90 protein-coding genes, 2 tRNA genes, 2 pseudogenes and 1 riboswitch (2 of these 95 cut by a window edge) are annotated in these 115,343 nt (G+C 70.8%); of the genes and pseudogenes, 54 read left to right on the forward strand and 40 right to left on the reverse strand.

Annotation, left to right across the window (positions count from 1 at the left end; all coding sequences use genetic code 11):
• The 5 genes from ACIOEW_RS08985 to ACIOEW_RS09005 all read right to left on the reverse strand — a co-directional run.
• Positions 1 to 1,833, reverse strand: partial view of a DUF2264 domain-containing protein gene (locus tag ACIOEW_RS08985; RefSeq protein ID WP_401962724.1) — the 5' portion only. The gene continues 105 nt to the left of window position 1, outside the view; only the first 1,833 of its 1,938 coding nucleotides appear in the window; it begins with the start codon at positions 1,831 to 1,833; its stop codon lies off the left edge, out of view.
• 33 nt (positions 1,834 to 1,866) lie between these two features.
• Positions 1,867 to 4,278: a polysaccharide lyase 8 family protein gene (locus ACIOEW_RS08990; protein WP_401962727.1), complete on the reverse strand. Its 2,412-nt coding sequence runs from the start codon at positions 4,276 to 4,278 to the stop codon at positions 1,867 to 1,869.
• A 23-nt stretch (positions 4,279 to 4,301) separates the two neighbouring features.
• Positions 4,302 to 5,666: a M60 family metallopeptidase gene (locus tag ACIOEW_RS08995; RefSeq protein WP_401962730.1), complete on the reverse strand. Its 1,365-nt coding sequence runs from the start codon at positions 5,664 to 5,666 to the stop codon at positions 4,302 to 4,304.
• A gap of 158 nt (positions 5,667 to 5,824) precedes the next feature.
• Positions 5,825 to 6,919: a LacI family DNA-binding transcriptional regulator gene (locus tag ACIOEW_RS09000; protein WP_362542180.1), complete on the reverse strand. Its 1,095-nt coding sequence runs from the start codon at positions 6,917 to 6,919 to the stop codon at positions 5,825 to 5,827.
• Between the two features lie 62 nt (positions 6,920 to 6,981).
• A complete protein-coding gene (locus ACIOEW_RS09005; RefSeq protein WP_401962733.1) occupies positions 6,982 to 7,968 on the reverse strand; it encodes a hydroxyacid dehydrogenase in 987 nt (328 codons plus the stop codon).
• 339 nt (positions 7,969 to 8,307) lie between these two features.
• Here ACIOEW_RS09005 and ACIOEW_RS09010 point away from each other — a divergent pair, with 339 nt between their 5' ends.
• The 5 genes from ACIOEW_RS09010 (at position 8,308) to ACIOEW_RS09030 (ending at position 15,665) form a co-directional block, all read left to right on the forward strand.
• The gene (locus ACIOEW_RS09010; RefSeq protein WP_362541607.1) at positions 8,308 to 9,321 is read left to right on the forward strand and encodes an ABC transporter permease subunit; all 1,014 of its coding nucleotides are present in this window, start codon (positions 8,308 to 8,310) and stop codon (positions 9,319 to 9,321) included.
• An 82-nt stretch (positions 9,322 to 9,403) separates the two neighbouring features.
• Entirely contained in the window at positions 9,404 to 10,264 is an 861-nt protein-coding gene (locus ACIOEW_RS09015) for a carbohydrate ABC transporter permease (protein ID WP_362542177.1), read from the forward strand.
• A gap of 57 nt (positions 10,265 to 10,321) precedes the next feature.
• Positions 10,322 to 11,995 carry an extracellular solute-binding protein gene (locus ACIOEW_RS09020; RefSeq protein ID WP_362541605.1) on the forward strand — a complete coding sequence of 558 codons (1,674 nt, stop codon included), beginning with the start codon at positions 10,322 to 10,324 and terminating at the stop codon, positions 11,993 to 11,995.
• Positions 11,995 to 13,470, forward strand: a complete 1,476-nt coding sequence (locus ACIOEW_RS09025) for a M1 family metallopeptidase (RefSeq protein WP_401962737.1) — start codon at positions 11,995 to 11,997, stop codon at positions 13,468 to 13,470. Before ACIOEW_RS09020 ends, ACIOEW_RS09025 begins: the two co-directional genes overlap by 1 nt.
• Positions 13,467 to 15,665: a right-handed parallel beta-helix repeat-containing protein gene (locus ACIOEW_RS09030; protein ID WP_401962740.1), complete on the forward strand. Its 2,199-nt coding sequence runs from the start codon at positions 13,467 to 13,469 to the stop codon at positions 15,663 to 15,665. Before ACIOEW_RS09025 ends, ACIOEW_RS09030 begins: the two co-directional genes overlap by 4 nt.
• A gap of 34 nt (positions 15,666 to 15,699) precedes the next feature.
• Here the strand turns inward: ACIOEW_RS09030 and ACIOEW_RS09035 are convergent, their stop codons facing one another.
• The 3 genes from ACIOEW_RS09035 to ACIOEW_RS09045 all read right to left on the reverse strand — a co-directional run bounded on the left by ACIOEW_RS09035 (position 15,700) and on the right by ACIOEW_RS09045 (position 18,168).
• A complete protein-coding gene (locus tag ACIOEW_RS09035; protein ID WP_401962743.1) occupies positions 15,700 to 16,356 on the reverse strand; it encodes a carbohydrate-binding protein in 657 nt (218 codons plus the stop codon).
• Between the two features lie 154 nt (positions 16,357 to 16,510).
• The gene (locus tag ACIOEW_RS09040; RefSeq protein ID WP_401962746.1) at positions 16,511 to 17,413 is read right to left on the reverse strand and encodes a transketolase family protein; all 903 of its coding nucleotides are present in this window, start codon (positions 17,411 to 17,413) and stop codon (positions 16,511 to 16,513) included.
• Positions 17,414 to 17,466: 53 nt separating this feature from the next.
• The gene (locus ACIOEW_RS09045) at positions 17,467 to 18,168 is read right to left on the reverse strand and encodes a transketolase (protein ID WP_362541590.1); all 702 of its coding nucleotides are present in this window, start codon (positions 18,166 to 18,168) and stop codon (positions 17,467 to 17,469) included.
• A 128-nt stretch (positions 18,169 to 18,296) separates the two neighbouring features.
• Between ACIOEW_RS09045 and ACIOEW_RS09050 the strand changes: the two genes are divergently transcribed.
• Positions 18,297 to 18,370, forward strand: a tRNA-Pro gene (locus tag ACIOEW_RS09050).
• A 102-nt stretch (positions 18,371 to 18,472) separates the two neighbouring features.
• Here ACIOEW_RS09050 and ACIOEW_RS09055 read toward each other — a convergent pair.
• A pseudogene (locus tag ACIOEW_RS09055) lies at positions 18,473 to 18,683 on the reverse strand (site-specific integrase); the annotation flags it as partial.
• Positions 18,684 to 18,960: 277 nt separating this feature from the next.
• On the opposite strand from ACIOEW_RS09055, the gene ACIOEW_RS09060 reads away from it, so the two are divergent.
• Complete coding sequence (locus ACIOEW_RS09060; protein WP_401962749.1) at positions 18,961 to 21,867, forward strand: BTAD domain-containing putative transcriptional regulator; 2,907 nt, start codon at positions 18,961 to 18,963, stop codon at positions 21,865 to 21,867.
• Between the two features lie 255 nt (positions 21,868 to 22,122).
• Here the strand turns inward: ACIOEW_RS09060 and ACIOEW_RS09065 are convergent, their stop codons facing one another.
• Positions 22,123 to 22,698, reverse strand: coding sequence for a M23 family metallopeptidase (locus ACIOEW_RS09065; RefSeq protein ID WP_362541585.1), 576 nt, complete (start codon positions 22,696 to 22,698; stop codon positions 22,123 to 22,125).
• 180 nt (positions 22,699 to 22,878) lie between these two features.
• Between ACIOEW_RS09065 and ACIOEW_RS09070 the strand changes: the two genes are divergently transcribed.
• On the forward strand, positions 22,879 to 23,154 hold the full coding sequence (locus ACIOEW_RS09070) for a hypothetical protein (protein WP_401962753.1): 276 nt from the start codon (positions 22,879 to 22,881) through the stop codon (positions 23,152 to 23,154).
• A 257-nt stretch (positions 23,155 to 23,411) separates the two neighbouring features.
• Here ACIOEW_RS09070 and ACIOEW_RS09075 read toward each other — a convergent pair whose 3' ends face one another.
• The 3 genes from ACIOEW_RS09075 to ACIOEW_RS09085 all read right to left on the reverse strand — a co-directional run bounded on the left by ACIOEW_RS09075 (position 23,412) and on the right by ACIOEW_RS09085 (position 25,426).
• Positions 23,412 to 24,230: an SAM-dependent methyltransferase gene (locus tag ACIOEW_RS09075; protein ID WP_401962756.1), complete on the reverse strand. Its 819-nt coding sequence runs from the start codon at positions 24,228 to 24,230 to the stop codon at positions 23,412 to 23,414.
• An 81-nt stretch (positions 24,231 to 24,311) separates the two neighbouring features.
• Positions 24,312 to 24,563, reverse strand: coding sequence for a DUF397 domain-containing protein (locus ACIOEW_RS09080; RefSeq protein WP_362541576.1), 252 nt, complete (start codon positions 24,561 to 24,563; stop codon positions 24,312 to 24,314).
• Positions 24,560 to 25,426, reverse strand: coding sequence for a helix-turn-helix transcriptional regulator (locus ACIOEW_RS09085; RefSeq protein WP_362541573.1), 867 nt, complete (start codon positions 25,424 to 25,426; stop codon positions 24,560 to 24,562). Before ACIOEW_RS09085 ends, ACIOEW_RS09080 begins: the two co-directional genes overlap by 4 nt.
• Before the next feature lie 317 nt (positions 25,427 to 25,743).
• Between ACIOEW_RS09085 and ACIOEW_RS09090 the strand changes: the two genes are divergently transcribed.
• Both ACIOEW_RS09090 and ACIOEW_RS09095 read left to right on the forward strand, forming a co-directional pair.
• Positions 25,744 to 26,202: an ATP-binding protein gene (locus ACIOEW_RS09090; RefSeq protein ID WP_401962760.1), complete on the forward strand. Its 459-nt coding sequence runs from the start codon at positions 25,744 to 25,746 to the stop codon at positions 26,200 to 26,202.
• A gap of 191 nt (positions 26,203 to 26,393) precedes the next feature.
• Positions 26,394 to 26,774 carry a hypothetical protein gene (locus ACIOEW_RS09095; RefSeq protein ID WP_362541567.1) on the forward strand — a complete coding sequence of 127 codons (381 nt, stop codon included), beginning with the start codon at positions 26,394 to 26,396 and terminating at the stop codon, positions 26,772 to 26,774.
• A gap of 100 nt (positions 26,775 to 26,874) precedes the next feature.
• Here ACIOEW_RS09095 and ACIOEW_RS09100 read toward each other — a convergent pair whose 3' ends face one another.
• Positions 26,875 to 27,798, reverse strand: a complete 924-nt coding sequence (locus tag ACIOEW_RS09100; protein WP_401962763.1) for an LLM class F420-dependent oxidoreductase — start codon at positions 27,796 to 27,798, stop codon at positions 26,875 to 26,877.
• Positions 27,799 to 28,005: 207 nt separating this feature from the next.
• Here ACIOEW_RS09100 and ACIOEW_RS09105 point away from each other — a divergent pair, with 207 nt between their 5' ends.
• The gene (locus ACIOEW_RS09105) at positions 28,006 to 29,451 is read left to right on the forward strand and encodes a glyceraldehyde-3-phosphate dehydrogenase (protein WP_362541562.1); all 1,446 of its coding nucleotides are present in this window, start codon (positions 28,006 to 28,008) and stop codon (positions 29,449 to 29,451) included.
• 66 nt (positions 29,452 to 29,517) lie between these two features.
• On the opposite strand, the gene fusA is transcribed toward ACIOEW_RS09105, so the two are convergent.
• On the reverse strand, positions 29,518 to 31,617 hold the full coding sequence (gene fusA / locus ACIOEW_RS09110; RefSeq protein ID WP_401962767.1) for an elongation factor G: 2,100 nt from the start codon (positions 31,615 to 31,617) through the stop codon (positions 29,518 to 29,520).
• Between the two features lie 510 nt (positions 31,618 to 32,127).
• Here fusA and ACIOEW_RS09115 point away from each other — a divergent pair.
• Entirely contained in the window at positions 32,128 to 33,840 is a 1,713-nt protein-coding gene (locus ACIOEW_RS09115) for a hypothetical protein (protein WP_401962770.1), read from the forward strand.
• On the opposite strand, the gene ACIOEW_RS09120 is transcribed toward ACIOEW_RS09115, so the two are convergent.
• Both ACIOEW_RS09120 and ACIOEW_RS09125 read right to left on the reverse strand, forming a co-directional pair.
• A complete protein-coding gene (locus ACIOEW_RS09120; protein WP_401962773.1) occupies positions 33,825 to 34,130 on the reverse strand; it encodes a hypothetical protein in 306 nt (101 codons plus the stop codon). The two genes, ACIOEW_RS09115 and ACIOEW_RS09120, sit on opposite strands and share 16 nt — an antisense overlap.
• A 104-nt stretch (positions 34,131 to 34,234) precedes the next feature.
• Entirely contained in the window at positions 34,235 to 35,128 is an 894-nt protein-coding gene (locus ACIOEW_RS09125) for a DUF2510 domain-containing protein (RefSeq protein WP_401962776.1), read from the reverse strand.
• Positions 35,129 to 35,430: 302 nt separating this feature from the next.
• Here ACIOEW_RS09125 and ACIOEW_RS09130 point away from each other — a divergent pair, with 302 nt between their 5' ends.
• The 7 genes and pseudogenes from ACIOEW_RS09130 (at position 35,431) to ACIOEW_RS09160 (ending at position 40,933) form a co-directional block, all read left to right on the forward strand.
• Complete coding sequence (locus ACIOEW_RS09130; RefSeq protein ID WP_401962778.1) at positions 35,431 to 36,210, forward strand: crotonase/enoyl-CoA hydratase family protein; 780 nt, start codon at positions 35,431 to 35,433, stop codon at positions 36,208 to 36,210.
• A gap of 89 nt (positions 36,211 to 36,299) precedes the next feature.
• A complete protein-coding gene (locus ACIOEW_RS09135) occupies positions 36,300 to 36,677 on the forward strand; it encodes a DUF4440 domain-containing protein (RefSeq protein WP_401962781.1) in 378 nt (125 codons plus the stop codon).
• A 94-nt stretch (positions 36,678 to 36,771) separates the two neighbouring features.
• Positions 36,772 to 36,966, forward strand: a pseudogene (locus tag ACIOEW_RS09140) (LD-carboxypeptidase); the annotation flags it as partial.
• Positions 36,967 to 37,083: 117 nt separating this feature from the next.
• A complete protein-coding gene (locus ACIOEW_RS09145) occupies positions 37,084 to 37,815 on the forward strand; it encodes a FadR/GntR family transcriptional regulator (RefSeq protein WP_401962784.1) in 732 nt (243 codons plus the stop codon).
• A 183-nt stretch (positions 37,816 to 37,998) separates the two neighbouring features.
• Positions 37,999 to 38,766 (forward strand): (Fe-S)-binding protein, encoded by a 768-nt coding sequence (locus ACIOEW_RS09150; protein WP_401962787.1) that lies wholly within the window; start codon positions 37,999 to 38,001, stop codon positions 38,764 to 38,766.
• On the forward strand, positions 38,763 to 40,304 hold the full coding sequence (locus ACIOEW_RS09155; protein ID WP_401962790.1) for a LutB/LldF family L-lactate oxidation iron-sulfur protein: 1,542 nt from the start codon (positions 38,763 to 38,765) through the stop codon (positions 40,302 to 40,304). Before ACIOEW_RS09150 ends, ACIOEW_RS09155 begins: the two co-directional genes overlap by 4 nt.
• Positions 40,301 to 40,933 (forward strand): lactate utilization protein C, encoded by a 633-nt coding sequence (locus ACIOEW_RS09160; protein WP_401962793.1) that lies wholly within the window; start codon positions 40,301 to 40,303, stop codon positions 40,931 to 40,933. The genes ACIOEW_RS09155 and ACIOEW_RS09160 overlap by 4 nt, the downstream gene beginning before the upstream one ends.
• A 44-nt stretch (positions 40,934 to 40,977) precedes the next feature.
• Here the strand turns inward: ACIOEW_RS09160 and ACIOEW_RS09165 are convergent, their stop codons facing one another.
• The 6 genes from ACIOEW_RS09165 to ACIOEW_RS09190 form a co-directional block, all read right to left on the reverse strand.
• A complete protein-coding gene (locus ACIOEW_RS09165; RefSeq protein WP_401962794.1) occupies positions 40,978 to 42,879 on the reverse strand; it encodes a DUF2264 domain-containing protein in 1,902 nt (633 codons plus the stop codon).
• On the reverse strand, positions 42,876 to 43,913 hold the full coding sequence (locus tag ACIOEW_RS09170) for a hydroxyacid dehydrogenase (RefSeq protein ID WP_401962796.1): 1,038 nt from the start codon (positions 43,911 to 43,913) through the stop codon (positions 42,876 to 42,878). The genes ACIOEW_RS09165 and ACIOEW_RS09170 overlap by 4 nt, the downstream gene beginning before the upstream one ends.
• A gap of 35 nt (positions 43,914 to 43,948) precedes the next feature.
• Entirely contained in the window at positions 43,949 to 44,824 is an 876-nt protein-coding gene (locus ACIOEW_RS09175) for a carbohydrate ABC transporter permease (protein WP_362541524.1), read from the reverse strand.
• A complete protein-coding gene (locus ACIOEW_RS09180; protein ID WP_401962800.1) occupies positions 44,821 to 45,816 on the reverse strand; it encodes a carbohydrate ABC transporter permease in 996 nt (331 codons plus the stop codon). The genes ACIOEW_RS09175 and ACIOEW_RS09180 overlap by 4 nt, the downstream gene beginning before the upstream one ends.
• A 47-nt stretch (positions 45,817 to 45,863) precedes the next feature.
• Positions 45,864 to 47,222, reverse strand: a complete 1,359-nt coding sequence (locus ACIOEW_RS09185) for an ABC transporter substrate-binding protein (RefSeq protein WP_401962803.1) — start codon at positions 47,220 to 47,222, stop codon at positions 45,864 to 45,866.
• Positions 47,223 to 47,324: 102 nt separating this feature from the next.
• Positions 47,325 to 48,458: a substrate-binding domain-containing protein gene (locus ACIOEW_RS09190; protein ID WP_401962806.1), complete on the reverse strand. Its 1,134-nt coding sequence runs from the start codon at positions 48,456 to 48,458 to the stop codon at positions 47,325 to 47,327.
• A gap of 173 nt (positions 48,459 to 48,631) precedes the next feature.
• Here ACIOEW_RS09190 and ACIOEW_RS09195 point away from each other — a divergent pair, with 173 nt between their 5' ends.
• Positions 48,632 to 49,402 (forward strand): sulfite exporter TauE/SafE family protein, encoded by a 771-nt coding sequence (locus tag ACIOEW_RS09195; RefSeq protein WP_401962808.1) that lies wholly within the window; start codon positions 48,632 to 48,634, stop codon positions 49,400 to 49,402.
• Between the two features lie 65 nt (positions 49,403 to 49,467).
• Here ACIOEW_RS09195 and ACIOEW_RS09200 read toward each other — a convergent pair whose 3' ends face one another.
• Together ACIOEW_RS09200 and ACIOEW_RS09205 are read right to left on the reverse strand one after the other, a co-directional pair.
• Positions 49,468 to 50,997 (reverse strand): amino acid permease, encoded by a 1,530-nt coding sequence (locus ACIOEW_RS09200; RefSeq protein WP_362541509.1) that lies wholly within the window; start codon positions 50,995 to 50,997, stop codon positions 49,468 to 49,470.
• Between the two features lie 95 nt (positions 50,998 to 51,092).
• Positions 51,093 to 52,100 carry a hypothetical protein gene (locus ACIOEW_RS09205; RefSeq protein ID WP_401962811.1) on the reverse strand — a complete coding sequence of 336 codons (1,008 nt, stop codon included), beginning with the start codon at positions 52,098 to 52,100 and terminating at the stop codon, positions 51,093 to 51,095.
• A gap of 320 nt (positions 52,101 to 52,420) precedes the next feature.
• On the opposite strand from ACIOEW_RS09205, the gene ACIOEW_RS09210 reads away from it, so the two are divergent.
• From ACIOEW_RS09210 to ACIOEW_RS09220, 3 genes are read left to right on the forward strand one after another with little or no spacing between them, the layout of a single operon-like run.
• On the forward strand, positions 52,421 to 53,854 hold the full coding sequence (locus tag ACIOEW_RS09210) for an FGGY family carbohydrate kinase (protein ID WP_401962814.1): 1,434 nt from the start codon (positions 52,421 to 52,423) through the stop codon (positions 53,852 to 53,854).
• A gap of 19 nt (positions 53,855 to 53,873) precedes the next feature.
• Positions 53,874 to 55,295: an NAD(P)/FAD-dependent oxidoreductase gene (locus ACIOEW_RS09215; RefSeq protein WP_401962816.1), complete on the forward strand. Its 1,422-nt coding sequence runs from the start codon at positions 53,874 to 53,876 to the stop codon at positions 55,293 to 55,295.
• Entirely contained in the window at positions 55,292 to 56,521 is a 1,230-nt protein-coding gene (locus tag ACIOEW_RS09220; protein WP_362541497.1) for an FAD-dependent oxidoreductase, read from the forward strand. Before ACIOEW_RS09215 ends, ACIOEW_RS09220 begins: the two co-directional genes overlap by 4 nt.
• Before the next feature lie 27 nt (positions 56,522 to 56,548).
• On the opposite strand, the gene ACIOEW_RS09225 is transcribed toward ACIOEW_RS09220, so the two are convergent.
• Both ACIOEW_RS09225 and ACIOEW_RS09230 read right to left on the reverse strand, forming a co-directional pair.
• Positions 56,549 to 56,881 (reverse strand): hypothetical protein, encoded by a 333-nt coding sequence (locus ACIOEW_RS09225; protein WP_401962819.1) that lies wholly within the window; start codon positions 56,879 to 56,881, stop codon positions 56,549 to 56,551.
• A 170-nt stretch (positions 56,882 to 57,051) separates the two neighbouring features.
• Positions 57,052 to 57,612: a DUF309 domain-containing protein gene (locus tag ACIOEW_RS09230; protein WP_401962821.1), complete on the reverse strand. Its 561-nt coding sequence runs from the start codon at positions 57,610 to 57,612 to the stop codon at positions 57,052 to 57,054.
• A gap of 109 nt (positions 57,613 to 57,721) precedes the next feature.
• On the opposite strand from ACIOEW_RS09230, the gene ACIOEW_RS09235 reads away from it, so the two are divergent.
• From ACIOEW_RS09235 to ACIOEW_RS09245, 3 genes are all read left to right on the forward strand, one after another.
• Positions 57,722 to 60,355, forward strand: coding sequence for an ATP-binding protein (locus ACIOEW_RS09235; RefSeq protein WP_401962823.1), 2,634 nt, complete (start codon positions 57,722 to 57,724; stop codon positions 60,353 to 60,355).
• 49 nt (positions 60,356 to 60,404) lie between these two features.
• Positions 60,405 to 60,478, forward strand: a tRNA-Pro gene (locus tag ACIOEW_RS09240).
• Positions 60,479 to 60,648: 170 nt separating this feature from the next.
• Complete coding sequence (locus ACIOEW_RS09245) at positions 60,649 to 61,383, forward strand: dienelactone hydrolase family protein (protein WP_401962825.1); 735 nt, start codon at positions 60,649 to 60,651, stop codon at positions 61,381 to 61,383.
• Between the two features lie 84 nt (positions 61,384 to 61,467).
• On the opposite strand, the gene ACIOEW_RS09250 is transcribed toward ACIOEW_RS09245, so the two are convergent.
• From ACIOEW_RS09250 to ACIOEW_RS09260, 3 genes are all read right to left on the reverse strand, one after another.
• A complete protein-coding gene (locus ACIOEW_RS09250) occupies positions 61,468 to 62,868 on the reverse strand; it encodes a purine-cytosine permease family protein (protein ID WP_401962827.1) in 1,401 nt (466 codons plus the stop codon).
• A riboswitch (TPP riboswitch) is annotated at positions 62,858 to 62,951 on the reverse strand. It overlaps the preceding gene by 11 nt.
• Positions 62,952 to 62,995: 44 nt before the next feature.
• Positions 62,996 to 63,958, reverse strand: coding sequence for a formylglycine-generating enzyme family protein (locus ACIOEW_RS09255; RefSeq protein ID WP_401962829.1), 963 nt, complete (start codon positions 63,956 to 63,958; stop codon positions 62,996 to 62,998).
• Positions 63,955 to 65,199, reverse strand: coding sequence for an ROK family transcriptional regulator (locus ACIOEW_RS09260; protein WP_401962832.1), 1,245 nt, complete (start codon positions 65,197 to 65,199; stop codon positions 63,955 to 63,957). The genes ACIOEW_RS09255 and ACIOEW_RS09260 overlap by 4 nt, the downstream gene beginning before the upstream one ends.
• Before the next feature lie 216 nt (positions 65,200 to 65,415).
• Here ACIOEW_RS09260 and ACIOEW_RS09265 point away from each other — a divergent pair, with 216 nt between their 5' ends.
• The 7 genes from ACIOEW_RS09265 to ACIOEW_RS09295 all read left to right on the forward strand — a co-directional run bounded on the left by ACIOEW_RS09265 (position 65,416) and on the right by ACIOEW_RS09295 (position 77,624).
• Positions 65,416 to 66,903 (forward strand): sulfatase-like hydrolase/transferase, encoded by a 1,488-nt coding sequence (locus ACIOEW_RS09265; protein WP_401962835.1) that lies wholly within the window; start codon positions 65,416 to 65,418, stop codon positions 66,901 to 66,903.
• The gene (locus ACIOEW_RS09270) at positions 66,900 to 67,760 is read left to right on the forward strand and encodes an ABC transporter permease (protein ID WP_401962837.1); all 861 of its coding nucleotides are present in this window, start codon (positions 66,900 to 66,902) and stop codon (positions 67,758 to 67,760) included. Before ACIOEW_RS09265 ends, ACIOEW_RS09270 begins: the two co-directional genes overlap by 4 nt.
• A gap of 2 nt (positions 67,761 to 67,762) precedes the next feature.
• Complete coding sequence (locus ACIOEW_RS09275; RefSeq protein WP_401962840.1) at positions 67,763 to 68,545, forward strand: ABC transporter ATP-binding protein; 783 nt, start codon at positions 67,763 to 67,765, stop codon at positions 68,543 to 68,545.
• Positions 68,542 to 69,570, forward strand: a complete 1,029-nt coding sequence (locus ACIOEW_RS09280) for an aliphatic sulfonate ABC transporter substrate-binding protein (protein ID WP_401962842.1) — start codon at positions 68,542 to 68,544, stop codon at positions 69,568 to 69,570. Before ACIOEW_RS09275 ends, ACIOEW_RS09280 begins: the two co-directional genes overlap by 4 nt.
• Complete coding sequence (locus ACIOEW_RS09285) at positions 69,567 to 71,843, forward strand: DUF4838 domain-containing protein (RefSeq protein ID WP_401962845.1); 2,277 nt, start codon at positions 69,567 to 69,569, stop codon at positions 71,841 to 71,843. Before ACIOEW_RS09280 ends, ACIOEW_RS09285 begins: the two co-directional genes overlap by 4 nt.
• Before the next feature lie 250 nt (positions 71,844 to 72,093).
• Positions 72,094 to 74,013, forward strand: a complete 1,920-nt coding sequence (locus ACIOEW_RS09290; protein ID WP_401962983.1) for a beta-N-acetylglucosaminidase domain-containing protein — start codon at positions 72,094 to 72,096, stop codon at positions 74,011 to 74,013.
• 107 nt (positions 74,014 to 74,120) lie between these two features.
• A complete protein-coding gene (locus ACIOEW_RS09295; RefSeq protein WP_401962848.1) occupies positions 74,121 to 77,624 on the forward strand; it encodes a beta-galactosidase in 3,504 nt (1,167 codons plus the stop codon).
• A 62-nt stretch (positions 77,625 to 77,686) separates the two neighbouring features.
• On the opposite strand, the gene ACIOEW_RS09300 is transcribed toward ACIOEW_RS09295, so the two are convergent.
• Together ACIOEW_RS09300 and ACIOEW_RS09305 are read right to left on the reverse strand one after the other, a co-directional pair.
• Positions 77,687 to 78,178 carry an FBP domain-containing protein gene (locus tag ACIOEW_RS09300; protein WP_362541455.1) on the reverse strand — a complete coding sequence of 164 codons (492 nt, stop codon included), beginning with the start codon at positions 78,176 to 78,178 and terminating at the stop codon, positions 77,687 to 77,689.
• A 56-nt stretch (positions 78,179 to 78,234) separates the two neighbouring features.
• Complete coding sequence (locus ACIOEW_RS09305) at positions 78,235 to 78,738, reverse strand: NUDIX domain-containing protein (RefSeq protein ID WP_362541453.1); 504 nt, start codon at positions 78,736 to 78,738, stop codon at positions 78,235 to 78,237.
• 117 nt (positions 78,739 to 78,855) lie between these two features.
• Between ACIOEW_RS09305 and ACIOEW_RS09310 the strand changes: the two genes are divergently transcribed.
• Positions 78,856 to 79,191, forward strand: coding sequence for a hypothetical protein (locus ACIOEW_RS09310; RefSeq protein WP_401962852.1), 336 nt, complete (start codon positions 78,856 to 78,858; stop codon positions 79,189 to 79,191).
• A gap of 37 nt (positions 79,192 to 79,228) precedes the next feature.
• Here the strand turns inward: ACIOEW_RS09310 and ACIOEW_RS09315 are convergent, their stop codons facing one another.
• From ACIOEW_RS09315 to ACIOEW_RS09325, 3 genes are all read right to left on the reverse strand, one after another.
• Positions 79,229 to 80,128, reverse strand: coding sequence for a hypothetical protein (locus ACIOEW_RS09315; RefSeq protein ID WP_401962855.1), 900 nt, complete (start codon positions 80,126 to 80,128; stop codon positions 79,229 to 79,231).
• Positions 80,125 to 81,138 (reverse strand): SPFH domain-containing protein, encoded by a 1,014-nt coding sequence (locus ACIOEW_RS09320; RefSeq protein ID WP_362542171.1) that lies wholly within the window; start codon positions 81,136 to 81,138, stop codon positions 80,125 to 80,127. The genes ACIOEW_RS09315 and ACIOEW_RS09320 overlap by 4 nt, the downstream gene beginning before the upstream one ends.
• 228 nt (positions 81,139 to 81,366) lie before the next feature.
• Positions 81,367 to 81,996 (reverse strand): TetR/AcrR family transcriptional regulator, encoded by a 630-nt coding sequence (locus ACIOEW_RS09325; protein WP_401962857.1) that lies wholly within the window; start codon positions 81,994 to 81,996, stop codon positions 81,367 to 81,369.
• 166 nt (positions 81,997 to 82,162) lie between these two features.
• Between ACIOEW_RS09325 and ACIOEW_RS09330 the strand changes: the two genes are divergently transcribed.
• Together ACIOEW_RS09330 and ACIOEW_RS09335 are read left to right on the forward strand one after the other, a co-directional pair.
• Positions 82,163 to 82,999: a phosphatase PAP2 family protein gene (locus ACIOEW_RS09330; RefSeq protein WP_401962986.1), complete on the forward strand. Its 837-nt coding sequence runs from the start codon at positions 82,163 to 82,165 to the stop codon at positions 82,997 to 82,999.
• Positions 82,996 to 83,955, forward strand: a complete 960-nt coding sequence (locus tag ACIOEW_RS09335) for a hypothetical protein (protein ID WP_401962860.1) — start codon at positions 82,996 to 82,998, stop codon at positions 83,953 to 83,955. Before ACIOEW_RS09330 ends, ACIOEW_RS09335 begins: the two co-directional genes overlap by 4 nt.
• Before the next feature lie 95 nt (positions 83,956 to 84,050).
• Here the strand turns inward: ACIOEW_RS09335 and ACIOEW_RS09340 are convergent, their stop codons facing one another.
• The gene (locus ACIOEW_RS09340) at positions 84,051 to 84,602 is read right to left on the reverse strand and encodes a PadR family transcriptional regulator (protein ID WP_401962863.1); all 552 of its coding nucleotides are present in this window, start codon (positions 84,600 to 84,602) and stop codon (positions 84,051 to 84,053) included.
• A 60-nt stretch (positions 84,603 to 84,662) separates the two neighbouring features.
• The gene (locus ACIOEW_RS09345) at positions 84,663 to 86,678 is read right to left on the reverse strand and encodes an FAD-dependent oxidoreductase (protein ID WP_401962866.1); all 2,016 of its coding nucleotides are present in this window, start codon (positions 86,676 to 86,678) and stop codon (positions 84,663 to 84,665) included.
• A 234-nt stretch (positions 86,679 to 86,912) separates the two neighbouring features.
• On the opposite strand from ACIOEW_RS09345, the gene ACIOEW_RS09350 reads away from it, so the two are divergent.
• The gene (locus ACIOEW_RS09350) at positions 86,913 to 87,437 is read left to right on the forward strand and encodes a DoxX family protein (RefSeq protein WP_401962868.1); all 525 of its coding nucleotides are present in this window, start codon (positions 86,913 to 86,915) and stop codon (positions 87,435 to 87,437) included.
• A 239-nt stretch (positions 87,438 to 87,676) separates the two neighbouring features.
• Here the strand turns inward: ACIOEW_RS09350 and ACIOEW_RS09355 are convergent, their stop codons facing one another.
• Positions 87,677 to 89,323, reverse strand: coding sequence for an FAD-dependent oxidoreductase (locus tag ACIOEW_RS09355; RefSeq protein WP_401962871.1), 1,647 nt, complete (start codon positions 89,321 to 89,323; stop codon positions 87,677 to 87,679).
• A gap of 27 nt (positions 89,324 to 89,350) precedes the next feature.
• The gene (locus ACIOEW_RS09360) at positions 89,351 to 90,265 is read right to left on the reverse strand and encodes a diiron oxygenase (RefSeq protein ID WP_401962874.1); all 915 of its coding nucleotides are present in this window, start codon (positions 90,263 to 90,265) and stop codon (positions 89,351 to 89,353) included.
• Between the two features lie 343 nt (positions 90,266 to 90,608).
• On the opposite strand from ACIOEW_RS09360, the gene ACIOEW_RS09365 reads away from it, so the two are divergent.
• The 17 genes from ACIOEW_RS09365 to ACIOEW_RS09445 all read left to right on the forward strand — a co-directional run bounded on the left by ACIOEW_RS09365 (position 90,609) and on the right by ACIOEW_RS09445 (position 114,543).
• Positions 90,609 to 91,034, forward strand: coding sequence for a DUF3592 domain-containing protein (locus ACIOEW_RS09365; RefSeq protein ID WP_401962877.1), 426 nt, complete (start codon positions 90,609 to 90,611; stop codon positions 91,032 to 91,034).
• 1,025 nt (positions 91,035 to 92,059) lie between these two features.
• Entirely contained in the window at positions 92,060 to 95,023 is a 2,964-nt protein-coding gene (locus ACIOEW_RS09370; RefSeq protein WP_401962880.1) for a hypothetical protein, read from the forward strand.
• Between the two features lie 80 nt (positions 95,024 to 95,103).
• Complete coding sequence (locus ACIOEW_RS09375; RefSeq protein WP_401962883.1) at positions 95,104 to 95,862, forward strand: hypothetical protein; 759 nt, start codon at positions 95,104 to 95,106, stop codon at positions 95,860 to 95,862.
• A gap of 66 nt (positions 95,863 to 95,928) precedes the next feature.
• On the forward strand, positions 95,929 to 97,251 hold the full coding sequence (locus ACIOEW_RS09380) for a hypothetical protein (RefSeq protein WP_401962886.1): 1,323 nt from the start codon (positions 95,929 to 95,931) through the stop codon (positions 97,249 to 97,251).
• Between the two features lie 11 nt (positions 97,252 to 97,262).
• Positions 97,263 to 97,661 (forward strand): hypothetical protein, encoded by a 399-nt coding sequence (locus ACIOEW_RS09385; RefSeq protein WP_362554877.1) that lies wholly within the window; start codon positions 97,263 to 97,265, stop codon positions 97,659 to 97,661.
• A gap of 19 nt (positions 97,662 to 97,680) precedes the next feature.
• Positions 97,681 to 97,887: a hypothetical protein gene (locus tag ACIOEW_RS09390; protein WP_362554879.1), complete on the forward strand. Its 207-nt coding sequence runs from the start codon at positions 97,681 to 97,683 to the stop codon at positions 97,885 to 97,887.
• A gap of 59 nt (positions 97,888 to 97,946) precedes the next feature.
• Positions 97,947 to 98,147, forward strand: a complete 201-nt coding sequence (locus ACIOEW_RS09395; RefSeq protein WP_362554881.1) for a hypothetical protein — start codon at positions 97,947 to 97,949, stop codon at positions 98,145 to 98,147.
• Positions 98,132 to 102,541 carry an AHH domain-containing protein gene (locus tag ACIOEW_RS09400; RefSeq protein ID WP_401962889.1) on the forward strand — a complete coding sequence of 1,470 codons (4,410 nt, stop codon included), beginning with the start codon at positions 98,132 to 98,134 and terminating at the stop codon, positions 102,539 to 102,541. Before ACIOEW_RS09395 ends, ACIOEW_RS09400 begins: the two co-directional genes overlap by 16 nt.
• A gap of 9 nt (positions 102,542 to 102,550) precedes the next feature.
• A complete protein-coding gene (locus ACIOEW_RS09405; RefSeq protein ID WP_401962892.1) occupies positions 102,551 to 103,060 on the forward strand; it encodes a hypothetical protein in 510 nt (169 codons plus the stop codon).
• A complete protein-coding gene (locus ACIOEW_RS09410) occupies positions 103,057 to 103,482 on the forward strand; it encodes a hypothetical protein (RefSeq protein WP_401962894.1) in 426 nt (141 codons plus the stop codon). Before ACIOEW_RS09405 ends, ACIOEW_RS09410 begins: the two co-directional genes overlap by 4 nt.
• Positions 103,473 to 105,218 (forward strand): hypothetical protein, encoded by a 1,746-nt coding sequence (locus tag ACIOEW_RS09415; RefSeq protein WP_401962897.1) that lies wholly within the window; start codon positions 103,473 to 103,475, stop codon positions 105,216 to 105,218. Before ACIOEW_RS09410 ends, ACIOEW_RS09415 begins: the two co-directional genes overlap by 10 nt.
• The gene (locus tag ACIOEW_RS09420; protein ID WP_401962900.1) at positions 105,218 to 105,592 is read left to right on the forward strand and encodes a hypothetical protein; all 375 of its coding nucleotides are present in this window, start codon (positions 105,218 to 105,220) and stop codon (positions 105,590 to 105,592) included. Before ACIOEW_RS09415 ends, ACIOEW_RS09420 begins: the two co-directional genes overlap by 1 nt.
• Complete coding sequence (locus ACIOEW_RS09425) at positions 105,589 to 106,257, forward strand: hypothetical protein (protein WP_401962902.1); 669 nt, start codon at positions 105,589 to 105,591, stop codon at positions 106,255 to 106,257. The genes ACIOEW_RS09420 and ACIOEW_RS09425 overlap by 4 nt, the downstream gene beginning before the upstream one ends.
• Positions 106,254 to 107,579: a baseplate J/gp47 family protein gene (locus ACIOEW_RS09430; RefSeq protein ID WP_401962905.1), complete on the forward strand. Its 1,326-nt coding sequence runs from the start codon at positions 106,254 to 106,256 to the stop codon at positions 107,577 to 107,579. Before ACIOEW_RS09425 ends, ACIOEW_RS09430 begins: the two co-directional genes overlap by 4 nt.
• The gene (locus ACIOEW_RS09435) at positions 107,576 to 111,829 is read left to right on the forward strand and encodes a LamG-like jellyroll fold domain-containing protein (RefSeq protein WP_401962908.1); all 4,254 of its coding nucleotides are present in this window, start codon (positions 107,576 to 107,578) and stop codon (positions 111,827 to 111,829) included. The genes ACIOEW_RS09430 and ACIOEW_RS09435 overlap by 4 nt, the downstream gene beginning before the upstream one ends.
• On the forward strand, positions 111,822 to 112,412 hold the full coding sequence (locus tag ACIOEW_RS09440; protein WP_401962910.1) for a hypothetical protein: 591 nt from the start codon (positions 111,822 to 111,824) through the stop codon (positions 112,410 to 112,412). The genes ACIOEW_RS09435 and ACIOEW_RS09440 overlap by 8 nt, the downstream gene beginning before the upstream one ends.
• A 40-nt stretch (positions 112,413 to 112,452) precedes the next feature.
• Positions 112,453 to 114,543 carry a beta strand repeat-containing protein gene (locus ACIOEW_RS09445; protein WP_401962913.1) on the forward strand — a complete coding sequence of 697 codons (2,091 nt, stop codon included), beginning with the start codon at positions 112,453 to 112,455 and terminating at the stop codon, positions 114,541 to 114,543.
• Between the two features lie 385 nt (positions 114,544 to 114,928).
• Here the strand turns inward: ACIOEW_RS09445 and ACIOEW_RS09450 are convergent, their stop codons facing one another.
• Positions 114,929 to 115,343, reverse strand: partial view of a beta-glucosidase H gene (locus tag ACIOEW_RS09450; RefSeq protein WP_401962916.1) — the end only. It continues 2,054 nt past the right edge of the window; the window shows 415 of its 2,469 coding nt (coding positions 2,055-2,469); its start codon lies off the right edge, out of view; the stop codon is at positions 114,929 to 114,931.

Consider the following 115,343-nt stretch of genomic DNA (forward strand, 5'->3'; position numbering starts at 1 on the left):
GGACAGCACGACGAGCGAGACATGGACGCTGCGGCCGCCCGTATGCGGTGCGCTGCGCAGATACGGGACCGCCGAGTGCGGGCCGTATGCATTGGACTCGACGTCGCGCGCCACGGCGGCGCCGTCCACACCCCCGTCCCAGCCGTGCAGCGCGACCAGCGCACTGCTCAGCCCCTCGGCCGTGCGCGCGAGGGCCCAGTCGGGCCCCGACGAGGCGAACGGGCTCTGTGTGTCCGCGACCGCGTAACCGCCCTCCCGGACCACCGCTCCCTCGGGCGCCTCGACCCGGTGCACCCTGATCTCCCACGGGCCGTGCAGCACACTCGTCGTCTCGATGCGGTAGGCGTGCTCGTCACCTGGCAGCCGTGCCGCCGACCACGAGGCCGCGACGCGGTCCTCGCAGCGCAGCGGATGGATCCGGCGGCGCCGGGACGGAGTGCCGTCCGGGGCGATCAGTGCGAGATGGCCGTCGATGGTGCGGGCCAGGGCGTGCGGGGCGGACTCGGGTGCCGTCGCCGTCGAGTAGGCGAACTTCGCATAGTGCGGATCGTCCTCGCCCGTGTCCTTGTCCGGATCGGCGCCCGCCTCGATGTCCGCGGGGCCGGGTGCGGGCGGATTGTGGTCACTGCCGTGGTTGACGAGTCGGACGATGCCGTCGTGCCGGGTGCCGTGCAGCAGCCAGCCGGGCGCGGGCAGCGCGGTGTAGGTGTCGGACTCCTCGACGGGCAGCGGGAGTTCGCGCGCGGTCCACACCTCGTGGTCCGGGGGAAGCAGCAGGCCGAGAAATCCCTTGCTCGCCCAGTACGGGGACGCGGGACCGGAGTACGGCTGGGTGGACGGCAGGAAGGTGTCGTACCAGCCGAGTGTCAGCAGTCCACGTTCGTCCGGCACCCCGCGCTCCGCGAAGTGCCGCAGCGTGCCGGAGGCGAGCCGGCGGGTCAGACCGGGCGCCAGCGGGGTGCAGTCGGACAGTGCCCCCATCCACACCGGGCCGAGCGCGGCGAACCGGTAGGCGAGGGAACGGCCCTGGTGGACGGGGGCGCCGTCGGCGCCGAAGAAGTGCTGGTAGTCCTCCAGATAGCGGCCGAGCCGCTGCCGGTAGACAGCGGACCGGCCGCCGTCGCCGTCCGGGCCTGCGATCCGGGCCCACAGCAGCGGGTACAGATGCATGGCCCAGCCGATGTAGTAGTCGAAGTTACTGCCGTCCCCGTCGGTGTACCAGCCGTCACCGACGTACCAGTCCTCGATCCTGTCCAGCCCCTCGTCGATGTCCGAGGCGCTGTACGGGGCTCCCACCGAGGCGAGGAACTGCTCGGACACCACCTGGAAGAGCCGCCAGTTGTTGTCCCAGGTGCGGCCGCCGACGAAACCGGAGAACCAGTCGACGACCCGCTCCTGAACCTTCGCGTCCAGCCGGTCCCAGATCCACGGCCGGGTCTCGTGGAGTGCGACGGCGACCGATGCCGCCTCCACCATCTGCTGCGAACAGTCCGTCAGACGCGGCCAGGCCTCACCGCTCGCGGGGTTCGTACCGGCCGCGAGACCGGCCGCGTACCGCTCGGTCAGCGCGGGGTCGACCGCCCCGCCCGCGCCCGCGATCCGGCAGGCGGCGAGCAGGAACGACCGGGCGAACCCCTCCAGACCGTCGGACACGACCCCGGACCAGCTGCCGCGGCCCGGCAGCCGGTACTGCGCGAATCCGGGGGTCGCGTACGGCGTCAGCGCGTCCAGCATCCGGTCGGCGGTCGCCTCCCAGTGGGCCCGGGTCCAGCCGGTTCGTGACGACAGGATCCGGTCGGTCGGCGGCAGATGCAGATGCGGGGCGACGGACATGGTGGTGCTGCTCCAAGGAATCGGTGTGCGTGGTTACCGGACGAGTTCGGCGCGGTGCGTATGGCCCCGGGACCCGCCGACGGCGACGGTGAGGACGGGCCGGGGTCCGGGAGCGAGGATCACGGTGTCGTCGGATGACGCCACGGACCGGACACGGAAGGGAAGTCCGACCGAGACCACGGTCTGGGTCCGGCCAGGGTCGGCGACCGCGACGGAGACATGCGCGCCCCGCCGCCGTACGAGGACCGTCGCCGGACCGGAGGAGGTGATCCCGGCCGCCGAACCGGCGCCCCAGAAGTGCACCGCGGTCAGTCCGGTCCTGCGGTCCTCCACAGCCTGCGCGGTGGCGTCGTTCGCGACGATCCGCACCGGCTGGGAGTGTGCCCACACCGCGGTGGCCGCCGCCGACGCGCCGGGCAGCAGCACATAGGCGTAACCCGCGTCGGTGGGAGAGATCCCGTGGTCCACCCAGAGCGTGACGTAGCGCCGGGTGACCGGGTCGGTGCTGCCCCCGGTGTCCGCTCCGGTGTTGACCGACCGCCAGGTGCCGGTGCGCTGCTCGCGCAGGGTGCGCAGGGCGGCCGTGCCGGGGAATACGTAGCCGCCGGTGCCGTCGAGATGCGCCCATCGGGCCCGGTCGAATGCGGCCGCCCGGCCCTGCTCAACGGGCTGCGGCACACCGTCGACCAGCAGACGGTGGCGACCGTTCGCGCCGAGGCTGCGGTTCTCGACGACCGTCTCGACCGTCCGGCCGTCGCTCGCGGTGATGCCCGATCCGAGGGCGACCACCGCGTTGTCGAGGAGGAACCACGCCTTCCTGGTCCGCAGGGTGCTGCCCTCGGCGCCGGCCACCTCCATCGCGGCGGCCGTGTGCCGGCCGTCCAGCACGGCTCCGCCCGCGACGGCGTTGGCCGGCCGGTAGGTGGAGGTCCCGCCGCCCGTGCCGAGATCGGCGCGCTCACGCGTGTCGACCGTGGTGCCGGGGAGCCGGTACGGATCGACGGTCGGCCAGAAGCCGTCGTTGAACTGCCCCAGGCTGTCGCCGTCGTACAGGTACGTCATGCCGTCGCCGGTGTACCAGCCGTGCAGATTCTCGCCGTTGCCCGCCTCGTACGCGGAGATGCGCTTGGACGAGAGCGACAGTGTGAACGCCCAGCCGGGCCGGCGGTGCACCACGCGGTCCATGTCGGCGAAGACGAAGCTGCCTGTGGTGCGGGCCTCGGCAGGGGTGTCCGGGTCGTTCAGTACGGCCTTGGCCAGGGCGAGTTGGGGGAGAGTGACCAGGGTGGCGAACGGGGTGGTGCGGTTGCGCGTCAGCCAGCCCTTGGCCAGGGCGCGCCAACGGTCCGCCCGGTCCGCCGGTGCACCCGAGGCCAGGAGCAGGATCGCCGCGACGGCTGCCGCGCCGTCCCGGTGGTCGCCCGCGCGCTCCCGGGACACGGCGCGGCCGCGCACCGCGTCCATCATCAGCCCGTCGAAGATCACCGGGGCGAAGCTTCGCTCCACGGCGTCGTACATCACCGAGACCTTCGGGTCGGCGACCGCCCACGGAGAGCCGGCGAGGAGGGACAGCAGGTAGGCGGCCCCGCCGAGCAGCACGGTGCCGTACGAGCCGGTGTACGCGACCACGTCGTGCTGGACGAACGAGCCGTCCTCGTAGAACCCGTCACCCGAACTCGTCAGACGGAAAAGGCTGTTGCGTCCGGCGTCGCGTACGTCGGACAGTGCGTCGCGGGCGGATGCCACCTTGGTGGCGTCCTTGCCCAGCAGCCCGCGCAGCGCGACGATCACGGCCTTGTCGGTGCGGTTGGCGCCGGTCTCGGACAGGGTGGGGGAGTTGGTGCGACGGTCGGCGTCCGGGCAGAAGCGGTCGACGACCGCCAGGTGGTCCGCGAGGTCGCCGGCCGTCAGCCGCCCGCGCAGCAGGACGCAGGTGTCCATCAGCGCACGCGGCGCACCGATCTCCCAGAACCACCAGTTGCCGCTCTCCCGGGCGGCCGGATGGTAGGCGGTGTCGTAGGTGAACCGCAGTGCGGAGACGACGGCGTCCGCCGCCTCCGCACTGCCCGACAGTGAGGTGCCGGGCGTGGCCCATGCGGTCGCGAGCGTCCGGAGCCGCGTATAGCTCTGCCCGAAGTTCCCCGGAGCGGTGAGGGGGGCGAGATCGGTCCACAGCGCGGTGCGGCCCGCACTGCGGTCCAGGGTGTCCCAGAGCCCCTTCGCCGTGCCGTCCAGTGCGGCCACCCCGGCGGCGAAGTCGGGGTCCGACGGGTCGAACGCACCTCCGGTCAGCAGGGCTTCGGCACGGGCCAGCAAACCGTCGAAATCCATCTCGGCGTCCTGCGCCGCGTTTTCCGCCTCCGCGGCCCGCGCCGCGCCCGCCGTCAGGACTCCGGACACGGTGGCGCCGCCCGCGGCCAGGAGGGTCCTTCTGCTCAGCTGCATGGTGACTCCTTCTTCGTGCTCGGTCAGTCGCTGAGGGTGCTCGGGTCGACGGGCGGCTGCGGCAGGTTGAGGGCCGCAAGTTCGGCCTTGCCGACGGCGTCGATCGGGAACGCCCAGGTGTTCACGAAGAAGTCGGTCAGGTCGTAGCCCGCGATCCGGCTGGAGTAGGTGGCCAGCGCCCGGTACCGCTTGGCGTTCTCCGTGTAGTCCGACTGCGGGTTCTCCTCGCGCACCAGCTTGTGCAGCCGGGGCCAGAAGTCGTCCCCGAAGGCGAGCTCCAGCTGACGCAGCGGCACCAGCTTCTCGTACGCGCCGAAGGACTTCTCGTACGTCAGCCCGGCCGTGCCGAACTTCGCCCGGGAGGTCTGGAAGGCGGTGAGCCCGGTCACCGGGTCGACGGTGAGCAGATTGGACGGCTGATTGAGCGTGCGCTGGGCGGCCAGCGAGTAGATGTTGACCGTGACCTCGGTCATGCCACCCGCCTTGTACGCCATCTGCTGGTGCAGGTGGCCGAGTTCGTGGTAGAGCCCCCAGCCGCGCGTGCGCAGTCCCTCCACGGTGGTGGCCCGGTCGAGATAGGCCCTCGGGAATCCGTTGTAGCCGTGTGTGGCGTAGGCCCCGACGCCCGTGGGCACCTTGCTGACCTCGGTGAAGTGGTACGGCCCCGCCTTGCGACGGTGCACCGGCTTCGAGCCGTCCAGCCCGCTGATCCGGGCGTGCGAGTCGATGATCGTCTCGACCAGCCGGAGCAGCGCGGCATGGTCCTCGCCGCGGTACAGCAGCGCGCCCTCGCGGGTCAGCGTCATGATGGTGTTCGGGCCGTGGAGCTCCACCCAGGGCGAGGTGGTCAGGGTGTCGAGCTGGTCCTGGTACCCGGCCTCCGTGGTGCTGCCCAGAGTGAAGACCGGCATGGGGACGGTGCCGGAACGGAACAGCACGCCCGCACGCTCGCCCTGCCCGGTGAGCGTCAGATAGACCGGGCCGCCGTGCGGGTCGGTCACGGTGTTGGCGCCCGCGGTGAGCGGGTAGCTGCGCGGTTCGGTGATCTCGCCGTAGTAGTCCCACGCGCCGATCCAGAGGGTGGGCACCAGGCCGTCGTACGGCTGGACGGTGAGCGAGAGCGGGGTGCCGGCGGGGGCGTACAGGCCGGTCGGCCGGAACTCCGAGCCGCGCAGGGCCTGCGCCAGCCTCAGCCGTTCGGCTTCGGCGGCGGGGCGGGCGGTGACGGTCAGCGAGACCGGGCGGATGCCGGGGCGGCGGGCTGCGGCCTGTGCGGTGGTGGCGGTGGCGCCGAGTGCGGCCACCGCTCCGGCACCCGCGCCTGCGGCGAGGACGGCGCGGCGGCCGACCGAGGGGGAAACCGGGCTGGAGGAGGTGAACTTACGCATGCGGAACTCTCCCTGCAGAAACGAATGAGGGGCGGAAGCGTGCGGAGCGGGGTGGGGCGTTCCATCAGCATGTAAGCGGTTGCTGTCGAGCCGCAAGAGGAGTCGGGAAGTTACTGTCATTTACTATGGCCAACTGCGGACAGGCAGGAAGTAACCGGTCACATACGGCTGGACCTGCCGGCCCGAGGCGCCACGGAATCGCGTACCACGATGTGGGTGCCGAGCCGCAGCGCGCCCGTCGTCGGCTCGCGCCAGTCGTCCTCGTCCCCGCCCGAGACGGCGAGCCGTACGGCCTGGCGGCCCATCTCCTCCAGCGGCACGTGGACGGTGGTCAGCCGGGGTCGCAGCTCCTGGGCGACGGGGATGTCGTCGTATCCCACCAGCGAGATGTCCTTGGGTACCCGCACACCGGCCTCCTCCAGGGCCTGGGCGGCACCGGCGGCGACCACGTCGTTGGCAGCGAAGACGGCGGTGAACTCCGGTCCGTCCCGCAGTAGTTCGGCCATCCGTCGATAGCCGAAGTTACGGCTGAAGGCGCCCGGCTGGACCAGATCGGGATCGACGGCGATGCCCCTCAGCTCCAGGGCGCGCCGGTGGCCGGCCAGCCGGTCACGGGTGGTGGAGAGCTTGGGCGGGCCGCCGAGGTAGAGGATTCGCTCGTGGCCCTGCATCAGCAGGTGGTCGGTGATGGCGAAGGCGCCGCCCTCGTTGTCGTACTCGACCGCCGCGGTGGGTGCGGCCTCGCCCAGGGGTGGCCGTCCGCACAGCACCAGCTTGGAGCCGCCCGCGTCCAGTTCGCGGGCCCGGCGGGCCAGCTCGGAGGTGTAGCCGCGGTCGGCGATCGATCCGCCGACCACCACCACCGCGTCCGCCCTGCGTTCGTGCATGAGGTCGATGAAGGCCAGCTCGCGCTGGGGGTCGCCCTGGGTGCAGCAGACCAGGCAGAGCCGTCCGCCGAGCGCCGCCTCCCGTTCCACCCCCCGTGCGATGTAGGCGTAGAAGGGGTCGATGACCTCGTTGACGATGATGCCGACGGTGCGGTTGGAGACACCGGCCAGTGCGCGGGCGTGCGCGTTGACCACGTAGCCGAGCTCGCGCATGGCCGACTCGACCCGTTCCCGGGTCGCCTCCGCGACGGGGTAGTTGCGGTTCAGGACGCGGGAGACGGTGGCCGTCGAGACGCCTGCGCGCCGTGCGACGTCGGTGACCGTCGCTCGCCGCGGTCCGTCCGCGGCCGTGCTCTGCCGGCGCATCCGGCTCACCCCCTGGTGGCTGTTGTGTGACGCCGAGCCTAGAGCCTGCCGCGGGTCGGTGTTCATGCGATCCGCCCCAGGTCGGCCCGGTGCACCGGATGGCCGAAGGGCTCACCCCGTGCGTACCGCGCCAGCTCGTCGACGGCGAGCGCTCCGAGCCGGCCCACCTCGTTGCCCTGGGCGCCCGCGAGATGCGGAGTGAGGAAGACGTTGGGCAGGTCCCACAACGGGTGACCGGCGGGCAGGGGTTCGGGCGACGTGACGTCCAGGACCGCGTCGAGCCGCCCACTGACCAGGTGGCCGGTCAGCGCCTCGGTGTCCACCAGGGTGCCCCGTGCCGTGTTGACGAGCAGGGTGCCGGGGCGCATCAGGCCGATCCGGCGCGCGTCGATGATGCCCCGCGTCTCCGGGGTGTCCGGGGCGTGGACGGTCACCACGTCGCTGGTCGCCACAAGGGTGTCCAGGTCCGCGCGGGTCACCCCGAGGAGCTCGGCCTCGGCGTCGCTCACATAGGGGTCGTACAGCAACACCTGGGCGTCCAGGACCCGCAGCAGCTCGATCACCCGGCGGCCGATCCGGGACGCGCCCACGACTCCGACGGTCAGCCCGTGCGTACCGAGCCAGTGCTGCCGGTCGAGGTCGGCCCCGGTGCGGTGGGTGCGGCGGGCGCGGTAGAGCCCCGCCAGCGGGAACACCCGCTTCGCACCCATGATGATCGCGGCCAGGGTGAACTCCGCCACCGGCACGGCGTTGGCCGCGGCGGCCGAGGAAACCACGATCCCGCGGTCGAACGCTGCCGGTGACAGAAACGTTTTCACCGTGCCGGCCGCGTGGATCACGGCCCGCAGCCGCGGTGTCCGGTCCAGCAGACCGGCGTCCACCGGCGGGCACCCCCAGCCGGTCAGCAGTACCTCCGCTTCGGCCAGCGCCCGCGCGGCGCCGGGGGAGTCGAACTCGCTGATCAGGGACGGCTCGAGGAGCTCTGCGGTCTCCTCGAGACGTGCCCGGACAGAGGGCGGGAAGACGTCGTCCAGCAGCCCGTGGCTCATGACCAGGACCGTGCGCGGGCGCCTTTCGGGCGGGGCCGCAGCATCGGTACCGGAACGAGCCGGCGCCTCTTCGGTGGTTCGCACCCTGCCTCCGGACAGTAATCGCGTTCTATGGAATGACCGGCACGCTAAGGAGCCTGGAGGGCGACCGTCAAGCTCTCCTTCCGGAGAACCGTCGCATTTGTACCGGTATGAAGGCTATCGAGGGCTCGGATTTCCTCTCTGAGGCATCGCGCAACAAAGACGTTCGCCCGGATCTCTTGACGCTGGGGTTAACCGCTTACTAACTTGCGGCCGCAGAAGGCTCACCACGCGCCACCCAGCCGAACAGGACGCACCATGGCTGACACAGCACCCCCGCTGCCGCGGGAAAAGCGGCGAAAGCGGGTCGAAGAACCCACCCCGCCGCCCGGCCCGGCCGTCGTCGCCGCACGCCGGCTGACGCTCGGGCAGCGGATCAAGCGCGACCGGGTGATGCTGCTGCTCACCCTGCCCGGCCTGCTCTACTTCGTCGTCTTCCACTACGTCCCGCTGCTCGGGTACGTGGTGGCGTTCCAGGACTACCAGCCGTACCTCGGCTATATGCACAGCGTCTGGGTGGGCTTCGCCAACTTCTCCGCGGCGTTCACCGAACCGGCCTTCTGGAGCGCGACGTTCAACACGCTGGAGATCGCACTCGTCCAGCTGGTCTTCTTCTTCCCGGTGCCGATCGCCCTGGCCCTGCTGCTCAACAGCATCGCCAGTGACCGCATCAGGCGCTTCGTGCAGAGCGTCGTCTATCTGCCGCACTTCATCGGCTGGGTCATCATCGTCTCGATCTTCCAGCAGATCCTGGGCGGCGCCGGGGTGCTGCCCGACCTCCTCGGCAGCATGGGCCTGCCGCGCTACGACATGATGAGCGACCCCGACGCCTTCCCCTGGCTACTGACCCTCCAAGTGGCCTGGAAGGACGCCGGCTGGGGCACGATCATCATCCTTGCCGCGCTGCTCAACATCGACCGGCAGCAGTACGAGGCCGCCGCGATCGACGGCGCCGGCCCCCGGCGCCGCCTGTGGCACGTGACGCTGCCGGGCATCGCCCCCGTTCTCATCCTTCTGCTGATCCTCAACCTCGGGCAGATCCTCTCCGTCGGCTTCGAGCAGGTCCTGCTCCAGCGCGACGCGGTCGGCCCGGACGCCGGTGAAGTCCTCGACACCTACGTCTACTACCACGGCATCAAGGACAACGACTGGGGCGTCGCCGCCGCCGTCGGACTCGTCAAGGCGGTCATCGGCACCGCACTCGTGCTGGGCGCGAACAAGTTCGCCCACCGGCTCGGCCACGAAGGGGTGTACCGCGGTGCTGACCGCTGAGAAGACGCGCGCCAAGACCCGGAGTACCGCACCGGCGCCCCGCCCCGCTCCCGTACGCAAGTCCGACGGCCGGCCCCCGTGGATGGAGCGGCCGACCCGCATCGGCCAGACCGCCAAGGCGGTAGCCGTCGTGGTGGTCGTACTCGCGGTCGCCTACCCGCTCGTGGGCGTCATCGGCACGAGCTTCGCCTCGCAGACCGACATCATCAAGAGTTCCGGTCTCGTCCTGTGGCCGGACCACCCCACCCTGGACGCCTACCGCACGATCTTCACCGGCGGCGTCGTCACCCGGGCGCTGCTGGTCTCCGTGGGCATCACCGTGTTCGGCACCCTCGCCAGCCTGCTCGTCACCGTCGGCATGGCGTACGGTCTCTCCCGCCGTGACGTCACCGGGTCCCGCTTCATCCTGATGACCGCCCTGTTCACGATGCTGTTCAACGCCGGCATCATCCCGAACTTCCTGCTGGTCAAGGGACTCGGCCTGTACGACACGTACGCGGCGCTCGTCATGCCCACCCTGGTCAGCGCCTTCAACCTGGTCGTCCTGCGGTCCTTCTTCATGAACCTGCCGGAGGAGCTGTACGACGCGGCGAAGGTCGACGGTGCCGGCGATTTCCGCATCCTGGTGCGGATCGTCCTGCCACTGTCCAAGGCCGTCCTCGCCGTGATCAGCCTCTTCTACGCGGTGACGTACTGGAACGCCTTCTTCAACTCGCTCCTGTACCTCAACGACTCCGACAAATGGCCGCTGCCCATGGTGCTGCGCACCTACGTCCTCCAGGGACAGAGCCTGAACGCCGCATCCGCCGGCGAGGTGCTCGCTCCGCAGCAGGCCGTCCAGATGGCGGTTCTCGTGATCGCCGTCGTCCCGATCCTCTGCGTCTACCCGTTCCTCCAGCGCTACTTCACCAAGGGCGTGCTCACGGGCGCCGTCAAGGGCTGAGCACAGCCACCGCCCCCCACTCCTTCCTCCCCCTCTCCCACTTCCAAGGAGATTCAGGTGTCGAGCTCCACCCCCATCAATCGCAGAGCACTGTTCCGCATGGGTGCGGGCGTCGGTCTGGGACTGGCCGCCGCTCCGCTGCTCGCCGCCTGCGGCGACGGCGGTACGACGGCCAAGGCGGAGGCCAAGAGCGCCTCGCTGCTCCCGGACTCCGCGGTCCGCAACATCGGCCTCAAGCCCGATCTGGCCGGGACGGCCACCGGCGTCCCACAGGGATTCTTCAGCTACCCGGCCAAGCCGCTGCGCGCCACCGGCGACACCCCGCTCAAGGGGGCGAAGCCGATCAGCGCGACGATGGAGACCTTTTCCCCGCCGCCGCCCTCGCGGGGCAAGAACGCCGCCTGGCAGGAGATCGAGAAGCTCCTGGGCGGACAGGTGAACATCACCGCCGTGCCCGCCGACGACTACGGAACCAAGTTCTCCACCATGGTCGCCAGCGACAGCCTTCCCGACCTCTTCATGTACCCCGAGGTCGGCGGCGTCGACAACAAGTCCGGGTTCCTCCAGGCCACGTGCGCCGACCTGACCCCGTACCTCGCCGGCGACAAGGTCAAGGACTACCCGAACCTGGCCGCGATCCCGAAGGGTGCCTGGCAGGCCGCGATCTTCGGCGGAAAGCTCTTCGGCATCCCGATCGCGCGCACGGGCACCGGCGGTGCCGGCTTCTACCGGCACGATCTGTTCGAGGAGATCGGCATCACGAGCCTCGACCAGATCACCGGCCTCGACCGGTTCGTCGAGGCGTGCAAGGAGCTGACCCGGCCCAAGAAGGACCAGTACGCGATCATCGCGGGCGTCACCAACGTCCTCGCCATGTCGGCCGGCGCGCCGTACTCCTGGCGGATGGACGCCAAGACCGGGAAGTTCACCACCGACCTGGAGACCCCGGAGTTCCGCAAGGCGGTCGAGACGGCGCGGTCGCTCTACGAGGCGGGCTGCTTCTACCCGGGCACCCTCCAGATGTCCGGGGCACAGAAGGCCCAGTACACGGACATGTTCAAGAACGGCAAGGGCGCCTACGTCTACGACGGCATGCCCACCTATCTGGCACCCGGCGTCGGCTACATCGCCGCCATGAAGGCGATCGACGAGAAGTACGACCCGAGGCCCTTCGTGCCGTTCGGCTCCGCGCCCGTCGCCTGGATGGACAACGTCAAGCTGGAGAACACCCACGTCAAGAAGGCGTCCGAGGAGCGGGTGCGGCAGGTACTCGCGCTGGCCGACTTCGCCGCCTCGCCGTTCGGGAGCGAGGAGTACACCCTCATCAACTACGGGGTCGAGGGCAAGGACTTCACCCGCGACGCCAAGGGCAACCCCGCGCTCACCAAGCAGGGCACCCAGGACGTCACCGTGCCCTGGAAGTTCATGGCCTCCGCCGTGCCCGCGATCTTCAGCGCCGATTCGGAGCAGGGCGTCCGCCATGTGCACGACGCCTTCACCAAGATGATCCCGCTCATGGAGCCGGACCCCACGCTCCAGTACTCCTCGCCCACCTGGGACTCCAAGGGCTACGGCAGCCTCTACACGCTCAAGCAGGACGCGCTGAAGGACATCATCGCCGGCCGCAAGCCCATGTCCGCCTACGACCGGTTGGTCAAGGACTACCTGGCCAAGGGCGGCGAGCAGGCCCGCGGCGAGTTCGAGGAAGCCTTCCAGAAGGGCAAGAAGTGATGACCGCTCCCACCAGCAGACGCACGGCCCTCCGACTCGGCGGGGCGGCGGTCGCCGCGGCCGTCGCCGTACCCGTGCTCGGCTCGCCCGCCTCCGCCCGGCCGCACGGCTTCGACCCGAGGCCCGGCTCCGACGGAGTCGGCGACCCGCTCTTCCCGACCCTGGGCAACGGCGGCTACCAGGTCGTCCACTACGACCTGACCTTCGACTTCACCCCGGTGACGTACGACTTCACCGCGACCGTGAGGATCAGTGCCAAGGCCACCCAGGACCTCTCCGCCTTCAACCTGGACACCGACGGCCACACGATCGACTCCGTCACCGTCGCCGGCCGCGCCGCCACCTGGGCGCTCACGCCCGGCAAGAGCGGCCAGGAGCTGACCGTCACACCCGCCCGCCCGCTTCACGACGGTCAGGCGTTCACCACCGAGATCCACTACCGGGGTAACGGCAAGGCGCCCCGACTCGGCCTCACCGGCTGGAAGTTCGGCACCGACGGCGGCTTCGCCTCGGCCGCCCAGTCCTCGCGCGCCGACACCTTCCTGCCCTGCAACGACACCCCGTCCGACAAGGCGACGTGGACCTTCCACATCAGCGCCCCCGAGGGCTTCGTCGCCACCGCCAACGGCGAGCTGACCCACCGGACCCCGCGCGCCGACGGCTCCACCGTCTGGCACTTCGCCCTCCGCGAGCGCATGGCGACCGAACTCATCGGCATCGCCGTCGTCAAGGGCACCTACCTGTACGGCAGCAGCCACCGCGGCCTGGCACTGCGGCACATCGTCCCGCAGGGCCAGGAGGACAAGTACGGCCCGATCGTGGCCCGTACCCCCGACCATCTCGCCTGGCTGGAGGCGAAGTTCGGCCGCTATCCGTTCTCCGTCTACGGCGTCCACATCTACGACGGCTACACCGACGCCCTGGAGAACCAGACCCTCTCCCTGTTCTCCACCAACTGGTTCAAACTCAACGCCAACGGGCAGCCCGGCTACGAGACCACCATGGTCCACGAGCTCGTCCACCAGTGGTTCGGCGACTCCGTCACCCCGAACGACTGGCAGCAGGCCTGGCTCAACGAGGGCCCCGCGGTGTACTACGCCGGTCTGTACGGCGAGGAGCGCGGCTGGTCCGTCTTCGCCGACAAGATGAAGTCGACGTACGAGAAGCTCGACGCGGTCCGCGCCGCCGACGGCCCGCCCGGACTGCCCAAGGCGCTCGGCGGCACGAACATCTACGACGGCGGCGCACTCGTCCTGTACGCCCTGAGCCTGCAGATCGGCCTGCCGTCGTTCGACAGGGTCATGCGCGCGTGGGTGAAGCGTTTCAAGGACTCCACGTACACCAGTGAGGCCTTCATCCGGCACGCCGTCGACGTCACCGGCGACCGGTCCGTCGACCCGTTCCTGCGCGACTGGCTCTTCGGAGCCGTCAACCCTCCCATGCCCGGCCACCCCGACTGGAAGGCCACCGCGTGAACCGCACCGTGAACGTCGTACGAGGAACCGCCGCTGCCGCCACCGCCGCCGTCCTGACCGCCCTCCTCGCGGTCCCGGCCGCCCAGGCCGCACCCGGCACCCGCACGCTGTACGCGGCCCCGGACGGCCGCGGCACCTCCTGCACCGTCGTCCGCCCCTGCGCCCCGGAAGCGGCCCGCGACCTGGCCCGCACGGTGACGGGACGCGAGGTCCGCGTACTCCTCATGGACGGTACGTACCGGCTCGGCGAACCCCTGAAGCTCGGCGCCGCCGATTCAGGAGTCACCTGGACCGCGGCCCCCGGCGCCCGCCCCGTCCTCTCCGGCGGGCAGGACATCACGGGCTGGCGGCAGAACACCGACGGCACCTGGAGCGCCGGCGTCCCCGCCGGCGTCACCCCGCGTCAGCTCTTCGTCGACGGCAAGCGCGCGACCCCTGCCCGCGGTGAGGCCTGCGCGGCCGCCACGTGCGACGCGACCAGGACCGGTATGACGGGCGCCACCGCCACCGGAATCGACCGGTGGCAGCGCCCCACCGACGCCGAGGCCGTCATCCGCGTCCGCTGGCGCAACTACCACTGCCGCATCGCGGGCGTCAGCGGCGACACCATGACCTTCGCCCAGCCCTGCTGGACCAACTCGGCGAGCGGCACCGGGCGCACCGGACCCGCCTGGGACTCCACCACCGTCGACTCCAGCCGCTACAGCGGCGTCGCCTTCTTCGAGAACGCCCCCGAACTGCTTGACCAGCCGGGCGAATTCGTCTGGAACTCGACGGACCGCACGGTCACCTACCTGCCGCGCAAGGGCCAGAACATGCGCCACGCGCAGGCTGTCACTCCGCACACCGAACAGCTGCTCGTCGTCGACGGCGCCCACGACGTCACCGTCAGCGGGATCGGCTTCGCGTATGCGGCGTACCGCCAGCCCGGCACCGACGAGGGCTATGCGGGCATGCAGGCCGGTCTCACCCTGACCGGAGCCACCGGCCCCGTCGACCACGCGGGCCGCTTCTACACCAAGCCGGCCGCCGCGGTCACCGTCCGCGGCGGCCGGGGGGTGAGCATCGACAACACCCGCTTCACCCATCTCGGCGGGACCGGTGCGGTCCTGGAAGCCGGCACCAAGGACAGCTCCGTGACCCGCTCGTCCTTCACCGACCTGTCCTCGGGCGCGGTGTACGTCGGCGACACCGAGCCGATGCCCGGCGCCGAACTCACCGGGGAGCGCAACACCGTCGCGTACAACACCATCAGCCGCACCGGTGTCGAGTACACCGACGCGGTGGGCATCTGGGCGGGTTACGAGGCAGAGCTGACCGTCGACCACAACAGCCTGGACCACCTCCCGTACTCCGGGATCTCCGTCGGCTGGGGCTGGAACCAGACCGAGGCGCAGACGTCCGTGCTGCGCGACAACAAGGTGACCGACAACCGCATCACCGACGTCATGGAGGTGGCGCAGCAGCAGCACGACGGCGGCGCCATCTACACCCAGGGCGCCCAGCCCGGCACCGTCCTGAGCGGCAACTACATCAACCGCTCCGCGTACGGCAACACCGAGCGCGACGGCAACGGAATCTACCTCGACGAACAGTCCTCGCACATCACTGTCGAGAAGAACGTCATCACCCGCATCGGCTACAAGTGGGTCTCCAACTGGGCGGATTACGGAATCGAGAACACCGCGCGCGACAACTGGACCGACACCGCCGCACCCGCACTCGCAGGCCGCGGCTCCGTCATGACGGACAACCTCACCGGGCTGGACCGGCTGCCCGCCGAAGCGCTCGCCGTAGCCGCCGGGGCGGGTGCCCGCAGCGGTCCGGTCGAGCAACTGCGCACCGACCTCGCGCGCACCGGTACGGCCACCCAGTCCTCCACCGAGGGCACGGCGACGGCGGCACTCGCCCTGGACGCCGACACCAACACGGACACCCGCACGCTCTCCGAGGCGGGTGCCTGGTGGCAGGTGGACCTCGGCAGCGTCCGGCACATCCGCCAGGTCGAGGTCTGGAACAACTCCTCCTCCACCACGGCCGACTTCGACATCGTGACGGACGAAGGGACGGTGCACGTCAGCGGGAAGGCGCTGCGTCCCACGCTGGTGAACCTGGACAGCCGGACCCGCACGGTGAGGATCGTGACCTCCGGCACCGGCCGGGTGGCTCTCGCGCAGGTGCTCATCCACTCCTGACACCCGCACAGCACACGGAAGCCGGACCGGCCTCTCAGGCCGGTCCGGCTTCCGGCGGTGCCGGCGCGCGCGACGCGGTCTGTGCGTCGCCGTCCGCCGGGCCGTCGAAGCGGAACCAGTCGATGGCGAACAGGTCTGCCGCCCCCGCCCGCCACGCGGGATTGGTGAACACGGCGAACAGCCGTACCCCGCCCCTGGCCCCCGTCAGCCGGGCCGTCGGCGACGCGGGGCGGTCCCATCCGCCGGTGAACGGGACGGCGAGGCTGCCCAGGAGCGGCCCGGCCGGCGACCCGGCCCGGAATTCGACCGCGCCGCCGATGCCGCCGGAGGCGGCGCGGACCGTCACCGAGTCGGCGTTACCGGGTGACAGCGCGCCGAGATCGATCCAGTCGCCGTCCTCGATCTCCGTGATCCGCCGCCCGCCGGAGTCGTCGGCCCGGTTCTCCGTCACCGCTCCGCCGTGTGCCCCGCCGGTCGTCGTGAACCACTCCGCTTCGCGGAAGGCGGGCTGCGGCCAGGTGACGGGGACCAGGGCGGGGGCCCGCGCGGGGGTGGCGTGCGCCGGGGGAGACGAGCTCGCCGAAAGGCAGAGGGTGAGTGCCGGGCAGAGGGCGAGGGCCGCCGCCGGAAGCAGGTCGCGCGGGGGAAACAGGCTCCGCAGGACGCCACGGATCGAGGGGCGACAGTTCATTGGGCGCTCCCTGTGCGGTAGGTTCCGAGGAGGGTAGAAAGCGCTTTCCGAGTGCGCTGCCCAGCGTAGGTTCACGCCTTCGGCGGGGTCAATGGGCCGGTACGGCCCACGTCCGCGGCCTCACCCGCCTCCTCCGTCGCCCTCACCCGCCGCTTCACTCGCCCAGGAAGCCGCCGATCCGCTCCCGCAGGCCGCGCGGGTCCAGACCGTGCGCCGCGAGGTGCTCGTCCATCTGCCCGTACCGCCGCAGCTCCTCGCGGGCCACGCCGAGTCCCAGGATCCGGTGGGGGACGGCGGCGAGCGCGTCGTTGGCGGCGCCCGTCGAGGTGCCGGCCAGATACGGCTCGACGATCACGACGTCGGCGGTGGTCCGGTCACCGACCGCCCGGCGCAGTCCCTCGCCGTCGAACGGCCGCACGGTGGTCGCGTACAGCACGGTCACGTCGAGGCCCTCCGTCGCGGTGAGCACGTTGTCGAGCATCGGTCCGACCGCGATCACCACGCCGCCCGTTCCCTCGCGCACGCTGGTGAACCCGCCCGTCCCGCCGGCCGGGCGCGCCCGGTCGTTGGACTGCAACGACAGGCGTACGTAGACCCTGCCGTCCCCGGCGGCCGCCTCCCGCAGCAGCGTCTCGGCTTCGTCGGGATGGCCCGGAACGTGCACGGTCCAGCCGTCCAGGGTGTCCATGAGCGCCACGTCCCCGGGTGCCATATGTGTGAACCCGCCGGCCGGCCAGTCGTACGAGGCCCCGGCACTCACCAGCACTCCGCCGACCCCCTGGTGGCCGAAGTCCAGCTTCACCTGCTCGAACGGCCGCTCCACCAGGAAGCTCGCGAAGGTGTGGACGATCGGTCGCATCCCCGTGAGCGCCATCCCGGCCCCGGCCCCGATGAGCAGCTGTTCCCGGATGCCGACGTTCACGACCCGGTCGGGATGGTCCTGCTCGGCCCGGCCGAATCCGTCGCGGCTGATCTCCGCCAGTACGAGCGCCAGGCGGGGGTCCTCGTCGAGCAGCCGTGTGGTGGTGGCGATGAAGCGGTCACGCATCGTGTCCATGGGGGTGTTCCTCTTCTTCGGCTCGGGGTCTCGTCGGTTCTTCGTGCTACGGCTCAGCGCTTGGGGGCGACCCGGGCGACCACGGCCCTCGGCTGCCCGGGGTGCGGTGCGGTGAAGGCCGCGTACAGCGCCTCGTGGTCCCGCCCGTCCACCGACGCGACCGACCAGCCCGCTGTCGCGAACCGGTCGGCGATCCCGCCGGGGCGGCCGTACGTCGCCGAGGCGTTGTCGATGACCACGGTGTGCAGCTGCTCCAGGCCGGCCGGGCCCGCGTAGGCGATCGCCTCGTGATTGCTGCCCTCGTCCAGTTCGGCGTCACCGGTCAGTACCCACACCCGCGGTCCGGTCAGCCCCTGGGCCCGCAGCCCCAGCACGCTCCCCACGGCGAGCGGCAGCCCGTGCCCCAGCGACCCGCTTCCGATCTCGGCGCCGGGTACCAGCAGCCGGTCGGGATGGTGTCCGAGCGGCGATCCGTACGAGCCGAAGCCCGCCAGCAGCTCCTCGTCGAAGAATCCGTGCGCGGCGAGGACTGCGTAGTACGCCATCGGCCCGTGCCCCTTCGACAGCAGGAAACGGTCCCGGTCCGGTGCGTCGGCGGTCTCCGGGGTCACCCGCAGAACCCGGTCGTACAGCACCCACAGGGCGTCCAGGGTCGAGGTGGCGGCTGGGCCGTGCTTCTCGTCGCCGGTCATCAGGCTCATCAGCCGGGGCAGGTCGCGGTATGCGGGCGCCGTTGCGGCGGTCGTGTTCGTCATGCCGCTCAGCGTTCAACATCAAGCGTGGTTGAGGTCAAGCGGCCAAAGGGGTTCGTGACCACCGGTTGAAGTGCGGTATTGTTCTCATGCGCGTTCAGCCAGGGGGAAACCCCAGGTCAGGCGGGCAACGGGACGTGGCGCAGCTTGGTAGCGCACTTGACTGGGGGTCAAGGGGTCGCAGGTTCAAATCCTGTCGTCCCGACTGGAGACAGTCGTAGATCAGGGCCGGTTTCGGAGCAATCCGAAACCGGCCTTTGATCATTTTTGGGGACCGGTTGGGGACCGGCGTCCTTGACCGCGGTCGGCGGGTCATGACGATCGGGCTCGGCAGTGAGCGCGGTGCGCGCAGCACACTGAAGTGGGCCGAGAATGCCGCCCCGGCGGCCGTGTTTCTGTGTACGTCCGGGTGCAGGTAGCGCCCGGTGGTGGTCAGCGATCCTGCGGAGGACGTGTACTTGGGCTCCGGCGTCGGCGAACCAGGTCAATCCGGTGTGCCGGAGGTCATGGCGGCGTAGTGAGCCGCGCGCCCGGCCGCCCGTGTCGGCCCCACGGAGCAGCATCCACGGTGGTCCAGCCATGGACCATCGGGCCTGAACGAACGTCCTCAGGAGCGTTCCGCCAGGGGGCCGTACCCCTGGCGGGCGCGGTGCCGGGTGGGCAGTCTGACCCACGCGTCGAGATCGGCGGCGAGCGCTGAACGGATCGAGTGGGAGTCGTCACCCGGATTTCGTCAGGAGGGGCTTCGAACATCGTTACGCTGCACCGAAGTTACCGAAACCACGGAGGACTGCGGTGAGGGAGCCGACATTCGGAGTCCTGGGGCCGCTCCAGGTGAGGGCGCACGGTGTCCCGGTACGGATCGGCGGGGCCAAGCCCCGGGCCGTACTGGCGACCCTGCTGCTCCAGCCGAACGGCTTCGTCTCGCTGGACCTGCTGACGGAGGTCCTGTGGCCCGGTGGCGCACCTCGGTCCGCGGTCGCCAACGTGCGCACGTACGTACGGACGCTGCGGCTGCGGCTGCCCCCCACGGCGGTCGGCGGACTGCGTACCGAGCCCTCCGGCTACTCGCTGGGCATTGAGCCGGGGGAGGTGGACATGCTGCTCTTCGAGCAGCAGCTCGCCGCGGCCCGCGCCGCCCGCGACCGCGGCGAGGACGCCGCGGCACTGCGTGCCTACGAAATGGCCTTGGGGCTGTGGCGCGGCGGGGTGCTCCAGGACGTGCCCTCCAGCGTGGTGTGGGACCCGGCCATCACGCGCATGGAGGGTTTGCGGTCCATCGCTGTCGACGAATGCCTCGAGTTACGGCTCCGGCTCGGGGACTACGCCCACCTGGTCTCCGCCCTGCGGTCCCGGCTGACCGAGAGCCCTCTGCGGGAGGACCTGTGGCGGATGCTCGTGCACGCGCTGAACGACGCGGGCCGCAGTGCCGAGGCGCGGTCCGCGTACGCCGAGGCCGAGCAGGTGATCGCCGCCGAGCTGGGGATAGAGCCGAGCGAACCGCTGCGGGCCATCGGCGCCGAGGTCAACGGCTACCCGGGCCGCCATCGCGCGGCAACGCCCGTGTCCGTCTGTCAACTCCCGATGGACATACCCGACTTCACCGGACGCGCCGTCGAGGTCGCCGACCTGGAGGAATTACTGTCCACCGCTGGCCGGCAGCCCGTGGTCGCGGCGGTGTCGGGGCCGCCGGGTGTCGGGAAGTCCACGCTGGCCGTGCATGTCGCCCACCGCGTGCGTGACGTGTTCCCAGACGGGCAGCTCTTCGTCGACCTGGCCGGAACGAGCGAATGCCCCCGTGAGCCGGCGGACGTCCTGGCCGAGATGCTGCGCGGCCTGGGCGTCATCGACAGTGCGATACCCGGTGAACCGGGCGAACGCGCCGCGATGTTCCGTTCCCGCCTGGCCCAGCGGCGATTCCTCATCGTGCTCGACGACGCCCTGGGCAGCGCACAGGTGAGCCCACTGCTCCCGGGCTCCGGCGGTTCGGCGGTGCTGGTCAGCTCGCGGCGCCGGATGCCCGGCCTGCCGGCGCGCGCCTGCCCGCTCGGGCTGATGCGGCACGATGACGCCCGCGCCCTGTTCGGGGCCATAGTCGGCGCGGACCGGCTGCGCCGGGAGGGGGCCGACGCCGACCGTGTCCTCGCCGAGTGCGGATCACTGCCGCTGGCGGTGCGGATGGCGGCCGCCCGGCTCGTGAACCGGCCCGGCTGGAGCGTCGGCACGCTGGCCGACTCGCTGCGCGACGAGCGCGGTCGCCTCGGGGCGGTCCGCTTCGGCGAGCTGGAGGTGCGGGCCGGCGCCGAACTCAGCTACCGCCATCTGCCCGAGCCCGCCGCCACCGCCTTCCGCACGTTCGGAGACCTGCCCGGCGACGCCGTCCCGGGCTGGCTCGTCGCCGCTGCGACGGGGTGCGACAGTGAGACGGCGGGGGGTCTGGACACCCTGCTCGACGAACACCTCGTCGAAGTCGTCGGCAGAGACCGTCTCGGCCTGAACCGTTACCGCATGCACGACCTACTGCGGTGCTACGCCCGGGAACTGGTCCTGACGGACAATCAGGAGATGCGGCTGCGGCGGCGCCTGCGGGTCATAGACGCGCTCACCGCCCTCGCCCGCTCCGCCAACGCTGCCATGCCCACCCGCTTCCTCGGTGTGCTGGGGGAGCCCGACGAGCGGGGCTTGCCGGACGGACCGGCGCACGATCTCGTCCCCATGGTGCGCGCCCGGCCCGTGGACTGGTTCGAGAGCGAGCACCGCAACCTCGTCGCCGTCGTCGACGCCGCCGTCCGGCTCGGGCGGACCGACAGGGCCGCTGACCTGGCGATCGAACTGGCGGGCTTCTTCGACATGCGCGGCTACTACGGGGACTGGCTGCGGACCCACCGGCTCGTGCTCGACGCCATGCCGCACCACGACGATGTCAGGGCTGCGGCCCTGCTGCGCAACCTCGGCCAGCTTCATCTCTACCAGGACAGGTACCCGGACGCGCTCGCCTCCTTCGATCGGGCCAGGGCGCTCTTCGCTGAGCTCGGACACCCCACGGGGGAGGCGATCGCCGCGGTGGGGTCCGGCTCGGTCCACCGGATCATGGGTGATCTCGGCGCCGCGCTCGGGACGTTCACCACCGCGCTCCAGGACTTCGCCGCGCACGGCGACCGGCACGGCGAGGCGGTGGCACGCAACGCGATCGCCTCCGTCTGGCTGGAGCGCAAGGACCCGGAGGCCGCGGCCGGCTGGCTGCGAGGGGCCCTGGAGCTGTCCTGTGCCGATGGGGACCGGCACCGCGAGGCACAGGTGCGCCGCAGGGTCGCAGTGCTGCACGAACTGCGTGGCGAACCGCAGGCGGCGCGTGGCGAGCTGGAGCGAGCCCTCGGCATCTTCGACGAGTTGGCGGACCTGCACTGCGCCGCGTACGTGCAGCAGAGCATCGCGGAACTGTGCTTGCGGCAGGGCGACGCCGGTGAGGCGTCGGCACTGTTGATCGGTGCACTCGCTGTGCAGCAGCAGCTCGGGGACCGCCGCGCCGAGGCCCGGGTGGCGGGCCTGCTGGGCGAGTTGCACGACGCGACCGGCCGCAAGCAGACTGCGCGGCACTACTTCCATCGATCCCTCGCGATCTGGCGCCGCCTGGGCCTGCCCGACGAGGCCGGGCCGGTGGACGCCAAACTCCGCTCTATGCGCAGAGAGGCTGTCGGGTGACCTCCGACCGGGCGGTCACGCCCTGGCACGCACGCTTTCCGCTCTGTCGCCGGTCGGCGCCGCGCCGCGTCGCCTTCCTCCTCCGCCTTGGAACCGCACGCACCGGACCGCGTCCCCATTCGGATCCCGGGCCACCCGATAGCCTCTGAGCGGCGCCGATGGAAACAGGTGCGGGTGCGACCGCCGTCGCACCCGCACCTGGCACAGGGGGTCATCGGGTGCCGGTCGGTCCTCCCGCCGACACCCGGCGGTGTGTCAGCATCTGTTGTTGCTGACCTGGTTGCGCCTGAGGTAGTCGCTCCACGTGACACCCTGGACGACCGCGACGACGACCGCTCCGTTGAGCTTCTGCTCGTAGTGGAGGTGCGGGGAGATGTCGTAGAGGGCCGAGGTGTTGCCGACCTCGCCGATCAGCTGGCCCACGTTCACAGTGGCGCCCGCGGCCACCGAACGAGTTCTCAGATGGGCGTACCGTGTCTGCCAGCCGCCCCCGTGACCGATGACTATCGTGTTCCCGTATCCGGCGCCCGTCGAGTAGTACGACTCGAGGACCGTGCCACCGGCACTGGCGAACACCCGGCGTCCCAGGTCGTCCGGGGTGCCGTTCGCGTCGTAGTGGTTCCAGTCGATCGAGTGCGCGGGACTGTGCCCCGACCAGTTGTTGCCGAGCCATGTCTGGTTGCACTCGAAGGGCATCTTGAAGGCGGGCCGTGCGGCAATGGCGGCTTCCGACGAGTTCACGACCGGCGCCGCGACAGCGGTTGGAACGGTGAACACGGTGGCCGCGACCGCGCTCATGGTGATCAGCGACCGGCGGAAATTCCTGTGCATGGTTCTCCCCTTGTCGTCCTGCGTCGGGTGACACGGCGATTCAAGGAGGCGGGCATACAAAGCGGATACATTCCGCCCGTCGACGAAGTCGCGGCATGTCTTACGTCGTGGCCGTGCCGAAGTCCCGGCAGGTCCACGGCCCCCGCATCGAGCACCTCATTGGCCGGGCCCCAACGAGGCATGGCAGCGACTCTCCTGCGGCGACGGTGCCAAGGACCGCGGCTCTACGACTGGGCTGCGGCCCGACTGCCGGCGGTCTGGGAGTTCGACGGCGACGAGCCCACCCGGCAACGCTGGCTGCTCGCACGCCGCAGCATCACCAAGCCCGACGAACTCGCCTGCTTCCTCGCATCCGCCCCTCGGACGCCACCGTCGCCGATCTCGTGCGGATCGCCGGATGCCCTGGAAGATCGAGGAATGTTCCAGAGCGCGAAGAACGAATGCGGCCTGGAATGACCGGGCGACTCCGGCGTCGGCCGATCCGCCCGCGGCTGATCCACATCAGCACCGCGCACCTGCAGGTAATGCGGGTGGACCTCACTCCTGGGGGTCACGACGATCGGGCCCGGCAGGAAGCGCGGTCCGTCGGCCGTGCCGAGGCGGGCGGGGAGCGCCGCCCCGGCGGCCGTGATCTTGTGTACGCCCGAGGGCCCAGGACCTCTCCTTCGGACCATGCCGGGCTCACGGGGTCAGGCATGATCCGAAGGAGAGCCCTAGCGCTTGATGCCCACGCCCGCCAGCAGGCTGATCTGTGCGTCAGCGATCTCCGGCTCTTGCGTGGCGGACTCGGCGGGCCGCCAGCGGTGGCAGCAGCAGATGCCGGGGTCGACCAGGTCGAGTCCGTCGAAGAAGCGACGGACGTCGCTGTGCGAACGGAACTGCACCGGAGACCCGGACTTGGTGTAGACCTCCGCGACCTTGTTCCAGGTGACGGGGTCGAAATCGGGCGTGCAGTGATTCATGGCAAGGGCGCTGCCCGCCGGGAGCGGGTCGAGCAGCCGGCGGACTATGGCGTACGGGTCGTGCGGGTCGGTGATGAAGTGCATGAGCGCGTTGAGGGAGAGGGCGATGGGCTGGTCGAAGTCCAGGACCCCCGAGTCCTCCACCGAGCGCATCAGCGCATCGGGGTCGGTGATGTCGGCCTCGACGTACGCCGTGCGTCCCTGTGCCGTGCTGCGCATGAGGCGTTCGGCGTACTTGAGGACGAGCGGGTCGTTGTCCGCGTACACGACGCGGGCGTCGCCCGCGACGGACTGGGCGACCTGGTGCAGGTTGGGCTCGGTCGGGATGCCGGTGCCGATGTCGAGCCACTGGCGGATGCCGTGCTCCTGCGCCAGGACCCGGGTGGCCCGGTGCATGAACGCCCGGTTCTCTCGCGCGGTCACGTAGATGCCGGGGTGCGCCTGGGCGGCGACCAGGGCCGCCTCCTTGTCGATCTCGAAGTGGTCCTTGCCGCCGAGGAAGTAGTCGTACATCCGGGCCGAGTGCGCCTTGCTCGTGTCGAGATCGCGGCCGGCCTGCCTGGTGGTCATGTGCTCCCCTTCATGCGTTGTCTGCGGGCCCGCAGGCCAGGGACGGGACCGGTGTCGTCGTCCCTTCTGCTCACCGCCGGGTCACCCGGCGGCCAAGTGATCGGCGAGGCCCTCTTTGACCCCGCGGACGAACGCGGCGATCTCCTCCGGCGTGTAGATCAGCGCCGGCCCGGCCGGGTCGGTGGACTGGCGTACGGCAACGCGGCCGTCGGCCAGTTGCTTCGCCTCGACGCACTGACCGCCGTTCGGACCGCTCCAGGGACGCTCCCAGCCGTGTTCCCCGAGATGGTGGGCCGGCATGCCGTTGTAGATGCCCTCGTCGGTGACCGTCATGAGTACTCCTTGCGCATGCGGTTCAAGAGCGCCGTGCTGGCCGCGGACGACGTCAGCAGCGCCATGCGGGTGTGTGCCTCGAGATGGGAGACGACGTCCGCGCGCTGGTCCAGGTAGACCGAGGCGGACAGGAGTTCGCTGTAGACGATGTCGGGAAGTTCGGGTTCCTCGAACCGGAAGTATGTGAACGGGGCACACGCTCCGACATGCGCGCCCGCGGTGAACGGCACGATGTCGAGGCTGACGTGCGCGAGCTCGGAGACGTCCAGGAGTCGCTCGACCTGCTCCCGCATCACGTCGGGGCCGCCCACCACCCGGTGCAGTACGGCTTCCTCCATGACCACCCACAATGTGGGGGCGTCGTCCCCCTCCAGCAGGCTCTGGCGGCGCAGCCGCAGCTCCACGCGGCGTGCGAGCTCCTCGTCGCTGCCGTTCGGCAACCCGCCCCGCAGCACGGCGTGCGCGTAGTCGGGGGTCTGCAGAAGCCCGGTGACGTACTGGGGCTCGTACGTGCGGAGGGTCTTGGCGCCGGACTCCAGGCTGACGTAGGCCGTGAACCAGCTGGGGACGGCATCGCGATAGGAGTGCCACCAGCCGGGCTTGTTGGCCTGTTCGGCCAGCTCGACGAACTCGTCGATCTCCTGGCGGTCCGCGCCGAAGGTCTCCAGGAGCTTCTCCGCGTAGAGAGGCTTCAGCGCGACCTCGGCCTTTTCCAGCCGGCGGATCGTCAGGGTCGTCATGCGCAGAGCCTTTGCCGCGTCCTCCAGCGAGGCACCCGCGGCGAGCCGCATTTCCTGCAGCCGACGGCCGAGGATCATGCGCAGGACTGTCGGCGCGCTCGCGCTGGAACGGGCTTCGCTCACGCCCAACCTCCTGGTGAACCGTCAACAGCGGCATTCTTGCAGCGATTTGATGTTGACGCCAGGGTGATACCCCGGTTGCTGAAATTATCAGGGAGTCGGTTGCAGCATGAGGTCTGTCACGCGCATAGTGGACGTGTGAGCGGCCAAGTCACAGGAATGACGCAGGATCCGGTCCGGAGAGGGCGCGTGATATCGATGCCGTCGTCGGCACCCCACTGCCGGGCGCTCGCCTCGGCGTGCGCCTCTCACCGTTCGATCCGCAGTTCCGCATCCCCCCACCGCGCCCCGCCTCCGGAAGGCGCTGGAAGGCGACATCCGTGACACTGTCCACGCCCTCGGTCCCGGCTTCGACCCCTGCCTTAAGGCAGGCCGCGCCGCGCCGGGAGTACTGGTTCGGCCTGCCCGCTCTGCGTACCAGCGCGAAATCCGCCCGCGACACCGTGCGCGACCGGCTCCGTGCTTGGCAGTTGCCCGGCGACACCTGCTGCGACGCGGTGCTGCTGGTCTCCGAGCTGACCACGAACGCTGTGCTCCACACCGCCAGCAGCCATGTCCTGTGCGGCCTCACGCTGACCGGCGACGAGCGGCGCCTGCGCATCGAACTGCACGACGAGGGCGCCACCCCGGTCCGCCCGTCCGAGCGCCACGTCGGCCCCGACGAAGAGAGCGGGCGAGGGCTCCTGCTCGTTCGGCAACTCGCGGACAGCTGGGGCTCCGCACGCTCGACGCGGGCCGAAGGCAAGGTCGTCTGGGCGGAGTTGACGGCCCACCCCTGACACCGTGGGAACCGGACGACGCCGCACGCGGTGCCGGTCCCGGCAGCGACGGCCCGGATGGAGCGTGGCCCGGACCGTCCGACCGGGAAGCGGGCCACTTGCCCCGTCGATCGGCAGCGACCGCGTGGCCCCGCGGCATCCCCCTCGCGGGGCGGTACCCCTCCTCCTCGACCCGTCTGCAGAGGGCGCCCATGACTCCCCACGGTGAAACCGCTTCTCCCGTCGTGCTGTACGTATGCGCCGACCGTGCCCCGCGGGCGCCGGGGGAAGCCACGCAGCGTGCGCAGGCGGAAGGCCGCGCGTTCGCCCGGGAGCGCGGACTGACGATCGCCGAGGTCGTCACCGACACGTACGGTGAGCCCGACCCGGCCCGGCGCAGAGGGTGGCGGCGTGTGAGGCAGCTGGCACAGACGGGCCACGTCACCGCGGTACTCGTCCGCTGGCCCAGCGCCATCGCCCCGGAGTCCGCGCGCGAACTCCGGCACCGTGAGGCTGCCTGGCTCCACGACCAGGGCGTCCGCGTGCGCTACACCTGGGCGCCCTTGTCCTCAAGGGGCCGCGAGGCCGGGTGATCCCGCTCCACCGCAGCCGACCGGCCGTCCGGGATCCGGGCGCCACGACGGGTGGCGCCCGCCCCGATGCCCGGGGGCATTCGCCCCCGGGCCCGCCCGTTCAGCCCGCCAGCTCCCCGAGCAGTTCCCACGTGCGGCGACGGTCGGCCTCCCCTGCCAGGTCCGTCCCGGAGAACACCACCTCGGTCGCCCCGGCGTCCCGGTAGCGCTGAACCTCGGCGGCGACGGCCTTCTCGTCGCCGATCACGGCCACGTCACCGGCCCGTGCGGCGCCCGAGAGCCCAATGACCCGCGCGTACGACGGGAACTGCTCGTAGAACGCGAGCTGCTCGGTGGCCGTCTCGCGCGCGGAGTCGGGGTCGCCGGTGACGACGCCGTGCACCAGGGCCACGATCCGAGGCGCGGGGCGGCCCGCGGCCTCGGCGGCGGCGGTGACCGCCGGGACGATGTGGTCGGCCAGGGCCCGGGGCCCCGCGAGGTAGGGCAGGATCCCGTCCGCCAGCTCCCCGCTGACCCGGAGGGCCTGCGGGCCCATCGCTGCCACGAGCAGGGGGATGCCGCCCTCGGCCCCGGGGACACGTGCGGGGAGCGGGGTGGTCGCGGTGAGGAGCTCGCCGTGGAAGTCGGCGCCGCCCGTCTCGGTGAGCTGTCGCAGCGCGGTGAGGAACTCGCGCAGGCGGGCGATGGGCCGCTCGTAGGGGATGCCGAAGGCCTCCTCGGTCAGCGGCTTCGTGCCGAGGGCGAGCCCGAGGTGGTAGCGGCCGTGCGTGGCCGCCTGCGCCGTCTGGGCCTGGCTGGAGACGATCAGCGGGTGGCGCCCGAAGACGGGGATCGCGGACGTTCCCACCTGCAGCTCCGGGACCTCGCGCCCGACGATCGCCGCCAGCTGCGGGGAGTCGGCGCCGAAGGTCTGCCCGAACCAGGCGGACCGCAGCCCCGCGGCCGCGGCCTCCCGGGCGAGGTGCACGGTGGCATCGATCTGGTTGTCTGATCCGGTCGCGCTGAGTGCTACTCCTACAGTCATGTCAGGGAAAACCAGGGGGAGTCAGCTGCGCATTCCGACCTCTTCATGAAGGCTTCGTGTCCGCTGCATGAACCCGTTCGGCCCCCGACGGCGCGGCCATGCCCGCGTATCTCCGGGCCCCTCCGTGACCATCGGGCGGCACCGTTTGAATGATCAAAAGAGCGACGGGTTAGCATATGAGCGCCCCCTAGCTCGAAAGATAAACCTGTGACTGTCAATGACGACTCGTTCACCAACTGGATGCACCGCGAGGAGATCGCGGAGTCGATGATCCCGATCATCGGGAAGCTGCACCGCGAGAGGGACGTCACCGTCCTCCTGCACAGCCGCTCCCTGGTGAACAAGTCGGTGGTGAGCATCCTCAAGACCCACCGATTCGCCCGGCAGATCGACGGCGAGGAGCTCTCGGTCACCGAGACTCTGCCGTTCCTTCAGGCCCTCACCACGCTCGATCTCGGCCCCTCCCAGATCGACATCGGCATGCTCGCCGCGACGTACAAGACCGATGACCGCGGCCTTTCCGAGGCGGAGTTCACCGCCGGTGCCGTCGCCGGCGCCACGGGGGTCAACAAGATCGAGCGTCGCGAGTCGCGCGATGTCGTGCTGTACGGCTTCGGCCGCATCGGCCGGCTGCTGGCCCGGCTGCTCATCGAGAAGGCCGGTTCCGGCAACGGTCTGCGGCTGCGCGCCATCGTCGTCCGCAAGGGGGCCGGCCAGGACATCGTCAAGCGCGCCTCGCTGTTGCGGCGCGACTCCATCCACGGCCAGTTCCAGGGCACGATCACCGTCGACGAGGCGAACAACAAGATCATCGCCAATGGCAACGAGATCCAGATGATCTACTCCGACGACCCGGCCTCGGTGGACTACACGGAGTACGGCATCAACGACGCCATCCTGATCGACAACACCGGCAGGTGGCGCGACCGTGAAGGCCTCTCGAACCACCTGCGCCCCGGTGTCGCCAAGGTCGTCCTGACCGCGCCGGGCAAGGGCGACGTCCTCAACGTCGTGCACGGCGTCAACCACGACATGATCAAGTCGGACGAGCAGATCATCTCCTGCGCCTCCTGCACCACCAATGCGATCGTCCCGCCGCTGAAGGCGATGGCCGACGAGTACGGCGTCCTGCGTGGGCACGTGGAGACCATCCACTCGTTCACCAACGACCAGAACCTGCTGGACAATTACCACAGCTCCGACCGTCGAGGCCGCTCCGCGCCGCTCAACATGGTGATCACCGAGACCGGTGCCGCCTCCGCCGTCGCCAAGGCGCTTCCCGACCTGGGGGCGACGATCACGGGCAGCTCCATCCGCGTGCCCGTGCCGGACGTCTCGATCGCCATTCTCAGCCTGAAGCTCGGCCGCGAGACCACGCGCGAGGAGGTCCTGGACTACCTCCGCGACGTGTCGCTGACCTCGCCGCTCAAGCGGCAGATCGACTTCACGACCGCTCCCGACGCCGTGTCGAGCGACTTCATCGGCTCGCGCCACGCCTCCATCGTCGACGCGGGCCCCACCCAGGTCGACGGCGACAACGCGATCCTCTACCTCTGGTACGACAACGAGTTCGGCTACTCCTGCCAGGTCATCCGGGTCGTGCAGCACGTGTCCGGGGTGGAGTACCCGACGTACCCCGTGCCGGTTCACTGATCCGGCAGCTGTCGGAAGCCGCAGGGGCCGGTCCCACCCGCTGACGGGTGGGACCGGCCCTGTGCGCTAGCGCACAGACGTCGCGCCGGACACCGCTGCGGGTGCCGGTGCGTAGCCGGTGGCCCGGGTGGTGAACGTCCCCCGGCCCTGCGTCCGGCTGCGCAGCCGCGTCGCGTAGCCGAACAGCTCGGCCAGCGGCACAGTCGCCGTGATCACCGCCGCACCGGCCCGTGCCGTGGAGCCGGACACCCGGCCGCGCCGCGCGGCCAGATCGCCGAGCACCCCGCCGACGGCGTCGTCGGGCACGGTCGCCGTGAGTTCGACGACCGGTTCCAGCAGCACCATCGCACTGGCACGCAGCGCTTCACGCAGCGCGAACCGTCCGGCGGTGCGGAACGCCATCTCCGAGGAGTCCTTCGGGTGAGTGGCGCCATCGGTCAGCGTCACCCGCACCCCGGTCACCGGGTGCCCGCCGATCGGACCCTCCACCAGCGCGTCCCGGCAGCCGGCCTCGACCGCCCGGACGTACTCCTGCGGAACCCTTCCGCCGACGACGGCCGAGCGGAACACGAACTCCACCGCGCCCGGACCCTCGTCACCTTCGGTGTCCTCCCACGGCTCGACGTCGATGACCACATGGGCGAACTGCCCTGCCCCGCCGTCCTGTTTGACGTGCCGGTAGACCAGGCCGGACACGCCGCGGGCGACCGTCTCCCGGTAGGCGACCTGCGGCCGGCCGACCCGGACGTCCAGGCCATGGGCGCGGCGGACCTTCTCCACCGCCACCTCCAGATGCAGCTCGCCCATGCCCGAGAGCACCGTCTGGCCCGTCTCGGAGTCCGTCCGTACCGCGAGCGACGGATCCTCCTCGACCAGTCGCACGAGCGCCGCCATCAGCCGCTCCGTGTCGGTGCTCCGCCGGGCCTCGACCGCGACCGAGACGACCGGATCGGCCACCGTCGGCGGTTCGAGGACCAGTGGGGCGTCCGGTGCGCACAGGGTGGCGCCGGCCCGGGCCGCCTTGGGGCCGATGACCGCGACGATGTCCCCGGCCACCGCCGCGTCGACGTCGACATGCCGGTCCGCCTGGACCCGCAGGATCCGGCTGATGCGTTCGCTGCGGCGGGCGCCGACGTCCAGCACCGTTTCCCCCTTCCTGACGGTTCCCGAGTACACACGGAGATAGGTCAGCCGGCCCGTCGCCGTCGCGTTGACCTTGAACGCGAGCGCGGCGAACGGCGCCGCCGGATCGGCGGCCCGCTCCTGCACCGCGTCGCCGAGCGTGCCGCGCACGGGCGGCACGTCCAGCGGGGAGGGCAGGTAGGCCACGACGGCCTCCAGCAGCGGCTCGACACCGCGGTTGCGGTAGGCCGAACCGCAGAGCACCACGACACCCTCACCGGTACGGGTCAGATCGCGCAGCGCCCCGGACAGCGTCTGCTCCGAGAGTTCCGACCGTGCACAGAACTCCTCCAGCGCGGCCGGATGGAGCTCCGCCACCTTCTCCTCCAGCAGCCGTCGGCGCCGCCGTGCCTCCTCCCGCAGCTCATCGGGGACCTCCCCCTCCTCGTACGTGTCGCGGCCGTCGGCCCAGACGAGCGCCCGCATGCGCAGCAGATCGACCACTCCGCCGAACTGTTCCTCCCGGCCGATCGGCAGCTGGACCACGAGCGGGATCGTGTGCAGCCGCTCCCGGATCGACGCGACCGCCGTGTCCAGGTCGGCGCCGGCCCGGTCGAGCTTGTTGACGAAGGCGATACGCGGCACCGCGTGCCGGTCGGCCTGGCGCCACACCGACTCGCTCTGCGGCTCCACGCCGGCGACCGCGTCGAAGACCGCGATCGCGCCGTCCAGCACCCGCAGCGAACGCTCGACCTCGTCGGCGAAGTCGACGTGCCCCGGAGTGTCGATCAGATTGATCCGGTGGCCCGCCCAGGTGCAGCTCACGGCAGCGGCGAAGATGGTGATGCCGCGGTCGCGTTCCTGGGAGTCGAAGTCGGTGATGGTCGTCCCGTCGTGGACCTCGCCGCGCTTGTGGGTGGTGCCGGTGGCGTAGAGGATCCGCTCGGTGACGGTGGTCTTGCCGGCGTCGACGTGGGCGAGGATGCCCAGATTGCGAACGTCGGTGAGAGCGCTGGCGAGTTGACGGTGAAGTTCGGTACGCACGGTCCGTGGCCTTTCGGGTGATCCGGAAGAAGACGGCGCGATGCCCGGACGAAGCGGCCGTTCACGGGGCCGCGGAGCTCCTGTCGTCGACCGCGGCGCGCAGGGGCGCGCCATCGTGTCGACTGTCCGTCAAGAAGCGGACAGGGCTCAGGTGGTCGTCACGGGTGTCCGGGGCCGGCCGCGCAGCCGGCGCCGGGCGCAGGTAGACACCAGGATCACCTCGTACCGCGACAGGGGAACGACGACAGCGGTGCGGTAGCGCACGGCAGGTCTCCCCTCGATGGTCACGGTGCGCGTGCCGCTTCGGAGTGCCGGCGCGCGATTTCGTGGCGAGTCTAGAGAACCGGATGAGCGTGGGGGAAGCGGTTTTCCCGCCGTGGCAACGCTGGGGCGGACCGGTGACGGATTCGTACCGCCTCACGCGCAACCATGCGGCGCTTCCGGCAGTCACCTCTATCACTGACGGGTTCCGAAGGGGAGCTACCACCGACGGGTTCCGAAGGGGAGCGCATGGGAGCTGTCCGGATGCTGTTGCCGTTGCTGCGGGCGGCCGCCGGCCGGGACGGGCGCCGACCGGGCGGCGGGCTGCTCGCCGTCGCACTGCTCCGGTGTTCCTCGCCCCGCTGGACGCTCGTGCGGCCGAAGCCGCTGGAGCGCCGGCTCGTATGGAGTGAGGAGGCCGTTTCCGTGGGCCGGGCCGCTGTGGTTCGCGCACGGCCCGGTGCTCCGGGCCTGCTCGCCCGTTCGCTCGTACTCCAGGCCCAACTGCTGATCCAGGCAAGCAGATACGAGGAGGCGCTCGCCGCGGCCGAGGGTTCGATTTCGATCCCGGACAGCCACGCCTCCTCGAGCCAGGACGCGTTCTCCCACCTGATGCGGACCTTGGCGCTGGCCTGGCTGGGTCGGCCCGACGAGGCTCTCGTGGCCGCCCGTCACAGCGTGGCCGTCTACCGGTCCGCGGTGCCCCGGCGAGCCGACCGGCACTTGGGCAGCACGGCCGCCGCCCTGCGTGCGCAGGCATGGGTTCTCGGCCGGGCCGGGCGCACAGCCGAATCCGTCACGGTCTACTTCGAGTGCGCCGAACTGCTGCGGTCGCTGCCCCTGTGGCAGCAGGCCCGGCTGGTCCTGCTCGAGTCCAGGGTGCTGGCCGAACTGACCGGCGGTCTGCGCGTACTCGGCCGTTTCGGGGAAGGGGTCGAGGTGGGCGACGGCGCCGGGGAGCGCATCGCCCCTTTCGCTGCGAGGTTCCACCCGGAAGCCCGCTTGCTGCGTGCCGGGTTGCTCATCGAGCTGGCATGGTGCCTCGGTGCCACCGGGGACCTTCCGAGGGCCCGTGCCACGGCCGAGGAGGCCGTGGCACGTTGCCGGGCATTGCACGGCAGCGACCCGGCAGTGGATGAGTCCCTGCTCGTCCTTGCCCTGGAGTGCCTGGCTCACCACCTCGACCGGCTGGACGCGCACGCCGAGGAGCGGGCTGTGTGCGAGGAACTCGTAGTCATCGGTGAGCGGTTGGCCGTCACCGCTCCGGATGCTCACGAACCCGGGCTCGCCGTTGCCCTCGACTCGCTGGCCCACTGTCACGCCCGCGAAGGTGAGGGCCACGCGGCCGCGGCCGCCACCGAACGCTGCGTGGAGCTCTACCGCCGCGCCGTCAGGCGCGATCCGCTTCTGTACGAAACGGAGCTGGCCCGGACACTGGCCAATCTCAGCATCCGGTTGCGTGTGACGGACGCATTCGACGGCGCAGTGGCCGCAGCGGGCGAGGCGCTGTCGATCACCCGCCGCCTTGCCGAGTCCGGCGGGGAAGTGCAGCGGTCAGCGGTCACCGACCGGCTACGGATCCTCGGCCGGGCCCGGTACCGGGCGGAGGACGACGAAGGCGCCGCGGCCTGCTTCGAGGAGGCGGAGACGCTCCTGCGGGAGCTCATGGCGGCAGGCAACCCGGGACCGCACGAGGCAGGGCTCGCCGCCGCACAGTCCTGGCTTGCCAAGGCCCTGAGGGCCGCGGCCGACGGCCACCTCGACGCCGGTCGTGCCGACGCGGCGGTGGAGGCCCTGCGCCGCATGAAGGAGCTCACCGGGCGTACCACGCTGACCGATGTCCACGCGGCGTGCGTCAGCGCCTTCGCCCGGGCGCGCGACCGGGATCCGGAAGGGGTGCGGCAGGCGTGGTGGCGGGCCACGGGTGAACCGTGGCCCTCCTTCGTCTATCGGACCGGCTGAGCCGGGGCGCGGCCCGCGGCTGCGGTCCGGCGGGCGCCGTGCCGGGCCAGTGGCTTCCAGGTCCTGCACCGGCGCAGCGCGCTCCGGCCGCAGCCGCGCCATTCGGCGGGGGAGACGCCCGTCCCGTGGCCGGTGCGGGTGATCAGCGCGTTCACCGGGGTCAGCGGGTCCACGGCCATCGTGGTGCGGGCCAGCAGGACCCCGATCACCAGCGGGGCCAGCGTGACGGCCAGCGTGGTGCCGGTGCTGGTCATCTGCTGCATGCGGGGGCGCGGTGCGTCGGGAGCCATGCCCCCATTCCAGCAACATCGGACCGGCGCGGGATCGGGCGACGTACTCAGTCCGGGCGGCCCGGGTACTCACCCGGGCCGCTGCGGCCACCCGTGCTGACGGCCTACGCCGTGGTGCCCGGACCGGAACCTGTGCCCGAGGCGGCCTTGATGCCCTTGGTGATGTCGTCCAGGACGGACAGTGCGGGTGCCTTTGCGTTGATGTCGAACCCGGAGCGGACGACGATCAGCATGTCCTTGGCCTGCGGTGAGGGGAACGCCAGGGATTCGACGTATCCGTCGTCGCCGTTCTTCGTCACCACCTTCCAGCGCACCCGGTAGCCCTGCTGGCCGGCCACCGTGACCGCCTCGGACTTCAGCTGCTGGTGCGAGGTGATGCCGTCGTAGATCTCCCCCCCGTAACTCTGCTCGGCGTTGGTCGCGATGTCCTTCTCGGCCGTGGCCTTGGCGGTGGTGGTGCTCAGCTTGAGCGCCGCGGCCGGCGCGGAGAACACTCCACCGCGTACGCAGGTCTCCCCGCTGTCCCCGGGGCAGGTGTACGTGCCGGTGGTCACGCCGGCGCCCATGCCCGACTCTCCCTTCCAGCCGTCGGGGACCGGGATGCTGATACCGCTGGCCATGTCCGTCGCATAGCCGTCCTCGGTCTGGGGCAGCTGCTGCCCGGGGCTCTCGTCCCCGCCGCCGCTGCCTCCGCTGCCGCCCGGTGCGCCGGGCTGCCGGCTGGGGGCCGGGGAAGGCGAGGTGGAGGGGGCCGTGGCGGTGTTGTCCGTCTTGCCGGAATCATCCGACAGCAGATACACGCCGCCGCCGATGGCGGCGAGGACCACCACCGCCGCGGTGATGCCGGCGCCGATCCGTATCCGGCGGCTGCGGATCGTGGCCGGCGGGACCCGGAGCTGATCGGTCCACTGAGTGCCGTCCCACCAGCGTTCCTGAATGGGGCCAAATCCTGTGTACCCGGGGTCTGGATGCCAGCCGGGCGGGCTCGTCTGCGTCACGGCAGCAACCGTAACCGCGCTGCGTGAGAATCCTATGAACCGAGTGGCAGCCCACAGTCCGACATGTGTGGCGTGGGTCGGTTTGGGCTGCTTCTTGTGATCAGGATTATCAGCATTCTGCTGTCGTGTTGCCATCCGTGCCGCAGGACCGGTCGCTGCATGTCCGGTGCCGGGTGGTGAGCGTCGCCCCTGTGCTTCGGTCACGGCGTCCACTTCCCTCCCGTACGGTTCTCGGAGGGGCGGGGCCCGGTGGGCGCACGGCCCATCGCCGGGCCCGGCCGGCACTCGTGGGAAGGCGAACGATGAGCGAGAGCCCCGCTGTACGGATCGAGCGTGACGGACCCGTTTTCACGGTGATCCTTTCGCGTCCCGCGGCCCGCAACGCGGTTGACGGTCCGACCGCCCGTCAACTGGCCGACGCCTTCCGTGCGTTCGACGCCGACCCCGATGCGGCAGTGGCCGTGCTGTGGGGTGAGGGCGGTACGTTCTGCGCCGGCGCCGACCTCAAGTCGATCGGCACCGAACGCGGCAACACCGTCACCGCCGAGGGCGACGGGCCGATGGGGCCCACCCGGATGCGGCTCGGCAAACCCGTCATCGCCGCGGTCGCCGGGCACGCAGTGGCCGGCGGTCTGGAGCTGGCCGCCTGGTGCGATCTGCGGGTCGCCGAACAGGATGCGGTCTTCGGAGTCTTCTGCCGGCGATGGGGTGTGCCGCTGGTGGACGGCGGCACGGTGCGGCTGCCGCGCCTCATCGGTGAGAGCCGCGCCATGGACATGATTCTCACCGGCCGGCCCGTCCCGGCTGAGGAGGCGTACGGCATGGGGCTGGTCAACCGGCTCGTCCCCACGGGCGAGTCCCGGAGTGCGGCGGAGCAACTCGCCCGGGAGATCGCCGTGTTCCCCCAACTCTGTCTGCGCCACGACCGGCTCTCCGTGCGCGAACAGCACGATCTGAGTGAGCCGGACGCGCTGGCCGCGGAGTACCGGCACGGTCTGGTGCCGCTGACGGCGGGGGAGACGCAGTCAGGTGCCGACCGGTTCGGCCGCGGGGCCGGCCGGCACGGCGTCTTCACCGACTGAGGTGGTGGGGCGGTGAAGGCAGGGTCCTGCTGGTCCGGGCCGAGGGTGGGGTCCGTGCCTGTCCGCGTGTCTTCGCCTAGGGTCCACGCATGAGCGCAAGCAACGAGGAGGAACGGTCCGTGCGGGCCGCCGTCGAGGGAGAACTGAGGCTCCTCGATCCCGGCGTGCGGGCGTCGCCCGACGCGGTGACCGAGCTCCTCGACCCGGAGTTCATCGAGTTCGGAGCTTCGGGGCGGCGCTACGACAGGACGTCGATCCTGGATGTCACCTCCGCCGTCGACGAGAGCGCCCCCGACCCGAGCATCGCCACCGAGATGTCCGGAGTGCTGCTGGCCCCGGGGCTCGTCCACCTGACGTACGTCTCGGAGGGCAACGGGCGCCGCGTCAGACGCAGTTCACTCTGGCGGCTGTCTGAGTCGGGCTGGCGGATGTACTTCCACCAGGGCACGCCCATCACCCCGTCCTAGCCTGACCTGCGAGTACCTGCGAGTACCTGCGAGTACCTGCGAGTACCTGCGAGTACCGATGGGCCGTCCGCAGGAGGCTGATCGGGCTCGTCGGATGACGGCATCCCGTTATCCCCCCGAGCCCCGGCCCGACGACCGCGTCGCCGTACCGTCCCCCGCGTCCGGACTGCCCGGCATCCTTCCGCTGTCGTACGAACTGGGCCTGCGCCGGCTCCGTGACGACTTCGGGCTGGAGCCCGTGGAGTACCCGGCGACCCGGAAGATGGGCTCCACGCCGCAGGAGCGAGCCAGGAGAGCGGCCACCGTCCGACTTTCTGGTCCGACCACATGCCGTGTGTGACATAGTGGGAGATTCGGACAAGAGTGGTCGGCAAGGGAACGGCTCCGGCCGGGCAGGGGGTGGCGGATGCCCGTCGAATGGCAGCCCGTACGGCAGTCGCGGACACATGAACTGGTGCTCCAGAGCATCGAGCAGCGGGTGTTCTCAGGTGATCTCAAGGCCGGTGACCGGCTGCCGCCCGAGCGGGAGCTCGCCCCGGTCCTCGGGGTCAGCCGGTCGGCCCTGCGCGAGGCGCTGCGGGTGCTGGAGACCATCGGGGTCCTGGTGGCCCAGCCGGGCCGGGGCCCGGACGCCGGGGCGCGCATCGTCCGCAACCCCGACGACGCGCTGGGGCGGCTGCTGCGGCTCCACTTCGCCCTCGGCAGCTACAGCCTGGAGGACGTGCTGGAGGCGCGGGTCACGCTGGAGCGGTCCAGCTTCGAGGCCGCCGCGCGGCACGCGTCCGCGGCGGATCTGGACGAGGCCGAGGCCCTGCTCGTGCGGATGGGGGAGCCGGGGGTCGACGTGCCCGAGTTCAACGACCTCGACACCCGCTTCCATGTCCAGATCGCCCGCAGCTCGGGCAACGAGCTGACCTCCACGCTCACTTCCGCCGTCCGCGAGTCGGTCCGGCCGCTGATCCTGCGGGCCCTGGAGGCTGCCGAGGACTGGCCGGCCACCGCCGCCGCACTCAACGCGGATCACACCGAACTGCTCCGCCTGGTGCGGGCGGGCGAGGGTGCGCGGGCCGCTGATGTGGTCGAGGCGCACATCCGGGGGCTGCACGGAAAGCTGGTCGACGAGAAGACCACTGCCTGAATCACGGACCGAGCCGTCGCCGCGCCCCCTGTCAGGGACGCCGCGACGGCTTTTGTGTGCGCGGGTACCGGTGGGCGTCACCCCTTCGCCGGTGTCGCACGCATTCTCGTTTCGGCTGGAGGATAGTATGGTCGGACCATAAAGCACGTTGAAGATCATGCAGAGAACTGATCGGGGAGACCCATGCGCATCGGACTCTTCGCCACCTGTCTGGGAGACACGCTCTTCCCCGAGGCGGTGAAATCCACGGCGGTTCTGCTGGCCCGCCTGGGCCACGAAGTGGTCTTCCCGCCGGGGCAGACCTGCTGCGGCCAGATGCACGTCAACACCGGCTACCAACGCGAGCCCGTCCCTCTGGTCCGCAACTTCGCCGAACAGTTCGGTGACGCCTCCATCGACGCCGTCGTCATGCCGTCGGGCTCCTGCGCGGGTTCGGTGCGCCACCAGCACGAGATCGTCGCCGAACGGTACGGGGATGCGGCGCTGCGCGCGGGCGTCGCCACGGTCAAGGCCAAAACGTACGAGCTGTCGGAGTTCCTCGTCGACGTGCTGGACGCCACCGACGTCGGCGCGTACTTCCCGCACCGCGTCACATACCACCCCACCTGCCACTCCCTGCGCATGCTCCGGGTCGGCGACAAACCGCTGCGGCTGCTGAGGGCCGTCGACTCGATCGATCTCGTCGAGCTGCCCGAGGCCGATGCCTGCTGCGGATTCGGCGGCACCTTCGCCGTGAAGAACGCCGGCACGTCGACCGCGATGCTCCAGGACAAGATGCGCCACATCGCCACTACCGACGCCGCCGTGTGCACCGCCGGCGACTCGTCCTGTCTGATGCACATCGGCGGCGGACTCTCCCGGATCAAGTCCGGCACCAGGACCCTGCACCTGGCCCAGATCCTCTCCGCCACCCGCACCTCGCCGCACGTCCTGACGGAGGCCGCCCGATGAGCAGCACCTTTCTCGGCATGCCGGCGACCCCGCCCCGCTCCCCGTACGGCACGGGCAACCTGCGCGGCGACCGGAAGTTCCCCGCCGCCGCCCATGACGACCTGGGCAACGAACAGCTGCGCCGCAACCTCGGCAAGGCCACCCACACCATCCGCGCCAAACGCCTCAACGTCACCGGCGAGCTGCCCGACTGGGAGGAGCTGCGCGACGCGGGATCGGCCATCAAGACCGACACCATGAACCGGCTTCCCGAACTCCTGGAGGAGCTGGAGCGCAAGGTCACCGAGCGCGGTGGCACCGTCCACTGGGCACGGGACGGCGGTGAGGCCAACGAGATCGTCGCGCGGCTGATCAAGGAGACCGGCAGCAAGGAGGTCATCAAGGTCAAGTCGATGGCCACCCAGGAGATCGGCCTCAACGAGCACCTCGAATCCCTCGGCATCACCCCGTACGAGACGGACCTCGCCGAGCTCATCGTGCAGCTCGCCCACGACAAGCCCTCGCACATCCTGGTGCCCGCGATCCACCGCAACCGCGACGAGATCCGGGAGATCTTCCTCAAGGAGATCCCGGGCGTGGACCCGTCCCTGGACAACGTCCCCGCCCACCTGGCGGCCGCGGCCCGCGCCTACCTGCGCGAGAAGTTCATGACGACGAAGGTCGCCGTCTCCGGAGCCAACTTCGGCATCGCCGAGACCGGCACCCTGTCCGTCGTCGAGTCCGAGGGCAACGGCCGCATGTGCCTGACACTGCCCGACACCCTGATCACCGTCATGGGCATCGAGAAGGTGCTGCCGCGCTACCAGGACCTGGAGGTCTTCCTCCAGCTGCTGCCGCGCTCCTCCACCGGCGAGCGGATGAACCCGTACACCTCGATGTGGACCGGGGTCACCCCCGGCGACGGACCGCAGGCCTTCCACCTGGTGCTGCTCGACAACGGACGCACCGCCGCCCTCGCCGACAAGATCGGCCGCGAGGCACTCAACTGCATCCGCTGTTCCGCGTGTCTCAACGTCTGCCCGGTGTACGAACGCGCCGGCGGCCACGCCTACGGATCGACGTACCCCGGACCGATCGGCGCCGTCCTCACTCCGCAGCTCGCCGGCATGCACGCCGCGAAGGACGACCCCAACAGCTCGCTGCCGTACGCCTCCAGTCTGTGCGGAGCCTGCTTCGACGCCTGCCCGGTCAAGATCGACATTCCGTCGCTGCTGGTCGAGCTGCGTCACCAGCACACCGAACAGTCCGGCACCACGGCCGAGAAGCTCGCCATGAAGGCGGCGGCCGGAGTGATGAAGAGCCCGAAGCTGTTCACGGCCGCCCAGAAGGCTTCCGGGCTCGGCCGCGTACTCGCCGGACGGGACGGGAAGATCTCGCATCTGCCCCCGCCGTTCAACGGCTGGAGCGACAGCCGCGACACCCCCGCCCCGCCCAAGGAGACCTTCCGCTCCTGGCTGGCCTCGGCCGAGGGCACGGCGACGATGCGGGCCGCCGCCGACACGTACGCGCAGAACCAGCCGCAGGAGGAGGAGAAGTGACGACCGCTCGCGAAACGGTGCTCGGCCGCGTCCGGGACGCCCTGGCCCTGGCACCCGCCGCCGACACCCCGGTCCCGCGCGCCTACCGCACCGGGCGCACCCTCCCCGACGAGGAGCGCCTGGCGCTGTTCACCGACCGCCTCGTCGACTACAAGGCGCAGGTCCACCCCTGTACCGCCGACCGCACGGCCGAGGTCGTCGCCGAGGTGCTGCGGGAGCGGGGGGCGGGGCGGATCGGCGTGCCCGCCGGCCTCGACCCGCAGTGGCTCACCGTGTATGACGGCGAGGTCCAGCAGGACTCCGCCGACATCCCAGCCCCGCGACTGGACGCCCTCGACGGGGTCGTCACCGCCTCGGCCGCCGGCTGTGCCGAGACCGGCACGATCTTCCTGGACGGCTCGCCCGACCAGGGGCGGCGGGCGCTGTCCCTGGTGCCCGACCTCCATGTCTGCGTCGTCGACCTGTCGGCCGTGGAGGTGGGCGTACCGGAGGCGGTGGCCCGGCTGGTGCCGGAGCGGCCCACGACGCTGATCAGCGGCCCCTCGGCCACGTCGGACATCGAACTCGAACGGGTCGAGGGCGTGCACGGGCCGCGCACCCTCGCCGTCGTGATCCGCACGGACGCGTAAGGGGACCGACGGGGGTACGCAGCCGCGCACCCCCGTCCGCGTCGTCACCCGTGCGTGACCGTCACCGGGCCGAAGGCGATCCGGGTCGTCGCCGAGTCATCGGCCCAGCACACCTCGACGGTGTCCCCGTCGACGTTCACCCCGCTCACCACCGTGTCGAGCGCGTCCGCTTCCGGTTCCGCGCTCAGCGACGCCAGCGCCACCAGGACCACCGTGCCCTCCGCGTCCGCGCCCAGCCGGGGCAGCACCGCCCACGGTGTGTACGCCGTGCCCTGCGGGGCGCGCACCTCGTCCCGCGACTCCCAGCCGTGCAGACCGTGCAGCGCGGAAGTCACCGCGGACTCGGGACCGGTCGCCCAGCCCGTCTGCTCCACCCGGGCGCCGTGCGGGGCGCCGAGCACCCGGTGCACGCGGAGCTCGTACCGGCCGCGGACCACCGTCACGCTCTCCACCCGCAGCCCCGGCACCATGGGCGCCCTGCCGGCGAACACCGGACGGTGCCAGGACGCCGCCCAGCCCCAGCCGTCGCCCCCGCCCGCGCCCAGCGGCCGGATGGCCCGACGGCCGCTGCGAGTCCCGGCGACGACCACGGCCAGGTGGTTGTCGGCCGTGTTCGCCCACGCGGTGGGACCGGTGACCGTCGAGTACGCCTGACGGCTGTACAGCGGGTCGTCCTGCACCGCCGACTCGCCCTCGTGCGGCCGGACATGGTCGCTGCCGTGGTTGTGCAGCCGTACGATCCCGTCCGCCCGCGTCGACTGGACGAGCAGCCCCGGCGCCGGCAGCGCGAGCACCCGGTCGGGACCCTCGCTCGGTGCCGGCTCCTCGGTGGCCGTCCACAGGGGGTGGTCGGCGGGGGCCAGCAGGGAGACGAAGGCCTTGGACGCCCAGTACGGGGAGGCGGGACCCGAGTAGGGCTGGAGCGTCGCCTCGTGCGGACCGTGCCAGCCCAGGCTCAACAGGCCGTCGGTGCCGGTCGCGCCACGGTCCAGGAAGTAGCGCAGCGACCCGCTGATCACCCGGCGCGAGGCGCCCGGCGTGAGCGGGGTGTGCCCGGTGAGCGCGCCCAGCCCGACCGCCGAACCGGCCGCGAACCGGTAGGCCAGCGAACGGCCGAAGTGGATCGGGGCACCGTCCCCGCCGAACAGCAGCGCGAAGCCCTCCAGGTGCTCGCGCAGCCGCGCCCCGTAGAGCGCGGTCAGCTCGGCGTCGCCGGAGAGGTGGGCGTCCAGCACGGGGTAGAGGTGCAGCGCCCAGCCGTTGTAGTGGTCGAAGGCGCGGCCGTCGCCGTCCGCGTACCAGCCCTGACCGCGGTACCAGCTCTCCATCAGGTCCTGTGCCCGCTCTCGGGCACGAGCCGTCTCCGCGTCCCCGCGGCCCACCGACTCCAGGAACCCGGCCACCGAGTAGGGGAACAGGTACCAGTTGTTCGGTGCGGGGGTGTGGCGCAGAGCGCCGCGCAGCCACTCCTCGGCGCGGTCCTGCACCGCCGGGTCCAGCCGGTCCCACAGCCACGGCCGGGTGAGCCGCAGTCCGATCGCGACCGAGGCGGACTCCACCATGGGCTGGCCGAAGACGGTGTGGTCGAGGATCAGCGGCCAGGACTCGGCGTCGTCCCGGCCCGGCGTACGGGTACCGGCCGCGAGCCCGTCCGCGTACCGGTCGAGCCAGCCGTGCGGGTCCTTGCCGTCCGCGCCCGCGACCCGGAACGCGGCGGCGAGGAACGTGCGCGCGTAGCCCTCCAGACCGTCGGAACGGACCCCGGACGCGGACGGGCGTCCGGGCAGGTCGAGGAGCGCGCTGCCGGGCGTGGCCCACTGCCAGGCGGCCTTGAGCAGTCCGTCGGCCGCCGCCTCCCAGTGCGCGCGGGTGTAGCCGGTGACCGGGCTCGTGCTCCGGTCGTCGGCGGGGAGTTCCAGCGGGGAGTTCGGGTGCGGATCGGTCATGCGAGGAATGCCAGCCTTTCGCGTCGTACGGGATGGGCGAATCCGTCGCCCGCGGCCCAGCGTTCGGCCTCGCCCACCGCCAGGTCGACGAGCCGCTGCCACTCATTGCCCTGGGAGCCCGCCAGATGCGGGGTGATCAGGGCGTTCTCGCACTCCCACAGGGGGTGGCCGGGCGGCAGCCTGTCGGGGTCGGTGACGTCGAGGACCGCCCGGATGCGGTCCATCCTCAGGACGTCGACGAGCGCGTCCTGGTCGACCACGGCGCCCCGCGCGGTGTTGAGGAGCACGCCGTCCGGGCGCATCGACATGAGCAGGTCCCGGCTGACGAGTCCGCGTGTCGCGGGCAGCAGCGGGGTGTGGACGCTCACCACATTGCTCTGCGCGAACAGTTCACCGAGTCCGACCGGCCGGACGCCGAGCTCGGCTGCCTCGGCGTCGGAGACGTACGGATCGTGCAGCAGCACCCGCAGGTCGTAGGGGCGCAGGAGCTCGATGACCCGGCGGCCGATGAGCGAGGCGGACAGGATGCCCACGCTCCGGCGGTAGTTGCCCAGGGTGGGCGAGGTGGTCAGCGAGTCGTCGCGGTGGCGCTCCGAGCGGTAGGCATGCGCCCGCTCCAGGACCCGCTTGCCGGAGAGCAGGATCATCGCGACGGTGTACTCCGCGACCGGGAGCGCGTTGGCGGCCGCGGCCGACGACACCTCGATGCCGCGCTCCCAGCAGGCGTCGGTGATGTGCCCGCGGACGCTGCCCGCGGTGTGCACCACCGCCCGCAGCCGGGGTGCGGAGGCGAGCGCCACGGCGTCGAGGGGCGGACAACCCCAGCCGGTGACCAGTAGTTCCGTGTCCGCGAGCACGGCACGGGCCCGGTCGGTGGTGAAGTCGTCGAGTACGGGCAGTGGTGCGAGGTCGCACACCTGTGACAGCGCGGCCAGCGACCGGGCGTTCAGCAGCGCGGACGCGGTACCCGGCTGCATGGCGACGGCGGCGCGAGGCCGTCGTCCGGTGGGTGCGAGAGGGATGGTGCCGGTCATTCTTCTCCTGATTCCGGAGGGGGGTGCGCGGTCCGCTACTTCACGGCGCCCGCGGTGAGCCCCGACTTCCAGAAGCGCTGGAGCAGCGCGAAGGCGAGGATCAACGGCAGGACCGCGAGCAGCGAACCCATGATCACCACGGGGTAGTACTCGGGCGATACGGTGGCGGCGCTGTTCCACGTGTACAGGCCGAGACTGACGGGATAGAGGTCCTGGTCGGAGAGCATGACCATGGGCAGGAAGAAGTTGTTCCAGATCGCGGTGAGCTGGAAGAGGAACACGGTGACCAGACCGGGGCCGAGCATCCGCAGCGCGACCCGGAAGTACGTGGTCAGTTCGCCGGCCCCGTCCACCCGGGCCGCTTCCAGTACCTCGTTCGGTACGTAGCCCTGGCTGAAGATCCGGCCGAGGTACACACCGAACGGATTGAAGAGCACCGGTATGAAGACCGACCAGAACGTGTTGACCAGACCGGTGCCCGACGCCATCAGATAGAGCGGCAGGGCCAGCACGGTCTGCGGCACCATTACCGCGGCGAGCACGAGGCCGAACAGCTTCTCCTTGTGCGCGAAGCGGTACTTGTCGAAGGCGTACCCGCAGGCGATGCTGATCAGCGCCCCGAGCCCGGCGCCGAGGACCGCGTACAGCAGGCTGTTGCCGTACCACCGGGTGTACAGACCGCCGTCCATCGCGAACAGGTCCCTGAGGTTCTGCGCGAAGGAGAAGTGGTCGAGCGACAGCACGTCGCTGCCGAACAGGGCGTCCCGGTCCTTGGACGCGGCGAGGACCAGCCACAGCACCGGCAGCAGGGTGTACAGCACCGAGATGCCGACGACCAGGTTGACGACGGAGCGGCCGAGAAGCCGGGGCCGCAGGACGGCGGCGGTGCGGGTGGGAGCGGTCGCGCTCATCGGGCGTCCTCCTCGGCGGCGTTGGAGCGGTTGGTCCAGCGGGTCACGCCGTACGAGAGCGCGATCGTGCACACCAGCAGCACGACCGAGGCGGCCGCGGCCAGGCCGTAGTTGTTGCGGGTGAACGCGGCGTCGTAGATGTACATGCTGGGCGAGAAGCGCGAGCTGATCATCGGCGTGGCCTGGCTCAGCAGCATCGGTTCGGTGAACAGCTGCAGCGCGAAGATCAGAGTGAACATCGCGACCATCACGACCGAGGAGCGCACCAGAGGCGTCTTGATCTGGAGGGCGGTGCGGACCGGTCCGGCGCCGTCGACGACGGATGCCTCGATGACCTCGCGCGGCACCGCCTGCAGGGCGGCGTAGAAGACCACCATGTTGTAGCCGAGGTTGCTCCACAGGGCGATGTTCACGATCGACGGCACCACCGTGTGCACACCGAGGAAGTCGATCGTGATGTCGGCCTTGCCGAGCAGGTCGACGACCGGGCTCAGCCCCGGCGTGTAGAGGTAGAGCCAGATGACGGCGGCGATGATGCCGGGCACGGCGTGCGGCAGGAAGAGCCCCAGTTGGGCCCAGGAGCGCAGCCGCACCACGCCGGAGTCCAGCAGCAGGGCCAGCGCGAGTGCGCCGATCACCATGACCGGAATGTAGATCACGCAGTACAGGACGACGGTGCCGAGACCGCTGAGGAATGTCGGGTCGGTCAGTACGGCGGTGTAGCTGCGGAGTCCGACGAAGACCGTGCGCTCCGGCCCGAAGCCGAGCCCAGGCTGGTCGTCGCTGAAGAAGCTGAGCCAGACGGCGGTGGCGACCGGGATCAGGAAGACCGTCACCAGAAGAATGAAGAAGGGGGTCATCAGGGCGCCGGCGGCGCCGAGTTCACGGCGGCGGGCCGACTTCGGGGCTGTGCGCGGGGACGTGGTGGATGCCGGCGCCGCCGCGGGGACGCTCACGGGGGCGGAAGCCGGTGTGGTGACTGGGCTGGTCATCGGTGTCACCTGCCTCTCTGCTGCAGGGAAGGGGGACGGGCTGCGGCTCAGCTGCTGTGCTCGGTGGTGGACAGACCCAGCGCCCTGAGGTCGGGCATGGTGCCCTGCTGGGCCGCGCGCACGGAGTCGAGCAGCGAGCCCTGGCCGCCGCTCACCCGGGCGAAGCCGTCCTGCATGACCTTCAGCGTGGCGGTCATCCGCGGGCCCCAGGTCCAGCCGTCCCGGATCTTGTGGGCCTCCTGCTCGAACAGGGTGTAGATGTCCTGGCCGCTGTAGTAGCTGCGGTCGAAGGCCCTGCGGCCGACGGCTACGAGGCCGGGGGCGGCCGGGTACTGGCTGCTGGCCCCGCTGGAGAGCCGGGCGCGCAGCGCGTCGGGGTGCGAGACCTGCCACTCGATGAACTCCAGAGCGGCCTCCGGGTGCCTGCTGCTCCTGGTGACCGCGAAGGTGGATCCGCCGTGGGTACCGAGCGTGGCATCGGCCGGGTCCCATTGGGGGAGCGGCGCGATGGCCCACTTGCCCTTCTGGCCGGGCCTGGCGTTCATCTGGGCCCCGGCGTCCCAGGCACCGCTGAGCCGGACCAGCACCTGGCCGTTGCTGACCTGGGCGTCGTACTGGCGGCTGTCCACGGGCGTCATGAAGACCAGGTCCTGGTCGATCAGCCGCTGCCAGTAGGCCGCCACGCGGCGGCTCGGCTCGTCGGTGAGCGAGACGTTCCAGGCGCCGTCGCGGGTGTCGAACCACTGGGCGCCGGCCTGCCAGGCGAACCCGGAGAACTGCGGCGCACCGTCCGTGGCGAAGGCCGCCAGCCGCCGGCCGGGCGCCTTGCTCCGCACGGTATGGGCCGTCTCCTCGAACTCTTCCCAGGTGCGCGGGACTTCGATGCCGTACGTTTCGAAGAGATCGGTGCGGTAGTGCATCACCATCGGTTCGACGTCGAGCGGGATGCTGAAGACGCGCTTCTCGAAGGTGGTCAGTCCCAGGGCCTGCGGCAGCAGTTTGGCCCGTAGGCCGTCGCTCATCAGGTCCGTGAGTTCCAGGGTGACTCCGTCGATGGCGAAGCCCGGGATCTGGGGGTACTCGATCGTCGCGACGTCGGGGGCGTTGTCGGCCCGGGAGGCGTTGCTGAGCTTCGCGTATCCGCCCTGTCCCCCTGTGGGGATCTGCTGGAAGTCGACCTGGACGGTGTCGTGCGTCCGGTTGAACGCGTCCACCACTTCCTGGCTCCCGCGCAGGGCGGACCAGAAGGTGATGTGCGTGGCCTTCCGGCCCTTGTTGCTGACGGTGCTGGTCCTGCTCGTGCTGTCCGCCCCCGATGTGCCACCGCTGCAGGCGCTCAGCGCGCCCGCCAGCGGTAGTGCGGTCATCGTGGCGAGCACGGATCGACGGCTGTGTCGACCGGGCATGGGCGCCTCCCGCGGCTCCTGAATGAAGACACGGGGAATCCTGATCGGCTGATCGGTAGCGGTCAATAGATCGCTCAGAAGAAAATTCAAGCGGTCAAACGATCAGTCCATGGTGGGAGTGATCGCCTGTGCCGATCCCCGTACCTTCAACTCGGGCAGCACCTGCGTCCGGCGCACCGGGCCGAGCGCACCGGCCGCTCCGGAGAGCCGGTGGAGCAGGAGCTGGGCGGCCGCTCTGCCGATCTCGGCCCTCGGCGGCGACACAGCGGTCAGCGGGGTGCTGCCCAGCGCCGCGACCACGTCGTCGTACGCCACCACCGAGCAGTCCCGGGGAACCTGCACACCGCTCCCGGCCAGGCGCTGCACCAGCATCAGCGCATCCACGTCGCCATGCAGCACCGCAGCCGTGGCCCCGCGCTCGCGCAGCAGTGCGGCGAGATCGAGACCGGGTGCGTCGCCACTGCTTCCGGACGGGCCGGGGCCGGGCACCGAGTCCGGCGAACTCAGCACCACTGTCCAGTCCTCCACGTCAGGGTGGGCGGCGGCGATCTCGGCGAACGCGGCGCGTACGGTGCGTGCCGTCGGGCTGTCGTCCCGGGCGGCCAGCACGATCCGGCGGTGGCCCAGTGACACCAGGTGCTCCACGGCGAGATGCGTCCCGTACCAGTGGTCGGAACAGACGGAGTCCAGGGCGTGCAGGGTGCTGCCTGGCCGGGGCCGCCGCTCCATCAGCACGGTCGGCACGCCGGCATCCGCCAGCCACCCGTAGTCCAGCTCCTCGGAAAGCAAGCTGCGCCACCGGGGGGCGATCAGCAGTCCGCGTGCCCCGTCCGCCAGCGCCCGCTCCACCAGCGGCCGTTCGGCATCGGCCGACTGCGGCGCGAGGTACAGCGCGATACGGATCCCGGACTCCTCCAGCACGGTCCGGGCTCCGTGCAGCGTCTCGTACAGGTACGAATGCCGCTCCGGTACGACCAGGGCGACCGCGCCCCCGTCGGCGGCGGGATCGCCGCCCCGCGGCGCGGGAACCGCCGGCGGACCCGCCGGATCGCGCACCGGCCGGGCCACTCCGTGCCCGCGCCGCAACCGCCCCGCCCGTGCCAGCTCCTCAACGTCCCGCCGCACCGTGACCACGGAGACGGCCAGTTCGTCCGCGAGCGCACTGACCTTGACCGCGCCGCGCGACTCCACCACCGCCAGGATTCGCTGACGCCTGACTTCAACCGGCTCCCGCATGCTGCTGGCCCCCTGAGGTCCGTCCGGTGGGTCAGGGCCGGAGAGACCCGGACCCACCGCTGCGCGATGTGCGTTTGAGCGCTTCTGGTGAGCGCTTGGAGCGCAGCATAGCCATGCGGCAGCCAGGGCTCACGCAAGGCCGACAATCACAGGGATTACGATCTGTCCCTGGCATGGACACCCTCACACTCTGGCAACTGGCGGCACTGGCCGCGGCATCCGCACTCGTCGGCTTCTCCAAGACGGCCGTCAGCGGTGCCAACACGATCAGTCTCGCGGTCTTCGCGGCGGTACTGCCCGCCCGCGAGTCCACCGGAGTACTGCTCCCGATCCTCATCGCGGGCGATCTGCTCGCCGTGCTCACCTACCGGCGCCATGCGCACTGGCCCACCTTGCTGCGGCTCTTCCCGGCCGTCGCGGTGGGCGTCGTGGCGGGCACGCTGTTCATGACGTGGGCCGGAGACGCCGCCGTGCGGACCTCCATCGGCGCGATCCTGATCTTCATGGCGGGCGTCACGGTCTGGCGGCGCCGCACCGCGGCCGTGGGAGCGGAACCGGCGGCGGGCTCGGCCCCGCCCACCGCGGCCGAGCGGCTCAAGGCGCGCTCGTACGGGGTGCTCGGCGGATTCACCACCATGGTCGCCAACGCCGGCGGTCCCGTCATGTCGCTCTATCTGCTCTCCGCGGGCTTCCGCAAACTCGGCTTCCTCGGCACGTCGGCGTGGTTCTTCCTCATCGTCAACACGTCCAAGGTGCCGTTCAGCGTGGGCCTCGGGCTGATCGACGCGCAGTCACTGCTGCTCGACGCCTGCATGCTGGTGTTCGTCGTACCGGGTGCCGGGATCGGCCGGAAGTGCGTGGACCGGATCAATCAGCGGCTCTTCGAACGCCTCGTCATCGGCGCCACCGTGCTGGGCGGCCTGCAACTGCTCCTGAACCCGTGAGAGCGTCCGCGGCCCTTCCGGATCGCAGTGATCCGGAAGGGCCGGCATGACCGGGAGACCGCCCGTCAGACGATGTCCTCCTCGATCTCCGCCTGCTCGCGAGCGTTTCCGTACGCCGACGGCGTGCCGTACGAACCACGGGCGACGAACCACCACACGGTGGCCAGGACCAGCACCGCGACCAGTGCGACCGACGCGTAGTTCATCGAGTCGATCGTCACGGGAGACCTCTGCGGCAGCAGGAACAGCACGGTCACGAGAACGACCCACACCACGGCGATCCAGCCGACCGGCTTCGACCAGCGGCCCAGGTGCCACGGCCCGCGCTCGAAGCGGTCACCCGCACGCAGCTTCAGGTAGATCGGGATGGCGTAGGCGGGCGTGATGCCGATGACGTTGATCGCGGTCACCGCCCCGTACGCGGTCGCCGAGTACAGCGACGGAAGGGCGAGCACCCCGGCGACGACGACCGACAGCCACACCGCGTTGACCGGCGTCTGGGTGCGGGCGCTCACCTTGCGCCACAGCGAGGAGCCCGGCAGCGCGTTGTCCCGGCTGAACGCGAACACCATCCGGCTGGTGGCCGCGACCTCGGCGTTGCCGCAGAAAAGCTGCGCGGCGATCACGATCAGCAGCATCGCCGTGGCGCCCGAGGTCCCCAGCGCGTCGATCAGGATCTGGGCCGGAGGCACTCCGGTGGCGCTCTCCTGGGTGCCCTTGTAGTCCTGGATCGCGAACGTCAGCCCGGCGAGCAGCACGAAACCGGCCAGCCACGAGACCCAGATCGAACGGACGATGCCACGGGGCGCGGAGACCGAGGCGTCCGAGGTCTCCTCCGACAGGTGGGCGGAGGCGTCGTAGCCGCAGAAGGTGTACTGCGCCAGCAGCAGACCGATCGCCGCCACGTAGAGCGGATTCTCCCAGCCGGTGTCATTGACGAACTCGGTGAAGACGAACGACGGCGACTGGTGGTGCGAGGGAACGATGGCGAGCACGGACACGATCACTGCGACACCGGCCAGGTGCCACCACACACTGATCGAGTTGAGCACGCTGACCAGCCGGACGCCGAAGAGGTTCAGCACGGCGTGCAGCAGCAGGATGCAGAGGAAGATGATCATCGTCTTGCCCGGAGTGGGGGTGAAGCCCCACTGCAGGTTCATCAGCGCACCGGTGAACAGCGCGGCACCGTAGTCGATGCCGGCGATCGCGCCGAGCAGCCCGAGCAGATTCAGCCAGCCGGTGTACCAGCCCCACTTGCGGCCGCCGAGCCGGTCCGCCATGTAGTACAGCGCCCCGGACGTCGGGTACGAACTGGTGACCTCGGCAAGCGCCATCCCGACGCAGAGCACGAACAGACCGACCCCGGCCCAGCCCCAGAGCATCACCGACGGACCACCGGTGGACATGCCGAAGCCGTACAGGGTCATGCAGCCGGACAGGATCGAGATGACGGAGAAGCTGATGGCGAAGTTGCCGAAACCGCCCATGCGGCGTGCCAGCACCGGCTGGTAGCCGAGTTCGCGCAGCCGCTGCTCCTCGTCCTTGGGCGGGACGGCCTCGGCACCCTTCCGGTTCGAGGTGGATATGGACATGGGGAGACCTCCGGGAGCGGAAAAGGGATAGAGGAAAAAGGGGAAGAGGGAACGGGGAACGGGACGTAAGGACATGGGCAAGAGCGGTTTCACGCTCAGCCGTGCGGCCCCCGGCCGGGATCGCGGGCTGCTGCGAGGGCGCGGCTGCGGGCGCGCAGGAACACTTCCTCGGCGCTGCCGGAGTCCTTGGGCATGCGGGTGCGGTACGCCCAGGGCAGCGAGGTGAAGTACGGGCCGAGCTCCTGGAACACGGGAGCCGCTTCGGCGAACTGGAGCGCGCCCCACAGCGCGTGTGCCAGATGGTTGAGATCGAGCAGGGTGTGGGTGGACCGCGGGGTGCGGAGGAACCAGATCTCCAGGGCGCGCAGGGCCTCGCGCTCCGCGTCCTCGGTGACCCAGTGCAGGTCCAGCGCCTTCTCGTGGCCCCTATCGCGGCGGTACCGCTCCACCCGCACATACAGCGGCAGTACGTGGAGGGCCGATCCGTCAGGCGCTGAAGAGGCCGCCCACTGAACGAAGTTGACCGCCTCCGAGAGGGAGCCACCGGCCCGGCGGGCATAGACGAACTGGAGCATGCGGTGGTAGGCCTCGCGGTTGTACGGATCGCGCTTGTCGGCCTCCGCCAGCAGGCCCCATGGCCCGGGGAAGAGCATGGGCCCGGGCGGATGCAGCCGGTGTTCCTCCAGGCGCTGGCGCTCGTCCAGTTGGGCGAGGGCCAGCAGGCACACCCAGGGCACCGGGTCCGCGGGCGACGCGTGGGCGGCCGAACGGCATGCCTCCCAGGCCTCCTGCCAGAGCTCCTGCCCGCTGGGGTGGTCCGCGCGGCGGGCGCGGACCGCCCGCTCGACGGCGACCCGCGCGTGCATCACGGTGGCCGCGACGCTGCGCGGTTCCTCGGTCAGCCAGGCCTGTACCGCGTCCGATCCCGCGGCGACCGCCCCGAGCACCTGGGTCCGCTGGGTCCACAGGGTCCAGTCCGGGGTGCTCTCCAGCAGATCCCGCATGGAGAGCCAGCGCCCGGTGCGTAAGTCCTGTAACGCGGAGCGGAGTTCGTTGTCGTGCCCGGCCGGATGGTAGACCGGCCGGAATTCACTGTTGGCCATGGATGTGCTCGGGACGTGGTGTCGGACTCATCGATCCTCTGGACGTGGGGGGTGGAGCAGCAGTTGAATGGTGAACTGCTGTAAAGCGTACGGTTGTTGCTCGGCGGTGAGTGTAGAGCCCTGGGGGCCGAACTCCCGAACGAATCGTGGATCTTCTTCAAGTCGCGCCTGCAAAGAGGAGGTTGGTAGTCCGTGCGGGGTTCCGTACGCATGCCCTGCGGGCGCTTGACGTAACCGCTGGGCTGGACCACCCTGGGCTCCGGCGACCGAAGATCACGATTCCGTTCAAGCCGCAGGGCTTGCGTACCGCTGGAGACCCGATGACAGGCCCGGTACTCGCCGTGGATCAGGGCACCTCCGGAACGAAGGCGCTGGTGATCTGCCCCGAGCGGGGCGTGATCGGTTCCGGTTCCGCTCCGGTGCGCCCCCGGTACGGTCCCGGGGGAGCGGTCGAGGTGGACCCCGGCGAACTGCTCGGATCGGTCCTCGACGCCGGGGCGCAGGCCCTGGCCGAGGCTGCCGAACCCGTCGTCGCCGTCGGCCTCGCCAACCAGGGTGAGACGGTGCTCGCCTGGGACCCGGACTCCGGGAAGCCGCTCACCGACGCGATCGTCTGGCAGGACCGGCGGGCCGAGCGGATCTGTGATGAACTCGCACCACACCAGGAAGAGTTGAAGCACCTCACCGGACTGCCGCTGGACCCCTACTTCGCCGCGCCCAAGATGGCCTGGATCCGCCGCGAACTGACCGCGGAAGGCGTCGTCACCACCAGCGACTCCTGGCTGGTCCACCGGCTCACCGGAGCGTTCGTGACGGACGCGGCCACAGCCGGCCGCACCCAGCTGCTCGACCTCGACGAGGTCGGCTGGTCGCCTGCCGCCCTGGACCTCTTCGGCCTGGGCGGCGAACGCCTGCCGTCCGTGGTCGACGCGGCCGGGGCGTTCGGCACGACGACCGCGTTCGGCGGCGAGATTCCGCTGACCGGCCTCCTCGTCGACCAGCAGGCCGCCCTGCTGGCACAGGGCGCCCTGGAATCCGGAACCGCCAAGTGCACCTACGGCACGGGCGCGTTCCTCCTTGCCCAGACCGGTCCCGTTCCGCGGCGCGGCTCCAGCGGCCTGGTCAGCTGCGTGGCCTGGCGGCTCGGTGGACATACCAGCTACTGCCTGGACGGACAGGTCTACACGGCCGCCTCCGCGGTCCGCTGGCTCACCGACCTCAAGGTGATCTCCGGCGCCGCCGACCTCGACCCCGTCGGCGGCGGCGTCCCCGACTCCGGCGGCGTCACCTTCGTCCCGGCGCTCGCCGGTCTCGCCGCCCCCTGGTGGCGCGGCGACCTGCGCGGCTCGGTGACCGGCCTGAGCCTGGACACCACGGCAGGCCACCTCGTGCGGGCGCTTTGCGAGGGCATCGCCGCACAAGTCGTCGAGCTCGCCGACGCGGTGGCGGCCGATCTGGGCTCACCGCTGTCAGAGCTCCGTGTCGACGGCGGACTGACCCGCTCCGCACTCCTCATGCAGACCCAGGCCGATCTGCTGCAACGCCCCGTCGAAGTGTCCGCGCTGCCCGACGTCACCGCGCTCGGCGCCGGGGCTGTGGCCCGGCTGGGCATCGACCCCGGGCTCACCCTCGCCGAGGCCGTACCCGCCTGGCGGCCGGCCGCGGTGTACGAACCCCGGATCGGCCCCGCGGAGGCGGCCGAGCGCCTCGCCGGATTCCGTGCGGCCGTCGACACCCTCCTGGAACGGTCATGAACGCTGCCCGGGCAGCCCGATGACACACACCGTCACGGGCGCCGGGCAACCGCTGCCGACGCTGCCCGGCGGAGCCCCGTATGACGTCACCATCGTCGGAGCGGGCGTGGTCGGCACCGCCATCGCCCGCGAACTGGCCCGCTACCCCCTGCGCACCGCCCTTGTCGAGGCCTCGGACGACATCGGCAACGGCACATCCAAGGCCAACACCGCGATCCTGCACACCGGTTTCGATGCCGTTCCCGGTTCGCTGGAGGCCCGCCTCGTACGCGAAGGACAGCACAGGCTCTCCGCGTACGCCGCCCGGACGGGCATCCCCGTCGAACGCGTGGGCGCCCTCCTCGTCGCCTGGGACGCGGAACAACTCGCCGCGCTGCCCGCCCTGCTGGCCAAGGCCGAGGCCAACGGCTACCACGCGGCCCGCTTGCTGGACGCCGACCAGGTCGCCGAACGGGAACCCCACCTCGGCCCGGGAGCGCTCGGCGCGCTGGAGGTCCCCGACGAGTCGGTCATCTGCCCCTGGACCACGCCCCTGGCCTTCGCCACCCAGGCCGTCCGGGCGGGCGTCCATCTGCACCTGGACTGCCCGGTCCGTGACATCGAACCGGGGGACGCCGTCCACACCCTGACGACCGGCCGCGGACCGCTGCGCACCCGCTTCCTGATCAACGCCGCCGGGCTGCACGCCGACGAGATCGACCGCCGGTTCGGCCACGACGTCTTCACCGTCACTCCGCGCCGCGGCCAGCTGATCGTGTTCGACAAGCTCGCACGCGACCTCGTCCGCCACATCCTGCTCCCCGTCCCCACCTCTGCGGGCAAGGGGGTTCTGGTGGCACCGACGGTCTTCGGCAACGTCCTCCTCGGTCCCACCGCCGAGGAACTCGGCGACAAGACCGCCACCGAGTCGACACACGAGGGCATCGCCCTGCTGCGGGAAAAGGGACGCCGGATCCTGCCCCGGCTCCTCGACGAGGAGGTGACCGCCGTCTACGCGGGACTGCGGGCAGCCACCGGCCAGGAGGACTACCGAATCCAGGAGTACCCCGACCTGCGCTACATCGCCGTCGGCGGCATCCGCTCCACCGGGCTGACCGCGTCCATGGCCATCGCGGACCACGTCACCGGCCTCCTCGCCCGGACCGGACTCGACCCAGGCACCCCCGCCGAACTGGAACCCCTCACCATGCCCGGCCTCGGCGAGGCGGCCGGCCGCCCGTACCTGGACGCGGAGCTCATCGCCCGGGACCCGGCGTACGGCACCCTGGTCTGCCACTGCGAACGCGTCACCGCGGGCGAGATCCGCGACGCGCTGGGCTCCACGCTCCCACCGCGATCCGTCGCCGGTCTGGCCCGCAGGACCAGGGCCGGCAACGGACGCTGCCAGGGCTTCCACTGCGGGGCCGGGCTCCGCGCACTCATCGAGGGGACCGGGCCATGACCCGCCGCGAGCGGACCGTCGACGTGCTGGTCGTCGGAGCAGGACCGGCCGGACTGGGCGCCGCAGCGGAACTCGCCGCATCCGGGGTGCGCCGGGTCGAGGTCCTGGAACGCGAACAGAGCGCCGGAGGCATCCCGCGCCACTGCCACCACGCGGGATTCGGCAGCAGCCGTCCGAACGGCGGGACGAACGGCCCCGAGTACGCCCGCCGGTCCACGGCCGCGGCGACACGGGCGGGCGCCACCCTGCGCACCGGCATCACCGTCACCGGCTGGGCCGGACCCCGCACCCTCGACGTCACCGGACCGGGCGGGCTCGAACGGATCACCGCACGGGCCGTCGTCCTCGCCACCGGAGCCCGCGAACGCCCGCGCAGCGCGCGGCTCGTCCCCGGAACCCGCCCGGCGGGCGTCTACACCACCGGAGAGCTCCAGCAGGCCGTCCACGTCCACCACCAGCACGTCGGCACCCGGGCCGTGATCGTCGGCGACGAAGCGGTCAGCATCGCCGCCGCCGGCACCCTGCGCGCCGCCGGAGTCGAAGTCGTCGCCCGGGTCACCGACCGTCCGCCGGTCCTTCCCGCAGCCCTGGGACCACGCCAGGGCGCCCCGCTGCTCACCCGCACCACCGTCACGGCCCTGACAGGCCGCACCCGGCTGACCGGGGTCGCGGTGCGCCATCAGGACGGCCGCACGACGACCCTGCCGTGCGACACCGTGGTGTTCACCGGCGACTGGATCCCCGACCACGAACTGGCGCGGCGCGGCGAGGTCCCCCTGGACCCCGGCACCCGAGGCCCCGCCCACGATGCCGCGTTCCGCACCCAGGCACCCGGTGTCTTCGCCGTCGGCAATCTGCTCCACGCGGTGGAGAGCGCCGGCACCGCGGCGGCGGAGGGCCGGGCCCTTGCCGCCCCCGTACGACACCATCTGGCGACCGGTGCCTGGCCCGCCGGCCGGCCCGCGCTCGCCGTCGCGGCCCCGCTGGAATGGATCGCGCCCAACCTGATGGGCCCCGACGGTGACCGGCCCCTCAACAACCGCTTCATCCTGCGCACCGGCCGCCGGCTCACGGCCCCGCTGCTCGTCGTCCATCAGGACGGGCGGGAGCTGTACCACCGGCGCCTGCTCCGGCCCGCCCGGCCGGGCCGCCCCTTCCACTTGCCCGCCGACTGGCTGGACCGGGCCGATCCGCACGGTGGCACGGTGCGCGTCTCGGTCGGCTGACCGGCTCTCAGGGGATCATCCGAACACTCAGGGGATCAGCAGCCAGTCCGAACCGATCGCCGCCACCAGACCGACGCCCAGCAGCCAGCTGCCGAGCCGGGTCCGGCCGTTCCTGCTGAGCTCGATCACGATCCCGCACAGGATCAGCGCGACCCCGTACACCCCGACTACCAGGACGGAGGACCTGCTCGCGATCCGTAGCCCGAGAACGACCGCCATCGCCGCCATTCCGACCGAGGAGAGAACGATGCGCAGGCGTCTCGCCTGCCGCGGCGTCAGTCTCCGGTCCTCGGCTTCCGCGGTGTCCTCGGGTGCGGTTATGGGTGCGTCCACGGCTTGGTCCTGGTCAGAAGTGCTCATGACGCCGGATGGTAATGGTTTTGCACGGCGGTGTTCACCGCTCCGGGTCAAGGGCAGGGAAAGTAAGGGGAGTTCGGTGCCGCCCGACTACTTCGCCGCCCGACTCCTGCGGCACCCGTGCTGTCAGTCGCCCGTTCTGTCGGTCGTCCGGTCGCGGGGCGAGGCCTGTGTCACCCGCCGTCCGGTCGCAGCCGCGGTGCCTCGGCGGCAGCGTCCACGGTCGGTGCGCCCGTGTCCTCCACCCGCGCTGCCAGTTCCAGGGCCCAGCCGGTCAGTGCGCCGATGCCGATCCCGTGCGCCGTCGTCGCGGCGGAGGCGTCGGACGCAGCCGTCTCGCCGGCGGCCTCCGCGGGCCGGCCGGACCCGCCTGCTCCGGCGAACGCCGTCAGCGCCGCCGCACCCCGCCGCAGCAGTCGAGCCCCGCCCGTCGCGTTCCCGCGGGCCGCATGGGTCAGTCCCACGGCCAGCTGGGCCAGCCCCCGCCACAACTCCCGCTCCGCCTCGGGACCCGACTTCCACGCGTCCTCGAAGACCTCGTGCGCATGGAAGGGCATTCCCGCGTCCAGCAGCCGCTGTGCCTCCCGTACGGTTTCCGAAGGGGCGCGGACCACCCCCTCCGGCTGCCGCTCCACCCCCGGCGTGCCGTACGGCAACGGGCGCCCCAGCCCGTCCCGGGGGCGCGCATTGTGCGCCCTGCCTTCGGTGTCCCGGTCCCTGCGAGTCTCGTCCACCCCTCGATTGTGCCTCGTACCTGCGATGAACTGCCCGAACCACTGTTGGTGGCCCCCCGCGCACGACTAGGCTCGACTGTCATCGATACGACTTTGGGGAAGGGTAGGCATGAAGCCGTCCCGGCCGCTGTACGAGCGAGAACCGGAACTCGCCGCCGCCGCAGAAGCAGTTGACGCACTGTGCGGCGCGCAGGCGACCGGCGGGCTGCTGGTCTTCAGCGGCGAAGCGGGCATCGGCAAGACAGCGCTCCTGGCCGAGATCCGGGCCATGGCGGCCGACCGGTGCACCGTCTGGTCCGCCCGCGGCGGCGAGACGGTCACCTCGGTGCCGTTCCACGTCGTACGCCAACTGCTCCAGCCCGCGCTGGACCAGTTCCCCGCCGACGACGTGAAGGCCCTGTTCGGGGCCTGGTACGAGATCGCGGCACCGGCCCTGGGCCTCGCCGAGCCGACCGGCCCGCAGCCCGACCCGCAGGGTGTGCGCGACGGCCTCGACTGGGTCGTCTCCCAGCTCGCCTCCCGGTGGAGCCACCGTCCGCTGCTGCTCATCATCGACGACGCGCACTGGGCGGACGGCGAATCCCTCGCCTGGCTCGCCTCGTTCACCGCCAGGCTCGGCGAACTGAAGGTCCTCGTCGTCCAGGCACACCGCCCCGTGGAGCTCGCGGCCCGCGAGGCCCAGCGCACCATGGCGGGCGGCCATCCGGCACAGGTCCGGGTCGCCCTGCGGGCTCTCACCCCCGACGCCACCGCCGAACTGGTCCGGGCCACCCTCGGGGAGCACGCCGACGACCCGTTCTGCCGCGAGGTGTGGGCCGTCACCGGCGGCAACCCCTACGAAGCGGTCGAACTCGTCGCCAAGGTCCAGGACCGCGAACTGGCCCCGCTCGAGGAGTCCGCCGGACTCCTGCGTGAACTCGGCGCATCTGCCCGGGGAAGCGGACTCGTCGCCCGGCTCGAACGGCTCGGCACCAACGCCAACCGGTTCGCCTGGGCCGCCGCCGTGCTCGGTACGGACATCTCCCAGGACCTCGCCGCCACCCTGGCCGGGATGAGTCCCGCCGAGGCGGCGGACTGCACCGCCCGGCTGCGCGAGGCCCGTATCGTCAGCGGCTTCGACCCCCTGGAGTTCGTACACCCCCTGATCGCCACTGCCGTGTACCGCTCCATTCCGCCGGCTACCCGCACCGCCATGCACGGCAGGGCCGCCTGGGCGATCACCCGGGCCGGACTCGGGCCGGCCGCCGCCTCCCGCCACCTGCTCGAAGTCCATCCGGACGACGACCAAGAGCTGGTCGAGCAGCTGCGGGCGGCCGCCAACCAGCACCTCGCGGTCGGCGCCCCCGAGGCGGCACGCCGCTGTCTGGAGCGGGCTCTCCAGGAACCCCCGCGCCATGACGCGCGCGCCACCCTGCTCTACGAACTGGGCTGCGCCACGCTGCTCAGTTCGCCTCCCACCACCGTGCAGCACCTGCGCGCCGCCCTCGACATGCCCGGCCTCGCCGACGAACTGCGGGTCGATGCCACCTTCCGGCTCGCCGCCGCGCTGTCGCACAACAACCAGCTGAAGGAGGCGGCCCTCGCCCTGGCGGCCGAGGCCGGGCGCACGGCACCCGGACCGGGCCTGATGCGCCTCCAGGCCGCACACTTCCTCTGGGAAGGCATGCAGGCCACCGAGGAGGACGGCCCCGGCCGCTCGCGCCGGCTCGCCGCCAACGCCGACCACCTCACCGGCCGGGACAACGCCGAGCGGGCGCTGCTCACGCTGCGCGCCTTCGACGCGATGCTGCGCGGTGAGAACTCCCAGCTGATCGTGGACCTCAGCGAACGCGCCCTGGTCAACGGCCACCCCGCCCGCGGCCTCGGCTGGACCGACACCGAATGGGGCTTCGAGCTCCCGACCCTGCTCGGCATCACCTACGCGTTCACCGACCAACTGGACCGCGCCGAGGAGCTATTCGGCGAGGCGGTGCGCGCCTTCGAGATCTCCGGATGGAGCGGTGCCCACCTGGCCTTCGCCCACACGCTGCTGGGCCTGGTCCACCGTCGTCGCGGCCGCCTGGCCGAGGCGGAGGGCTTCCTGCGCGAGGGACTCCGCCTCGCCGACCGTGTGGGCAGCGGACTGCCCGTCCACTGGGACGCCGCCTGTCTGCTCATCGACACGCTGCTGGCCCGGGGCCGCATCACCGAGGCCCGCAAGATCGCCGACCAGTACGACTTCGGCCTGCCCTACCCCAGCGCCATGGTGCTGCCGGACGCCCCGTGCGTCCGCGGTCGGCTGCTGCTCGCCGAAGGCCGTACGAAGGAGGCCGTCACGGAGCTGGAGGCTGCCGGACAGGCCCTCGAACCGCGCGGGAGGTTCAACGGCATCTGGGGCCCCTGGGCCGGTGACCTGGCCCGCGCCCTGGCAGACGACGACCCGGGCCGCGCCGCCCAGCTCGCCAACTCCGCCCGGGTGCACGCCGAGCGTTTCGGCACGGACACGGCGATCGGTGAGGCGCTGCGCTGTGTCTCCCTCTTCGCCCGCCCGGAGGAAGCCGCCCACCTGCTGGGCGAGGCGGTCCGCCACCTGGAGGCGTCGCCGTCCGGCTACGAACTCGCGCTCGCTCTGTTCGACCACGGCGTCGCCACCCGGTCGCCGCGAGAGCTGGCCCGCGCGCACAAGCTGGCCACCGCCTGCGGAGCCGAGGGGCTGGCAACTCGCGCCCAGCAGGCACGGGCGTCGATCCGGTCCTCGGAGTGAGGTAATGTTTGTCCTGCGCAGCCGCCCGGCAGGTCCGGGGGACTGACAGCGGGACGTGGCGCAGCTTGGTAGCGCACTTGACTGGGGGTCAAGGGGTCGCAGGTTCAAATCCTGTCGTCCCGACTTGAAAGAGTCGTAGATCAAGGGGCCGTTTCAGAGCAATCTGAAACGGCCCCTTGATCATTTTCGCGACGCCTTTCCCGACCGTTCCCGACCGTCTTCGCGGTCCGGGCGGGCTCCGCCTCCTGTCGTGCTGATCACGGCTCGACACGTCAACCACGACAGGAGAACTCATGCCCATCAAGACGTTGCACATTCCCACTGCGGCCGGCCGGGCCGACGCTTTCGCCGCCTTCCCCGACGGCGGCGAGCGGTTCCCAGGTGTCCTGATGTACTCGGACGGCTTCGGGATCCGGCCCGCGCTGCGGGAGATGGCCCGCGAACTGGCTGAGCACGGGTACTACGTGCTCGTCCCCAACATCTTCTACCGGAACGGCCCGGCGCCGGTGATCGAACTCCCCGAGCACATCGGAGACGAGGCCCGGGCGAAGCTGTTCGAGCAGCTGATGCCCTTGATCGAGGCGCACACCGTCGAACGTGCCCTGAGCGACGCCGACGCCTACCTCGGGTTTCTCACCACCCGGCCCGAGGTCGTCGCCGGACCGGTCGCGGTGACCGGCTACTGCGTAGGCGGCCTGCTGGCAGTGCGCACCGCCGCGGCCCATCCCGGCCAGGTGGCCGCTGTCGCCGGATTCCACGGCCCCGTGGGAGCCGACGGGCCCGACAGCCTGAGCCGTCTCACCGGCGAGGTCTACTTCGGCCACGCCGGGACGGACATGACTCCCGAGACTCTCGGCGAGCTCGACAAGGTCCTGGACGCCGCGGGTGTCGCCTACACCTCCGAGATCTACCCCGGCACGGTGCACGGCTTCACCATGTCCGATACCGATGCCTTCGACCCTGCCGCGCTGCAACGCCATTGGGACCGCCTGCTGCCCCTCCTCGGCCGCACCCTGGCCGAGGGCTGAGGATCCGGCCCCGAAAACGGCGCCGAAACCGGACCTGAAGCCCGCGGCTGCGGAGCCGGCCCTGCAGTGGAATGTCATGCCCCGTCAGGGCCGGTGGCGCAGCCGTAGGGGTGCGTAGACCGCCAGGGCCACGAGGAACGCCACGCCGTAGGCGAGGTCCGCCCCGTGCAGCGCGTCGGCGGCCGGACCCACGTACAGGCTGGTGCTCATGAACGGTATCGCCGCTGCGAAGCCGAGGGTGAAGGCGGTCAGTGCCGGCCACCACGGCTGGGGGCGGGAGCTCTCGGCGGCCAGGTCGACGGGGGAACCGTTGCGGGTCCTCGCCCGGACGGTCCAGTCGACGGCGACGATCGCGACGAATGCGGGGATCCAGTAGCCGACGAGAAGCAGGACGTTCTGGAAACGTGTCGTGGTGTCGGCCGCATGCATCCACAGCACGAGGGGGAAACCGAGTACGGCGGCGAGTGCCGCGGCGGCGGGGCGCGGCAGGCGGACCCCCATGGTCTGCAACGCCAGCGATCCGCTGTAGTCGTTCATGGCGTTGCTGCACAGCGCGGCGAGGGCCACGGCTAGCAGCCCGAACGCTCCGAGAGCGCCCCCGCCGAGCAGCGTGTCGATGCCGCGCGCGGTCTGATCGGTGAAGACGGACGCACCCCACAGGCCGAGGGCCTGGACCGCCACGAAGGAGACACTGATGCCGAGCAGCGTGCACCAGAACATGCGCGGCCGGGAGGCGGTGCGCGGCAGATAGCGGCTGAAGTCACTGGCGTACGGGGCCCAGGAAAGTGCGAGGCTCAGTGCGATGGTGCACGTCAGGACGAACGCGCCCGCCCGGTCGGCGCCGTGCGCCGAGCCGGTGGCGGCGGGGTGGACGCCGTGCAGGAGCTTCGTGGCGAGCACGATGAAGGCGGCGGCAAGAGCGAACGTCATCACCGTCTGGAGCCGGTGGATCACCTCGTACCCCAGGACGCCGAGTGCGCCCTGGGCGGCCATCATGACCAGCACGCCGAGCCAGAACGGCCAGCCGCACAGCTGGGCCAGCGCGTCCCCGCCGAACAGGCCGATCAGCGCGTCCCAGGCGATGGACGACAGCCACTGCAGTGCGCCGGGAAGTACGACACCGCGGCCGAACGCCAGCCGTGCGAGCGGGAGTTGACCGGCGCCGGTCTGGCTGCCCCAGGTGCCCAGATACGCGGTGGGCACGGCGCCCACGAGCGTGCCGAGCACGACGGCGACGAGCGCAGTGGTGAAGTCCAGGCCCAGCGCGATGCCGACCGTGCCGGTGAAGACCCCGGTCATGGTCAGGTTGGGAGCGAACCAGACGGTGAACAGCCGTCCGGGGCCGCCGTAACGGCGGTCCTCGGGCACGGGGGCTATGCCGTGCGCCTCGATGCGCAGGTCGCCGGAGGCGGTGGGCATGCGTCCGTCGAACGCGGGCCGTGCTTCGGCCGCCGCGCGCTGGTCCTGGGCATACGGCAATGACATGAGACATCCCTCCGCCAGTGCTAACTGGTTCAGGTTCGACGGGTGTGTTCTCAGCCCCTCGAGGGGCACCCCGTGTCCGGTGCGGCGGCCAGGATAGCCGGATGTGCGCGGATCGCGATGCGGGGGGTCAGACGGTGACCGCGCAGCGGAACCCGCCGTGGCCCGTCGTGCTGTCGGGGGTGTTGGAGGTGCGGGCGGCGATCCGGTAGCGGTTGCAGTACGAGCGGTGGCACAGGTACGAGCCACCGCGCAGCACCCGGCTCTCGCCGTGCGGCGGCCCGGCCGGGTCCGAGCGGGTCTCCGGGCGGGCCTCGGCGTGCCAGTCGGCGCTGAACCGGTCGGCGCACCACTCCCAGACATTGCCCGAGGCGTTGTAGAGCCCGAAGCCGTTGGGGGCGTACGCCTTGGCGGGAGCGGTGCCCGCGAAGCCGTCCTCGCGGGTGTTGCGTACGGGGAAGTCGCCCTGCCAGATGTTGCAGCGGTGCCGGCCGTTCGGGGTCAGCTCGTCGCCCCACGGGAAGCGGGCCCGGACGAGTTCGCCGCGGGCGGCCTTCTCCCACTCGGCCTCGGTGGGCAGCCGCTTGCCGGCCCAGCGGGCGTACGCCGTCGCGTCGTGCCACGACATGTGGACCACCGGGTGGTCACGGCGGTCGCCGATCGAGGTGCCCGGCCCCTCCGGGGCGCGCCAGTGCGCTCCGGTGACCGCACGCCACCAGGGGGCGCCGGGCACGGTGCCCGGCAGTACGGCGTGCCGGGCCTCCTGTGGGACGAATGAGCCGAACACATAGGACCAGCCGATGAGTTCGGCCTCGGTGCGGTAACCGGTGGCCTTGACGAAGACGGCGAAGCGGGCGTTGGTGACGGCGGCCGCGTCGATGCGGAACGGGGCGACGGTCACCTCCCGTACCGGCCCCTCGCCGTCCGCCGGGAACGCGTCCTCGTCCTCGCCGCCCATGAGGAACGGACCGCCGGGTACTGCCACCGTGCCGCGGAGCAGGTCGGCGGGGCGGCGCGCGGGGACGGGGAAGTTTGCCGGGGGAGTGGTCGCCGGCGCGGTGTTCTCGCGGGCGGGCCCGCAGCAGACGTTCACCGTGAGATCCCCCCGTCGAGCGGCCGGCCGCCCCCGGCATCCGTACCCGGGGCCGGGCGGTCGAGCAGTTCCGCGAGGTCCTGGCCGGTGGTACGCAGCAGCAGGGCCACCCCGCCGAGTGCGGCCGCCTCGGAGCCGAGGGTGGATCCGCGCACCTCGATGGTGCGAGGCGCGGACGGCAGGGACAGCGCGGCGAGCTGCTCGCGGATCGGTGTGAGGACGAGAGCGTCGAGGGACGCCGGCTCCCCGTAGACGACGATGCACTCGGGGTCGACCTGGGCGGCGAGGGCCGCGAGCACCCGTCCCGCGACGACGGCCGCGCTCCGGAACACCTCCGCGGTGTCCGGCTGGCCCCCGGCTGCGAGCGCGATCAGCTCCGCGGTGTCCGCGGCCGTCACTCCGCGATCGGCGCAGGCGGCGAGCAGGGCGGGGACGGAGATGAGGCCCTCCAGACAGCCCCGGCCACCGCAGTGGCAGGGCTTTCCCTCGGGGTCGCAGCTGGTGTGGCCGATCTCCCCGGCGGTGCCATGGGCGCCGTGGACCAGCGAGCCGTTGACCACGAGTCCGCCACCGACCCCTTCCGACCAGCGCAGATAGACGGCGTTCTCGATCCCGCGCGCCGCCCCCCAGGTCACCTCTGCGAGAGCCGCGAGCCGCGAGTTGTTGTCGGTGAGCACGGGGGCGTCGAAGTGCCGGCCCAGCTCCTCGGCGACATGGCCGGCGAACGGGGTCATGGTGTGCGGGTCGCCGGAGGCGGGGTTCTGTACGAAGCCGGGAAGGCCGAGGCCGATGCCCGCGACGGGGGCGAGGCTGATGTTCTCGCGCCGCACCAGGTCCTCGACGGCGCGGATCGCCTGCGCGGCGCGTTCGGCCGCGCCGCTGTCCGCCGGGACGGGCGCGCTGTGGCGGCCGACGATCTCATGGGCACAGTTGGCCACGACCACGTGGATGTGGTGGCGCTGGAGATCGATGCCGATCAGCTCGGCGCCACGGGAGTTGAGTGAGATCTCCAGGGCCGGCCTGCCGCGGCCGCGCGGCTGCTCGGGGTCGGGGGCCTGCTGCTCGACGACGGCCTTGCGTTCGAGCAGATCGGAGACGATCGCGAACAGGGTGGTGCGGGAGAGACCGACCCGTGCCTTCAGCTCGCCGCGGCTCAGCGCGCCAGACCTGCGGAGCTCGCCGAGTACGGCGGCCTCGTTGGCCCTGCGCAGGCGCTGGAGTGCATCGGTGCGTTCCGTCATGGACGCATGGTCGATCGGTCAAGGGGTTTCTGTCAACGTCCGGGACGAATTCACGAGATGTTTATTCCCGAGGGTTGACGTAAAAAACTCGGCATCCCTACAGTTCCGGTCAATTGCCTGCACCGGCACGCGTCGGGAAGTCACCTGACGGCGTGTCGGCCGGCTCCCCCGGCTCCCCGGCAGCACCGTGAGCGACCACCGAAAGGGCGGCACCGAGTGGCCCCGCGCAACGTCCTGTTCCTGATGACCGACCAGCACCGGGTCGACACCCTGGGCTGTTACGGCAACCCGCTCGTCGACACCCCGGCCCTGGACGCCCTTGCGGCCGAGGGAACCCGCTTCGACCGCTTCTACACCCCGACCGCGATCTGCACCCCGGCCCGCGCCTCGCTGGCCACCGGTCTCCACCCGTTTCGCCACGGCATGCTGAACAACCCCGAACGCAACGGAGGGAGCAAGGACGAACTCTCCGGCGAAGACCCCATGCTCTGGAGCCAGTTGATGGACCAGGGCTACTCGGTCGGCCACGTCGGAAAGTGGCACATCGGCCGTGAGCGCGGCCCGGAGTTCTACGGCCTGGACGGTGAGCACCTCCCCGGCGCGCTCAACCCCGTACACCACCCCTCGTACGAGAAGTGGCTGGAGGACAACGGCTTCCCGCCCTTCTCGGTACGCGAGGCCGTCTTCGGGACCGCCGCCAACGGCACCGGCCGCGGCCACCTCATCGCGGGCCGGCTCCAGCAGCCCGCCGAAGCCACCATCGAGGCCTTCCTCACCGACCGCACGCTCGGCCTGCTCGACCGCTACGCCGCCGGCTGGAAGGCGAACGGCACACCGTTCATGCTGTCCTGCCACTGGTACGGACCGCATCTGCCCTACCTGATCCCGGACAGCTACTACGACCTGTACGACCCCGACGACGTGCCCCTGCCGGCCTCGATGGCCGAGACCTTCGCCGGGAAGCCCGAGGTGCAGCGCCAGTACAGCGCGTACTGGTCCTCGGACGACTTCGACGCCGCCGCCTGGCGCAAGCTCATCGCCGTCTACTGGGGCTACGTCACGATGATCGACCACCAGGCCGGCCGGCTGATCGAAGCGCTCAAGGGGCACGGCCTGTGGGACGACACCGCGGTCTTCTTCACCGCCGACCACGGCGAGTTCACCGGCGCCCACCGGCTCAACGACAAGGGCCCGGCGATGTACGAGGACATCTACAACATCCCCGGCATCGCCCGAGTCCCCGGCGCCCCCGCCCAGGTCAGCGACGACTTCGCCTCCCTCATCGACCTCAACCCGACCATTCTCGAACTGGCCGGGGCACCCGTGCCCGAGCTGTGCGACGGCACCAGCCTGCTGCCCCTGCTGCACGGGGCCGGTTCCGGGGACACCCGCGACGAGATCGTCGCCGAGTTCCACGGTCACCACTTCCCGTACTCCCAGCGCATGCTCCGCGACCGGCGCCACAAGCTGGTGCACAACCCGGAGAGCGTGCACGAGCTGTACGACCTGGAGACCGACCCGCACGAACTGCACAACGTGTACGAAGCGCCCGCCTACGCGGAGGTCCGGCGCGACCTCACCGTCCGGCTCTACCGCGAGCTGCTGCGCCGCGGCGACCCGGCCTACACCTGGATGAGCTACATGGCCGACATCGGCGGCGACCGGGCCGCGGACGTCGACGGCGTCGCGGAGGAAGTGGCATGAAGACACCGACCGAAGCTGTCGAGGAACAACGGACGAGCCCTCCGGGCCCGCGGAGCACGAAGCCGTCGCCCCCGAAGGACGCGCGCGGTACCAAGAAGAAGCGGGGAACCGGCCGAGTTGCCAACACCCTGCTCGGCCTCGCCTCCGCCGTGCTGGGGCTGCTGGTCTGGGTGGTGCTCGCCAACAGCGGCATCGAGGGCTTCCCCGGCCCCGTCGCCGTGGCCCGCCGCGCAGGTGACCTCATCGCCGACGGCACGCTCTTCGAAGACGCGGGCGCCAGCCTGAAACGCGTACTCCTCGGCTATGTCCTCGGTGTCGCCCTGGCGATTCCCGTCGGCTTCCTCATGGGCTGGTACCCGGTCGTCCGCAGGCTGATCGAACCCTGGCTGCAGTTCTTCCGCATGGTGCCGCCGCTCGCGATCATCCCGCTCGCCATCGTCCTCATGGGCATCGACGAGACCCCGAAGATCTTCGTCATCTTCCTGGCCTCGTTCCTGTCCTGTGTCGTCTCCACCTTCCAAGGGGTCGTCTCCGTCGACGTCACCCTCGTCAACGCGGCCCGGGTGCTCGGCGCCCGCGACCCGCAGGTCTTCCTCGGCGTCGTCGTGCCCGCCTCCACCCCGTTCATCCTGGTCGGCATGCGGATCGGGCTCGGCGCCTCCTGGGCGACCGTCGTCGCCGCCGAACTCATCGCCGCCCAGGGCGGGCTGGGCTACCGGATGCAGCAGGCGCAGGTCTACTACGACCTGCCGACCATCTTCGTCCAGCTCATCGCGATCGGCGCGATCGGACTCGCCATGGACCGGCTGCTCCTTCTCGCCGAGCGCCGGCTCACTCACTGGCAGGAACGGCGGTAATCATGCCCACCATCCAATTCAACGATGTGACACGGGACTTCGCGGTCAAGGGCGGCGAATTCCTGGCCCTGGACCGGGTCAGCCTCGACATCGACGACGGCGAGTTCGTCACCGTCGTGGGCCCGTCCGGCTGCGGCAAGAGCACCTTGATGAACATCGCCGCCGGCCTCCTGGACGCCACCGACGGCGAAGTCACCGTCGACGGCGCACCCGTCCACGGTCCCGCCCCCGAACGGGGCGTCATCTTCCAGCAGTACGCGCTCTTCCCCTGGATGACCGTCACCGCCAACGTCGAGTACGGACTCAAGGTCGCGGGTGTCAGGAAGGCGGAGCGCCGGCGCAGGGCCCGCGAGGTCATCGAACTCGTCGGCCTCACCGACTTCGCCGACTCCCTGCCCAAGACACTCTCCGGCGGCATGAAACAGCGCTGCGCCATCGCCCGCGCCTACGCCGTGGACCCCAAGGTTCTCCTCATGGACGAACCCTTCGGCGCGCTCGACTCCCTCACCCGGGTCCGGATGCAGGAGTCGCTCCTGGACACCTGGGGCCGCGACCGGCGCACCGTCATGTTCATCACCCACGACGTCGACGAGGCGGTCTTCCTCGCCAACCGCGTCGTCGTCATGGCGGCCCGTCCGGGCCGCATCCACACGATCATCCCGGTCTCGCTGCCCTATCCGCGTACCGAGGAACAACGCCTGTCGCCCGAGTTCGCCGCACTGCGTACCCAGGTCTGGCACGCCGTCCACCACCAGCCCGCCCCGCTCGAAGGAATGCCGTCATGAAATCGATCCCCGCCGTCCGCCGCCGAACCGCCGGACTGCTCCTGGCCCTGGCGCTCGTCTCCACCGCCACCTCCTGCGGGGACGACTCCTCGGACGCCGCCGGTGGCGGACCGCAGAAGATCAAGTTCGGTTACATCGCCGACTACAGCGGCTCCGTCGCACTGGCCGTCGCCCAGAAGCAGGGGCTGTGGAAGAAGGCGGGCGTCACCCCGGAACTGAAGGTCTTCACCAACGGGCCGCTCCAGGTCACGGCCCTCGGGTCCGGCAGCCTGGACTTCGGCTACCTCGGCCCGGGCGCCCTCTGGCTGCCCGCCTCCGGCCGCGCGTCCATCGTCTCCGTCAACATGCTGGGCCTCGCCGACCGGGTCATCGCCCGGCCCGGCTCCGGCATCGAGAAGCCGGCCGACCTCAAGGGCAGGAAGGTGGCCGTAGCCGAAGGCACCTCCGGCGACATGATCCTCAACCTGGCGCTGAACGAAGCCGGTCTGAAGCCGGACGACGTCACCAGGGTCGCCATGGACGCCTCGACCGTCGTCACGGCTTTCTCCTCCGGCCAGGTCGACGCGGCCGCCACCTGGTACCCGCTGATCGACACGATGAAGAAGAACGTCCCCGGTCTCAAGGAGATCAGTGAGACGCAGGACTACTACCCCAAGCTGACCTTCCCCAACGTCTTCGTCACCCAGCCGAAGCTGGCCTCGGGCGATCCGGAACTCGTCAAGAAGGTGGCCGGCGTGCTGAAGGAGGCCGGTGACTGGATCGCGGCGCATCCGGAGGAGTCGGAGACCGTGGCCGCGGACTTCCTGAAGCTGCCGGCCGGTCAGCTCAAGGGCTCCACGAAGTACGTGAAGATCCTGCCCTCGTCCGAGCTGACGAAGCTCACCCAGGACGGCACGGTCGACGGCTGGTTCGACGAGCTGGCCGGGGTCTTCAACCGGATGGGGAAGCTGCCCGAGGCGGGCAAGGCATCGGACTACTACCTCGGCGACCTCTACGCCGCAGCCGGAAAGGCGGACCGCTCATGAACGACGCCCCGCACGAAGACCGCACCACCGCATCGAGCGCCCTGAGACGGCGCGGACTCCTCGTGGGGGCGGCCGGCCTGGCCGGCGCGGCCCTCCTTCCGGGGATCACCGCCACCGAGGCGGCGGCAGCCACCGCACAGGCGGCCGGTGCCCCGCTCCGGGTGGCCTCCGGCGGCCGGGCTCGCGCCTCGGTGCTCTGGTGGGGCGGCGGCAGCGCGCGGTTCGCCGCCACCGAACTGCGCGACTACCTCTACCGGATCACCGGCGCCCGCCTCCCGCTGCGCGCCGTCCCCGATCCCGGAACCGCCCTGCCCGAGGGCGCCACCGGCCTGGTGGCGCTGCGCGCCGGGACCGGCGGACGGGACGGCATACCCGCGGCCACGCTCGCGGACGCAGGCCGTGAACTCGCCGGCGCTCCCGAGGACTCCTTCACCCTTCTCGGCGACGACGCCTGCCTCCTGCTGACCGGCAGCGGTGACCGGGCGCCGCTGTACGCCGTCTACGCACTCCTGGAACGGACAGGCGTGCGCTTCTTCGCCCCCGCCTTTCCCGCGTACGAGGGCCACCACGAGTACGTACCGGGCAGCCGCACCCTTGCCCTCCCGCCCGTGCGCCTCACCGACCGCCCGGGCTCGCAGCTGCGACGGCAGTACGCCGAGGAGGGCTTCAGCCACACCGCGGCAAGCCTGCCGCCGCTGCTGGACTGGATGGCGAAGAACCGGCTGAACACCTTCGTCCACCCGGCGGACTACCTTGGCCTCGGCGTCACGACGTACGACGGTGTGCGCGACGTACTGGTAAGTGAGGCGGGCAAGCGCGCCCTGCGCATCGAGACCGGCGGCCACGGCTACGACAGCTTCCTGCCGAAGGCCGACTACCCGCAGTTCTACGAATCCGGCGGACCGCTCTTCGACATCTACAACCCCGAGGCCCTGGACGCGTACGTGGCCAAGGTCGTCGGCTTCCTCCGGGAGCGCCCGGAGATCACCGTCTTCGACTGCTGGCCGCCGGACGTCGGTGCCTTCCAGAAGCCGGTTCTCGACCGCTACGGCAGCCCCGCCAACGCGGAGTCGGTGGTGGTCAACGAACTCGTCCGCGTTCTGCGGGAGGAGCTGCCCGGGGTCCGGGTCGAACGGATCGCGTACGCCTCCACGGTGCGGCCGCCCGACCCGGAGTACGCGAGCGACCCCGAGGTCATCGTGGACTTCGCCCCGTACTCCCGGAACTACGACGGGCACCTCGGCGACCCCGCGATCGGCGCGAACGTGTCGTTCGCGAACGCGCTGCGCGCCTGGTGCACGACGCACCGGGGCCCGCTGGCGATGTACGAGTACTACCGGCGCTACCGCTGGCGCAGTCTGCCGGTGCACCCGCTCGCCACCATCGCGGGTGACGTCGGCTTCGAGGCGGGGCTCGGGCTCAACGGCTACGGGATGTACAGCGAGCCGGGCGACTGGATCACGTACGAACACGTCCAGAGCCTGTTCGCCGCGCTGGCCTGGGACGGCACCCTGGACGCCGGTGCCTTCCTCGACGGGTACCTCCAGGCGCGCTTCGGCACCGGAGCGGCAGCCGCGATGCGTCGCTACTACGACCTGACGCGTTCCGACCCGGACACCCACGGCCCCGCCGTACTCACCACCAGCTACACCCAGGCCCGTGCGGCACTCCAGGAGGCCACCGGGCAGGTGACGGGCGCCGCCCCCCGCACCCTGCTCGACCGGCTGACCCGCAACATCGACATCGCCCTGGCCGACATGAGGATCGGTCTGGCGCCGGCGGGCAGTGCGGAACTCGACGCCGCCCGCCGGGAGTACCGGGCGCTCGTGCACCGCAACCGGTTCAACGGAATCTGCCTGCCCAACATGCAGGCCTGGTGGCGGTGGAACGGCCCGCAGGGCCAGGCACCGTACGACGACGCGGGCATCCGCCAGGGTGTCGTCGACGCCTACGCGAGCCCGGCGGCGGGCTTCGGCAACCCGGGGTCCCTGGTGCTCGGACCGGGCGGTGACTCCGTGGCTCTCGATGTCGAGGCCCAGGACGCCGACTTCACCGGTCACACCGTCCACTGGTCCGCCACCGCGCCCGAAGGAGTCCTCCTGGAGCCGGCGAACGGCACGATCGAGGTGCGCGGAACCCAGGGCGGTGCCCAGCGGGTGGCCGTGCGCGCCACCGCGGAAGCGGCGCCCGGCACACACCGGATCACGCTGGACTTCCGGCTGGCCGACGGGACGCGGCTGGTCCCCTCGGAGGTGGCGGTCGACATCCGCTGACCTGCGCGGCGGGTCGACCGGTTCCGCGGCCCCGGGCCGGCGGATCCGGTCGGCCGGTCTGCCCACTGACCGCCCGGTATCCAACATTATTAAACGTCTAGACCAAACAGGATCGAACGAAAGTCCTTGACGGCCTCGCCTCGGTGCGGGATTCTCCTGAACACTTCGCTGGTTTAGACCACTTGGAGACTCTGTGCGACGTCGCGATGTGACCACGCTCGCCTGCCTGCTGGCCACGGCAACCGCCGTAATGTGCCTGGCATCGCCCGCCGGCGCCGCCCGACCTGCCGGTCCGGCCGGTGCCGGCGCCACCGCCCTCCCGCCGGTCTCACCCGCCCCGCAGTCCATCGGCCGCGCCGGATCCGACGCCACCGTCACCGGCCGGGTGCTCGTCGTCGCCGACGACGCGACGGACACCGCGGCGCTCGACCGTCTCGTCGCCGAACTCAAGGCGCACGGCGCCCGCCGGGTCGACATCGTGACACCCGGTCACCTACCTGCTGCGGCCGCCGGCCTGCTCACCGTGCGGCTGGGATCCGCCACCCGTCCGGACATCGCCCGCGCACTCGGCGCCACGAAGGCTCCCGATCACGCGGAGGGATACGCCCTGCGGGTCTCCGGGCACGGGCCCGGCCGGTCGGCGGCCCTCGGCGGCACGGACGCCGCCGGACAGTTCTACGCCGTGCAGACGCTGCGCCAGCTGTTCACGCGCGCCGGCAACGGCTGGAAGATCGCCGGCGCGCAGGCCGCGGACTTCCCCTCCATGCCGCTGCGCGGCACCATCGAGGGCTTTTACGGAACGCCCTGGACCCACGCCGAGCGGCTCGACCAGATGGACTTCTACGGCGACGTGAAGGCCAACACGTACATCTACGCCCCCAAGGACGACCCGTACCACCGCGGAAAGTGGCGCGAGCCCTACCCCGCCGACAAGCTCGCGGAGCTGGGTCAACTGGTGCAGCGGGCCACCGCCAACCACGTCCGGTTCACCTTCGCCGTCTCCCCGGGCGAGTCCATCTGCTACTCCGACACGGCCCACCGCAAGGACCTCGACGCCAAGCTCCAGGCCATGTACGACCTGGGCACACGGGCGTTCTCCATCCCGCTGGACGACATCAGCTACACCCGCTGGAACTGCGAGGGCGACCGGGCGAAGTTCGGCGAACCCGGCCGCGAGGCCGCCGCCAAGGCGCAGGTCGACCTCCTCAACGGCCTGCAGCACGACTTCATCGCCACCCACCCGGGCGCACAGCCGCTGCAGATGGTGCCGACCGAATACGGAGACCTGACCGACACCGCGTACAAGCAGACCCTGCGCGCCACGCTGGACCCCGCGATCGAGGTGATGTGGACCGGCACCGACGTCGTGCCGCCGAGCATCACCAACCAGCAGGCGGAAGGAGCGGCGAAGCTGTTCGGGCGCAAGGTGTTCGTGTGGGACAACTACCCCGTCAACGACTACGGGAACACCAGCGGGCGGCTGCTCCTCGCACCGTACGACAAGCGTGAGGCGGGCCTGTCCACGCACCTCACCGGCATCGTGGCGAACCCCATGAACCAGCCGTACGCCAGCAAGGTCGCCGTCTTCGGGGCGGCGGGCTTCGCCTGGAACGACACGGCCTACGACGCACGCTCCGAGTGGCGCCGCGCCATGTCCTACCTCGCGGGCGGCGACCGGGCGGCGACGGAGGCCCTGCTGGTCCTCGGCGACCTCGAACACATGGCGCCCACCTTCGGCGCCACGCCCTGGCAGCCGCAGGCCCCCGAACTCGCCCGCCGTACAGCGGCGTTCTGGACCTCCTGGGACGCCGGCGACCGGACCGGGGCGCTGGGGGAACTGCGCCCGTACGCCAACGCCGTCAGGAACGCTCCCGAGGTCATCCGCGACGGCGCCGTCCAGCCCGGATTCGTCACGGACTCCGCGCCCTGGCTCGACTCCACCGCACTGTGGGGCAGCGCCGCGGTGACGATGCTGGACGCCCTCGACGCCTGGAGCACGGGCGACAAGGACACCGCCGCACGCCTGCTCGCTGCCTCTCAGGGGCTGCAGAACCAGGCCCGCGCCGTGCGGGTCGACCCGCCGCGCAACTCGTGGGGCAGTGCCCAGCCCAAGGTCGGCGACGGCGTGCTCGACACCTTCCTCGCGCAGGCCGCGAGCCGGATGCAGTAGCCGGGACACCTCCTTCTTGCGAAGAGGGTCACGTCGTACGGGGCCGGCCGGTCCGGCCCCGTACGAAGGATGAACCGCACCATCCGCACACCAGCGAAAGGGCGTTCATGACGAACCACCCCCACCGGCCGGGCGTCTTACGACGCCGGGCCGTCGTCGGCGGCCTGGCCACCGGCCTCGCGCTGTCCCTCGCCTCACCCCTGCCGGTGTCCGCGCACACAGCGGACCGGAACACGCGAGCCCCCGCAGCCGCCGCGGCAGCCGTCAGCCAGCCCTTCCCCGGCAACGACAGCCGTCCCCACACCGTCGCCTGGGACGAGAAGTCGCTCAAGGTCGACGGCGAGCGGCTGGTCGTGTGGTCCGGAGAGTTCCACTACTGGCGGCTGCCGAGCCCCGACCAGTGGCGCGACGTCCTGCAGAAACTCAAGGCGTCGGGGTTCAACGCCGTGTCGCTGTACTTCTTCTGGGGATACCACTCCAGCGAACCCGGCTCCTACGACTTCACGGGTGTCCGCGACATCGACCGGCTCCTGACCATGGCCGAACAGGAGGGGCTCTACGTCATCGCCCGCCCCGGCCCGTACATCAACGCCGAAGTGAGCATGGGCGGCCTGCCGCCGTACATGAGCACGCACGCGGGCGAGCAGCGCACCGCCGACCCGCAGAATCTGGCGGCCGACCTGGAGTGGCTGAAGGCCGTCAACGCCGTCATCGGCAGGCACCAGATCACCGACGGCGGCGGCAGCGTCATCGCCTACCAGGTCGAGAACGAACAGATCGACAACTCGGCCAAGCACATCGACTACATCGAGAAGCTGCAGAGCGCCGTCGTCGAACAGGGCATCACCGTCCCGCTGTTCCACAACGACTACGGCGACGGCCACGGCTGGAACGTGCCGGGCGGGCCCGGTGGCTCCGGACTGGATCTCTACGCCTTCGACACGTATCCGCTGGGCTTCGACTGCGCGGGCGGCCGGGGACAGCTGAAGGACTACGAGTCCCGGGTGCGCGGCTACTCGCCCCGTACGCCCGTCTTCATCGCCGAGGGGCAGGGCGGTGCGTTCACCGCCTGGGGCCGGGACTTCCAGACGAACGAGTGCGCGAAGTTCACGGATGCCGCCTTCACCCGCCAGTTCGCCGTGAACAACCTCGCCAACGGCGCCACCCTGTTCAACTCCTACATGGAGTACGGCGGCACCAACTGGGGCTGGACCGGCGACCCCGGCTCCGGATTCACCTCCTACGACTACGGGGCGGCGATCGCAGAGAACCGCGCGATCACCCCGAAGCTCGCCGTCCAGAAGGAATTCGGCTACCTGCAGAACGCCGTGAAGCCGATCGCCTCCGCCCAGGCCGTCACCGCCCCGCCGGTCACCGTCGCGGGCGGCGGCCCCGTCAGGGCCCAGCAGCGCCTGTCCACCGAGGAGGCGGGCGACACGTCCGTCTCGGGCAACGGCATGCGGCTGATCACGCTGCGCCACCCCGATTCCAACGACACCACCACCAGCCGTGTCACGTTTCCTCTGGACCTGGCCACCCCTCCCGTTCCGCCGGAGGACCCCTCGTACGCCTGGAACGACTCGGACACCGGAGCGCTGAAATTCACCGGCTCCTGGGACCACGCGTCCGGCCAGTCGTGGACCGGCGGCGACTACAAGGACGACGAGACGTTCTCCTCGGTGGCCGGCGACAGCGTCGAAGCCACCTTCGACGGACCGGCCGTGCGCTGGATCGGGCCGGACTCCTCCAACCACGGCACCGCGGACGTGTACGTCGACGGCGTCAAGAAGGCGACGGTCGACAGCTACGCCGCGTCACCCGCCTTCCAGCGGGTGCTGTACGAGGCGAACGACCTCGGTGCGGGCTCGCACACGCTCAAGATCGTCGTCACGGGCGAGAAGGGCACGGCCGCCTCTCAGGGAACGTTCGTCTCCGTCGACGCCATCGACACGCATCCGAGCACGGAGCCCGGCACACCCCCGGGCGACGCCGCCTACCCCCGTGTCCCGCAGAAGCAGGGCACAGCGGTCACCGTGGACGGGCGTGACGCCGCCACCCTTGTGGCGGACTACGCCTTCGGACCGCACCGGCTCGTCTACTCCACCTCCCAGGTGCTCACCCAGCTGAACGCCGGAGGCGATCTGCTCGTCCTCGACGGGGCGAAGGGCACGGATGGCGAGACCGTCCTGCGCTACGAGGAGAAGCCCCTGGTCACCACCCTGGACGGGGCCCCGGTGGAGACCACCTGGGACCCGGAGCGCAAGGACCTGCGGATCAACTACGTGCACGACGGCACCCGGACGGTGCGCGTCTCGGGGGGCGGCCGCGTACTCACGGTCGTGATCTCCGACCGGGACGGCATCGCGGACACCTGGCAGCTCGACGCGGGGAGCGGCGACGTGCTCGTCCTGGGGCCGGAACTCGCACGGACGGCCCAGGTCAGCGGGGACCGGCTCGACCTGACCGGTGACACCCGAGAGGCGGGCCGGGTACGTGTCTTCGCCCCCACCGGCGTGTCCGGCCTCACCTGGAACAACCGGGTCCTGAGGACGAGCCGCGACGCGGCGGGAGCACTCGTCGCCGACCTGCCCGGCCCCGCGGACGTGTCGCTGCCGGCCCTGGGCACCTGGCGCACCGCCGAGTCCGATCCCGAACGGACGGCAGCGTTCGACGACTCGGCCTGGACGGCGGCGGACCGGACCACGGCCGCCAACCCGCGCCACGGGCCCGGGGCGGTCTCCGGTGTCGTGCTGGACACGGACGAGTACGGATTCCACGAGGGCGACACCTGGTACCGCGGCCACTACACACCGGCCACCGAAGGCAGCACGGTCAAGGTCACGGTGAAGACCGGTACCGCCGGCCATGCTCTGGTGTGGCTGAACGGCCGCTACCTCGGCGCCCAGGGTGACGGCACAGCCACCCACACGGTGCCTGCGGGACTGGCCGAGCCGGGCAAGCCCGCCGTACTGGCGGTCCTGGTGCGGAACATGGGCCAGTACGAGGACTGGAGCTCCGACGGCCGGTCCAAGGGCGGCCGGGGTCTGGCCGACGTCGACATCGCCGGAGCGGGCAAGGCCGACTGGCGGATCCAGGGCGCCCTCGGCGGTCCGAAGCCCGTGGACACCGCACGCGGGGTCTACAACAACGGAGGGCTGTACGGCGAACGCATGGGCTGGCACCTGCCGGGCGCACCGGACACGTCCTGGGCGCGCACCGGCGCGCTCAAGAGTGAGCGCCCGGGCGTGCGGTGGTACCGCACCACGGCCCGGCTGAACCTGCCCAAGGGCGCGGACACGGCGGTCGGTCTGCGGATCACCGACGACAGCGCGAAGGCGGACAAGTACCGCGTCCAGATCTTCGTCAACGGCTGGAACACCGGCCAGTACGTCAACAACGTAGGACCCCAGAAGGAGTTCGTCATCCCCGCCGGTTTCCTGAAGGCGCAGGGCGACAACACCATCGCGCTGGCGGTCACCGCCGAACAGAGCGGTGTCGGACCCGACGCGGTCGAGCTGGTGAACCAGGGCACCGTGCTGGGAGGCGTCGCGGGTAAGCAGAACGCGGCGCCGGACTACGCGGCGGTCGCCGCGCGGCGCACCGCCCGGTAGCCGGTCCGTATGCCGTGCCCGCCCCGACAACCGTCGGGGCGGGCACGGCCGTCCCGCCCCGCTCAGAAGAGCTTGGCGACGAACGCGGAGAGATTGCCCGTCATGCGGTCGATCTGCTCCTCCACAGTCAGCGACTCCTTGAAGCGGGCACCCGGGGCCACGGCCTTCTTCCCCCGGACATAGAGCGAGCAGGCCAGGTCGGTGCACATGTACAGCCCGACCGAATTCCCCTCGCGCCCCGCCGGACCCGCCTTGTGAGCGGTCATCAGCGACACCCCGCTGCCCGGGTGCGTGGTCAGGCAGAGCGAGCACATACTCCGGTGGAGGAATCCGCGCTGCTGGGAGGGGAAGCGCAGCGAGATCCCGGTCAGCCTGCCCTCGCGCTCGGTGACGATGTAGCTGCGCCCCGGGGCGGAGAGATCACGCCAGCCCAGAAAGTCGAGATCGTCCCACGGCAGCTCGTCGAGATCGCGGGGCAGCGGCAGCCGCCCGGCTTCTCCCTTGGAGCAGTTGACGAACGATGTGCGGATGTCCTGTTCGGTCACAGCCTTCATACCGACGACGCTAACTCTGCCTATGATCCCTAGGCAAATGATTAATCGATGTAGGCCTAAGCCTGTGTGCTCTCGGTCACGATGTCCAGCCTGTGGACGGGCGGGTGCGTGATGCCGAGATCGGGGCGCCAGGCCGCGAGGATCTGCGCCGAGGGGTCGAAGAGCGGCGTCGGCAGTTCCTCGGGCCGAGTCCACTGCCAGGTACTGATGAGGTGGGGTTCGGTCACCTGCGCGGTGCCTTCCCCGACGGATACCAGCGCGGCCATCGTCACCCGGTTGATCCCGTGGATCACGTCGTGCAGCATCGCGAAGACGCGCACCTCGCTCTCGGCGGCCGCCAGCCCCGTCTCCTCCCGGAGCTCACGCACCGCCGCCGCCGCGACCGACTCGTGCGTCGGGTCGACCTTGCCGCCGGGCAGCTCCCAGGTGCCGCTGTGGTGCCGGCCGAGCAGGATCCGACCCTGCCCGTCCTGTACGAGGACGCCGACGCCCAGCGCCGCCTGGGCCAGGGGCGGGCGGGAGTTGCGTGCGGGGACCGAGGACGTCTCGGCGCTGTCCATGGTGGCTCCTCATGAGGTTCGGCGACCGGTGCGAGGCGTCGAGCCTACGGGCGGTGCCGGCGCGCACGCCGACGGCAGGCACCCGGACGATCCGGTAGCCGGACTTCCCCGCTGCCCGTGACGGTCGGCCTCTCCAACGAGGCGACCACGGACGACACCGCCCGGCTGATGCTGTCGCACGGCTTCCCGCTGCTGGAACGGATGCGGGTACAGGCACTCGACTTCCGGGGCCGGGTGATCGCGGAGCCGTACGACGCGTCCTGGGTGAGTCGTCACGACGGTGCCGGCACCGGAGTCGAGTTCTACAGCTGGGACGCGAAGCCGGCCGACGGGTCACCGGCGCCCGCGGGGACATACACACTCCGTTTCGTCTTCGACAAGGCGGGCGGTGACCGGGACCACGCCGCGCCCCGGGAGGTGTGGAACGCGCCGGCGGTGACCGTCGTCCGCTGACCTCCGCTGCCGCCCGGGACACCGTCCCGGGCGGCGGTCACACGGTCAGCCGCAGCGAGGTGGCCGAGATGCCGAGCCGCACGGTCTGGCCCCACGTCAGTTCCAGCGCGTCCGCCTCCATACCGTCCCCGAAGACCACCAGCCGGTCGGACTCGACGGTCAGCCGCAGTCCCTGCCCGCGGCCCAGCTCACCCGAGACGAGAGAGGTGCCGGTCGCCGGTGACGGCCAGGCCTCCCGGACGAACCAGAGCAGCCGGGGGTCGGTCGGTCCTGGCAGGGTGAGCGGGCTGCGGCGTTCCTGCCACAGGGAGCGCAGCCACCCGGTGGCGCCGGTCCCCGTGCCGACCAGGACTCCGGACGAGGCCTGCGGCTCCGCGGGGGAGCCGGCCGGTTCGGCGCCGAGCCGGTAGCGCGCCGTCTGGTGCCCGGACGGGCCGAGGTAGATCTCGTTGAGGGCCAGGAGCCGCTGGGTGTCGTCGGCCACCGCCTCGACCATGGTGAGCTCGTCCGCCCGCCCGCCCGGCGCCACTGCGGCCCGCAGGAGAGCGGCCGCGTCGGCCGGCCGGTGGCGGACCAGGACGCCGGGATTGCGGCCGGGGTCGGTGTCGATGCCCACGACCGGCTGGCCGGAGAGGTACTTGGCGGCGTTGGCGACCAGCCCGTCCTGGCCGACCACGACCACCACGTCCTCGGGTGCGAACAGGAACCGGTCCAGATCGGCCCGCTCCACCCGGGAACGGCGCCACTGGAGCGGAACGGCCGCCGCCACGTCGGCCAGCGCCTGCCGGGTCCGCTCGTGCCGCCGGGCCACCTCGTCGATGGACCGGCCCCGGCTGGAGAGGAAGAACGCGGCCTGCCCGTGCGTGCCGTGCCGGGCCAGCAACTCCTCGTACTCGGTGGTGCGGTGGACCAGTACCGCTCGCGGGGCCAGGCTCACGCCCGGGTCTCCGGGGCGGGGCCGCCGAGTTTGGCGAGCAGGCCGGTGAGGACGTCGGGGGAGAGGGTGAGGCTGTCGATGCGCGGCAGGTTCTCGGCGAGCCGGGTCACGGCCAGCGCGTGCAGCGTCGCGGTGTCCGCCTCGGCGTGCACCCGCAGCCAGGCCGCCTGCGACTCGGCGCGGGCCGCGCCGACCTCGCGGGCCGCTTCCGCCTCGGCGCGGGCGAGGCGCACGGTGCGGGCCGCCTCCGCCTCGGCGCGCACACCGTCGGCCGCCGCGTGCTCCTCGGCCTCGCGGCGGGTGTTGGTGCCACGCTGATCGACCAGCTGCTCCTCGCGGCGGGCGAGCTCGATCTGGCTGGCCAGCTCGTTCTCGGCGATCGTCCGCTCGCGCTCGACGGCCACGGCCCGGCGTTCGTAGGTGGCCCGGTCCGCCTCCTGCTGGATCTGCTCGCGGGCGGGGGTGCGCAGGGCCCGCTCCACCTCGGCCTCGGGGCGGATCGCGACGACGCGCACGGCCACCACGTCGATGCCGGTGGCGGGCAGCCGGGGCTCGCCTGCGAGGCCGGTCGCCACGCGTTCGCGTACCGCGGCGACACCGTCCACGAGCGCACCGGCGAGCGGGGTCCGGGCCAGGACGTCCAGGGTGTGCTGCTGGGCCGTCTCGGTGAGCAGCGTCGCGATCTGCTCCAGCGGCGCACCGCGCCAGGCGCCGGTGTCGGGATCGACGGAGAAGTCGAGGCGTGCGGCCGCCTCGGCCGGATCGCTGATCCGGTACGTCACGGTCGCCTGGACGGTGACGTCCTGGAAGTCGGCGGTGCGGGCGTGGAACGCCATGGCCAGTTCGCGGTCGTTGACCGGCACTTCGGAGAGCGCGGCGCTCAGCGACCGGTACCAGAAGCTCAGCCCCGCCCCGTCGTGGGCGAGCACGCCGCGCTTGTGGTGGCGGATGTGGGCGGTGGGCGCGGAGCGCAGATGGCGCCAGCCGAAGCGCCGGGTGATGTCGGCCATGATGGGCCCCCTCGTTCTCGTCATGGGGACGATAATGGTCATGACTGCATATCGTCAAGAGGACGAAAAGGGATGGGAGTGGCGGGGTCCGGGGGCCATGGTTCCCGGGTCCCGCGGGACCCCCCTTCCCGGCGGAGAACGCGGCCGGCCGGGTTGTGCGCCGCCCCCGTCCCCACGGTGCGGCGCGGGCGGGCCGTCGTCATCCGCTGGAGCGACGGCCCACGTCTGTCAGGACCCGGACGCGTGGGCGTCCAGGCCGAGTGCGGGAAAGACGGCACCTTCCACGAAGCGGATGAGGAACGTCTCGTCCGCGTAGGTGCAATCCAGCAGCGGGCGGGCGCGCACCACGCCCAGCAGCTGCGCGGAGACGAACTCCGTGGCCGGGTTGTCCGCGGCCACCTCGCCGCGCTCGACGCCGCGCGCGACCATGGCGTCGATCGCCGCCAGTTCGGGCAGGATCAGCGACTCGCGCAGTGCGCACAGCAGCTCGGGGCTCTGCAGCGCGGCATGGCTCAGGGCCAGCATCAGGGGTGTGTCGCGCCCGGATCCCTCGCCGATGGCGCGCGCCGCTTCACGCAGGTCCCCGGCCAGTGTGCCGGTGTCGATCCGGCCGAGCAGTCCGCGCCGGGTTCCGTGCAGTGCGGCGACGACCAGTTCGGGTTTCGAACCCCACTGACGGTAGAGCGTGGACTTGCCGCAGCGGGACCGGGAGGCGACGCCTTCCATGGTGAGCGACTCGTAGCCGCTCTCCCTCAGCATGTCGAGCACGGCCGTGTAGAGCTCCTGGGCCCGCTCCGGCGTGATCTTCGAGCGGCGCGACGCGGTGGCCTGCTCCGGCTCCGTTTCCAGCGGCGACATGCGCTTTCCCTCTCTGCGACTCTGCGACGAGGTCCATCGATACACCAGTGTACCGATACGCGGGTGTACCGATACGTTCACGTATCGGTACACTGGCGTATCGATACGGCGTGGAATCCGTCCACGCCGCCGCAACACCGCTTCGTCAGCAAAGGGGCACCGGGTGATGTTCGCCGGTAGCAGGCCCGCCGATCGGGAGCCGGACACTTCTGCCCGACCGCCCCTCGTCCGCGAGCTTCTTCTCGTCGTAGGACTCTTCGTCGTCTACAAGTTCGGCCGCCAGGCGGCCAACGGTCACGTCGACGAGGCGTTCCACAACGCCGGGCGCGTATGGGATCTCGAACGCGCCGTGCACCTGCCCGGCGAGGGCGCCGTGCAGACTCTGCTGCTCCATGACGAGACGCTCATCCACCTGGCGAACACCTACTACGCGACCGTGCACTTCCCGGCCACCCTGCTCTTCCTCGCCTGGCTGTACTGGCGCCGCCCGCGCCACTACGTCTGGTCGCGCCGCATCCTCGCCGTGCTCACCGGCGCCGCGCTGGCCCTGCATCTGCTCTTCCCGCTCGCCCCGCCGCGGCTGCTCGCCGCAACCGGCCTCGTCGACACCGGCCAGGTCTACGGACCGACCGTGTACGGGGCGACGCCCGCCACCGACTCGATGGCGAACCAGTTCGCCGCCATGCCCTCACTGCACTTCGGCTGGGCGGTCATGGTCGGCGTCGGCCTCGTCGTCGCCACCCGCTCGCGGTGGCGCTGGCTGTGGCTGCTGCACCCGGCGATCACGCTGCTCGTCATAGTCGGCACCGCCAACCACTACTGGCTGGACTCGATCGTGGTCGGCGCGCTGCTCTCGGTCGCGTTCGCCGCGCTGCGGCTGCCGCGCGCGCAACCGGTCAGGGCACCCCTGCCGTGGCCTTCCGTGGCCGGCGCACCGGCCCACGCAGTCGCCACGCCTTACGGCTCCGACCGTTCCTACGCCTCCTCCGGGACCGGCCGATGAACGCCGCCCTGGTCGCCGTCGCGCTGTCACTCGTCTCCGCCGCCGCCTACGCGTCGGCCGCGGTGGCGCAGGCGCGGCTCGCGGGACGCACCGCGCCGGGCACCGGAACGCTCCGACTGCTCGGCAGCGGCGCGTGGTGGTCGGCCGTCGGGCTGAACGCCGGCGGCGCCCTGCTGCACGTCGCCGCGCTGAAGTACGGCCCGCTGACCCTCGTCCAGCCGCTCGGCGCGCTCACCCTGGTCGCCGCCGTACCGCTGGGCGCCCGGGCCGCGGGCCGAAAGGTCTCGACGACCGAGTGGCGCGGCACGTTCCTGACCCTGCTGGGCCTGGGAGCCCTGCTGATGACCGCGGGCGGCTCCGCCCCGCACGAGACGCTGAGCCTGACCGAGGCTCTGGCCGTAGGCGCGGGGACCATGGCCGTCGTCGCCGGTCTCAGCCGGCCGGGCGCCCGCCCGGGACTACGGCACGCGGCGGCCTCCGGCATCACCTCCGGTGTCGCCTCCGCGCTCACCCAGACGCTGACGGTCGCCGTCACCGACCACACCACCGGCCCGCTGTTCAGCTGGCGTCTGGTGGTCGTCGCGGTGCTCGTGTCGGCCTTCGCGATGGGCGGACTGCTGCTCTCGCAGACCGCCTACCGGGGCGGCCTCGGCGCACCGCTCGCCGTCGTCACCCTGGCCAACCCGGTCGCCGCGGCGGCCATCGGCCTGGCTCTGCTGGGGGAGCGGCTCCAGGGCGGAACGATCAGCCTGATCCCGGCCCTGCTGGGCACGGCGGCGGCCGTACGCGGAGTGATCCTGCTCAGCCGCGCCCAGGCGCAGACCGCACCTGCCGCCGGGGCGGCCGTGGCCGGACCGGCCCCGAGCACCCCGTCGAGGGTGGTCATCAGGAGCCCGCAGGCCACACTCCGCCCGGCACACGGACATCTGCGGCGGATCCGGGCCGGCCGCTCGTAACGGCCCTTCCCGGTGTCCGCCCCACCGGACCACCGGCACTCGGGGTCTTTCGTCCGGCTCAGCCCGCGAGCCCGGCAGGATCCGGGCGAGAGGCCCTAACCGAGAGCGGATGCCGCGGCGCCGGCGTCCTCGTCCAGTGCCCGGGTCAGCCAGCCGATCCAGAAGTTCTCCAGATCGATGCCGCCGCGCAGCACGAGATGGCGCAGCCGGTCCTCCGCGGCATCGCGCCCGGGCGGGAAGTCCCGCTCCTCGATCTCCAGATACTCCGCGAGTCGGCGCCGGTGCAGGCCGAGGTGGCGGCGCAGTTCCGCGTCGAGACCGGGCGCACCGACGACCGCTGCCGCGCGCATCCGCAACAGCAGCGGATCGCGGATCTGCTTCGGGTCCTCCGGGCGGGCCACCCAGGCGGACAGCGCCTCGCGGCCCGCGGGCAGCACCTCGTACTCCTTCTTCTGCCCCCGGGCCGGCTGGGCCGGTGCCAGTGCCCTGATCTGCCCGGCGTGCTCCAGCTTTCCCAGCTCGCGGTAGATCTGCTGGTGCGTGGCCGACCAGAAGTAGCCGATCGACCGGTCGAACCTGCGGGTCAGCTCCAGCCCCGACGAAGGCTTTTCGAGCAGGGCGGTGAGGATCGCGTGCGGGAGTGACATGGGGTGCATCCTAAGGACGGCCGCAGGGCCGGACGAGCGGTCCGGCCCTCCGGGCCCCGGTCAGAGCGAGGCGGCGAGTTCCGTGCCCTGGCGGATCGCCCGCTTGGCGTCCAGCTCGGCCGCGACGTCGGCGCCACCGATCAGATGCGCGGGGCGGCCCGCGGCGAGCAGCTCCTCGTACAGCTCCCGGCGGGGCTCCTGGCCCGCGCAGAGCACGATCGTGTCGACCGGCAGCAGATGCTGTTCGCCGTCGACCGTGACGTGGAGCCCGTCGTCGTCGATCCGGTCGTAGCCGACTCCCGCGATCATGGTGACGCCGCGGTGCCGGAGCTCGGTGCGGTGGATCCAGCCCGTCGTCTTGCCGAGACCGGCGCCCACCTTGCTCGCCTTGCGCTGGAGCAGATGTACGGTGCGCGACGACTTCGGGTGCTCGGCGGTGCCGAGTCCGCCCCGCTCGCGGTACTCGGTGTCGACGCCCCACTGCCGGAAGAACGCCTCCGGGTCCAGGCTCGCCGCGTCCCCGCCGTCGGTCAGGAACTCGGCCACGTCGAAGCCGATCCCGCCCGCGCCGACCAGCGCCACCCGGTCGCCCACCGGCGCCCCGTGCCGCAGTACGTCGAGGTAGCTGACCACGCTCGGGTGCTCCACGCCCGGGATCGCCGGTGTGCGGGGCGTGACCCCGGTCGCCAGGACGACCTCGTCGAATCCGCCGAGCTCCCCGGCGCCGACCGGGGTGCCCAGCCGGAGCTCGACCTTCTCCTCAGCCAGCCGGGTGCGGAAGTAGCGCAGCGTCTCGTTGAACTCCTCCTTGCCCGGCACCCGGCGCGCCACGTTGAGCTGGCCGCCGATCTCGTCGGCCGCGTCGAAGAGCGTCACCTCGTGACCGCGCTCGGCGGCCGTCACGGCGCAGGCGAGTCCGGCCGGACCGGCACCGACGACCGCGACGCGCTTACGGGTGCGCGTCGGCGACAGGACGAGTTCCGTCTCGTGGCAGGCGCGCGGGTTGACCAGGCAGGAGGTGACCTGGCCGCTGAAGATGTGGTCCAGACAGGCCTGGTTGCAGCCGATGCAGGTGTTGATCGCGTCCGCGCGGCCCTCGCTCGCCTTCGCGACGAAGTCCGGGTCCGCGAGGAACGGCCGGGCCATCGACACCATGTCCGCGCGGCCCGCCGCCAGGATCTGCTCGGCGACCTCGGGGGTGTTGATGCGGTTGCTCGTCACCAGCGGTACGGAGACCGCGCCGCGCACCTTCTCGGTGACCCAGGTGAAGGCGCCGCGCGGAACCGACGTCGCGATGGTGGGGATACGGGCCTCGTGCCAGCCGATACCGGTGTTGATGATGGTCGCCCCGGCCGCCTCGATCTCCCGGGCGAGCTGCACGACCTCCTCCAGCGAGGACCCGCCGGGCACCAGGTCCAGCATCGAGAGCCGGTAGATCAGGATGAAGTCGCTGCCGACGCGCTCACGGACCCGGCGCACGATCTCGACGGGGAAGCGGATGCGGTTCTCGTACGAGCCGCCCCAGCGGTCCTCGCGGTGATTGGTCGCGGAGGCGATGAACTCGTTGATCAGGTACCCCTCGGAGCCCATGATCTCGACGCCGTCGTACCCCGCGCTCTGTGCCAGCGCGGCCGCGGTGACGAAGTCCTCGATGGTCGACTCGACCTCGGCGTCGGTCAGGGCATGCGGGACGAACCCACTGATCGGCGCCTGGATCGCGCTCGGCGCCACCAGGCCGGGGTGGTGCGCGTAGCGCCCGAAGTGCAGGATCTGCATGGCGATCCGGCCGCCCGCCGCGTGCACGGCCGACGTCACCCGGGCGTGCTGTGCCGCCTCCGCCTCGGTGGTCATCTTGGCGCCGCCGGGGAACGTGCAGCCGGCGTCGTTCGGCGCTATGCCACCGGTGACCATGAGGCCCACCCCGCCGCGGGCGCGGGCGGCGTAGAAGGCGGCCATGCGCTCGAAGCCGTTCTCGACCTCTTCCAGGCCGATGTGCATCGACCCCATCAGCACCCGGTTGGGGAGGGTGGTGAACCCGAGGTCGAGCGGGTTCAGCAGGTGCGGGTACGGGCTCATGCGGCGGCTCCTCGCGCAGTGTCGGTACGCCAGTTCTAGAGCACCGAAACGCCATTGTGCAACAAGTTGCACAATGGCGTTCGTCGCACTGTGTCACGGGTCACGTGCCGCCCGGGCGTCCTCGGACGGCGTAACAACGGGAACCGTCGGGATGCCAGGGCGCGGAGAGTGGTTCCGTACCGCACCCGGGCCCCCGTCTTCCGGCCGGGCCCCCGAACTCTCCCGGAGACCCCCATGGGCAGCGTCAACCGTCGTGACCTCGGCCTGCTTGTCCTTCGTGTCGGCACCGGCGCGGTGCTGGCCGCGCACGGCAGCCAGAAGCTCGCCGGCTGGTTCGGCGGCGGAGGCATCGAGGGAACCACCGCGGCGATGGAGGCCATGGGCTTCCATCCGCCGAAACACAGCGCCGTCGCCGCAGGTCTCGGCGAGGCCGGCGGCGGCGTCCTGCTGGCCCTGGGCCTGGCCACCCCGGCGGCCGGAGCCGCTGCCGCAGGCGCCATGGCGGGTGCAGTGGCCGTACACGCCCCCGCGGGATTCTTCGCGCAGGGCGGTGGCTACGAATACCCCGCCTTCCTCGGCTTCACCGCGGCCGCGATCGGCCTGACCGGCCCCGGCCGCTACTCCGTGGACCACGCCACCCGGCATGCGTTCAACCAGCCGTGGATGGTCGCCCTGGCCTTCGTTGGCAGTGCCGCGGCAGCAGCCGCCGTCGTCGGTAAAAGGGCCAAGGGACAGACCGCGGAGCCGGAGGAGTTTTGAGCGGAACTCGTCCCGGAGCGCGGGAGGGTGGCGGGCGCCGGTCCCGTGCGTGGGGCCGAGCCCGCCCGGGGCCGAGCCCGCCCGAGGCGGGCCGGGACTGCAGCGGGAGGAAGGGTCGGGGTGCACCCCGACCGGTGCGGCGGTCCTGGTCCCGGGATTCCGGGCACAGGGCGTAGCGGAACGGCCGCGGACCCCGGTGCCGGCACGCCGGGGTCCGCTCGCTCGTCTCCGGTGCCCGCTCAGCGCGGAGACCGCAGGCGGCCTCCCTTCGCCGCGGCGATCAGTTCGGGGACCGTGCCGAACTTGATCCGGGGCCTGCCCTGTTCGCGGCCGCGCGCCTGTTCGGCGCGGTCGATGGCGGCCAGCCCCCGTGCGTCGACGACCTGGCGGCCGCGGCTCCGGGCGAGACGCCGGAACGCCTTGGCCGGGTGCGCGGGCGAGGGCAGGACGCCCGCGACGGCGTCGGCCAGGAGGGTGCCGACCGTCTCTGCGGAGCAGGTGCGGTTGGCGCCGATGCCGCCCGACGGGCCACGTTTGATCCAGCCGGTGACGTAGCTGCCGGGCATGCCCGCCACCCGGCCGCCCTCGTGCGGCACGGTGCCGGTCGCCTCGTCGAAGGGCAGGCCCGGAACCGGCAGCCCCCGGTAGCCGATGGCCCGCAGGAACAGGCCCGCGGGTATCTCCCGGTCGCCCGCGCCGGCTGACACCCGCACGGCCTCGACCCCGTCCTGCCCCAGCACTTCCACGGGTGCGGAGTGGAATCGGAAGACGATACGGCGCCCCTGCGGCGGGGGCTGCGACCAGTCGACCGTCTCCCGGGGCAGCCCCCGCAGCACGGCGGCCTTCTCGCCCGCCGCCGCCTCGTCGAGTGCCGAACCGGTACGCGGGTCGTGGGCGTCGACCACCAGGTCAACGCCCGGAAGATGCTTGAGGGCGAGCAGTTCGGAGACGGTGCAGGCAGTGTCGTCGGGGCCGCGCCGCCCGAGCAGGACGACCTCGCGCACTGCCGAGTCCCGCAGAGCGGCCAGCGCATGGCCGGCGATGTCGGTGCGCGCCAGCGCGGCAGGGTCCGTGACGAGGATGCGTGCCACGTCCAGTGCGACGTTGCCGTTGCCGGCGACGATCACCCGCTCCGCGGACAGTCCGACGGACTCCGGCGCGACCTCCGGGTGAGCGTTGTACCAGGACACGAACGACGTGGCCGGGATGCTGCCGGGCAGATCCTCACCCGGGATGCCGAGCCTGCGGGCGGTGGAGGCGCCGACCGCGTAGATCACCGCGTCGTGATGAGCGGCGAGCTCCACCGCTGTGAGGTCCCTGCCCACCTCGACGCCCAGGAACATCCGTACCCGGGGGTGGGAGTGGAACCGCGCGAAGGCCTCGCCGACCCCTTTCGTCGCGGGGTGGTCGGGCGCCACGCCGTACCGGACGAGGCCACCCGCCACCGGCAGCCGGTCGATCAAGGTCACCTCGGCATTGGTGTGCAGCAGCAGGTCCTCGGCCGCGTACATCCCGGCCGGCCCGGTGCCGACGACCGCCACCCGTATCGGCGCGAAGTCCGACGGCAGGCTGCGTGGGTACGTCGGCTCGCCCCAGGCATGGAAGTTCGGCCCGGCGGCCGGCTCCGGCTCCCGGTCCGCGTAGTACGCCGCGTTGATGCCGGCGTACTCCTGCTGCGCCCCGGACAGGCTGTCCACCGGGAAGACCGCGTCGACCGGACAGGCATCGGCGCAGGCGCCGCAGTCGATGCAGGTCGCCGGGTCGACGTAGAGCATCTCCGTGCTGCCGAAGGCCTGCTCCTCGGGCGTGGGATGGATGCAGTTGACGGGACACACGGCGACACAGGTGGCGTCGCTGCAGCAGGTCTGGGTGATGGCGTAGGTCATCGCGTCAGCTCGGGCTCTCGGCTCGGATCAGATCAGGTGGGCGCGCTTGTAGAAGAACAGGGCAGGCTTCGTGAGGAGCCGGGCCGAGGCCAGGAACTCCATCAGGCCCGAACAGCTGGCACGCATCAGGGACTTGTGGTGTTCGTTGGCCCTGGCCTCGGCGCGGGCGCGCTCGCCGTCCAGCCCCGCGTTCGCGTAGACGTCCCGGTTCACCATGCTGGTGACGATGCAGTACGAGGCGATGGCGACCACGAACGAGTTGATGTGGCGGCGCAACGTGCCCGCGGCGCGCAGCCGTTTGCGGGTCTCGTCGCGGGCGAACTTCATGTGCCGCGACTCCTCCACCACATGGATGTTGTTGATCGTCCGCACGAACGGCGCGACCCGCTCGTCGCGCATCCAGTCGCGCTGCATCACGTCGAGCACCTCCTCCGCCACGAGGATCGCCGCGTACGCGGCCTCGCCGAAGGCCAGTGTCTTGAAGGCGCGGCCCAGTTCGATCACCGGACGGCGCGGGCGGTAGGCCGGTGCGCCCAGTTTCGCGGCGCCGCGGGCGAACATGATGGAGTGGCGGCACTCGTCGGCGACCTCGGTGAGTGCCCATTGGAAGCGCGGGTCGGTGGGGTCCTTGGCGTACATGTCGCGCAGCACCATCTGCTGGAGGATCATCTCGAACCAGATGCCGGTGCTGGCGACGGAAGCGGCTTCCTGGCGTGTCAGGGCCTTGCGCTGTGGCTCGGTCAACTCCTGCCAGTACGCGGTGCCGTAGAGGGTGCTCCACTCCGGACTCGCGCCGTGGTGCTCTGTGTCGAGGGGAGTGTCCCAGTCCACTTCGGTGACCGGGTCGTACGAAAGCTTCGCGGCCGAATCGAGCAGGCGTCGGGCGACGTCCTGCTCGATGAGTCGGTCCTGGTCCTCCGGCCGAACGGTGCTGCTTGCCATGCTGCGGCTCCTTGAATCGAGAACGGGTCGATCCGACGGCTGCCCGGCCTGTTCTCCCATCCCGTGTCCGCCCGATGAGATCGACGGCCGCCGAGCGTCGCCCCGGCTTGTTAGACGTCGCGTCTAGCAAGCTGTTGGACGGAAGGTATAGCAAGAGGGTCGTGCAGGCCTACCCCCGAGCGAGGAATCCCCGCGATCCCTTCACCGGACGAGGTGCTCCCGGGTCGCGAGAGGCTCTTGTCGCCCGGGCCCGCACCAGGAGATCATGGTGACCGCGCCGCGGCGCCCGGCTCCTGGCCGTCACCCGGGGCGGACGCCGGACCGGCCCTGCTCCTGGAGAGTCATGGCTATCGCTGTCGTCTACTTCGTCGTCGCCCTGGCCGCCGCCGTGACGTTCGGCGGGACCCTGGACCGGCAGCTCCAGGGGCCGCGACTGCGGGCCGCCTGGGACGGCCTCACGGCCGAGGCGCGGTGTACGGGGGTGCGTACGGAGGAGATCACGGACGTCGAGGGCGTGCAGATGGTGGTCTCCCACGCCACGCCGGAATTCCGTACGGCGGACGGCCGCACCGTCACCTTCGAGGAGCGCCAGGCCCAACTCGACGTAAAACCCGGCGGGTTCGTGACGGTGCACTACGGCGAGCGCGATCCGGATTCCGCGACAGCCCGCACACCGTCCTTTGTGCCGCGCCACATCAGGGCGCTCGTCACGGGGGTGGGTGGCGTCCTTGCCCTGGCGACGGCGGCGGTGCTGGCCGCGGTGGTCTGAGGGGCGCGACAGCCGTGCGTCAGGCCGCCTCGCGGCCGGGATGCATCCGCAAATCGTGCGGAGGCCGGCCGAACCGATCGTGTGCGGGGAGACCGCCTCGTCCTCGACGCCCCAGATGAGGGCGCAGGGCGTCGGTGCGCGTACCCGGCCTCGTGTGGAGGCCGAGTCGGTCGCGACACACAGCGGCGCGGCCCGTGCCACCTGGCACGGGCCGCGCCGTCGGCGGTTGTTACCGGTTCCGGTCGGGGTGTCAGGTGAATTCGACTCGGTGGCCGTCCGGGTCGGCGATGCTTCCGGTCCTGGACATGTCGTGGCCGCGGAAGGGCTCTTCGGCGTACTCGACGCCGACCTCGAGATGCGTGAGGAGGGTCTTTGGCGTACGTGTCGTGCAGCACCGTCTGCTGGAGGATCACCTCGAACCGGATGCCGGTGCCGGCGACGGAGGCGGCTTCCTGGAGTGTCAGTGGCGAAGGTCCAGCCGGTGCCCGCCCGGCTGTCGGCGGCGCTTGGCGCCTGCACGCAGGGCCTGACGTCACCTCAGCCAAGCCCAGGCAGGTGGTCGCCGACGATGCGGTGGCTGTCGTACGGTCGGGCCTCGATCCAGCGGCCGCACTCCGCTGACCCCAGGCTCGGGCAACCGTCCGCGGTCCTGTCCGGCAGATCGGGGACGGCTGCCGGACAAGGAAGCTTTCAACCAATCTGGTTGCGTGGTCTACCAGCGTGCGCGGGTCTAAGCTGATGAGGGGGACGCGGCCGCAGGCGATGGGAGCAGGAGCCATGAGCGGCAGGCAGAGCTTCAGCGCCTTCGAAACGTGCACGGCGGTCCTCGACGGGAAACGTGCGGCGGAGTTTGCCCACACCTCCTCTCTCTTGCGGACCGACGGCAGGTTCATCCAGGTGCTGACGGAGAATCAGGACAGGATCTTCGTCGAGACTGCCGCTCGGCGGAACGGGCCATGTGCCCCACATCCTCGTCCAGGCCGGCCCGACGCGGTCAGCGGGGCACGGCTCCCGTCACCGGTCGCATGCGCTTCCACAGCGCCGACCTGGCCGAGACGGAGACCGAGGCCACGCTCTTCGGCGTAATCGCCTACGCCACAGTCATCCGCGGCGCCGCGGCCGACAGCTGCCCTGTCTGTGCGACGGCGCCGATCACCGAGGGGCGGGCTGCCAGGAGGTGTCGATCCATGTGCGCAGAGGAGCACATCATGGGCCGGAACGAGGAACGCAGGCACAGGAACGACCCGGGCCCGCAGCCCGGCCTGCCCCTGAGGCTGGTACCCGGGGTCGGTGAGCACAGGGGCGCCGACGGTGTCCTGCGCAGGTATCTCGATCCGGGCGCGACCCTCTTCCGTGCGCCAACCGCCCGCAGGGCCGTCAACACCTTCGTACGAGAGCGTGCGAAGGATCTCGGGACGGAGGGCGCGGACCTCCGTGAGGTCGCCCACGACCAGGACACGGAGACGCTGAACGTCCGCTATCAGCAGTTCCACCAGGACGTCCCCATCCTGGGGGCCACGCTCCAGATGGTGGCCGACACCGGGCAGGCGGCTGTCGTTCAGGTCGAGAACGCGACGGAACTCGACGTCTCCGACGCCCCGGACGTGAGCGAGGCCCAGGACCTCGACATCGTCGAGAGGAGCGCGCTCGCGCCCTTCGGCAAGGGGTACGAGGCCGCTGCCGTCGTCCGCGACAACCTGGTCTACCTGCGGGACACATCCAGGCCCCCACTGCCGGAGGCTGACAGCCCCTCCGCCTCGGTCGCGCTCCTGAGACAGGGGAAGAGGCGCTCGGACGGCAAGCTGCACCTCGTCCACGACCTCATCGTCGAGACCAGCGGGCCCTTCGAACACTTCCGGGTCGTCGTCGACGCCGTAGGCGGGGAGCTGCTCTGGATCGAGGGCGCGGGAAAGTACGTGACGGCGACAGTCAAGGTCTACCTGCCCGACCCCGTGACGGAGTCGAACGACGGCTCGCTCAGCTCCCTGTCGGACGACGACAAGCTGAAGCCGTTCGCCCATGAGGTCCAGACGGAGATCGCCCCGGCCGACAGCGACGGGAAGTTCCACCTCGAGGGGGAGTGGTGCCGCTGCAACGACTGGGATGCCCCCGAGTTCAAGCAGCCGGAATCGGACTCGCCCACCTTCGTGTTCGACACCCACCCCAAGGACGAGGCGTTCCTCAGTGCCAACGCCTACTACTGGACCGACTCCTTCGCCCGCTATCTCCGCAGCCTGGGCAACGCTGCGCTCAACGCCCGCATGGTCCAGGTCGAGGTCGACCCGCAGGGAGCCAAGAGCACCGACAAGAGCGAGTGGATCGGCACGACGACACCCCCGCGGATGCGCTTCGACATGAAGTTCGTGCCCGGGGCCGCCGACCTCGGCGTCATCGTGCACGAGTACACGCACGGGGTCGTGCAATGGCTCCGGACCGGCGCGACGGGCCCCCTGGAGTACGAGCACAGCATCTGCGACGCCATGGCCGGCATCTACCGGGACCGGTTCAATCCCGCAGGGAACCGCAGGACCGAGACGTTCCCCTTCGACAACAACCTGCAGGACGAGTGGAGCCAGGGCCGCCGGCTCGACCTGACGCAGCGCTTCGACGACGCGGATTTCGGCGACTACACCGCCGACCTGCGTGCTTCCATGCTGGCTTCGGCCCTGTGGCAGTGCTACCTCGGCATGGGTGGGAAGTCGAAGGACGGTGTCGTGCGGCAGAAGGCCGCCGACAAGATGATCAAGACCATGCTGGCGATGGTGCCGCGCCTGGGGGCGGACACCACACAGAGCAAGAAGAACGCTGTCCACCTGGCCGAGACGCTCATCGCCTCGGACGTCACGGTCAACGGCGGTCTGCACCGCAACGTGATGAGCGACGCGTTCGTCCGTCAGGGACTCTTCGCGAAGCCCGACGTCGACGTTTTCATCGCGGACAGGCCGGGGGACACCGGCCTCGTGCCGAGCGGCGGTGACGCGGACCCGTTCTGGACGTCCCCCGACATCTGGGTCCGCAACGGGATCGGCCCCGGGGACGACCCTGAGGCAGGGCACCAGGAACCCATCATGAATCGGCCGAACTACCTGTACGTGCGCGTGCACAACCGCGGGACCGCCGAGGCCCAGCCGGACAGGTTCACGGTCGAGACACGCCGGTGCGACCCGGGCACCGGCATGACGTGGCCCAACCATTTCAAGATCATCAGTTCGGAGATGATCCACGTGCCGATCCCACCCGGCGGATCGGTACGCGTAGGACCCTTCCCCTGGACACCGACCATCCCCGATCACGAATGCCTGATCGCGTTCGTGACCGGTGTGGACGACCCCGCAGTCCTCGCGACCTCGGGTACGCCGGTGGCACACGACCGCCTCGTACGCTTCGACAACAACGTGGGCCAGCGCAACGTGTACCCGCAGAAGTCCGTCCTCGGCGGCCAGACCAACATGACCATCGCGCTCCGGGGAGCGCCGACGGCGACGGACGGCGCGTGGGAGCTGGACGCCACGGCCATGCCGCCGGACACCCGGATCACCATCCGGACCCTGAGCCGTATCGTCGAGCCCTCCACCCTCAGCAACGTCGATGTGACGGAGACCGGGCAGGTGCGCTCCACGCTGCAGATGTCGGGAGGCAACACGGCGGTCGTCGACGGCTTCCGGCTCGACGCCAACGACGAGGTGTCGGCCGACCTCACCATTGACTTCGCCCACGAGGCCGTGCACCTCAAGAACTACGACTTCATCGTCACGCAGGTCCAGGACCATGAGGTAGCCGGACGCATCACGATCGAGATCACCGCCGTCAAGGACCTGCACGAGTGGTTCTTCGGCAACCCGAAGAGCGGCGAGGTGCACATCGATACCTGTCCCTTCTGGGATCAGATCAGCCCGGCGAACAAGAAGCCGTACGCGCGCATAGAGGAGGCTCTGGTCCGCGGCTTCAACGGCTGCGCCTACTGCCTCCCCCAGTTCAACACCGGGTGAATCAGGCGGAGTCCAGGGCTTCCATGCCAGAAATGGCCCGATCCCCTTCGCGGGGTACGCTGGAAACAGGTGATGACGAGATGTCAGCGACGATTCCCTTCGCGGACGGTCTGATGCTCCGGTACCTGCAGCCGGAGAACGTGAAGACGTTGCTGCTTCCCGCCACCGACCCGGAGCACGAGCGGGTGCGGTCGCTGTTGGTCTCCGCCTACGACCCGTCCTTCCTCGACATCAGGTCGGTGGAATCCGTCGATGTCGTCCACAGGGAGTTCCAGACCGCCGTCCACGCCTCGATCGCCGTCCACGGTTCGTGGGACAAGTCGGTCCCCATGACCGAACAGGCCCGGGCCACCGTCGAGATACCGGCGACACCCCCGGTGTACTGGATCGATATGTCGTTGGAGACCGTGATCGCGGTGAAGGCGGCGCCGGCCGGCAGCGTCCTCGCCTCCGTGGACGCGGAAGCATGGGCGGCAGCCGACGGTGCCGGGGCGCGGAGGGACGAGTTTGAGCGGCGCTACCAGCTCGAGTACGCGGATCCCCCCTCTTTCGATCCGGCAGCGCCGGCCCGCAGGCTTCCCTTGCGGGTGTCGACGCTCTTCTTCGACCGCCTCGACCTCGCCGACGCGCTGCGCCGGCTCAGTCAGGCCAAGCGGGCGGTCGACGCGGCGAGCCCGCAGCCCGAGGTCCACGACGGCGGCACCATGCTCGCCTCCAGCGCGTGGCTGGCGGTCTTCCCCGCCACCACGACTGACGAACCGTCACAGATGACCGAGCAACTGGTCGGCGATCTGCTGGCGACCCAGGGATTCGTCGCCGCCTTCGAGACGGCGCCCTGAAGTCCGGCGGGAACCGGCAGCGCCTCGTCCTCGAAGACCGGGCGCGCACACGGTGAGGAGCAGTCGATGCCATTCAACTACGTCACTGTCAAAGCGAGCAGTGATCTCTTCACGCCCGCCACCAGAGCCTTCGGGGACATCCTTGTCATCGGCAAGGGAGCTATCGGGAGCGCGGGTTCGTCCGCCCAGTCGTTCACGTACCCGAGCGAGGCCGTGAAGGCGTACCCGCCGGGGGCGACGAAACTGACGGACAAGGTCGAACCCCCCACCAAAACCGCTGTCGTCGCGGCGAAGTGCCCGGTCGGTACAGAGGTCGCGATCGGGAAGGGGGAAGCGGCCGTCGAGGTCCGCACGATCACGGCGGTGACCGAGGCGGGGGGCAAGTTCACCCTGACTCTCGACGCGGACCTGAAGATCGCTCACGCCGTGGACGACCCGGTGGTCGGGCAGGGCCTCAGCGACCTCGCCGCCGCGATCTCCCTGGCCTTCCGGCAGACCCCGCCCCCGACCAAGGTCTGGGGCATCGAGGTGGCCTTCGGTAATCCTGTCTGGTCCACCGCGCTCACGGCGGCCGAGGACGTCCCGGCGCAGATCCTGGTGCTTGCCAACACCCCGCTGAGCGAGCAGCCGAGCAGCAAGCACCCGGTCGAACTCCTGGCGCAGCACGTCACCGAGGTCTCCAACACCGGCGGAGACGGCAAGGAACGCATCGGGGTCGCCATGCTGGACCAGACGCTGACGCAGGCCAAGCAGATCGTCCTGAACAAGGGACCGATCCACGACAACCGGATGGTCCTGGTCGCCGCCCACAAGTCGGCGAAGGGCGACGTGGCCGCGGCGGTGGCCGGCGTGATCGCGGGCCACGAACCCCACATCTCCCTCCTGCTCAAGTCCGTGTCCCTGGAGATGCCCGACCTCTTCACGGCCACCGAGATCCAGACCTACTACGACAACTCGATCAACTGGGTGACGAGTCCGGTGATGCTCCCGGGCCACGGTCTCTACCTGGGTGAAGGACTCACCGCCAGCCCGAGCGGCAACAAGAAGTACATCGACATCGTGCGGACGCTCGACGACATCAGCTTCCGCATCAAGGCCGCGCTGATCGAGGCCGTCGGCGACCTCCGGATCGACCGCCCGGGCCTGCGCACGGTCGTGACGCTCGTCCAGAGCGTGCTCTCGCCGCAGGTGAATCGTGGCGTGATCGAGGACTACACCGTCCACATTCCGCTGCTCGTGCTCCTGGAACGCGAGCGCGCCACCTTGAGCGCCGACGAGCTCAAGCAGATCGGCAACGGGCGGAGCGGCCGAAGTGTCGACATGGAGGTCTCGGTCGTCTATGCGGGCGTGATCCACCAGATCGCAGTCAAACTGGTTCTCAAAGGTTAAGGAGCGATGAGATGCCCGAGGTCAAGTGGGACACCCGGTTGACGGTGATGCTCGACACCACTGTGGTCACCCCCATCGACTCCTTCAATCCCACGTTCAACAGTCCGGTGCAGCCCCTGCACTCATTGGAGGCAGACAACGTCGCCCACGTCGTCCAGCCCAAGGCGTTCACCTTCTCCATGGCGGTGAAGGCGATCGGCCCGGCGGTAGCCAAGCTCACCCAGATGGCTCTGGAGCACAAGAGCTTCAACATCGGTCTCCAGGAGGCTTCCGGAAGCGACTGGACCTTCCAGCAGATCGTGTTCAACGACTGCTTCATCACGTCCGCGGCGAGCACGATCCTCATCGACGGCGTGCCCACCACCACCTTCAACTGCGTCTGCCTGGAAGTCACCCCCACCAGCGCCTGACCGGAGTGCGGAGGACCTTATGACGCACCAGGAAGCCCAACCCGAGGAACCCGAGGGCACGTTGCCCGAGGTTGCGGGGCCGGAGCCCGTCGTGGTCTCCGGCCCGGGGGCGGACCTCCACTTCCACTTCCCGATCGAGGTGGTTCTGGTGGGAGACATCGCCGAGGAGACCCGCCAGGACCTCGTGTCGGGAATCTACGAGGCCTTGCACGAGGCCCTCAGCTGACCACCGGCCCTCGTCTTGGCTACGAGGCCTTCAGCTGAGCTCGCGGCAGGAGTGTTCACATGCCCACGATCACCTGTCATTTCCCTATCACCGTAAGGATCACGGGGACTCCTTCGCCCGCCGCTCTGGAGCGCCTGGGCGAGGTGGTCGAGGAGGCCCTGATCGCGCGCCTGCGCTTCGCGCGGGCCAGGATCGCGGCGGCGGGATACACCGAGATCGTCCCGGCCGAGGCGTCGGATCGCTCGTGGGCAGCGCCGTGAACACACCCGTCGAAGCCACACCCGGCACCGCCGTGGAGACGGCGGTACGCGGCGTGGCGTACCGGCGACTGCATCTGCCGACGTCGGTCGCGTTCACCGGGGAAGACGAACGGCCATCCTACGAAGGGTTGTTGGAATCACTGCTGCTCCGTGCGGTCGCCGACGCGATCGACAAGGACGACGAAGGCGCGGGGATCAGCAGCCCACGGACGGGGTGGCCACCGGCCGGCGACGGGGCGGCGGCCGGAACACCGGTGGAGCCCACTCCGGGCAGTTCCGGTCACCTCACCTTCGCCATGGCGGTGGCCGACACGGACGACGGCGAGGGTGAAGGGCCGGGAGAGCACGAGGGGGACAAGAAGGAAGGAAGGGGCGGAGCCGGACAGGGCGCCGGCGCGGCTGGCCGAGGCGAGAAACGAGGGGACGGTACAGAGGAGACCGCCGCACACGTCGGCGCGCCGGCGGCCGACGCACAAGAGACCTCCGACACGGCCGCCACCACGGACACGGACGACACCGAGACCGGTACGCCCACCACCGACACCGCGGCGCAGGCGCCGCCCCTCCCCGGGGCGGCCGCCCCCACCGCCACCGTCGGCACAGAGACGACGCCGGCAGCCACTCCCGCGTCGGACGGGTCCGACGAGTCGAGCGAGGCTGCCGGGACGGGCGCCGAACAGGACCCCGGCGTGACGGTGGTGACGGATCCGCAGAGCGACGTCATCCAGGGACCGAGCCCGGTCGACGGACGCGCCGTGATGGTCATCGGAGCCAGCCAGCTCGTGATGCTGGGCGAGGCGACCCGCCACGCGCGCTCCAGCAGTCTCATCCATGCGGTCCAACTGGGCGACCGCCTCTTCGGCGCCCGCTCCTTCGCCGTTCTGGAGGGGCCGCTCGGGACGTCGGGCAGCTTCTACTGGGCCGTCGCCACCGCACCCACCGTCACCGACGAGATCATCGGCAAAGAGGTGGCGAGCTGGGAGCTCGAGGGCCAGAGGATAAGCACCTTCACGGGCTTCCACGTCCTGCCCGTCGTCACCACGCTCGACGGTCACCGGTACGGGGTGAATCTGTTGTGGACCAAGGAGCGTGGCTGGGTGTGGGGGAGCGCGGAGGAGGGCAGGCGCTGGATCCAGATCAGCAAGTCGCCCCAGGAGTACTGGCTTTCGGCCAAGGAGCTGAAGGTACTCACCTTCCAGGAGCTCGACCGCCTGGTGGACGCCGGCCTCGCCGGGAGCGACGAGAGTCTGGAGAAGGCCGCCGCTCAGCTGGGTGAGATGAACGCGAAGGCATTCGCCCTGGTGGACGCGGAGACGAGAGAGAAGTACCTGGAGATCCTGGTCAAGGCGTGGACGTTCGAGGAACAGCGGCACGCGATCATCCAGATCATGATCTCGCTGGAAGGCCTGACTCAATTGCAGGCGGTCCGGGACCGCTTGATCCGGGCCGGTCTGTACGAGCAGCTCTTCGCCGACATGGGAAGCGAGCTCTGGGAGCTTCTCACGGAGGTCGGCAAGAAGTTCGGCGGCCACAAGTCCCTGACCGTAAGGGAGTTCATCGGACTCGTGGCCGAGGCACTCAACCTGACGATGCATCACGACACCGGATTGAGCCGGAACGTGGAGCAGGAGCAGACCGCCGTCGTCGACCTCAAGATGATGATCGAGTTCGAGGAAGCCATCAGGGCGGCGATGGGATTCGTCCTGGGGACGCTCGACTCCTTCAAGATCATGCTGACCCAGCCCGAGAAGATCCTCTCCGGGCTCTGGGAGCTCCACAAGCTCACGGTCACCTGCTACCTGGCCAGTTACGGTCACGCCAAGTCGACCAGGGAACTGCAGGTCCTGATCCAGAAGGTCGGTGCCACGCTCGTCGACGGTCTGCGCGGTGCCGCTCTCTTCGGGGTCGGCCCACGCGCGGCCACGAGGATCAAATGGGCCGTGATCATCGAGGCGCTCACCTGGATTTCTGAGATCCAGGCCGCAGTCGAGGCACTCGTCAAGATCGAGAAGATCGTCGCCATCCTGCGCTTTCTCAAGATGCTCAAGGTGTTCGAAGGCGAGAAGATCGCCGCACGGTTCACCCGGCTGGCCGAGGCCATGCACGCGGGCAGCGCCGTACTGAACGGACTCAAGGACGAGCACGCGGTCGCGGAGCTGCTGATCATGCTGCCCGAGGAGGACGGCGCCCGCCTCGGCGCGGTCCTGCAAGAGGTCGAGGTGCCCAAGGGCAGCAGTCTGGCAGCGCTGATGGAGCATCCACGGCTCGGCCCCGTCCTCACCGACATCCGGGGGAAGGCCGAGGTCCTGCGTGTGTTCGGCGCCAAGTCGGGCGGTCTTACGCCGGAGTTGGCGCATGCCTTCGGCCGGCTGACCGGCAAGGACGGCTTTGCGATCGCCGAGGTCCACAGAATGGCCGAGGCGCTCCAGGAGGGCGAGGGCGCTCGGTTCATCAAGATGCTGGAACAGATCGGCTTCGGCCGGATCGGGGCCCAGGCCGAGGTGAAGGCGGACCTGCTGGCGATGCTCGCCGGGGACAGCCGGCGCATGGACGCCGTTCACCAGTACGGGATCACCGTCGTGGGCCAGATGCACGCCCGCTCCGCCGGCGGAGCGGAGGCCTTCGACGCCATGATCGCGAGACTTGAGAAGATCCGTGCGAAGGACGTCGCCGACGGCAAGGCGGTGGAGTTCAGCGAACTGCTCGACAAGCTGCGCCAGGGGAAGAAGGGCGCCTGGCGGAGGGTGGACCGGCCGCTCAAGCTACCCCCTGTCAAGGCGACGGTCGCCGAACGGGCCCCGGTACTGCAGCGGATCAAGGAACTGCGCAAGCGGTTCCCGAAGAACAAGGTCAAGAACCCGAAGGCGATGGGGAACGCGCTGCAGCAGATCGCGCGGATGTCCGAGACCGACCCCGCGAAGGCTATGGAGCACCTGGAGAAGTTCGAGGACCTGCTGAAAGCCGAGCACACGACCGAGGGCCACGTCGCCGACATCTTCGCGGAGGCGGAGACGAAGGCGAGCCGTGAGGCCAAGGCCCTGCACCACGAGCCCGGCGAAGCCCCGGCGGAGCAGCTGGGCGCCCGCGACAAGCTCAAGTCGAAGACCGGGGAGGCCGGGTCGGAGTCGCACGAGCTGACGGAGTCCATGGAGGCCATCGGCCAGCACAAGGCGTACGGGGAGGACGCGCACCACATCGCGCCGGCGTCGGACCGTCGCGCCGAGCCGGTGAGGGACATCCTCGAATGGGCGGGTGTCAATCCCGATGACGACCCGCTGAACGGCATCTACCTGCCCAAGACTTCCACGGACCCGAAGATCATCGCTCAGGCCGGGACACGTCATCAGGTGCTGCACACGGACAACTACTACAAGGAGATCACGAGGCGACTGGTCGAGGCCAGGAAGCAGAGCGGGGAGGCCGGCGTGATCCACGAGATGTCCAGGATCAAGGAGGACCTCATCCACGGGTGGCATCCTCCCCCCGCCACGGGTGCGGGCCATGAGAACTTCGCCCAGTGGTTCGAAGGCTACAAGCACAACCTGGAGTGGCTGACCGACGCGGAGCAGTTGGAGCTGCTCGAGAAGGTGAAGGCCCCACCGCGTAGGAAGAGGGCGCCACGGGCGCTCCGGAAGGCAAGCCCGAAGACGACGGGCCCCGGGCCGGCCCCGAAGCCTCAGCCCCCGGCGAAGGCGAAGGCCAAGCCCAAGGCCGAGGTGAAGCCCGCAGCGGAGGCCAAGCCCACGGCCGAGGTCAAGCCCGCGTCCGAGCAGAAGCCCAAGGCCGAGGCGAAGGGCCTGTCCGAGGTGAAGCCCGCGCCCGAGACCAAGCCCAAGGCCGATGCCAAGCCGAAGGCCGAGCCCAAGGGCAAGCCCAAGCCCAAGGCCAAATCCGAGGCCACACCCAAGCGCAAGACAAAGCCCAAGACCAAAGGCACGCGGCCGGAGGTCAAACCCGAGGCCAAGCCCGAGGCCAAGCCCGAGGTCAAGCCCGAGGTCAAGCCCGAGGCCAAGCCCGAGGTCAAACCCGAGTCTGCGACCACCGCCGAGACCGCGACCGAGCACCTCCCCGAGGCGGAGGTGCACAAGAGGGTGGCCACCGAGGCTCAGCCCGCAGAGTCGTCCGTAGACGCCCCCCGCATTCGCGTCGAGCCCGAACCCTGTATCCGCGTGGGCACCGAACCTCGTATCCGCGTCGAGCCCGAACCCCGCATTCGTGTGGAGCCCGAGCCGCGCATTCGTGTGGAGCCGGAACCCCGCACACGCGTCGACGTGGGTACCGAAGACGTGCTGGGAGAACCGCTGTACGACGTCGTCGATGACCCGCCGAAGCCGACGCGGAAGAAGAAGCGGGCGAACAAGCAAGGAGGCCGGAGAGATGACCAGGGAAAGTAGGCGCGGACCATGCCCGCCGGTGTGAACGTTCCCGTCCTGATCGGCGCGGTGCCGCTGTTCACGGTCACCAGCCTGTCCCTCAGCGAGGGGTACCAGGTGGCCAGGATCGCCGGCAGCCGCCTTGCCCAGCTCGTCGCGCCGACGACCAGATCGATCAGTGTGGAAGCCGTACTCGTCGGCAGGACCCGTCTGCTGTCCAAGAAGGGCCTGGAGGCGATGGCGCTCACCTCGCGTGTGCTGGCGGGCTCCACGGCGCCCTTGATGAAGGTGGCCGGGCTGCCGGTCGTCTGCGGGATGACCGTCAGCCTCGACATGCAGATCACCAGCCTGCGCTTCACCCAGTCCAACCAGAAGCGCGACGCCCTCGACGTCACCATCAGCCTCGAACAGGTCCCCCGCTCCAGCCTGACCGCGATGCTCGGGGAGGCCATGGACATCGCGCTCGCCGCCGGCTCCGTCGCGATCCCCAGCGTGAGCGAGATGATTTCTCCGGCCCGCCAGCTGGGAGGTGGACTATGACCACCGAACTCCTCTACCACCGGCTTCCGGTCGAGCCCGACGCGGGGCTTCCGCAGGTCTTCCGGTGCCCGGTGGGCGACATCGCCTACGACTTCGCCCTCTACGCCAACTTCGACGGGGGCGAGGACGATCCGCCCGAGACGCTGTACGACCTCGCGGAGTGGAGCCGGGTGCCCCAGCCGATCAAACCCGAACTGCAGCCCGTGCCCCCCGGCCACCTGGTGCTCAGGGTGACCGGCCCCGGCCCCGACGGCCCGCGCGTCCTCTTCCTGCGCAAGCTCGTTCCCGAGCCGGATCTCGTCCACGCGGCGGGACCGCTGGCGGTCAAGCTCGTAGAGGCGACGGTGGCCCGCGGCAACCTCAACGGAAGTGGCCACTACGGCTCCCGGATCGTGATCGGGGTGGCACAGCGATGGGTGTGATCCTCTGGTACCTGCTCGACTTCCCGATCCTGCGGCAGAAGATCTCGAACGACGCCCGCAGCGGGTCGGTGCTGGCCGACGCCGAGATCACCATCAAGTACGAGATCGGTGAACCGGGCACGTTCGACATCACCTTCGCGGACCTGCCTATCGACCTTCACAAGGCGCTGACGGCCGCTCTCGTGGAGAAGACCGGCCCCGAGGCCGGAGTCGACGTCGACATCCACCTCGGATACCTGGACGACCCCTCAGCGCAGGAAGTGGTGCTGTCGGGCAGAGTCGACGCGATCAAGTCGACGACCCGGTTCCCTCCGCTCGCCATGCGCCTCACCGGGTTCGAGGAGGCCGCGTACCGGCTGCTCAACCACACCGACCCACGCAGTAGTCCGTCCAGGGCCGCCTTTTCGAAGACCGAGACGACGCCCTACGAAGCGGCGGAGCACATCGCCGGGCTCGCCGGGGTCAAGACGGTGGGTCCGAAGGAACCCTGCGCCTACCTCCGCGAGATCAACAGGACCGGGAAGAACGCCTTCGCGCTGCTCAGAGCAATGGCCGATGGATGGGGGTACGAAATCCTCGTCCAGGACGGGGCGGTCCAGTGTGGGAAGACCCTCAGCCATCCGCCCGAGGAGAGCAGGTTCCCCGACATTCCCAAGGACGCGGTGCTCGCGGCCATGATGCTCAGCGAGGAATGCCTCGTCGCGCACAAGACGATGACCGTCGCCCGGCTGGCCGAGTTCAAACCCGCACAGCTGGAAGCGGTCGGCAAACAGGCTCTCACCACCGACTCGTCCGACCCGGCGAAGGTCGGGGTCTTCGACTTCACGGTGCTCGGCGTCCCCTCTCTACGGGCCGGGCAGATGGTGGCGGCCGGAGTGGAGGGCTACGAGAAGCCGCTCCGGGGCTTCCGTGTCCTGCAGCTGACCCACACGTTCTCGCCGCGGACCGGATACACGTGCTCCGGCCGCGCCGTGGAGTTCAGCATGGACGGCGGCAACCACCGGCGAAGTGAGCTCGCCCGCAAGGCGAGCGCCCACTCCATCGCCGACCTGATCGCAGGCAAGGCCCAGGAGCGTGCCACTGTCAACCCGTCCGTCGACGTCGGCCACGTGGACAAGGCGAACCCGGCCCAGCGGGTGGCGAGCGTGCTTGTCGGCCAGCGGCCCAACGAGGCCATGGCGTCGCCCAGCGTGGACGTGGCGGTCACGGGTGAGAACGGCGAACGGCACGACAAGCCTGTCGCGTCGCCCTTCGCCTGGCACAACGTCGGCCTGTCGGTCCCGGTGTACAGCGGTATGCGCGCACTCCTCAACCAGGTCAAGGACGACCCCGACGACACCGTGGTGACGGGATTCCTGTGGGCCAACGATCCCAAGGCGGACCGCCCGAAGTCCAAGGAGGGCGACTGGTGGCTCTGCCTGCCCACCGAGCTCACGAGCGGCTACTCGCCCAAGCCGACGGGCAAGGGCGTCAACGACCTGACCGCCGCGGACGGCCGCCGCGTCGTGGAGGCGATCGGGCTGAAGATCGCGATCGGCGAGAAAGCCTGCTCACCCGTCGGCGACCGCCCCACCGAAGGGGACGCCGAAGTCTTCCTGCTCACCCACAAGTCGGGGACCACCGTCAAGATCGACGCCGACGGCAACGTCACCGTCGATGGCGGAAGCCAGGACGTGGTGCTCAAGTCCGGGGGAGTGACCCTCACGATCGGCAAGGGGAAGGTGGCGATCAGCTGATGCCCCTCGTACTCGTCGAAGGCGCGATCATCCAGTGCACCCACCAGGGCAGGCTCACGTTCGCCGCCGGCGACCCGCGGGTCACCGTCAAGGGCAGAGGCGTCATTCTCGCCGGGAAGGAGAGCGGCCTCGTGTTCGGCTCGGCGGCCACCCCCGTACCGGGCATGATCACGCCCTGCACCGCGACCACTCCCGCCGGCCCCCAGCCCTGCGTCATCACCCCGGCGACCCCCGACGGATGGTCGAAGAAGCTGACCGTCGGCGGCACCCCGGTCCTGCTGGCCACGGCCTCCGGAGTCACCGCGAGCGGGCAGGGACCCGGACGGTGGACGGTGGAGATACCCGGCCAGAGCGTGCTGGAGGCCCTGTTATGACCGAGAACGAACCGCTGGAACGGCGCGACGGCCCTCCCGCCGGCGGCGCCGAGGCCGGAGACCGGCCCGGCGGGCAGACCGGAGACTTTCTCAGGGCCGGCGCTTCGCCGCCCCCCGCGACGCTCGCGACCGCCTTCGGCCCCTCGGCCGCCGTCCGCGAACTGGCCGCCGACATCCGCCCGTACCTGTCGCAAGAGGCCCCCCGGGAAGGCGCACCGAGCCTCGGCCGGAGCCTTGCCCTCGACGACGGGGATCTCGTCCTCGACGGACGCTCCCACGACCTCGCCCTCGTCGTCGGTGCCGATGCCCTGAGCCAGGCGCTGGAGCTGGGCGTCGCCACCCAGGCGGGCAGCGACCGGCTCAACACCCGGTTCGGCTTCGACCGCCTGGCAATCGGCGCCTACGCCCAGGACCTGCCCACGCGCAAGGAGTTCCTCACGATGGAGCTCGTGCGCTGCCTCAGCTCCGACTTCCGGGTCACCGACGTGCGCGAGGTGTTCTTCGACGACGACCCGCGCTATCTGGAGCTGCGGCCCGGACTCGACGAGGAGACCCATCGCCGGGAGGTGGCCGCCGCGCACGCGGCACGGGTCTACGCCGTCTACGCCGTCGTCGACACCGTCGCGAACACCACTCTCACCCTCCGAGCAAGGGGAACCCCATGACCTCCGAGGAACGGTTCGGCGTCGCCGAGGACGGGTTCGTAGTCAAGGGCATCGACCGGATCATCGCCGATCAGCAGACCCGCGCCCGAGCCATGTTCGGCGACGATGTCGACCTCACGTCCGGCAGCGCCCTGCGCAAGGTCCTGGACGCCGCCGCCTTCTCCAGCCATGAGCTGTGGCGGGCCCTGGAATCCCAGTACTACGGCACCTTCATCACCACCGCCGTGGGCCCCAGTCTGGACCTGCTCGGCCGCGATCTCGGACTGCGCCGCCGCGAACTGCGTGCCCGCGGGCCGGTCGGCCTGACGATCGCCCAGCCGGAAGTCGACCGTCGCTATGTCTTCCCGCAGGGCACGCTCATCGTGACCGTGCCCCCGCCCGGCGAGCGCATCCTGGCCTTCCGGAGCACACGGGCCGTCGTCCTCTCCACGGAGCAGCCGTCCGCCCCGGTCGAGGTCGAGGCCGTCGCGCGCGGCGCAGCGGGAAACATCCCGGCCGGCCGCGAGCTGCGGCTCGACCCCGAATGGGCCCGGCACAACCTCACCCTGGGCGCCGCCGAGGTGAAGCCCGTCGTTCAACAGACCTTCCACGACGGGAACCTCGGCGAGTCCGACGCCGTCTACCGCGCCCGTCTGCTCGGCGTTCCCCGCACCGTGTGGACCCAGGAAGCGCTGCTCGCCCAGGTGCTCGACGTGAACGGCGTGCGCGACGCGGCGATCTTCGACCCCCTCGGCGGGGTGGAGGCCACCCGTCGCTCCTTCGGAACCTTCCGCTTCGGCAGCCGCGCCTTCTCCAGGGAGCGCCAGACCGGCTCCCCCTACTTCTTCGACCTCGTCGTCGCCGCCGAGCCCGGCTGGCCCTGGAACAACGGCGAGGCGCTCGTCCCCGGCGTGTACGACGAGGTCCTCGACGTCGTACGGCAGTGGCGGCCGATATCGGTCTTCCCCGACATTCTCGCGGCCAACCAGGTCGACGTCGGGATACGCGCCACGCTGGTCGTCGAGGCGGGCCATGACGAGGAAGCCGTCAAGGGCGAGATACTCGACGCCGTACGAGCCTCCGTCAACCGGCTCCGGCTCGGACACGGCGTGCTCTACTCCGACATCGTCCTCAGCGCCCGCTCCGCCGCGGGCGTGGTGGACGTGCAGAGCCTGCGGCTGCGCCGCTTCGCCCCCGCCTTCGGGCAGACCTATTACGGCGGAGGCACCTACGGCGGTTCCCATGAACTGTCCGTGGGCGAGAACCTGGACCTCGCCCCCGACGAGATCGCCCGCTTCTCCGTGGATACCTCCATGGCCGACCTCCAGGTCGTGGTCACATGAGCACGACGAATTCCTCCGGCCTCACCCCCTTCCGTGACCCGCTGCCGGGCGGCGCCCTCGCCGTCATGCGGGACGCCCTCCCCGCCACGTACGACCGGGGGATGGAACGCATGACCGTTCCGCTCGACACCGCGCGGGGCGGCGGGAAGATCCGCGTCAGCGAGTACGGCTTCGCCGGCTACGAGCGCTTCTACGGCAAGCCGCCCGCCTCCCCCCGCTATCTGCTCGCCCCCCGGCAGGACGTCACCGAAACCCTCACTGTCCGGGTCTCCTTCACCCGGGAAAAGGGGGCGGCGCCGGAGCACGTGGACGTACGGATCCCGGCGGGCCACCCGGCCGGACGCGCCGTGACGATCCCGATCTCCGGCCGCGCGGCCGACGTCACCGACCGGCTGCAGCTCGTCGAACTCGCCCCCCTCGCCCCCGCCCGTACCTTCGGGACCGTCACCTGGGAAGTCACCGCGCTGCTCGGGAACATGGCCAAGCTGCTCTGGGTCATCGGCGCGGAACACGAGACCATCGCCGATCACCTCCGGGACGTGACGGCCCAGCGGAACACCGACACCGCCCACGGCGCCAGCCTGGACCTCCTCGGCCTCGACCTCGGCGCACCCCGCTTTCCGCCCCGGCCACATGCGGTGGACGCCGACACGACCGCGCTCTTCCACCTCGACGACGTCCCGCCGTCCGACGAGGACGAACCCCCGGATCCCGAAGCCGAGGTGACCACCGTCGTCGACGCCGCCGCGCCCGGCACACCCACCCGCCAGGGTCGCAACACGGGCGCCCACAGCGGCCGGGCGGGCCGCTTCGCGCACGCCTTCGGCTTCGGGCCGGGCAAGAGCCTCATCAGCGTCGACGACGCTCCGGTCTTCGCCCTCCCCGCCACCGCCTCCTTCACCGTCGAAGCGGTCGTGCGACCCGACCGGGCCACCACCGCGACGACCGGAGCAGTCGTCTCCAAACGCAAGAAGCTCAGCACCCTTGAGGACAAGGGCTGGTCCCTGACCGTGGGCACCTTCCGCGGCATCGACCACAACCTCCGCTTCTCCCTCTCCGACGGCAGCAACGAGGTCGACCTGTTCGCCGACCGCGACCTCGGCGACGGAGCCTTCCACCACATCGCGGGCGCGCTCGCCCGCGAGGGACCGACCGCCACCGTCCTGCTGTACCTCGACGGACAGGAGATGGCCCGCCGCACCACCGGCACCCCCCTCGGCGCACTGACCAGCACCGCCGATCTCGTGATCGGCCGGAGCACGGAGGTGCTGGACGACGGGGAGACCACCGCGCAGTACACGGGTCTGATCGAAGAGGTCCGGATCTCCGGCGCCGCCCGTGAGACCTTCGACCCGGTCACCGGCGAAGCCGATGAGCAGTACCGCCGCCGCCTCCGGATCTTCCACCGCTGGCTGCTGCCCACGGCCGACGGGGTCCAGACCGCGGTGAACACGGCGGCCGGAGCGATCGCCGTAGCTCCGGATGACCACGAGCCCTTCGAGGTGCGGGAACAGACCGGAGCCGTGGCCACGGGAGGTCACTCCCTGCGCGTCCTCCCGACGGAGCTCCTGGTGAGCCAGTCCGTCACCGCCGAGGGCGAATTCGGCACGCCGGAGGAGTCCGCCGTCGGCACCGCCGCTCGGGACGAACCCGACTTCGACCCCGCCTGGCTCATCAGCTGTCCGGACGCTCCAGGACTGACCTTCGCGGACGGCGAGGACAGCCACCGGATGCAACTCGTCGTCGTCCGCGCCCTGGACGCCCTGCGCGACCGCCTCGCCGGACTGGACCGGCCCACGCAACCGGACGCTACGGCCACCGGCTCGCTGCACGTCCTCAAGGCGTACGACGCCACCGCCACCGGCCTGCACGGCGTCGGGCGCGCCGTCCTCCTCACCCACGAGCCGGACATAGGCCCCAGGCAACTCGGCGCGCTCGCCCACGCGGCCGGATTCGGCTGGGTCCGGCACACCAGGGAGGGTCACATCTACGCCGCCCAGCCGCGCGGCGATGTCTTCCGTATCAGCACGGGACCCGTGGACGCGCCCTCCGGCCTGCCGGATGTCACGGAGGGCGGCGCACTCGTCCTCGGCATCGAGCCGGACCCCTCCCACCTCACCGATGCAGAGATCCGCTGGTCCGTCCTCCGCTCGGGAGCCGGTGACGCGGTCTTCCTGCCACGCGAGCCCGGCACCCTGCACGCCCTCGGCGCAGGCGACGTCTCGGTCCGGGTCGAGGTCGTGAGCCACGGCCACGTCGGCAGCGGCACCCGCCTGATCCGGATCGGCCTCTCCGACACTGCCCTCACGGCCGGACAGAGCATCAGCGGCACCGGTCGCCGCGACCCCGTCGAGGTGGCCGCGGCGGGGTCGCCCACCACCGACTTCGACCCGCACATGCTGCGCGTGTGCACAGATGACCTGACCCAGCCCCCACGCCACGTCGACTACGGCACCGAGCCCGGCAACCGGATGATGCAACGCGTCACCGCCGACGCCCTCGACCGGCTGCTCGACCTGCTCCCGGACGTGGCCGGTGACCTCAGGGTGCTCAAGTCGTACGTCCAGGTGGCGGAGGGCGAACCGCCTCCGGACGACGCCGCCGAAGCCGGCCCCGACATCGCTCTCCACGCACAGGGCCGGGCCCTGCGGCTCCGTCACCCCACGCTGACCGCCTCGGCCCTCGCGGCACGGGCCTTCGCGGCGGGCTTCGACCTCATCCGGATCGATGGACCCGGCGAGCCGGGCGGACCGGAGACCGTCCGCGTCGCTGTCGCCCCGGGCGAGCAGCTCTCGGTGACCGGTCCGAGCGAAGTCGACACCGAGGAGTCCGTCCTGTTCGAGGTCACCCCCGCCGCCGAACCCACTGCGGCCTGCTTCGCCGCCGACGGCTCACTCCTCTTCCTCGCCGAGCCGGGCACACACCGGATCACCTCCTTCGCCCTCAAGGCGGATTCGGGGCGCCCCGCTCCCGGGATTCGCCCGGGTACCTCACGCAGGGTCGCCCCCTTCCCAGGTGCTCTCGCCTTCGGCGGCGGACGCCTCTTCGTGGCACACGAACGGCTCAGTCGTATCTCGGTCCTGACTCCCGCGCACCTGGAGCCGGCCACCCCCTCGGAGCTCACCTGCCCCGGCCCCACAGCCCTGGCGACCGACACCAACCGGCTCTACGCCGGCTGCGGCGACAAGACTTTGCGTGCCTTCGCCCTGACGACCGGCGAGCAGACGACCCCGCTGCAACTGCCGGCCGTGCCGAAGTCCCTCGTGGTTGCCGCCGGCAGCCCCTTCCTGTTCGCCGTTCTGGACAACGGCCGATGGTGCCGCGTGGAACGCGCGACACTGACCCTGCGCGAGACCGTCGACACGGGCGACCCGAAGGCCCGCTCCGCCGCCGTCACGGCGGACGGGAACAAGCTGTACGTGATCTGCCCCGGAGCGGGTTCGGGCGGCGGCGGAGGCATCCGGGTCTACCGCCCGCCGGACCAGAATCCGACAGCTCTCATCGACGGCTTCCCCACAGGTGCCGAGCCGGTGGCGCTGAGCCTCAGCGGCGACGGGAAGCTGCTGTACGTGGCGACGGAGGGCTCGCCCTCGGCGACCGGCCGGGTACACCTCGTCGACGTCGCCACCGACCGCCGCCTGCCGCAGGTGTTCAGCCCAGGACGAGGCGGGACCGCCCTCGCCGCGAGCCCCTCCGGTGCCCCGTACCCGGCATGCCTCGTCATGGCTCCGCGCCACGGCGGCACCGTGCTCCTCGCCGATCCCGCACCTCTCGGTGAGCATCCGCCCGCCCCGCCGAGGCTCGACGCCGAGCTTCCTCTGGGCACCGGTATGGGCGAGGCACTTGCGTGGTCGTCCACTCCGGACGGCCACGGCACCGCCGAACCGGCGACGCCCGACGCCCCGGTGTGCGGGGTCGCCGGCCGCCTGCCCGGACGGGTCAGTATCCGGGCCACCTACCTCCCCGGTGAGGGGCTGCGGCCCTACCAGTGCGAGGTCCGGCTGAAGCCCGGACTGGAGTCGGAGCCCGGCGCGGCCGTCACGAAGGAGCAGTACGACCTGATCCTCAACGTCCTCAACTGGTTTCACCCTCTCGGCGTGGAATGCCGCACCGACCGCCTGCGGACCCTGGCTGGTCTCGACCCCGAGGAGACGGAACCGCCCCGTCTGTACACCTTCCCGACGTATCACGTCGCGGATCCCTTCTCATCGCCCTTCATCCACCTACGCAAGGACGACCGTCATGATTGAGCTCTACCGACCCCAGTTCAGCCACAAGGACTGGATCGACAACCGGGACCGTGTCCAAGCGGGCGGCGAGGATGGACTCAACCAGCGGTTCCACATGCTGGAGGAGGAGTTCGCCGGGCTGGCGCAGAACCAGATCAACAAGATCATCGACGCGTTGGGCGCACCGACGAGATTTCTCACACTCACCCCGGCCCTGGTGCGCTACACCGACGCCGGAGCCGAGCGGGCCGCCTGGTCGCAGGCCATCGACATGGTCGAGAAGCCCGACGGCAAGACCGAGGCGCACGGCTTCATGAACGTCGTACTTCCGGACGGTGCTCTTGTGCGGTCGCTGCTCGTGACCGGGACCAATGTGTCCAGCACAGGCACGCTGAAGGTGAGTCTCATCGGCCGTGACATCAAGAACAGCGGAGGCGGCACCAACGTCCTCGTCGAGTCCACGAATCTGGGCACTCCTGTCCAGCTGGACGGCGACGTGAAGATCTCGAACGAGTCGCGCCGCTACTACCTGAAGGTCGACGTCGACGGCGCGGAAGCGAACAAGGCGGTGAAGGTCTTCTGCGTCCGACTGGCCTACCAGTGACCGTCCGGAGCGCGCTTCGGCGCCCCGAGAGGAGACGACCATGTCAGCCGCGGGACCGATCACAGGACAGGACGAATCGAGTGGGTACACAGACCCGCAGGTGTTCGGTGTGTGGGGGGACAGCTCCGAGGGGAGCGGTGTCATCGGCAGCAGCGGGAACACGGGCACGGACGACGAACCGGTCGCTGGCGTGTTCGGCGACAACAAACAGGGCGGCGGCATAGGAGTCGTGGGCCGGTCCCAGAACGTCCAAGGGGGCACGGGCGTTTCCGGGATCAGCGAAAGCGGGGTCGGGGTGTCGGGCCTCGGCAAGGGAATCGGCCCCGGGGTGCTCGGTACCGGTGGTCAAGGCCCGGGCGTGAAGGGCAAGAGCGCCCAAGGGGCCGGGGTCTCGGGCGAGGGAGCTCCCAAGAGCCCCGGCGTCCTCGGCATCGGCAGTGAGGGCCCCGGAATGGAGGGCCGGAGCGGCCAGGGCGCGGGTGTGTCCGGCATAGCCACCGGGGCCGGTCCTGGGTTGCTCGGGTCCTCGACAGCCGGCCCCGGTGTGTCGGGCACGAGTGCCGGCGGCCCCGGCATCTCGGGCGAGGGCACCGGCACCGGCCCGGGGGTCACGGGCTCCGGCATCACCGGTCCAGGGGTCCAGGGATCCAGTGCGCAGAGCGACGGAGTCACGGGCAAGGGCGGCAGCAGGGGAGCGGGCGTCGTCGGCACGGCCACCGCCGGTCCCGGACTCTCCGGAACGAGTACGGAAGGTTCCGGAGTTTTCGGCCAGGCGGGCGGCACCTCCCCGGGAGTGGACGGAAATTCCCCGGCCGGACCGGGAGTGTCCGGCACGAGCACGGAAGGCCCCGGCGTCTCGGGCGCCAGCACGAAGGGCGACGGTGTCACCGGCGAGGGGAAGGGCAAGGGCGCGGGCGTCTCGGGCCGTGCAGCCGGCGGCCCGGGAGTCTCGGGTACCAGCACCAACGGCGCGGGCCTCCATGGGACGGGCGGCGGGGCCTCCGCCGGCGTCGAGGGCGTCGGCTCGTCCGGCGCGGGTGTGCTCGGTACGAGCACTCAGGGCGCCGGAGTCTCCGGCAGCAGCACGCAGGGGGTGGGCGTCACCGGGAAGGGCGGCGGTGCGAACGCCGGCGTGGAGGGAACAGGCGCCTCGGGTCCGGGCGTGTCCGGCACCAGTACTCAGGGCGTCGGCGTCACCGGTATCGGAGGCGGATCCAGCGCCGGAGTCGCCGGTACCGGCAGCGGCGGCGCCGGCCTCAAGGGCGTGAGCACCAGCGGTGCGGGCGTCCTCGCCGAGAGCACGAGCGGCGCGGGTGTCTCCGCGTCGAGCACACAGGGCACCGGCGTCTCGGGCACGAGTACGCAGGGCGTGGGAGTGTCCGGCAAGGGCGGTGGTGCGAGTCCCGGAGTACAGGGCACCGGCGGTGCCGGGCCCGGGCTGTCCGGGAGCAGTACGGGGAACGCCGGGGTGTTCGGCAAGGGCGGCGGCACGAATCCCGGCGTCGAGGGCACCTGCACGTTCGGTTCGGGCGTCCATGGCACCAGCGCCCAGGGCTACGGAGTCGAAGCGAATGGAGCCACCGGTCTGTACGCGACGGGGGCGTCGCGCGCCGCCTACCTGGACGGCGACGTCGTGATCACCGGAACACTGTTCGAAGGCGCGAACCGCATGAGGATCGACCACCCGATCCAGCCCGAGGACCGCTATCTGGTCCACGCCGCGGTCGTGTCCTCCGAGCTGAAGAACGTCTACGACGGCACTGCCGTCCTCGACGAGGACGGCAGCGCAACGGTCGAACTGCCCGATTGGTTCGAGTCGTTGAACGAGTCCTTCCGCTATCAGCTCACCGCCGTCGGCGCCCCGGCCCCCGGTCTCCACGTCAGCCGCCCCCTCGCCGACCACACGTTCGCGATCGCGGGGGGCGGGGCAGGCATCGAGGTCTGCTGGCAGATCACCGGGGTCCGCTGCGACGACTGGGCCCGGGCCAACCCGCTGACCACCGACGAGATCAAACCCGAGGAGGAGAAGGGATTCTTCGTGCACCCCGAACTGATCGGCGCCCCGGCGGACCGCTCCCTCTCCGCACTCGTGGCCCGGCCCGCGCCCGAGGAGAGGCCGGGTCCAGAGTGACCTGGGGCCGTGTGAGCCCTCGGACAACCGGTGACAGCTGACCGGAGGAGCCCGACCGATGCAGTCTCCGGACAACGCCCTTGACCTGCACGGGCAGGCAGGGAGCAGACGATCGGGGAGTGTGTCCACGTGCTTCGCACCATGTTCAAGTCCAAGGCCTGACCTCAGCCACTCAAGACCCCGACAGAGTCGAGCTCAGCAGATGAAGGCTTCTTAAACTGGTCGCGTTGAGCGATCGACTCGGTGAACACGCGGGCCATTACTTCGGCGGGCGCGTTCGTCAGGTTCCGTCCCGTGACCTGACTTGGGTCGTCGAGCGCGGCACGGAGGTGCTCCGGGACCGGGTGTCAGGTCCCGGTCCCGGAGCGGTCTCAGGGTTGGACGGTCAGGCGGTGACGTCCACGGTGGTGGCGAGAGGCAGGGTGTCCAGGCCATGGCCGGCGTGGACGGTGTAGCGGCCCGGGACGGTGGTCCAGGATGCGGTGGTGTCGTCCCAGATCTGGAAGCCGCGCTGCGGCAGGGTGATCTCCGCGACGGCTGACCCGCCGGGGGCGGCGGTGACGGAGGCGAAGCCTGCCAGCCACCTTTCGGGGCGCTCGATGCCCTGGTGGGTGCCGGCCGGGGCAAGGTAGACCTGGACGACCTCGCGACCGGTGCGGGCGCCGGTGTTGCGGACTTCGATCCGGACGCTGACCGTGTGGTCCGTGTCCCTGTGCGCCTTGATGGTCTCGTACGTCCAGTCGGTGTAACCGAGGCCGTGCCCGAACGGGTACGCGGGCGCGGCGGAGTGGTTCTGCCAG

The organism is Streptomyces sp. NPDC087901, assembly GCF_044742205.1.
Classification (GTDB): Bacteria; Actinomycetota; Actinomycetes; order Streptomycetales; family Streptomycetaceae; genus Streptomyces.

Coding starts and splice junctions, on each gene's coding strand:
- ACIOEW_RS09235 (WP_401962823.1), top strand. CDS start 57,722: ATGAAGCCGTCCCGGCCGCTGTACGAGCGAGAACCGGAACTCGCCGCC.
- ACIOEW_RS09210 (WP_401962814.1), top strand. CDS start 52,421: ATGACAGGCCCGGTACTCGCCGTGGATCAGGGCACCTCCGGAACGAAG.
- ACIOEW_RS09300 (WP_362541455.1), bottom strand. CDS start 78,178: ATGAAGGCTGTGACCGAACAGGACATCCGCACATCGTTCGTCAACTGC.
- ACIOEW_RS09215 (WP_401962816.1), top strand. CDS start 53,874: ATGACACACACCGTCACGGGCGCCGGGCAACCGCTGCCGACGCTGCCC.
- ACIOEW_RS09415 (WP_401962897.1), top strand. CDS start 103,473: ATGGGTGTGATCCTCTGGTACCTGCTCGACTTCCCGATCCTGCGGCAG.
- ACIOEW_RS09360 (WP_401962874.1), bottom strand. CDS start 90,265: ATGGCAAGCAGCACCGTTCGGCCGGAGGACCAGGACCGACTCATCGAG.
- ACIOEW_RS09275 (WP_401962840.1), top strand. CDS start 67,763: ATGCCCACCATCCAATTCAACGATGTGACACGGGACTTCGCGGTCAAG.
- ACIOEW_RS09165 (WP_401962794.1), bottom strand. CDS start 42,879: ATGACCGATCCGCACCCGAACTCCCCGCTGGAACTCCCCGCCGACGAC.
- ACIOEW_RS09145 (WP_401962784.1), top strand. CDS start 37,084: ATGCCCGTCGAATGGCAGCCCGTACGGCAGTCGCGGACACATGAACTG.
- ACIOEW_RS09330 (WP_401962986.1), top strand. CDS start 82,163: ATGTTCGCCGGTAGCAGGCCCGCCGATCGGGAGCCGGACACTTCTGCC.
- ACIOEW_RS09440 (WP_401962910.1), top strand. CDS start 111,822: ATGATTGAGCTCTACCGACCCCAGTTCAGCCACAAGGACTGGATCGAC.
- ACIOEW_RS09200 (WP_362541509.1), bottom strand. CDS start 50,997: ATGTCCATATCCACCTCGAACCGGAAGGGTGCCGAGGCCGTCCCGCCC.
- ACIOEW_RS09025 (WP_401962737.1), top strand. CDS start 11,995: ATGACCGCTCCCACCAGCAGACGCACGGCCCTCCGACTCGGCGGGGCG.
- ACIOEW_RS09445 (WP_401962913.1), top strand. CDS start 112,453: ATGTCAGCCGCGGGACCGATCACAGGACAGGACGAATCGAGTGGGTAC.
- ACIOEW_RS09045 (WP_362541590.1), bottom strand. CDS start 18,168: ATGACGAACACGACCGCCGCAACGGCGCCCGCATACCGCGACCTGCCC.
- ACIOEW_RS09260 (WP_401962832.1), bottom strand. CDS start 65,199: ATGACGGAACGCACCGATGCACTCCAGCGCCTGCGCAGGGCCAACGAG.
- ACIOEW_RS09350 (WP_401962868.1), top strand. CDS start 86,913: ATGGGCAGCGTCAACCGTCGTGACCTCGGCCTGCTTGTCCTTCGTGTC.
- ACIOEW_RS09155 (WP_401962790.1), top strand. CDS start 38,763: ATGAGCAGCACCTTTCTCGGCATGCCGGCGACCCCGCCCCGCTCCCCG.
- ACIOEW_RS09195 (WP_401962808.1), top strand. CDS start 48,632: ATGGACACCCTCACACTCTGGCAACTGGCGGCACTGGCCGCGGCATCC.
- ACIOEW_RS09070 (WP_401962753.1), top strand. CDS start 22,879: ATGGCAGCGACTCTCCTGCGGCGACGGTGCCAAGGACCGCGGCTCTAC.
- ACIOEW_RS09370 (WP_401962880.1), top strand. CDS start 92,060: ATGCGCTTCCACAGCGCCGACCTGGCCGAGACGGAGACCGAGGCCACG.
- ACIOEW_RS09295 (WP_401962848.1), top strand. CDS start 74,121: ATGACGAACCACCCCCACCGGCCGGGCGTCTTACGACGCCGGGCCGTC.
- ACIOEW_RS09245 (WP_401962825.1), top strand. CDS start 60,649: ATGCCCATCAAGACGTTGCACATTCCCACTGCGGCCGGCCGGGCCGAC.
- ACIOEW_RS09345 (WP_401962866.1), bottom strand. CDS start 86,678: ATGAGCCCGTACCCGCACCTGCTGAACCCGCTCGACCTCGGGTTCACC.
- ACIOEW_RS09375 (WP_401962883.1), top strand. CDS start 95,104: ATGTCAGCGACGATTCCCTTCGCGGACGGTCTGATGCTCCGGTACCTG.
- ACIOEW_RS09405 (WP_401962892.1), top strand. CDS start 102,551: ATGCCCGCCGGTGTGAACGTTCCCGTCCTGATCGGCGCGGTGCCGCTG.
- ACIOEW_RS09220 (WP_362541497.1), top strand. CDS start 55,292: ATGACCCGCCGCGAGCGGACCGTCGACGTGCTGGTCGTCGGAGCAGGA.
- ACIOEW_RS09320 (WP_362542171.1), bottom strand. CDS start 81,138: ATGGCCGACATCACCCGGCGCTTCGGCTGGCGCCATCTGCGCTCCGCG.
- ACIOEW_RS09420 (WP_401962900.1), top strand. CDS start 105,218: ATGCCCCTCGTACTCGTCGAAGGCGCGATCATCCAGTGCACCCACCAG.
- ACIOEW_RS09435 (WP_401962908.1), top strand. CDS start 107,576: ATGAGCACGACGAATTCCTCCGGCCTCACCCCCTTCCGTGACCCGCTG.
- ACIOEW_RS09015 (WP_362542177.1), top strand. CDS start 9,404: ATGGAGCGGCCGACCCGCATCGGCCAGACCGCCAAGGCGGTAGCCGTC.
- ACIOEW_RS09225 (WP_401962819.1), bottom strand. CDS start 56,881: ATGAGCACTTCTGACCAGGACCAAGCCGTGGACGCACCCATAACCGCA.
- ACIOEW_RS09290 (WP_401962983.1), top strand. CDS start 72,094: ATGTGCCTGGCATCGCCCGCCGGCGCCGCCCGACCTGCCGGTCCGGCC.
- ACIOEW_RS09335 (WP_401962860.1), top strand. CDS start 82,996: ATGAACGCCGCCCTGGTCGCCGTCGCGCTGTCACTCGTCTCCGCCGCC.
- ACIOEW_RS09175 (WP_362541524.1), bottom strand. CDS start 44,824: ATGAGCGCGACCGCTCCCACCCGCACCGCCGCCGTCCTGCGGCCCCGG.
- ACIOEW_RS08995 (WP_401962730.1), bottom strand. CDS start 5,666: ATGCGTAAGTTCACCTCCTCCAGCCCGGTTTCCCCCTCGGTCGGCCGC.
- ACIOEW_RS09130 (WP_401962778.1), top strand. CDS start 35,431: ATGAGCGAGAGCCCCGCTGTACGGATCGAGCGTGACGGACCCGTTTTC.
- ACIOEW_RS08990 (WP_401962727.1), bottom strand. CDS start 4,278: ATGCAGCTGAGCAGAAGGACCCTCCTGGCCGCGGGCGGCGCCACCGTG.
- ACIOEW_RS09305 (WP_362541453.1), bottom strand. CDS start 78,738: ATGGACAGCGCCGAGACGTCCTCGGTCCCCGCACGCAACTCCCGCCCG.
- ACIOEW_RS09205 (WP_401962811.1), bottom strand. CDS start 52,100: ATGGCCAACAGTGAATTCCGGCCGGTCTACCATCCGGCCGGGCACGAC.
- ACIOEW_RS09425 (WP_401962902.1), top strand. CDS start 105,589: ATGACCGAGAACGAACCGCTGGAACGGCGCGACGGCCCTCCCGCCGGC.
- ACIOEW_RS09065 (WP_362541585.1), bottom strand. CDS start 22,698: ATGCACAGGAATTTCCGCCGGTCGCTGATCACCATGAGCGCGGTCGCG.
- ACIOEW_RS09270 (WP_401962837.1), top strand. CDS start 66,900: ATGAAGACACCGACCGAAGCTGTCGAGGAACAACGGACGAGCCCTCCG.
- ACIOEW_RS09095 (WP_362541567.1), top strand. CDS start 26,394: ATGACTCCCCACGGTGAAACCGCTTCTCCCGTCGTGCTGTACGTATGC.
- ACIOEW_RS09075 (WP_401962756.1), bottom strand. CDS start 24,230: ATGACCACCAGGCAGGCCGGCCGCGATCTCGACACGAGCAAGGCGCAC.
- ACIOEW_RS09385 (WP_362554877.1), top strand. CDS start 97,263: ATGCCCGAGGTCAAGTGGGACACCCGGTTGACGGTGATGCTCGACACC.
- ACIOEW_RS09000 (WP_362542180.1), bottom strand. CDS start 6,919: ATGCGCCGGCAGAGCACGGCCGCGGACGGACCGCGGCGAGCGACGGTC.
- ACIOEW_RS09250 (WP_401962827.1), bottom strand. CDS start 62,868: ATGTCATTGCCGTATGCCCAGGACCAGCGCGCGGCGGCCGAAGCACGG.
- ACIOEW_RS09170 (WP_401962796.1), bottom strand. CDS start 43,913: ATGACCGGCACCATCCCTCTCGCACCCACCGGACGACGGCCTCGCGCC.
- ACIOEW_RS09115 (WP_401962770.1), top strand. CDS start 32,128: ATGGGAGCTGTCCGGATGCTGTTGCCGTTGCTGCGGGCGGCCGCCGGC.
- ACIOEW_RS09120 (WP_401962773.1), bottom strand. CDS start 34,130: ATGGCTCCCGACGCACCGCGCCCCCGCATGCAGCAGATGACCAGCACC.
- ACIOEW_RS09380 (WP_401962886.1), top strand. CDS start 95,929: ATGCCATTCAACTACGTCACTGTCAAAGCGAGCAGTGATCTCTTCACG.
- ACIOEW_RS09325 (WP_401962857.1), bottom strand. CDS start 81,996: ATGTCGCCGCTGGAAACGGAGCCGGAGCAGGCCACCGCGTCGCGCCGC.
- ACIOEW_RS09365 (WP_401962877.1), top strand. CDS start 90,609: ATGGCTATCGCTGTCGTCTACTTCGTCGTCGCCCTGGCCGCCGCCGTG.
- ACIOEW_RS09185 (WP_401962803.1), bottom strand. CDS start 47,222: ATGCCCGGTCGACACAGCCGTCGATCCGTGCTCGCCACGATGACCGCA.
- ACIOEW_RS09100 (WP_401962763.1), bottom strand. CDS start 27,798: ATGACTGTAGGAGTAGCACTCAGCGCGACCGGATCAGACAACCAGATC.
- ACIOEW_RS09355 (WP_401962871.1), bottom strand. CDS start 89,323: ATGACCTACGCCATCACCCAGACCTGCTGCAGCGACGCCACCTGTGTC.
- ACIOEW_RS09010 (WP_362541607.1), top strand. CDS start 8,308: ATGGCTGACACAGCACCCCCGCTGCCGCGGGAAAAGCGGCGAAAGCGG.
- ACIOEW_RS09340 (WP_401962863.1), bottom strand. CDS start 84,602: ATGTCACTCCCGCACGCGATCCTCACCGCCCTGCTCGAAAAGCCTTCG.
- ACIOEW_RS09035 (WP_401962743.1), bottom strand. CDS start 16,356: ATGAACTGTCGCCCCTCGATCCGTGGCGTCCTGCGGAGCCTGTTTCCC.
- ACIOEW_RS09005 (WP_401962733.1), bottom strand. CDS start 7,968: ATGAGCCACGGGCTGCTGGACGACGTCTTCCCGCCCTCTGTCCGGGCA.
- ACIOEW_RS09390 (WP_362554879.1), top strand. CDS start 97,681: ATGACGCACCAGGAAGCCCAACCCGAGGAACCCGAGGGCACGTTGCCC.
- ACIOEW_RS09430 (WP_401962905.1), top strand. CDS start 106,254: ATGACCTCCGAGGAACGGTTCGGCGTCGCCGAGGACGGGTTCGTAGTC.
- ACIOEW_RS09285 (WP_401962845.1), top strand. CDS start 69,567: ATGAACGACGCCCCGCACGAAGACCGCACCACCGCATCGAGCGCCCTG.
- ACIOEW_RS09180 (WP_401962800.1), bottom strand. CDS start 45,816: ATGACCAGCCCAGTCACCACACCGGCTTCCGCCCCCGTGAGCGTCCCC.
- ACIOEW_RS09190 (WP_401962806.1), bottom strand. CDS start 48,458: ATGCGGGAGCCGGTTGAAGTCAGGCGTCAGCGAATCCTGGCGGTGGTG.
- ACIOEW_RS09395 (WP_362554881.1), top strand. CDS start 97,947: ATGCCCACGATCACCTGTCATTTCCCTATCACCGTAAGGATCACGGGG.
- ACIOEW_RS09040 (WP_401962746.1), bottom strand. CDS start 17,413: ATGGACACGATGCGTGACCGCTTCATCGCCACCACCACACGGCTGCTC.
- ACIOEW_RS09150 (WP_401962787.1), top strand. CDS start 37,999: ATGCGCATCGGACTCTTCGCCACCTGTCTGGGAGACACGCTCTTCCCC.
- ACIOEW_RS09080 (WP_362541576.1), bottom strand. CDS start 24,563: ATGACGGTCACCGACGAGGGCATCTACAACGGCATGCCGGCCCACCAT.
- ACIOEW_RS09135 (WP_401962781.1), top strand. CDS start 36,300: ATGAGCGCAAGCAACGAGGAGGAACGGTCCGTGCGGGCCGCCGTCGAG.
- ACIOEW_RS09410 (WP_401962894.1), top strand. CDS start 103,057: ATGACCACCGAACTCCTCTACCACCGGCTTCCGGTCGAGCCCGACGCG.
- ACIOEW_RS09280 (WP_401962842.1), top strand. CDS start 68,542: ATGAAATCGATCCCCGCCGTCCGCCGCCGAACCGCCGGACTGCTCCTG.